The organism is Haladaptatus sp. HS23 (assembly GCF_056892285.1).
This window is the reverse complement of the sequence record NZ_JBXGLH010000001.1, coordinates 330,599-439,352: the sequence shown is the minus strand read 5'-3', so window position 1 is coordinate 439,352 and position 108,754 is coordinate 330,599. Positions and strand designations below refer to the sequence as shown.

General features: G+C 62.4%; 120 protein-coding genes and 4 tRNA genes (2 of these 124 cut by a window edge). 87 read left to right on the top strand and 37 right to left on the bottom strand.

Features of this window, described 5'->3' with window-relative positions; all coding sequences use genetic code 11:
• On the bottom strand, window positions 1-2,925 hold the 5' portion of the coding sequence (locus AC1XDK_RS02380) for a S8 family serine peptidase (RefSeq protein ID WP_483348170.1). 1,908 nt of this gene lie to the left of the window's left edge; only the first 2,925 of its 4,833 coding nucleotides appear in the window; its start codon is at window positions 2,923-2,925; its stop codon lies beyond the left edge, outside the window.
• Window positions 2,926-3,168: 243 nt separating this feature from the next.
• Here AC1XDK_RS02380 and AC1XDK_RS02375 point away from each other — a divergent pair, with 243 nt between their 5' ends.
• From AC1XDK_RS02375 to AC1XDK_RS02340, 8 genes are all read left to right on the top strand, one after another.
• Window positions 3,169-3,963, top strand: coding sequence for a helix-turn-helix transcriptional regulator (locus AC1XDK_RS02375; protein ID WP_483348169.1), 795 nt, complete (start codon window positions 3,169-3,171; stop codon window positions 3,961-3,963).
• A 339-nt stretch (window positions 3,964-4,302) separates the two neighbouring features.
• Complete coding sequence (locus AC1XDK_RS02370; protein ID WP_483348168.1) at window positions 4,303-4,560, top strand: DUF8028 family protein; 258 nt, start codon at window positions 4,303-4,305, stop codon at window positions 4,558-4,560.
• A gap of 333 nt (window positions 4,561-4,893) precedes the next feature.
• Window positions 4,894-5,700, top strand: a complete 807-nt coding sequence (locus AC1XDK_RS02365; protein WP_483348167.1) for a ZIP family metal transporter — start codon at window positions 4,894-4,896, stop codon at window positions 5,698-5,700.
• Between the two features lie 211 nt (window positions 5,701-5,911).
• Window positions 5,912-6,178: a DUF8028 family protein gene (locus tag AC1XDK_RS02360; protein ID WP_483348166.1), complete on the top strand. Its 267-nt coding sequence runs from the start codon at window positions 5,912-5,914 to the stop codon at window positions 6,176-6,178.
• Window positions 6,179-6,304: 126 nt separating this feature from the next.
• Entirely contained in the window at window positions 6,305-7,264 is a 960-nt protein-coding gene (locus AC1XDK_RS02355; RefSeq protein ID WP_483348165.1) for an aldo/keto reductase, read from the top strand.
• Between the two features lie 63 nt (window positions 7,265-7,327).
• The gene (locus tag AC1XDK_RS02350) at window positions 7,328-7,462 is read left to right on the top strand and encodes a hypothetical protein (protein WP_483348164.1); all 135 of its coding nucleotides are present in this window, start codon (window positions 7,328-7,330) and stop codon (window positions 7,460-7,462) included.
• Entirely contained in the window at window positions 7,459-7,923 is a 465-nt protein-coding gene (locus AC1XDK_RS02345; RefSeq protein ID WP_483348163.1) for a hypothetical protein, read from the top strand. The genes AC1XDK_RS02350 and AC1XDK_RS02345 overlap by 4 nt, the downstream gene beginning before the upstream one ends.
• A gap of 67 nt (window positions 7,924-7,990) precedes the next feature.
• Window positions 7,991-8,260: a DUF7994 family protein gene (locus AC1XDK_RS02340; RefSeq protein ID WP_483348162.1), complete on the top strand. Its 270-nt coding sequence runs from the start codon at window positions 7,991-7,993 to the stop codon at window positions 8,258-8,260.
• A gap of 3 nt (window positions 8,261-8,263) precedes the next feature.
• Here the strand turns inward: AC1XDK_RS02340 and AC1XDK_RS02335 are convergent, their stop codons facing one another.
• Window positions 8,264-9,478 (bottom strand): trans-sulfuration enzyme family protein, encoded by a 1,215-nt coding sequence (locus tag AC1XDK_RS02335; RefSeq protein WP_483348161.1) that lies wholly within the window; start codon window positions 9,476-9,478, stop codon window positions 8,264-8,266.
• A 313-nt stretch (window positions 9,479-9,791) separates the two neighbouring features.
• Between AC1XDK_RS02335 and AC1XDK_RS02330 the strand changes: the two genes are divergently transcribed.
• From AC1XDK_RS02330 to AC1XDK_RS02320, 3 genes are read left to right on the top strand one after another with little or no spacing between them, the layout of a single operon-like run.
• On the top strand, window positions 9,792-10,211 hold the full coding sequence (locus AC1XDK_RS02330; RefSeq protein ID WP_483348160.1) for a VanZ family protein: 420 nt from the start codon (window positions 9,792-9,794) through the stop codon (window positions 10,209-10,211).
• Window positions 10,212-10,226: 15 nt separating this feature from the next.
• Window positions 10,227-11,297 carry an archaeosine biosynthesis radical SAM protein RaSEA gene (locus AC1XDK_RS02325; RefSeq protein WP_483348159.1) on the top strand — a complete coding sequence of 357 codons (1,071 nt, stop codon included), beginning with the start codon at window positions 10,227-10,229 and terminating at the stop codon, window positions 11,295-11,297.
• Window positions 11,298-11,324: 27 nt separating this feature from the next.
• The gene (locus AC1XDK_RS02320; RefSeq protein ID WP_483348158.1) at window positions 11,325-11,510 is read left to right on the top strand and encodes a hypothetical protein; all 186 of its coding nucleotides are present in this window, start codon (window positions 11,325-11,327) and stop codon (window positions 11,508-11,510) included.
• 174 nt (window positions 11,511-11,684) lie between these two features.
• Here AC1XDK_RS02320 and AC1XDK_RS02315 read toward each other — a convergent pair whose 3' ends face one another.
• From AC1XDK_RS02315 to tgtA, 4 genes are all read right to left on the bottom strand, one after another.
• On the bottom strand, window positions 11,685-12,488 hold the full coding sequence (locus tag AC1XDK_RS02315) for a GNAT family N-acetyltransferase (RefSeq protein WP_483348157.1): 804 nt from the start codon (window positions 12,486-12,488) through the stop codon (window positions 11,685-11,687).
• An 84-nt stretch (window positions 12,489-12,572) separates the two neighbouring features.
• A complete protein-coding gene (arcS, locus tag AC1XDK_RS02310) occupies window positions 12,573-14,324 on the bottom strand; it encodes an archaeosine synthase subunit alpha (protein WP_483348156.1) in 1,752 nt (583 codons plus the stop codon).
• Between the two features lie 130 nt (window positions 14,325-14,454).
• On the bottom strand, window positions 14,455-14,865 hold the full coding sequence (locus AC1XDK_RS02305) for an SPW repeat protein (RefSeq protein WP_483348155.1): 411 nt from the start codon (window positions 14,863-14,865) through the stop codon (window positions 14,455-14,457).
• Window positions 14,866-15,365: 500 nt separating this feature from the next.
• On the bottom strand, window positions 15,366-16,838 hold the full coding sequence (gene tgtA / locus AC1XDK_RS02300; protein WP_483348154.1) for a tRNA guanosine(15) transglycosylase TgtA: 1,473 nt from the start codon (window positions 16,836-16,838) through the stop codon (window positions 15,366-15,368).
• A 188-nt stretch (window positions 16,839-17,026) separates the two neighbouring features.
• Here tgtA and AC1XDK_RS02295 point away from each other — a divergent pair, with 188 nt between their 5' ends.
• The 5 genes from AC1XDK_RS02295 to AC1XDK_RS02275 all read left to right on the top strand — a co-directional run bounded on the left by AC1XDK_RS02295 (window position 17,027) and on the right by AC1XDK_RS02275 (window position 20,257).
• Window positions 17,027-17,362, top strand: a complete 336-nt coding sequence (locus AC1XDK_RS02295; protein ID WP_483348153.1) for a cupin domain-containing protein — start codon at window positions 17,027-17,029, stop codon at window positions 17,360-17,362.
• Window positions 17,363-17,458: 96 nt separating this feature from the next.
• Window positions 17,459-18,454: a thiamine pyrophosphate-dependent dehydrogenase E1 component subunit alpha gene (locus AC1XDK_RS02290; protein ID WP_483348905.1), complete on the top strand. Its 996-nt coding sequence runs from the start codon at window positions 17,459-17,461 to the stop codon at window positions 18,452-18,454.
• On the top strand, window positions 18,454-19,467 hold the full coding sequence (locus AC1XDK_RS02285; RefSeq protein WP_483348152.1) for an alpha-ketoacid dehydrogenase subunit beta: 1,014 nt from the start codon (window positions 18,454-18,456) through the stop codon (window positions 19,465-19,467). The genes AC1XDK_RS02290 and AC1XDK_RS02285 overlap by 1 nt, the downstream gene beginning before the upstream one ends.
• Window positions 19,460-19,723, top strand: a complete 264-nt coding sequence (locus AC1XDK_RS02280) for a lipoyl domain-containing protein (RefSeq protein WP_483348151.1) — start codon at window positions 19,460-19,462, stop codon at window positions 19,721-19,723. Before AC1XDK_RS02285 ends, AC1XDK_RS02280 begins: the two co-directional genes overlap by 8 nt.
• A gap of 186 nt (window positions 19,724-19,909) precedes the next feature.
• Window positions 19,910-20,257 carry a hypothetical protein gene (locus AC1XDK_RS02275; RefSeq protein WP_483348150.1) on the top strand — a complete coding sequence of 116 codons (348 nt, stop codon included), beginning with the start codon at window positions 19,910-19,912 and terminating at the stop codon, window positions 20,255-20,257.
• Between the two features lie 228 nt (window positions 20,258-20,485).
• Here AC1XDK_RS02275 and icd read toward each other — a convergent pair whose 3' ends face one another.
• A complete protein-coding gene (gene icd / locus AC1XDK_RS02270) occupies window positions 20,486-21,751 on the bottom strand; it encodes an isocitrate dehydrogenase (NADP(+)) (protein WP_483348149.1) in 1,266 nt (421 codons plus the stop codon).
• Between the two features lie 274 nt (window positions 21,752-22,025).
• Between icd and AC1XDK_RS02265 the strand changes: the two genes are divergently transcribed.
• Complete coding sequence (locus AC1XDK_RS02265; RefSeq protein ID WP_483348148.1) at window positions 22,026-22,913, top strand: isoaspartyl peptidase/L-asparaginase; 888 nt, start codon at window positions 22,026-22,028, stop codon at window positions 22,911-22,913.
• A 65-nt stretch (window positions 22,914-22,978) separates the two neighbouring features.
• Window positions 22,979-23,875, top strand: a complete 897-nt coding sequence (gene map / locus AC1XDK_RS02260) for a type II methionyl aminopeptidase (protein ID WP_483348147.1) — start codon at window positions 22,979-22,981, stop codon at window positions 23,873-23,875.
• A gap of 96 nt (window positions 23,876-23,971) precedes the next feature.
• Here the strand turns inward: map and AC1XDK_RS02255 are convergent, their stop codons facing one another.
• From AC1XDK_RS02255 to AC1XDK_RS02245, 3 genes are all read right to left on the bottom strand, one after another.
• The gene (locus AC1XDK_RS02255; RefSeq protein ID WP_483348146.1) at window positions 23,972-24,172 is read right to left on the bottom strand and encodes a DUF7835 family putative zinc beta-ribbon protein; all 201 of its coding nucleotides are present in this window, start codon (window positions 24,170-24,172) and stop codon (window positions 23,972-23,974) included.
• A 205-nt stretch (window positions 24,173-24,377) separates the two neighbouring features.
• On the bottom strand, window positions 24,378-26,051 hold the full coding sequence (locus tag AC1XDK_RS02250; protein ID WP_483348145.1) for a TrkH family potassium uptake protein: 1,674 nt from the start codon (window positions 26,049-26,051) through the stop codon (window positions 24,378-24,380).
• Window position 26,052: 1 nt separating this feature from the next.
• Window positions 26,053-26,730, bottom strand: coding sequence for a potassium channel family protein (locus AC1XDK_RS02245; protein ID WP_483348144.1), 678 nt, complete (start codon window positions 26,728-26,730; stop codon window positions 26,053-26,055).
• A gap of 256 nt (window positions 26,731-26,986) precedes the next feature.
• Between AC1XDK_RS02245 and AC1XDK_RS02240 the strand changes: the two genes are divergently transcribed.
• The 3 genes from AC1XDK_RS02240 (at window position 26,987) to AC1XDK_RS02230 (ending at window position 29,091) form a co-directional block, all read left to right on the top strand.
• Window positions 26,987-27,523: an HIT family protein gene (locus AC1XDK_RS02240; RefSeq protein ID WP_483348143.1), complete on the top strand. Its 537-nt coding sequence runs from the start codon at window positions 26,987-26,989 to the stop codon at window positions 27,521-27,523.
• 57 nt (window positions 27,524-27,580) lie between these two features.
• The gene (locus AC1XDK_RS02235) at window positions 27,581-28,534 is read left to right on the top strand and encodes a cation diffusion facilitator family transporter (RefSeq protein ID WP_483348142.1); all 954 of its coding nucleotides are present in this window, start codon (window positions 27,581-27,583) and stop codon (window positions 28,532-28,534) included.
• Window positions 28,535-28,617: 83 nt separating this feature from the next.
• On the top strand, window positions 28,618-29,091 hold the full coding sequence (locus tag AC1XDK_RS02230) for a plastocyanin/azurin family copper-binding protein (RefSeq protein ID WP_483348141.1): 474 nt from the start codon (window positions 28,618-28,620) through the stop codon (window positions 29,089-29,091).
• A gap of 40 nt (window positions 29,092-29,131) precedes the next feature.
• Here the strand turns inward: AC1XDK_RS02230 and AC1XDK_RS02225 are convergent, their stop codons facing one another.
• Complete coding sequence (locus tag AC1XDK_RS02225) at window positions 29,132-30,067, bottom strand: hypothetical protein (RefSeq protein ID WP_483348140.1); 936 nt, start codon at window positions 30,065-30,067, stop codon at window positions 29,132-29,134.
• A 258-nt stretch (window positions 30,068-30,325) separates the two neighbouring features.
• A complete protein-coding gene (locus AC1XDK_RS02220) occupies window positions 30,326-31,579 on the bottom strand; it encodes a tRNA (N(6)-L-threonylcarbamoyladenosine(37)-C(2))-methylthiotransferase (protein WP_483348139.1) in 1,254 nt (417 codons plus the stop codon).
• Window positions 31,580-31,714: 135 nt separating this feature from the next.
• On the opposite strand from AC1XDK_RS02220, the gene AC1XDK_RS02215 reads away from it, so the two are divergent.
• Window positions 31,715-31,966, top strand: a complete 252-nt coding sequence (locus AC1XDK_RS02215) for a hypothetical protein (RefSeq protein WP_483348138.1) — start codon at window positions 31,715-31,717, stop codon at window positions 31,964-31,966.
• 234 nt (window positions 31,967-32,200) lie between these two features.
• Complete coding sequence (locus tag AC1XDK_RS02210; RefSeq protein WP_483348137.1) at window positions 32,201-32,929, top strand: mechanosensitive ion channel family protein; 729 nt, start codon at window positions 32,201-32,203, stop codon at window positions 32,927-32,929.
• Window positions 32,930-32,959: 30 nt separating this feature from the next.
• On the opposite strand, the gene deoC is transcribed toward AC1XDK_RS02210, so the two are convergent.
• Together deoC and AC1XDK_RS02200 are read right to left on the bottom strand one after the other, a co-directional pair.
• The gene (gene deoC, locus AC1XDK_RS02205; protein WP_483348136.1) at window positions 32,960-33,595 is read right to left on the bottom strand and encodes a deoxyribose-phosphate aldolase; all 636 of its coding nucleotides are present in this window, start codon (window positions 33,593-33,595) and stop codon (window positions 32,960-32,962) included.
• 35 nt (window positions 33,596-33,630) lie between these two features.
• Window positions 33,631-33,825: a hypothetical protein gene (locus AC1XDK_RS02200; RefSeq protein ID WP_483348135.1), complete on the bottom strand. Its 195-nt coding sequence runs from the start codon at window positions 33,823-33,825 to the stop codon at window positions 33,631-33,633.
• On the opposite strand from AC1XDK_RS02200, the gene AC1XDK_RS02195 reads away from it, so the two are divergent.
• The 3 genes from AC1XDK_RS02195 to AC1XDK_RS02185 all read left to right on the top strand — a co-directional run bounded on the left by AC1XDK_RS02195 (window position 33,824) and on the right by AC1XDK_RS02185 (window position 36,662).
• The gene (locus AC1XDK_RS02195; protein ID WP_483348134.1) at window positions 33,824-34,783 is read left to right on the top strand and encodes a ribose 1,5-bisphosphate isomerase; all 960 of its coding nucleotides are present in this window, start codon (window positions 33,824-33,826) and stop codon (window positions 34,781-34,783) included. The two genes, AC1XDK_RS02200 and AC1XDK_RS02195, sit on opposite strands and share 2 nt — an antisense overlap.
• Before the next feature lie 99 nt (window positions 34,784-34,882).
• Window positions 34,883-35,701 (top strand): DUF63 family protein, encoded by an 819-nt coding sequence (locus tag AC1XDK_RS02190; RefSeq protein ID WP_483348133.1) that lies wholly within the window; start codon window positions 34,883-34,885, stop codon window positions 35,699-35,701.
• A 73-nt stretch (window positions 35,702-35,774) separates the two neighbouring features.
• Window positions 35,775-36,662 (top strand): ATP-dependent ribose-1-phosphate kinase, encoded by an 888-nt coding sequence (locus AC1XDK_RS02185; RefSeq protein WP_483348132.1) that lies wholly within the window; start codon window positions 35,775-35,777, stop codon window positions 36,660-36,662.
• Here the strand turns inward: AC1XDK_RS02185 and AC1XDK_RS02180 are convergent.
• Window positions 36,659-37,012 carry a DUF7968 family protein gene (locus AC1XDK_RS02180; RefSeq protein ID WP_483348131.1) on the bottom strand — a complete coding sequence of 118 codons (354 nt, stop codon included), beginning with the start codon at window positions 37,010-37,012 and terminating at the stop codon, window positions 36,659-36,661. The genes AC1XDK_RS02185 and AC1XDK_RS02180 overlap by 4 nt on opposite strands.
• Window positions 37,013-37,143: 131 nt before the next feature.
• Between AC1XDK_RS02180 and secF the strand changes: the two genes are divergently transcribed.
• The 4 genes from secF to AC1XDK_RS02160 all read left to right on the top strand — a co-directional run bounded on the left by secF (window position 37,144) and on the right by AC1XDK_RS02160 (window position 41,435).
• Window positions 37,144-38,004: a protein translocase subunit SecF gene (gene secF, locus AC1XDK_RS02175; RefSeq protein WP_483348130.1), complete on the top strand. Its 861-nt coding sequence runs from the start codon at window positions 37,144-37,146 to the stop codon at window positions 38,002-38,004.
• Entirely contained in the window at window positions 38,001-39,548 is a 1,548-nt protein-coding gene (locus AC1XDK_RS02170) for a preprotein translocase subunit SecD (protein WP_483348129.1), read from the top strand. The genes secF and AC1XDK_RS02170 overlap by 4 nt, the downstream gene beginning before the upstream one ends.
• Window positions 39,549-39,672: 124 nt before the next feature.
• A complete protein-coding gene (locus AC1XDK_RS02165; protein ID WP_483348128.1) occupies window positions 39,673-40,245 on the top strand; it encodes a low molecular weight protein-tyrosine-phosphatase in 573 nt (190 codons plus the stop codon).
• Window positions 40,242-41,435, top strand: a complete 1,194-nt coding sequence (locus tag AC1XDK_RS02160) for a carboxylate--amine ligase (RefSeq protein WP_483348127.1) — start codon at window positions 40,242-40,244, stop codon at window positions 41,433-41,435. The genes AC1XDK_RS02165 and AC1XDK_RS02160 overlap by 4 nt, the downstream gene beginning before the upstream one ends.
• Window position 41,436: 1 nt before the next feature.
• Here AC1XDK_RS02160 and rnhB read toward each other — a convergent pair whose 3' ends face one another.
• The 3 genes from rnhB to AC1XDK_RS02145 all read right to left on the bottom strand — a co-directional run bounded on the left by rnhB (window position 41,437) and on the right by AC1XDK_RS02145 (window position 43,855).
• The gene (gene rnhB / locus AC1XDK_RS02155) at window positions 41,437-42,102 is read right to left on the bottom strand and encodes a ribonuclease HII (RefSeq protein WP_483348126.1); all 666 of its coding nucleotides are present in this window, start codon (window positions 42,100-42,102) and stop codon (window positions 41,437-41,439) included.
• An 83-nt stretch (window positions 42,103-42,185) separates the two neighbouring features.
• On the bottom strand, window positions 42,186-42,395 hold the full coding sequence (locus tag AC1XDK_RS02150) for a hypothetical protein (protein ID WP_483348125.1): 210 nt from the start codon (window positions 42,393-42,395) through the stop codon (window positions 42,186-42,188).
• Window positions 42,396-42,559: 164 nt separating this feature from the next.
• Complete coding sequence (locus AC1XDK_RS02145) at window positions 42,560-43,855, bottom strand: tRNA pseudouridine(54/55) synthase Pus10 (protein WP_483348124.1); 1,296 nt, start codon at window positions 43,853-43,855, stop codon at window positions 42,560-42,562.
• A 233-nt stretch (window positions 43,856-44,088) separates the two neighbouring features.
• Here AC1XDK_RS02145 and AC1XDK_RS02140 point away from each other — a divergent pair, with 233 nt between their 5' ends.
• Entirely contained in the window at window positions 44,089-44,997 is a 909-nt protein-coding gene (locus tag AC1XDK_RS02140; protein WP_483348123.1) for a glycosyltransferase family 2 protein, read from the top strand.
• Here AC1XDK_RS02140 and AC1XDK_RS02135 read toward each other — a convergent pair whose 3' ends face one another.
• Entirely contained in the window at window positions 44,998-45,651 is a 654-nt protein-coding gene (locus tag AC1XDK_RS02135; protein ID WP_483348122.1) for a hypothetical protein, read from the bottom strand.
• Between the two features lie 141 nt (window positions 45,652-45,792).
• Here AC1XDK_RS02135 and trmY point away from each other — a divergent pair, with 141 nt between their 5' ends.
• From trmY to AC1XDK_RS02115, 4 genes are all read left to right on the top strand, one after another.
• Window positions 45,793-46,389: a tRNA (pseudouridine(54)-N(1))-methyltransferase TrmY gene (gene trmY, locus AC1XDK_RS02130; protein WP_483348121.1), complete on the top strand. Its 597-nt coding sequence runs from the start codon at window positions 45,793-45,795 to the stop codon at window positions 46,387-46,389.
• 50 nt (window positions 46,390-46,439) lie between these two features.
• Window positions 46,440-46,512: transfer RNA gene (locus tag AC1XDK_RS02125), tRNA-Pro, on the top strand.
• Window positions 46,513-46,608: 96 nt separating this feature from the next.
• Entirely contained in the window at window positions 46,609-47,331 is a 723-nt protein-coding gene (locus AC1XDK_RS02120; protein ID WP_483348120.1) for a profilin-fold protein, read from the top strand.
• Window positions 47,332-47,397: 66 nt separating this feature from the next.
• Window positions 47,398-48,102, top strand: a complete 705-nt coding sequence (locus AC1XDK_RS02115; RefSeq protein WP_483348119.1) for an SDR family oxidoreductase — start codon at window positions 47,398-47,400, stop codon at window positions 48,100-48,102.
• 30 nt (window positions 48,103-48,132) lie between these two features.
• Here the strand turns inward: AC1XDK_RS02115 and AC1XDK_RS02110 are convergent, their stop codons facing one another.
• Window positions 48,133-49,893 carry a hypothetical protein gene (locus AC1XDK_RS02110; RefSeq protein ID WP_483348118.1) on the bottom strand — a complete coding sequence of 587 codons (1,761 nt, stop codon included), beginning with the start codon at window positions 49,891-49,893 and terminating at the stop codon, window positions 48,133-48,135.
• Between the two features lie 170 nt (window positions 49,894-50,063).
• Here AC1XDK_RS02110 and AC1XDK_RS02105 point away from each other — a divergent pair, with 170 nt between their 5' ends.
• Window positions 50,064-50,645, top strand: coding sequence for an NUDIX hydrolase (locus tag AC1XDK_RS02105; RefSeq protein WP_483348117.1), 582 nt, complete (start codon window positions 50,064-50,066; stop codon window positions 50,643-50,645).
• A gap of 26 nt (window positions 50,646-50,671) precedes the next feature.
• Window positions 50,672-51,193 (top strand): DUF5817 domain-containing protein, encoded by a 522-nt coding sequence (locus AC1XDK_RS02100; RefSeq protein ID WP_483348116.1) that lies wholly within the window; start codon window positions 50,672-50,674, stop codon window positions 51,191-51,193.
• A gap of 32 nt (window positions 51,194-51,225) precedes the next feature.
• Here the strand turns inward: AC1XDK_RS02100 and hmgA are convergent, their stop codons facing one another.
• Entirely contained in the window at window positions 51,226-52,437 is a 1,212-nt protein-coding gene (hmgA, locus tag AC1XDK_RS02095; protein ID WP_483348115.1) for a hydroxymethylglutaryl-CoA reductase (NADPH), read from the bottom strand.
• 131 nt (window positions 52,438-52,568) lie between these two features.
• On the opposite strand from hmgA, the gene AC1XDK_RS02090 reads away from it, so the two are divergent.
• The 6 genes from AC1XDK_RS02090 (at window position 52,569) to AC1XDK_RS02065 (ending at window position 58,750) form a co-directional block, all read left to right on the top strand.
• A complete protein-coding gene (locus AC1XDK_RS02090) occupies window positions 52,569-53,075 on the top strand; it encodes a GNAT family N-acetyltransferase (RefSeq protein ID WP_483348114.1) in 507 nt (168 codons plus the stop codon).
• Between the two features lie 80 nt (window positions 53,076-53,155).
• Complete coding sequence (locus AC1XDK_RS02085; RefSeq protein ID WP_483348113.1) at window positions 53,156-53,701, top strand: J domain-containing protein; 546 nt, start codon at window positions 53,156-53,158, stop codon at window positions 53,699-53,701.
• A gap of 164 nt (window positions 53,702-53,865) precedes the next feature.
• Window positions 53,866-55,287: a BGTF surface domain-containing protein gene (locus tag AC1XDK_RS02080; protein WP_483348112.1), complete on the top strand. Its 1,422-nt coding sequence runs from the start codon at window positions 53,866-53,868 to the stop codon at window positions 55,285-55,287.
• A 67-nt stretch (window positions 55,288-55,354) separates the two neighbouring features.
• Complete coding sequence (locus tag AC1XDK_RS02075; protein ID WP_483348111.1) at window positions 55,355-56,353, top strand: restriction endonuclease; 999 nt, start codon at window positions 55,355-55,357, stop codon at window positions 56,351-56,353.
• A gap of 90 nt (window positions 56,354-56,443) precedes the next feature.
• Window positions 56,444-58,090 (top strand): GTPBP1 family GTP-binding protein, encoded by a 1,647-nt coding sequence (locus tag AC1XDK_RS02070; RefSeq protein WP_483348110.1) that lies wholly within the window; start codon window positions 56,444-56,446, stop codon window positions 58,088-58,090.
• Window positions 58,091-58,192: 102 nt separating this feature from the next.
• Complete coding sequence (locus AC1XDK_RS02065) at window positions 58,193-58,750, top strand: dihydrofolate reductase family protein (protein ID WP_483348109.1); 558 nt, start codon at window positions 58,193-58,195, stop codon at window positions 58,748-58,750.
• Between the two features lie 517 nt (window positions 58,751-59,267).
• On the opposite strand, the gene AC1XDK_RS02060 is transcribed toward AC1XDK_RS02065, so the two are convergent.
• From AC1XDK_RS02060 to AC1XDK_RS02030, 7 genes are all read right to left on the bottom strand, one after another.
• Window positions 59,268-59,753: a double winged helix-containing putative transcriptional regulator gene (locus AC1XDK_RS02060; protein WP_483348108.1), complete on the bottom strand. Its 486-nt coding sequence runs from the start codon at window positions 59,751-59,753 to the stop codon at window positions 59,268-59,270.
• A complete protein-coding gene (gene mch / locus AC1XDK_RS02055; protein ID WP_483348107.1) occupies window positions 59,750-60,682 on the bottom strand; it encodes a methenyltetrahydromethanopterin cyclohydrolase in 933 nt (310 codons plus the stop codon). Before mch ends, AC1XDK_RS02060 begins: the two co-directional genes overlap by 4 nt.
• 50 nt (window positions 60,683-60,732) lie before the next feature.
• Window positions 60,733-61,044, bottom strand: coding sequence for an MTH1187 family thiamine-binding protein (locus AC1XDK_RS02050; RefSeq protein ID WP_231185241.1), 312 nt, complete (start codon window positions 61,042-61,044; stop codon window positions 60,733-60,735).
• An 88-nt stretch (window positions 61,045-61,132) separates the two neighbouring features.
• A complete protein-coding gene (gene dps, locus AC1XDK_RS02045; RefSeq protein WP_483348106.1) occupies window positions 61,133-61,756 on the bottom strand; it encodes a DNA starvation/stationary phase protection protein Dps in 624 nt (207 codons plus the stop codon).
• A 72-nt stretch (window positions 61,757-61,828) separates the two neighbouring features.
• A complete protein-coding gene (locus AC1XDK_RS02040) occupies window positions 61,829-62,254 on the bottom strand; it encodes a pyridoxamine 5'-phosphate oxidase family protein (protein WP_483348105.1) in 426 nt (141 codons plus the stop codon).
• Window positions 62,255-62,417: 163 nt separating this feature from the next.
• Window positions 62,418-62,488: transfer RNA gene (locus AC1XDK_RS02035), tRNA-Gly, on the bottom strand.
• A 363-nt stretch (window positions 62,489-62,851) separates the two neighbouring features.
• A tRNA-Gly gene (locus AC1XDK_RS02030) sits at window positions 62,852-62,922 on the bottom strand.
• A 212-nt stretch (window positions 62,923-63,134) separates the two neighbouring features.
• On the opposite strand from AC1XDK_RS02030, the gene AC1XDK_RS02025 reads away from it, so the two are divergent.
• The 28 genes from AC1XDK_RS02025 to AC1XDK_RS01890 all read left to right on the top strand — a co-directional run bounded on the left by AC1XDK_RS02025 (window position 63,135) and on the right by AC1XDK_RS01890 (window position 83,229).
• A complete protein-coding gene (locus AC1XDK_RS02025; protein WP_483348104.1) occupies window positions 63,135-63,977 on the top strand; it encodes a putative RNA uridine N3 methyltransferase in 843 nt (280 codons plus the stop codon).
• A 4-nt stretch (window positions 63,978-63,981) separates the two neighbouring features.
• Window positions 63,982-64,998 (top strand): 50S ribosomal protein L3, encoded by a 1,017-nt coding sequence (locus tag AC1XDK_RS02020; RefSeq protein WP_483348103.1) that lies wholly within the window; start codon window positions 63,982-63,984, stop codon window positions 64,996-64,998.
• Window positions 64,999-65,001: 3 nt separating this feature from the next.
• Complete coding sequence (rpl4p, locus tag AC1XDK_RS02015) at window positions 65,002-65,748, top strand: 50S ribosomal protein L4 (protein ID WP_483348102.1); 747 nt, start codon at window positions 65,002-65,004, stop codon at window positions 65,746-65,748.
• Complete coding sequence (locus tag AC1XDK_RS02010) at window positions 65,745-65,996, top strand: 50S ribosomal protein L23 (RefSeq protein WP_395283763.1); 252 nt, start codon at window positions 65,745-65,747, stop codon at window positions 65,994-65,996. The genes rpl4p and AC1XDK_RS02010 overlap by 4 nt, the downstream gene beginning before the upstream one ends.
• 2 nt (window positions 65,997-65,998) lie before the next feature.
• Entirely contained in the window at window positions 65,999-66,721 is a 723-nt protein-coding gene (locus AC1XDK_RS02005; RefSeq protein ID WP_231185234.1) for a 50S ribosomal protein L2, read from the top strand.
• A complete protein-coding gene (locus tag AC1XDK_RS02000; protein ID WP_483348101.1) occupies window positions 66,718-67,143 on the top strand; it encodes a 30S ribosomal protein S19 in 426 nt (141 codons plus the stop codon). Before AC1XDK_RS02005 ends, AC1XDK_RS02000 begins: the two co-directional genes overlap by 4 nt.
• Window positions 67,144-67,146: 3 nt before the next feature.
• Window positions 67,147-67,608: a 50S ribosomal protein L22 gene (locus AC1XDK_RS01995; RefSeq protein ID WP_483348100.1), complete on the top strand. Its 462-nt coding sequence runs from the start codon at window positions 67,147-67,149 to the stop codon at window positions 67,606-67,608.
• Window positions 67,608-68,660, top strand: a complete 1,053-nt coding sequence (locus AC1XDK_RS01990; protein ID WP_483348099.1) for a 30S ribosomal protein S3 — start codon at window positions 67,608-67,610, stop codon at window positions 68,658-68,660. The genes AC1XDK_RS01995 and AC1XDK_RS01990 overlap by 1 nt, the downstream gene beginning before the upstream one ends.
• A complete protein-coding gene (gene rpmC, locus AC1XDK_RS01985) occupies window positions 68,660-68,866 on the top strand; it encodes a 50S ribosomal protein L29 (protein WP_483348098.1) in 207 nt (68 codons plus the stop codon). Before AC1XDK_RS01990 ends, rpmC begins: the two co-directional genes overlap by 1 nt.
• 1 nt (window position 68,867) lies before the next feature.
• The gene (locus AC1XDK_RS01980) at window positions 68,868-69,296 is read left to right on the top strand and encodes a ribonuclease P protein component 1 (protein ID WP_483348097.1); all 429 of its coding nucleotides are present in this window, start codon (window positions 68,868-68,870) and stop codon (window positions 69,294-69,296) included.
• Window positions 69,287-69,625, top strand: coding sequence for a 30S ribosomal protein S17 (locus AC1XDK_RS01975; protein WP_483348096.1), 339 nt, complete (start codon window positions 69,287-69,289; stop codon window positions 69,623-69,625). Before AC1XDK_RS01980 ends, AC1XDK_RS01975 begins: the two co-directional genes overlap by 10 nt.
• On the top strand, window positions 69,625-70,023 hold the full coding sequence (locus AC1XDK_RS01970; RefSeq protein ID WP_231185227.1) for a 50S ribosomal protein L14: 399 nt from the start codon (window positions 69,625-69,627) through the stop codon (window positions 70,021-70,023). The genes AC1XDK_RS01975 and AC1XDK_RS01970 overlap by 1 nt, the downstream gene beginning before the upstream one ends.
• On the top strand, window positions 70,020-70,376 hold the full coding sequence (gene rplX / locus AC1XDK_RS01965) for a 50S ribosomal protein L24 (RefSeq protein ID WP_483348095.1): 357 nt from the start codon (window positions 70,020-70,022) through the stop codon (window positions 70,374-70,376). The genes AC1XDK_RS01970 and rplX overlap by 4 nt, the downstream gene beginning before the upstream one ends.
• The gene (locus AC1XDK_RS01960) at window positions 70,373-71,077 is read left to right on the top strand and encodes a 30S ribosomal protein S4e (protein WP_483348094.1); all 705 of its coding nucleotides are present in this window, start codon (window positions 70,373-70,375) and stop codon (window positions 71,075-71,077) included. The genes rplX and AC1XDK_RS01960 overlap by 4 nt, the downstream gene beginning before the upstream one ends.
• Complete coding sequence (locus AC1XDK_RS01955; RefSeq protein WP_483348093.1) at window positions 71,074-71,592, top strand: 50S ribosomal protein L5; 519 nt, start codon at window positions 71,074-71,076, stop codon at window positions 71,590-71,592. Before AC1XDK_RS01960 ends, AC1XDK_RS01955 begins: the two co-directional genes overlap by 4 nt.
• Complete coding sequence (locus tag AC1XDK_RS01950; protein ID WP_007983484.1) at window positions 71,589-71,765, top strand: 30S ribosomal protein S14; 177 nt, start codon at window positions 71,589-71,591, stop codon at window positions 71,763-71,765. Before AC1XDK_RS01955 ends, AC1XDK_RS01950 begins: the two co-directional genes overlap by 4 nt.
• A gap of 2 nt (window positions 71,766-71,767) precedes the next feature.
• Window positions 71,768-72,160 carry a 30S ribosomal protein S8 gene (locus AC1XDK_RS01945; protein WP_483348092.1) on the top strand — a complete coding sequence of 131 codons (393 nt, stop codon included), beginning with the start codon at window positions 71,768-71,770 and terminating at the stop codon, window positions 72,158-72,160.
• Window positions 72,161-72,164: 4 nt separating this feature from the next.
• A complete protein-coding gene (locus AC1XDK_RS01940) occupies window positions 72,165-72,701 on the top strand; it encodes a 50S ribosomal protein L6 (protein WP_483348091.1) in 537 nt (178 codons plus the stop codon).
• Between the two features lie 3 nt (window positions 72,702-72,704).
• Window positions 72,705-73,412: a 50S ribosomal protein L32e gene (locus tag AC1XDK_RS01935; protein ID WP_483348090.1), complete on the top strand. Its 708-nt coding sequence runs from the start codon at window positions 72,705-72,707 to the stop codon at window positions 73,410-73,412.
• Window positions 73,405-73,845, top strand: coding sequence for a 50S ribosomal protein L19e (locus AC1XDK_RS01930; protein WP_483348089.1), 441 nt, complete (start codon window positions 73,405-73,407; stop codon window positions 73,843-73,845). Before AC1XDK_RS01935 ends, AC1XDK_RS01930 begins: the two co-directional genes overlap by 8 nt.
• Before the next feature lie 2 nt (window positions 73,846-73,847).
• Window positions 73,848-74,402 (top strand): 50S ribosomal protein L18, encoded by a 555-nt coding sequence (locus AC1XDK_RS01925; protein WP_483348088.1) that lies wholly within the window; start codon window positions 73,848-73,850, stop codon window positions 74,400-74,402.
• 1 nt (window position 74,403) lies between these two features.
• On the top strand, window positions 74,404-75,045 hold the full coding sequence (locus AC1XDK_RS01920) for a 30S ribosomal protein S5 (RefSeq protein WP_231185218.1): 642 nt from the start codon (window positions 74,404-74,406) through the stop codon (window positions 75,043-75,045).
• Window positions 75,045-75,509 carry a 50S ribosomal protein L30 gene (gene rpmD, locus AC1XDK_RS01915; protein WP_483348087.1) on the top strand — a complete coding sequence of 155 codons (465 nt, stop codon included), beginning with the start codon at window positions 75,045-75,047 and terminating at the stop codon, window positions 75,507-75,509. The genes AC1XDK_RS01920 and rpmD overlap by 1 nt, the downstream gene beginning before the upstream one ends.
• A 2-nt stretch (window positions 75,510-75,511) precedes the next feature.
• Window positions 75,512-76,000 (top strand): uL15m family ribosomal protein, encoded by a 489-nt coding sequence (locus AC1XDK_RS01910; protein WP_483348086.1) that lies wholly within the window; start codon window positions 75,512-75,514, stop codon window positions 75,998-76,000.
• A 237-nt stretch (window positions 76,001-76,237) separates the two neighbouring features.
• Window positions 76,238-77,704: a preprotein translocase subunit SecY gene (secY, locus tag AC1XDK_RS01905; RefSeq protein ID WP_483348085.1), complete on the top strand. Its 1,467-nt coding sequence runs from the start codon at window positions 76,238-76,240 to the stop codon at window positions 77,702-77,704.
• Window positions 77,705-77,922: 218 nt separating this feature from the next.
• Window positions 77,923-79,038: a DNA-methyltransferase gene (locus tag AC1XDK_RS01900; protein WP_483348084.1), complete on the top strand. Its 1,116-nt coding sequence runs from the start codon at window positions 77,923-77,925 to the stop codon at window positions 79,036-79,038.
• Window positions 79,039-79,437: 399 nt separating this feature from the next.
• Entirely contained in the window at window positions 79,438-82,179 is a 2,742-nt protein-coding gene (locus AC1XDK_RS01895) for an HsdM family class I SAM-dependent methyltransferase (protein WP_483348083.1), read from the top strand.
• Between the two features lie 54 nt (window positions 82,180-82,233).
• Complete coding sequence (locus AC1XDK_RS01890; RefSeq protein ID WP_483348082.1) at window positions 82,234-83,229, top strand: AI-2E family transporter; 996 nt, start codon at window positions 82,234-82,236, stop codon at window positions 83,227-83,229.
• Window positions 83,230-83,271: 42 nt separating this feature from the next.
• Here AC1XDK_RS01890 and AC1XDK_RS01885 read toward each other — a convergent pair whose 3' ends face one another.
• From AC1XDK_RS01885 to AC1XDK_RS01875, 3 genes are all read right to left on the bottom strand, one after another.
• The gene (locus AC1XDK_RS01885) at window positions 83,272-84,330 is read right to left on the bottom strand and encodes a right-handed parallel beta-helix repeat-containing protein (RefSeq protein ID WP_483348081.1); all 1,059 of its coding nucleotides are present in this window, start codon (window positions 84,328-84,330) and stop codon (window positions 83,272-83,274) included.
• A 113-nt stretch (window positions 84,331-84,443) separates the two neighbouring features.
• Window positions 84,444-85,148: a 5-formyltetrahydrofolate cyclo-ligase gene (locus tag AC1XDK_RS01880; protein WP_483348080.1), complete on the bottom strand. Its 705-nt coding sequence runs from the start codon at window positions 85,146-85,148 to the stop codon at window positions 84,444-84,446.
• 116 nt (window positions 85,149-85,264) lie between these two features.
• Entirely contained in the window at window positions 85,265-86,068 is an 804-nt protein-coding gene (locus AC1XDK_RS01875) for an alpha/beta fold hydrolase (protein ID WP_483348079.1), read from the bottom strand.
• Window positions 86,069-86,126: 58 nt separating this feature from the next.
• Here AC1XDK_RS01875 and AC1XDK_RS01870 point away from each other — a divergent pair, with 58 nt between their 5' ends.
• The gene (locus AC1XDK_RS01870) at window positions 86,127-87,200 is read left to right on the top strand and encodes an mRNA cleavage and polyadenylation specificity factor-like protein (RefSeq protein WP_483348078.1); all 1,074 of its coding nucleotides are present in this window, start codon (window positions 86,127-86,129) and stop codon (window positions 87,198-87,200) included.
• Between the two features lie 777 nt (window positions 87,201-87,977).
• Here the strand turns inward: AC1XDK_RS01870 and AC1XDK_RS01865 are convergent.
• The gene (locus AC1XDK_RS01865; protein ID WP_483348077.1) at window positions 87,978-88,946 is read right to left on the bottom strand and encodes a succinylglutamate desuccinylase/aspartoacylase family protein; all 969 of its coding nucleotides are present in this window, start codon (window positions 88,944-88,946) and stop codon (window positions 87,978-87,980) included.
• A 162-nt stretch (window positions 88,947-89,108) separates the two neighbouring features.
• Between AC1XDK_RS01865 and AC1XDK_RS01860 the strand changes: the two genes are divergently transcribed.
• The 3 genes from AC1XDK_RS01860 (at window position 89,109) to AC1XDK_RS01850 (ending at window position 92,424) form a co-directional block, all read left to right on the top strand.
• A complete protein-coding gene (locus AC1XDK_RS01860; RefSeq protein ID WP_483348076.1) occupies window positions 89,109-89,522 on the top strand; it encodes a hypothetical protein in 414 nt (137 codons plus the stop codon).
• 120 nt (window positions 89,523-89,642) lie between these two features.
• Window positions 89,643-89,849: a hypothetical protein gene (locus tag AC1XDK_RS01855; protein WP_483348075.1), complete on the top strand. Its 207-nt coding sequence runs from the start codon at window positions 89,643-89,645 to the stop codon at window positions 89,847-89,849.
• A 157-nt stretch (window positions 89,850-90,006) separates the two neighbouring features.
• Complete coding sequence (locus tag AC1XDK_RS01850; protein ID WP_483348074.1) at window positions 90,007-92,424, top strand: amino acid permease; 2,418 nt, start codon at window positions 90,007-90,009, stop codon at window positions 92,422-92,424.
• A 21-nt stretch (window positions 92,425-92,445) separates the two neighbouring features.
• Here the strand turns inward: AC1XDK_RS01850 and AC1XDK_RS01845 are convergent, their stop codons facing one another.
• Window positions 92,446-93,474, bottom strand: coding sequence for a DHH family phosphoesterase (locus AC1XDK_RS01845; protein WP_483348073.1), 1,029 nt, complete (start codon window positions 93,472-93,474; stop codon window positions 92,446-92,448).
• Window positions 93,475-93,764: 290 nt separating this feature from the next.
• Between AC1XDK_RS01845 and trkA the strand changes: the two genes are divergently transcribed.
• Both trkA and AC1XDK_RS01835 read left to right on the top strand, forming a co-directional pair.
• A complete protein-coding gene (trkA, locus tag AC1XDK_RS01840; RefSeq protein WP_483348072.1) occupies window positions 93,765-95,105 on the top strand; it encodes a Trk system potassium transporter TrkA in 1,341 nt (446 codons plus the stop codon).
• Window positions 95,102-96,700: a TrkH family potassium uptake protein gene (locus AC1XDK_RS01835; protein WP_483348071.1), complete on the top strand. Its 1,599-nt coding sequence runs from the start codon at window positions 95,102-95,104 to the stop codon at window positions 96,698-96,700. The genes trkA and AC1XDK_RS01835 overlap by 4 nt, the downstream gene beginning before the upstream one ends.
• A gap of 32 nt (window positions 96,701-96,732) precedes the next feature.
• Here the strand turns inward: AC1XDK_RS01835 and AC1XDK_RS01830 are convergent, their stop codons facing one another.
• The 3 genes from AC1XDK_RS01830 to AC1XDK_RS01820 all read right to left on the bottom strand — a co-directional run bounded on the left by AC1XDK_RS01830 (window position 96,733) and on the right by AC1XDK_RS01820 (window position 100,003).
• Window positions 96,733-98,946, bottom strand: a complete 2,214-nt coding sequence (locus AC1XDK_RS01830) for an amino acid permease (RefSeq protein WP_483348070.1) — start codon at window positions 98,944-98,946, stop codon at window positions 96,733-96,735.
• Window positions 98,946-99,380 (bottom strand): universal stress protein, encoded by a 435-nt coding sequence (locus tag AC1XDK_RS01825; protein WP_483348069.1) that lies wholly within the window; start codon window positions 99,378-99,380, stop codon window positions 98,946-98,948. Before AC1XDK_RS01825 ends, AC1XDK_RS01830 begins: the two co-directional genes overlap by 1 nt.
• 158 nt (window positions 99,381-99,538) lie before the next feature.
• Window positions 99,539-100,003, bottom strand: a complete 465-nt coding sequence (locus AC1XDK_RS01820) for a DUF7975 family protein (protein ID WP_483348068.1) — start codon at window positions 100,001-100,003, stop codon at window positions 99,539-99,541.
• A gap of 86 nt (window positions 100,004-100,089) precedes the next feature.
• Here AC1XDK_RS01820 and AC1XDK_RS01815 point away from each other — a divergent pair, with 86 nt between their 5' ends.
• Entirely contained in the window at window positions 100,090-100,707 is a 618-nt protein-coding gene (locus AC1XDK_RS01815; RefSeq protein WP_483348067.1) for an adenylate kinase, read from the top strand.
• Window positions 100,708-100,714: 7 nt separating this feature from the next.
• Here AC1XDK_RS01815 and AC1XDK_RS01810 read toward each other — a convergent pair whose 3' ends face one another.
• Window positions 100,715-101,059 (bottom strand): SHOCT domain-containing protein, encoded by a 345-nt coding sequence (locus tag AC1XDK_RS01810; protein ID WP_483348066.1) that lies wholly within the window; start codon window positions 101,057-101,059, stop codon window positions 100,715-100,717.
• A 148-nt stretch (window positions 101,060-101,207) separates the two neighbouring features.
• On the opposite strand from AC1XDK_RS01810, the gene AC1XDK_RS01805 reads away from it, so the two are divergent.
• The 9 genes from AC1XDK_RS01805 to AC1XDK_RS01765 all read left to right on the top strand — a co-directional run.
• Complete coding sequence (locus tag AC1XDK_RS01805) at window positions 101,208-102,122, top strand: DUF106 domain-containing protein (protein WP_483348065.1); 915 nt, start codon at window positions 101,208-101,210, stop codon at window positions 102,120-102,122.
• 39 nt (window positions 102,123-102,161) lie between these two features.
• Window positions 102,162-102,740 (top strand): (d)CMP kinase, encoded by a 579-nt coding sequence (cmk, locus tag AC1XDK_RS01800; protein WP_483348064.1) that lies wholly within the window; start codon window positions 102,162-102,164, stop codon window positions 102,738-102,740.
• The gene (locus AC1XDK_RS01795) at window positions 102,740-103,612 is read left to right on the top strand and encodes an RNA-guided pseudouridylation complex pseudouridine synthase subunit Cbf5 (RefSeq protein ID WP_483348063.1); all 873 of its coding nucleotides are present in this window, start codon (window positions 102,740-102,742) and stop codon (window positions 103,610-103,612) included. The genes cmk and AC1XDK_RS01795 overlap by 1 nt, the downstream gene beginning before the upstream one ends.
• Window positions 103,613-103,679: 67 nt before the next feature.
• Window positions 103,680-104,738: a succinylglutamate desuccinylase/aspartoacylase family protein gene (locus AC1XDK_RS01790; RefSeq protein ID WP_483348062.1), complete on the top strand. Its 1,059-nt coding sequence runs from the start codon at window positions 103,680-103,682 to the stop codon at window positions 104,736-104,738.
• Window positions 104,739-104,782: 44 nt separating this feature from the next.
• A tRNA-Pro gene (locus AC1XDK_RS01785) sits at window positions 104,783-104,853 on the top strand.
• A 473-nt stretch (window positions 104,854-105,326) separates the two neighbouring features.
• The gene (locus AC1XDK_RS01780) at window positions 105,327-106,283 is read left to right on the top strand and encodes a glycosyltransferase (protein ID WP_483348061.1); all 957 of its coding nucleotides are present in this window, start codon (window positions 105,327-105,329) and stop codon (window positions 106,281-106,283) included.
• An 80-nt stretch (window positions 106,284-106,363) separates the two neighbouring features.
• Window positions 106,364-107,341 (top strand): beta-ribofuranosylaminobenzene 5'-phosphate synthase family protein, encoded by a 978-nt coding sequence (locus AC1XDK_RS01775; protein ID WP_483348060.1) that lies wholly within the window; start codon window positions 106,364-106,366, stop codon window positions 107,339-107,341.
• A gap of 11 nt (window positions 107,342-107,352) precedes the next feature.
• Window positions 107,353-108,189, top strand: coding sequence for an RAD55 family ATPase (locus tag AC1XDK_RS01770; RefSeq protein ID WP_483348904.1), 837 nt, complete (start codon window positions 107,353-107,355; stop codon window positions 108,187-108,189).
• A gap of 130 nt (window positions 108,190-108,319) precedes the next feature.
• Window positions 108,320-108,754, top strand: the 5' portion of a protein-coding gene (locus AC1XDK_RS01765; RefSeq protein WP_483348059.1) for a hypothetical protein. It continues 423 nt past the right edge of the window; only the first 435 of its 858 coding nucleotides appear in the window; the start codon lies at window positions 108,320-108,322; the stop codon falls past the right edge of the window.

Genomic DNA, 108,754 nt, shown 5'->3' with positions numbered 1-108,754 from the left:
GGAACCGACCGCGTCCTCGTCCGGAACGACGCTGATGGTGTAGTTGTCGGATGTCACCGGTGGTCGTTCGAGGATTGGGAGACCGAACGGTATCGGTCCCCAACCGTCGATGTAGAGCGAGAGTTCGTCCTCCGAGAGCGTGGAGTTCTCGCTCAAATCGACCTGCACGTCGCGGAGTTGGTTCACGGACAGGTTCACCCGAACCTCCTCGCCGGGGTTCACGTGTCGTGGCTGTCCGGATTTGACGACGACCGCCGGGGCGGTACTCACGTACTGGACGGCGTTCGCCAGAATCATGTCCGCCTCCTCGGTGTAGTCCTCGTTCTGGACGTAGGACGTTCGACCGAGGGACGACGCGAGTACCGTTCCGGACTGTCGGTCGACGCCGATTGCGGACCCTTTGGTACCGTCGTCGTCGCCGACCGTCGCGACGGTCTGTCCGCTGTAGTCGTCGTACCACGCGTGGTCGCCCCAACTACCGGTGTGGATGGTGACGTCGTCACCGACCGACCCGACACCTTCGAAGATGGGGCTGAAGTTCGTGATGGTGAAGTACGGGTTTCCGGCCCCGAACCCTTCGTCCGCAGTGTCCGCCGGGTCGCCGACGGCATCGGAGCGTGACGTGACGGTGTCGCTCGCGTCTCCCCACTGTTCGAGCCAGACGACTCCCGTACTCGGACCCTTCGTCGCGTGGATGAACGCCTGTACGTCGAGTTGTGCGGGGTCGAAGTCCTGCATGACGAACGAGTCGTACTCCCCGACGGCGTCCATGGCGTTCTCGTCCTGCACGACGGTTACTTGGTAGTTTCCGGGAAGCGACGCGTCGAGAGCAGAAGCGGTCTGGTCGCCGTAGCCCTCGTCGGAGTCGACCACGGCGATGGTGGTGTACTCCTCGAAGACCTGCGTCGGACCGGTCGTCGTCTCCACGGTGTCGCCCGGACCCTCGAAGGTGTGGGCGAGCGAGAACGACCCGTGCGTTCCCGACGCCGTTTCGACCGTCACGTTGAGTTCACCGGAGTAGCCACCCATGTCGATGGCTTCGCCGAACGCGTGTTGCTCGCCGTTGACGAACAGCGTCGCGTTCCCCGTATCGTAGTCGCCGGTGAGTTCGACGGTGTACGTGTCCAGATTCCGCACGTCGGCGGTCACGGAGACGGTGTCTCCTCCTTCGACCGCGTCGGGTTGGCCGTCGAGGATGCGTACGCCGAGCGCCGGCGACAGCGAGAAGTCCTGCTGCGTGAACGTCCCGTTTTCGACGTCCACCGTCGCGGTGTCGGCTTCGTAGCCGAACGCGTTCGCCGTGACGTCGTACGTCCCGGGCTCTTCCAGCAGCGTGTAGCTGCCGCTCGCGTTTGTTTCGGTCGCGTGTCCGTTCCCGAGCGAGACGGTGGCGTCGTCTATCGGCGACCCGCTCCCGTCGGTGACGGTGCCGGTGATTCCGTTTTCGAGCGCGACCGTATCGGTCGCCGCCTTCACGTCGACGATACCCGCACCGTACCGGGTGTCGTTCCCATCACGCGGCGAGCAGCTCGGGGAGCAGTTCCCCGGTTTTTCCGCCGTCTCGCGGAACGCGGCGCGAATCTGCGACGGTTGGAGGTCTCCGGACGCGGAGAGCAGCAGTGCAACCGCACCCGCGGTGTGCGGCGTGGCCATCGAGGTGCCGGAGTACTGTGAGTAGCCGCCACCCGGGACGGAGCTTTTCACGTCCACACCGGGTGCCGAAACGTCGGGAACGACGTAGGAGTCCGGCCACGAGGTGGGTGCGTCGCTTCCCCAATCGTTCTCGGTGTCTATCTCCTCGCCGCTGGAGAAGGAGGCGATGCCTCGGTCCTCGTTCGACGCGCCGATGGCGAACGACTCGTACACGTTGCCGGGCGAACCGCTCGTCCCTTCGCCGCTGTTTCCGGCGGCGGCGACCACGATGGTCCCCGCCGATTCGGCGTTCCGGACGGGTTCGACCATGTCGGCGTAGTAGCCGGTCGCACCGAGGCTCATGCTGATGACGTCGGCGTCCTGTTCGACCGCCCACTGCATCCCGCCGGCGACCTGTGCGAACGAACCGCCGCCGCTGGGCAGGACGAGGCCGTGCATCAGGCTGACGTCCGGTGCGACGCCGATGTACTCGCCGCTGGCGTTCCCGCCGGAAACCGTTCCGCTGGTGTGCGTTCCGTGCGTGTCCGTATCGTGCGGGGTGCTACCCGGAACTCGGTTCCCTTCGCTGTCGAACTCGGCCCACCCACCGGGGTAGGTCGGGTCGCTCTCGTTTTCGGTGTAGAGGTCGATATCCGGATGGTCGACGTCCACGCCGGTGTCCAGTACCGCGACTTTGACGCCGGACCCCTTCGTGTCGTAGGAGTCCCACACGTCCGTCGCGTTGATCTGGTCGAGACCGTAGGTCGTGTTGTAGTCGGTCGTCCCGACGGAGTCCGTTTTCTCCCCGTACATACCGACCGGCGTGTCGTTCCCGCTGGAATCGACCGGTTTCGGAAGGGAGAGTTCGAAGTTCTCGTGCAATCGTTTCACGCCGTCTATTTTGGCAATCTCCTTCAGGTCGACGTCACCCTTGTCGACGCGGAGAACGACGGCGTTCGTGATCCACAAGCGGTTGAGAACGATCACGCTCTTCGTATGCTTCTTCGCGTACGAGAGAACGGGACGCTGACTTCGCTCCGCGTGAGTCCGCAACGTCTCTATCGTCGCGGCGCGGTCGGCGGTCACCGAGGGATTCGCTTCGTCCAATCTCACGACGACCGTTACGGTCCCGTCCGTTTTCGTCAGTGCCGGGTCGATTGGTGCGGTGGCGTCGGGGGAAACCGACGTTCCCACGGAGCCGAGTTGGCCCTGCGTGTCGAGGGCCGTGCTGTTCTGGTTCTGTACGGTTGTAGCGGCACCGACGAACGGCGCACTACATGAAATCGTTACCACCCAAACGAGGGTGAGTGCCAGTATTTTTTGTTTTCTACGCAACACGTTATGGGTTATTCGCATAATTCATATATAGCTACGTACTGAATAAATACTTCAAGGGATGAATTTAACTCCGCAAGCGACACGACCTGCAGAGGATGACACGACATCTCAAGCTATGCAACGAGCCGCATGGAGTGAAGACCACCGTGCGGCCTGCCCCTCCGTCAAACGGACGAACGGGACCGCTATCGGAGACGGATGAAGTCACACGAATACGCCGGATTTCTCACCAGTTCGATGAACCGCATCCGCCTCCTGAAGGCCCTTCGAAGCGAGGCGGAGGAAACGGTGGGAACGCTCGGAGAGCGTCTCTCGATGTCGCGTTCGACCGTCCATCGAAGCCTCCGGACGTTCACCGACTACGGATGGGCGCGACGCGTCGACGGCGCGTATCGACTGACGGAGGCCGGTGAACTCGTCTTGGACGCGTACGAGGAGTTGATTCACACGATAGAGTGGGTCGAGGAGTACGAGGAGTTCCTCACGTACCTCGGGGCGTCGAACGAGACCTTTCCGATACACGCCACCAGACACGCGAGGATGGTTTCCACGACGAAAAACGACCCCTACCGAACGATAACGTATCTCATCGACGTTCTCACGACGACATCGATCGACCACCTCCGAGGAATGACTCCCATCCTCAGTCCGCTGTTCGCGGACGCCGGTCGGGAGCTCCTCGCGAACGGAACGCAGGTGGAACTCCTCGCGTCAGAAACCTGCCTCCAATCGGCGACGAGACAGTCAAACGAAGGGCGACCGTCGGGGTCGATAGACAACTTCGACCTCTTTCGTGTTCTCGACGACCTCCCGTTCGGGGTGCTGATTCTCGACGATGAACGCGTGTTGCTGTCCGTGTTCGACGAACTGGGAAACCTTCGGGCCTGTCTCGACGGTGAGAGTCTCGATTTAGTGGAGTGGGCGGCGACCACGTACGAGGCGTATCGGACGGAAAGCCGGCAGGTGGAGACGATACCGAATTTGAACCGATAAGGGTTCGGACCGTACTCCGCTCCTATCTGTAGAACGTACAAGGATGTCGAACGACTGACGCGACGTAAGTTTCAGAATAGGTTTATTTGGATGGAATCGTATTTTCTCGTCTACAAAATCACCGTCCCGAGAACGGCGGATGCATAACGTATGTGAAAGTAACATCTATTTTGTAGTAGCGTATGTAGAAGACTTTATGAAACATCTAATGGTTTCTGAGGCATTTATGAAACGTCTGTGAACCGACATTGATGGGATGAAACGTCGTGAATTACACTTTACTCTCGACTCGTTATATGGCCCCTCCAGTTATAGTGGGAGATACATCCCGAAGAAATCATGTCGAGTCCTCCAACGATACAGAAAGAAGGTGCATCGGACTTCGAATTCTCCGCCCAGAACGCCGTCGAAACGGCCGGTAAAAGGCTTCTCGCGCCCGTCCAGTTCATCGGATTCTGGGCGGCCGTTGCCCTCCCCTTAGGATACCTTCCCCTCCTCTACGGTGGTTCCATCACGGACTCCGCCGACGTGTTGGCCCTGTTGTTCGTCCTCAACCTCGTCGCGATGGTCGTCGGCCACGGCTACAAGCGCGACTGAGAACCGTCCCCATGCGCGTCGCTGCCCTGAACGACACGCTCGCTGCGCCGACGGAATCTCACATCGACGCAGTCCCGCACTACACCCGAATCTCGTCTTCGACTCGACAGTTCGGAACTGACCGTTGGACGCCGTGTTCGACTCGTTGTAGCCGGTTTCTCTTCGCATTCGTTCGTGTGCTATCGCTCGTATCCCGATGGCGAACGGAAATATCCGAAGTATATTTTTCATTCCGTGAAATACTGTTCCCAATCCCATCCAATCCGTTTTAGGCTCACCAAAAATAGTAACTATATTGATAACTATTATCCCTTTCGAGTCCCAACGGCGAGTATGAATCTTCTCGCTAATCTCGTGTTGGTGTTCATCGCGGGGTTGATTACGGCGCTTGCGACGGGTGTCGGTGCGCTCCCTTTCTTTCTCGTCAAGGACGTAAGCGACCGCTGGAACGTGGCGCTCTGGGGCCTCGCATCCGGAATCATGGTGTCCGCGTCCGTCTTCGGTCTGATTTCGGAAGGCCTTTCGAGCGCGAACGGCGGCAGTTTGTCGGGCGTCGTCATCGGGATTTTGGTGGGCGTCGCTCTCGTCGTCGTCAGCGATTACGTCATCTCCGGCGCGGACGTGAACCCGAAGAAGTACGAGCAGGCGGATTTCAAGAAACTCGTCCTCATCCTCGGCGTCCTCACGGTCCACAGTTTCCCGGAAGGCGTCGCTATCGGCGTCTCGTTCGCCGACCTCGGTTTCCAGGGTGGTTATCAGTTCGCCGGGTTCGTCGTTCCGCTCTTGGCGATATTCATGACGCTCGCCATCTCGATTCACAATATTCCGGAAGGCGTGGCGATATCTATCCCGCTTCACGCGATGGGCGTGAGCAAATGGCGAATGGTCTGGTGGTCGGTCTTCTCCAGTCTCCCGCAACCCATCGGTGCCGTCATCGCCTTCTACTTCGTGCGAAGCGCCCGCGGGTTCCTGCCGATGGGGTTCGGATTCGCCGCCGGAGCGATGATTTATCTCGTCCTCTCGGAGTTCATCCCCGAAGCGCTCGAAGTCGGTGAAAACCTCCCAGGCGATGGCTACCGAGAACTCCTCTCGGGTCTCACCCTCGGCGTACTGCTGATGTTGCCGCTAGCGTTCATCTGAACCTAGTCAGTGCACATCCTTTCGTCGCTCTCCGTGCCCCATCGGTTCACCGTCTCAGAAACGATTTTAAATCGAACGGGACGATTTGAGGTCGTTATCCCCGAATAGACAGGTCTGTTCATAGACCGTAAACGGTCTGAATTCACACCAACGCTCGTTCCATTATAAGATATCCCTCGGCAATGATTTAGCCGGGCACGGGTGTGCTACGATGCCGGGAACAACCATCTACGAGAACGACGGTGAATCGGTCGCCGTCGATCGCCGGAGACTGACCGCATTGCACGCGAGATTCAACGAGCACTCGCTGACGACGCCGTTCCAATTCGTTGGCTTCTGGTCGGCCGTCGTCTGCCCATTCTTCTATCCGTTTCTCTTCCTGAACGGTCTCTCTGACGCCGAGAGTACCCTCTTTCTCGCTTTGCTTGGCTGCAACATCATCGCGCTCTTCGTCGGACACGCCTACGGTCAGGAATAAGTCAGAGGAATCGCCCGCCTCCCCGCTCGACCGCCCTCCACCACACCTCCGTCACACCACACCGCACTACACTTCCGTCACACCTTCTTCGCTCGATTTAACCGTCCTCCACGAATACGTCCGGATATGGGACTCGAAACCGTATCGCTGGGTAACACCGGCACGAAAGTGAGCGAAGTCGCGTTCGGAACGTGGCGATTCGGACGCGAAAACGACGAGGGGGAGGTCGAAATCAGCGAGAACCGCGCACACGAACTCCTCGACGCCTACGCAGACGCGGGCGGTAACTTCATCGACACCGCAGACATGTACGGCGACGGCGAGAGCGAGACTTACATCGGCAATTGGCTCTCCGACCGCGACCGGGAGGACTTCGTCATCGCGTCCAAAATCTACTGGCCGACGCGGAAGGACGACCCTAACGGCCGCGGTCTCTCCCGAAAACACCTGCGCCGACAGATGGACCTCATCCTCGACCGTCTCGGGACGGACTACGTGGACCTCCTCTACATCCACCGGTGGGACGACGACACGCCCGCCGACGAGTTCATGCGCACGCTCGACGGCTTCGTCCGCGACGGCAAAGTGAACTACCTCGGCACCTCGACGCTCGAACCCAACGCGTGGAAGGTCGCCAAGGCGAACGAGATGGAGTACGAACCCTTCCGTCTCGCACAGCCACGGTACAACCTCGTCAACCGCGAAGTCGAACCGAACTACATCCCGATGTGCGAGGATTACGACATCGGCATCGTTCCGTGGTCGCCGCTGGGCGGTGGCTTCCTGACGGGCAAGTACTCGCGGAACGAGGAACCGGCGGCGGGAACCCGCGGTGCGACCGACCAGCAGTTCCGCGACAGCTACCTCACCGATGAGAACTTCGACGTACTGGAAGTCGTCGAGGCCGTCGCCGACGAAGTCGGAGCGACGCCCGCGGAGGTCAGCCTCGCGTGGTTGCTGAAACACGACGCCGTGACCGCGCCCATCATCGGCGCACGAACCGTCGAACAGTTGGAGGAGAACCTCGCTTCGACCGACGTGTCCCTGTCCGACGATCAGTTCGAGCGACTGACGAACGCGAAATAGACATAAGTCGTCGGCCGAAACCCGAGCCAAGCGTTTTTGACGGAGAACGAACGATTCACCGATATGACCGGGAGTTCGCCGTCGGTCTCGTGTGCCACCACCAGTGAACATTGTGTTCCCGTCGAGACCCACGGAAACCGCACCGGCCGCACCGACCACAACGACAGCACCGACCGCAACGGCCGCCGTGAACGATGAGCGACGACGATACCGACGCGCCGCTTGCCCGCGTCCGCCGAGCGAAGAGTCGACGGGCCGACCGCTCCCGCATCGACGGCGGGGCAATCGCGGTCGGAATGATTGTGGTACTTGGCGCGCACCTCGTTCCCGCACTCCTCGTCTTCGTCGGCGTGTTCGATACCCTCCTGAACGGGTCGGCACTCCTGAGTACGCTTGCATTCCCGGTCGGGAGCTACGTCACGGGACGGTACGCCGGTGGAGATTCGACCCGCGGCGGACTCCACGGCCTCCTCACGACCGGACTTTCGCTCGCGCTCCTCGGCGGTGCCGCCGCCCTGTTCGTCGGCCTCGACCACGCGCTCGCGGAACTCGGCCGATTGCTCGTCGCCGACGGCACGACGCCGGTACTCGCGGGAACGGTCGTCTGTCTCCTATTGGCGGGCGTCGTCGCCGGTGCGTTCGGCGCGAAACACGTCTGATAGTGCTCGCTGAGAAACGATTCGAGCCATCCGAACGACTAACTGATTGCACGCCTGAAATTCACGTATGGAAACACACGAAATGAGGGGCATCGGCTCCGTCGTCATCGGGGCAACGATGGTCGCCTCATCCCTCCTCAGTGCCAGTACCATCACCCTGTACGCCGCGCTCGGTTCGATCGGCGGCGCGGCCCTCGTCGCTATCGGAATTATGCAGTTCCGCGACTCTCGTCACTTCTCCGCCGATGAACCGACATCCACGTCACGAACCGTCGCGGTTTTCGGCCTCGCCGCCGTTTCGTTCGCCGCGGGAATGGCTGCGTACTGGTTCCTGTAGTTCCTATTCGAGCGCGTCGAACGCCGATTCCAAGTCCTCGATGAGGTCCTTCGGGTGTTCGACGCCGACCGAGACGCGAAGTAACGAGTCCGAGATGCCGATTTCGGCGCGCTCCTCGGGCGTCAGCGGCGCGTGGGTCATGCTCGCCGGGTGTTCGATGAGCGACTCCACGCCGCCGAGGCTGACGGCTAGCGGGAACTCGTCCAGTTCGGCCACGAAGCGCTTCACTTCGTCCAAATCGCCGTCGAGTTCGAACGAGAGGACGCCGCCCGCGCCGTCCATCTGCCGCTGAGCGAGGTCGTACTGCGGGTGGGATTCGAGTCCGGGGTAGTAGACGGTCGAAACCGCGTCGTGTTCGTCCAGATACGCCGCGATTTCGGCGGCGTTGGACTCGTGCTGGCGCATGCGGAGCGGGAGCGTCTTCAGGCCGCGGAGGGTCAGGAAGGCGTCGAAGGGGGCGAGCATGTTGCCCATGCCGACCTGTTGGAGGAAGCCGATTTCGTCGGCGAGGTCGGCGTCGTCGGTGACGACGGCACCGCCGATGGAGTCGCTGTGGCCGTTCAGGTACTTCGTCGTGCTGTGAACAACGACGTCGGCACCGAGTTCGAGCGGGTGCTGGAAGTACGGCGAGAGGAAGGTGTTGTCCACGCCGAGGGTCGCATCGACCGATTCGGCGACGGAGGCGATGGCTTCGATGTCACAGAGACGGAGGAGCGGGTTCGTCGGCGTCTCCATCCAGATGAGCGCCGTTTCGTCGCACACGGCGTCGGAGACGGCGTCGGTGTCGCGGGCGTCCACGAAATCGACGGCCACGTCGAGGCGGTCGCGGAACAGGTCCTTGAGCATCGTCTTCGTCCCACCGTAGAGGTCGTCGAACGCGACGACGTGGTCGCCGGGGCTGACGGACGCCGTAATCGTGGCGACGATTGCGGACGTACCCGAGGCGAAAGCCATGCCGTGTTCGCCGCCTTCGAGCGCCGCGATGCGTTGTTCCAACGCGTGGCGGGTCGGGTTCGCGAGACGGGAGTAGAGATACTGGTTTTCGTCGGGGTCCAAATCCTCCAACCCGACGTCCGGGTCGATTCCGCCGGCCTCGTAGGTCGATGCGAGGTGGATGGGCATCGTCACGTCGCCCGCTCGGTCGTGGTGCGGTGGTTGTTCCGCGTGCGTCACCGCCATCGTTTCGAATTTCGGGGAGTCACCGGACTCGTCGGTCATACCACCGTCCCGTTCGAGAACCAGACTTAGAAGCTTTCGATGCGGCAGACGTTGCCATGCACCGCGAGAATTGCGATTCCCTGTGAATTATTGTGAAACATAGTGTTGGTATCTTACGGACCTGTTCGAGCTAAACTCAGCGAGGAATCCCGGCATTTCTTGGTGAATTTCGCTTGCGCGCGGGGACACTGGTACCCTCGAAAAACCCTTTCGACGAGCACGCAACTGGACAGTGCGCTCGCCCTCGTCCGTCCGAAACTTTGCCGGGAGAAATCATCGCGCTTTAGCCCGTTTCTCCCGAACCGTCGAACGAATGTCTTCCTTTCGTGCCGAAGCGACCGCGCGACGACGGTGGCTCGTCGTCGTCCTCGTGGCGGCCATCATCTGCTACTTTTCCGTGTTCGCGTCGCCCGACGTCGGCGTCGAGCGGTTGGGGCCGCTCGCCCTCTTCGGCCGGGACAAATGGTATCACGCGTTGGGGTACGCGGTTTTAGCCGTCTCCATCGCCATTGCGGCGTCTGGAGACGGCCGCCGCGCCCGATACGGTCGCACACTGCTCTTCGCGATAGTCGGTGCAGTCGTGTTCGGCATCGCCATGGAGTTCGCCCAGTTGACGGTGCCGCTCCGTCACACGTCGGCGATGGACGTCGGCGCGGACGCTATCGGTGCGGCGGTGGGTGCGTTCGGGTGGTGGCTCATCGCCCGGCGAGACGAAGCCGATTTACGCTCGTAACCGTTTTCTCCGACAATGAGTACGCCGACGCCCGAGAGCTACGAGCGGGGCAAGGGCATGGATGCCCACAACTCCGTGATGCGCGACATTCGCGCGAAAAAGGAGAAACACTACGACCCACACGAACCGACCCGGGTGTGGTTGGACGAGGACAACACGCCCGACGGCGTCTACCGGAGCCTCACCATCATCCTCAACACCGGCGGCTGTCGCTGGGCACGCGCCGGTGGCTGTACGATGTGCGGCTACGTCGCGGAATCCGTCGAAGGGGGGAGCGTCGGCCACGACGCCCTGATGGACCAAATCGAGGTTTGTCTCGAACACGAACGCGAGAACGCCGACGGGAAGAGCGGCCTCATCAAAATCTACACGTCCGGTTCGTTCCTGGACGAGCGCGAGGTCGGCGCGGAGACGCGACGGGCCATCGCGGAGACGTTCGCCGACCGCGACCGAATCGTCGTCGAGAGCCTGCCGGATTTCGTCACGGCGGAGAAACTGCAGGACTTCCGCGGCGTCGGCCTCGAAACCGACGTCGCCATCGGACTGGAGACGGCCAACGACCGCGTGCGCCACGACTGCGTGAACAAGTACTTCGACTTCGAGGAGTTCATCCAAGCCAGCGAGAACGCCGAGTCCGTCGGCGCGGGAATCAAGGCCTATCTGCTGATGAAACCGATATTCCTCTCGGAAGCGGAGGCCGTACAGGACATGAAGGAGTCCATCCGGAAGTGCGCCGAGTACGCCCACACCGTCTCGATGAACCCGACCAACGTCCAGCGCTACACGATGATCGACGAACTCCACTTCCGCAACGGCTACCGTCCGCCGTGGCTCTGGAGCGTCTGCGAGGTGTTAGAGGACACCGCCGACGTGCCGGCAATCGTCGTTTCCGACCCCGTCGGACACGGTAGCGACCGTGGCGCACACAACTGCGGCGAGTGCGACGACCTCGTACAGAAGGCCATCAAGGACTTCGACCTGCGCCAAGACCCCTCCGTCTTCTCCGAAGTCTCCTGTGAGTGTGAACACACGTGGGAGGCGGTCGTGGAGCGGGAAACGAGCTATAGCCTTCCGCTGGCACGGTAGTCAGGTCGAACCTACCGGGGCTACGGCGTGGATAACAAAGTACGCTCCACGCCAATCACCGGACGGGGGGACGGGCGAGAGCCCGAAGGAATGACGAAGGGTGGAGGAACCTACGAGACGGTGTTTTGTTCGAACGGCTGGGTGGAGATCCGGCATCCGGAGCGGACAGCGGAGTGGATAGCCACGGACTCGCCGACCGAGGTACGGCGCTGATGTACGCCGGACCGGTCATCATGTGGCCGCTCGTCCTGCTTTTCGTGGTCGGGGTGTTGGCTTCCGTCGGATGGCGACTCGTCTCTCGACGGAGATAGACAACGGACGGTTCGTTTTCTGGTGGACGTGAGTGTTCGTGACGAACGACGTGTAGACGCTTCTCGCCGTCGCGATTCAGAGCTTCCGTGCCATCATGACCTCGTCCACGAATTCGTCGCCGACGAGGTAGTGGTCCGCGCGGACGGCCTCGGTTTCCCAACCGTACTCTTCCAGCAGTTCGATGGCGGTTTCGTTGGTCGCGGGAAGGCTCTGGTAGACTTTGTTGTAGCCCGTTTCGTGTGCCCAGTTCATCGCGCGTTCCAGCAGTCGGCCGCCGATGCCGTGTTCTCGGAAGGGACCGCGCACGCCGACGGTCAGTTCGGCGGTGTGGCGCAGTTGGTCGAGTTCCGGCGCGTCCAAGTGAACCCACCCGGCGATTTCGCCCTCGTTCTCGCCGTCGTCCACCGTTGCGACGTAGAACAGTCGCGAACGTCGGTCGTTGTGTCGCAAGAGCGCACCCTCGTTCCCGATGTCGGCGGCGACGCGCTGTGCGGAAATCGACGCACCTTCGTCGGCGACTTCGTGAATCGCCGTCTCGATGCCCGTCCAGTCGAACTGGTGGGCCTGCCGGATGGAGTACGAGAGGTCGGACTTCTCGTACGTCTCGACTTCGTCGTCGAGTGCGAGGTGCAGTTCGCCCTCGTCCTGAACGAGGTGGCCGGAATCGACGAGCGCGGCGACGGATTCGTGGAACTCCTCCGGCGGAATCCGAACCTGTGGCTCCGTCGTCCCCGAACGGGCCGGTTTCGACCCGGACGGGGAATCGATTCGTACGTCGTCGCGGACCTCTTCGACCGTGGCCGAACCGTTCCGCTCGACGTGGTGGTAGATACGTTCCTGAATCGCGTCTTCGAATTCGAGGTCGGCGGGTACTCCCATAGGAATGGGTACCACTCCGAGGGGATTTATTATTTATCGCCTAAAAAAGCTCGCTTCGGATTATAAACTCGAAAGCGAATAAATTTATTTTTCTTCGACGTGCCTAACCTCGGTAGCGATGCCGCGGGTCGATTCGACCATTTCCGGGCCGCTCATCTCGGCGCGGCCGATGGCGAACGCCTTCGGCCCCTCGATGACGACTTCGTCGCCGGGACGGATGTCGTCGTCCGCGTCAACCACGCCGGGCGCGAGAACGCTCCCGTGCGGCGCGAACGCGTCGATTTCGACCCGTTTCATCGGTGCGTCGCTTTCGACCCAGTGACGGGCACCTGCGAGCGTGAACGAGAGGGTACCGTACTGGGGAACCATCGCCGCGAGTTGCTCGCCGTCGTCGTCGTGCACCCGCAGTTTCGGGTAGCGACTCTGGATGTTGAGTTCGGAGAAAAGGGCGTCTCCCGCACCGTCGCCGAACTGGTAGTCGGCCATCGCTCGGACCGTGTTGTGCTGGCGGTCACGCTTGCCGTACTTCGATTCGCCCGTCAGCGTGCTGGCGAGATTGGAAAGCGATTCCGTCGTCGTCGGGTGGTCCTCGACGGTGTACTCGAACGCCACGTCGAGAGCGTCTTCGACTCGCTCACATACGTCGCGGTAACCCTCCCCGGGTACATGGGCGATAATTCTCGGGTACTCGTTTCGCTCCAGATACCGCCGGAGGACTTCCGACACGAATTCCTTTTCGTCCTCGCTCCACCGCCCCGTAACCACGGAGTCGTAGTGCTGTGCGGGGTAGGTCAGTTCGAGTTCCTGTGGGACGACGCCGATGGGACTCGTCATCGACACCTTGTGCGCCTTGAACTGGATGGCGTCGTGATACTGGCCGTGGCTCTGTGACTCGCTGTAGGGCTTCTTCGCGGAACACGGCAGGAGTACGAGTGGGCGGTCGAACCGATTCCGATAGCGCGTCGTCACCCGGTCTGCGAAGCGTTGAATCTCGACCCGCCGGAGGCTGTCCTCCGTCGCGGCGGCGAGTTCTGCGTTCCGAATGACGGGCGTTCGCTCCTCGACGTAGCTCCACTGCTGGTCGAACTCCCGGAATGCGGCCGTGAGCCACTGCTCGTGGCGGGCCTGCCCTTCGATGTAGTCGCGGAGTCGTCCCGCACGGATTCGCTCGCGGACGATTCCGAGTTCGGCCCGCAGTGCGTTGACGTTGTGTTCGACGCAGTGTTCGCGCGTGAACTCGCCCACCGAGCGCTGGCAGGCGGGACAGGAACACGGCAGTTCGTGCAGGTCATCCAGATAGTGCTGGCCTTCCGTCGTCAGGTATTTCCCTTGGGTTCCTTTGACGACTGCCAAATCGGCGTCGACGAGGTCCACTCCGGCGTACGCCAGCGTGGCGACGTTCTCCGGCGTGGCGACGCCCGACAGCATGAGCGCGCTGTCCGCGGGAATCGCCTCGCGGATGTCGATGATGGCGTCCTTGAATCCGGCCCCGTGGCCGACGACGCCGCGCGCACCCGAGAGGATGTAGGCGTCCGCTCCGTAGTCTTCGGCCGTTTCGGGCGCGACGACGGCGGCGCTCGGGTACTCGACGTCCGGGTAGTCCACGGCGAACGACTCCATCACTTCCTCGTCGGTACCGCTCGGGAACGCTCGATGTGGGAGAACGGTCAGTTTCGACTCGTCGCCCTCCGGCAACTCGCGCGCTTTGAACCAGAGGCTTCCGCCGTCGGAAACCACCTCGTCCGCCAGCGCGGGCGTCGTCACCGACGTAGAGAGGCGAAGTTCCCCGATTCGGGCCGCACCATCGCGGCCGTGAATCTCGAAATAATCGGTCATACCCGTCACTCGGGGAAGCGGATTGAACTATCTTGCGTAACTCCGCGAGTCGGTGCTGTTGCGTAGAATAGATGGACACAGGTTCGAAAACGCGGGTGGTTGTCGTCCGTCGCGTCGGTGAAAATGACGCTTATCGGTCGTCCGGCGTCGGATTGTTGGCCGTCGTTTTGCCGGTAGAGGCTTCGCCGCTGGACGACGAGAACGCGGCGTACCCGGCGAGTATCGCGACGATAACGCCGACGACGATGTCGTTCCAGAACAACAACGTGGTCGTCCCCCAGATGAACGCGGAGACGATCATCCACAACCCGAGCAGCGTATTGAGACCGCTACTCCCTTTCTGCGCCGACCCGCCGTTCATCGCGTTGTACGTGCTGAACGCTCCGAGGATGGTGATGGCTGCCCCGACGATGATGTCGTTCCAGAAGGCCCACCCGCTGGCCGACCAAACGAACGTCGGGATGAAGAACAGCCACAAGCCGAGCAGTACGTTCGCTCCTGATGCCCATCGAGAGGGCGTCGATTGGGTAGTCGAACTCATTTGTTGTCACCTCATACCGGGTGTTTCCCGGTATCGATATCTAGGGGCTCGTGTTGAAGGGGAATTCTGGTTTCCATAGCAGGCCGCTTTTACGAGTCCGAACTAGGACGATAGAACGCTTAGAGTGCTGGTTTTGGCCAGTATCATCCGACGTCGAGAATGCCGGTATCGTCGTGTAGAACGTGATGATCTCTGTCGAAATCAGACATCAGTACCGACATTCGCTAGCGGGGACACGGACAGCTGTCATCCACGAGAACAATCGTGTGGCCGTCGAGCCGAGGTGAGTTGACGCCGCTATCGGCTCGGATGGGCCGACACGAATGCCACGGAATCCGGCACACGCCCTCCACAGCGAGTCCGTGGCACGTTAGATAGTCTCGTCCAGTGCCGGAACATACCGTCCCGGCGCTCGAAATAAGACGCGCAAGCGCCCCAGTGCTTTCGCTTTCGAATTAATGGGATTTATACCGGAAACGAACGACGACGGTCGTCGGACCTCAGACGCTCGTGAGGTCCACGGTTCGAACCGACTCGGGGACCACGGATAGCGCCGATTCCGGCCACCCCTCGTGTGCGAGCGTGAAATCGGTCTCCGGATTTTCGTCGACCAACCGTGCCACGCCGTGGGCGGCCGATTCGTATCCCGCGATGTCCATCCGGTCGGGGATTTCCGCCGTGAGCGGATACGTCTCCGAAAGCGCACGGGGGAACGGACCGAAGGGAGGGACGACGTTCCACGATTCGTCGTAGCGACTGCTCGGGTTGCCCTCGGTCAGGAGGACCCGCCCCTCGGGATTCAACCGCGAGAGTCGCTGGTGGTGGCGGACGACTTCCGGACGTGCGGCACTCTCGCCCGAGAGGTAGAAGAAGGCCCCTTTCGAAGCCGGGTCGGTTCGTTCGAGTTGTGCGGCGTGGTCGCCGAGCGCGCGATAGCCGTCGAGCATCGCGGGGTGGGCGCGGGCGCGGTTCTCGACCAGTTCGAACAGGTTGCCCGTCCGAATCGCCTGCTTGATGGTCCGTATCTCCTCGAACGTGACGTGGAGGTTGTGCTCCGCTAACAGTCGCTCGCGTTCCTTTTCGCCCTCGTTGCGAACCTCCTCAGGCGTGTGGTTTGCACAGACCGGACACGAACACGGGAAGTAATCGAGGTCGTCCAATTGTTCCGTACCGCGGACCGTCAGGTAGCGTCCGTCGCGGGCATAGAGCGCGTAGGCCGCCGAATCGAACAGGTCACATCCCATGGCGACCGCTAACGCGAACATCATCGGATGCCCAGCGCCGAACAGGTGGACCGGGGCATCCGCGCCCAGTCCTCGCTTTGCTCCCGCGACGACGTCCACCATGTCGCCGTAGCGGTACTCGTTCATCAGCGGGACGACCGCGCCGACTGGGAACACGTCGAGCGACGTTCCGTCCGCGTGGCGACCCGCTTCCTCACGGAGGTCGGGATACGTCGAACCCTGCACCGGCGCGTTGACGAGCATATCGCCGACGTCGACCGTCTCCGCGAGTTCGAGGCGTTCCTGCGTCGTCGCTAATTCCTCCTCGGCCTGTTCGCGGTCCACGTCCGGCGGCGTCGGAATGTCTACTGGCGTCCCGATGTCCGACCCGATATCGTGTTGGAACCCGAGGATTTCCTCGGTCGTTACGGTGATTTCGCCGTACTCGGCGAGTTGGAACGACCCGGAGTCGGTCATGATGGCCCCGTCGAAGTCGAGGAGTTCGTGCAGACCGACGTCGAGCGCTTCGTCGCGGAAATCCTCGCTCTTGTAGAGGATGTAGGAGTTGGTGATGAGGATGTCCGCGCCGAACTCGCTTTCGAGACGGGATGGTTCGACCGTCAGCATATGCGGGTTGACGACCGGCAGAAGTGCGGGCGTCTCGACCGTCACGCCCGCACGCGGGACGGTGAGTTCCCCGATTCGACCCGCCCCGTCTTGGGCGCGGATTTCGAAGTTGTCTCGTTCCATTACCGCCGCGTAGCCACGGTGGCGGTGTAAGAATTCCGCTCTCGATTTTCGGGCGAAGGGAGTCGCCACGTCGAACGTCACCGGCGGGCGAGGAGTGGGTTCGGGAAAGGGACATACGAACGCTGGCCTCGTTCTCGTATTTAAACCCTCTCCCGGAGGTTTAGGTGGGTCGAATGCGAGTAAGTCGCATGGACTCGATTGCCCTATCGGACCGTGAAGCGACCGAAGTGACCGACGGCGTGTATCTCGCGCAACTGGCCGCTGGCGAGCGGATGAGCATCCAGCACTTCCACATCGAACCCGGCGCGACCGTGCCGGAACACAGCCACGAACACGAACAGACGGGGTTCATCTACGACAGCGCACTGACGTTCGTCGTCGACGGCGAGGAGTTCGTCATCGAGGAAGGGGATTCGTACGCCATTCCGGGCGACGAACCGCACTCGGCGGAGAACAGGACCGACACGCCGGTTCGCGGCATCGACGTGTTCAGTCCCCCGCGACTCGACGTGCCGTGGAAGTGAGGTCGGTTCGTACCGCCCCGAAACTAAACTTATTATCGTGATGGTCGTAGATCCATGCGGTAGTGTGCCATGATAGGAGTTACCGAATTAGAGGAGATGCTCGAAAACATGGTGACGGCGCGTCACTACGAGGAGCGACTACAGGAGGAGTATCTCGAAGGGAAGCAACCGGCGTTCGACATTTCGGCCGGATCGATTCCGGGCGAACTACACCTCGCCGCGGGACACGAAGCGTCCGGTGCGGGCGTCTGCCAGCACCTCCGCGACGACGACACGGTGACGGGACCGCATCGGCCGCATCACGTCGCCATCGCGAAGGGCGTGGACTTGAAACGGATGACCGCCGAGATATTCGGCCGTGAGACGGGCCTCTGTCGGGGGAAGGGGGGACACATGCACCTGTTCGACCCCGACGTGAACTTCTCGGCCAGCGGCATCATCGCCGAGGGCTGTCCGCCCGCGGTCGGTGCCGGACTCGCATCGAAGATGCGAAACGAGGACAGCGTGGCCGTCGCGTTCCTCGGCGAGGGAGCGATCGACCAAGGCGGGTTCCTCGAATCGCTGAACCTCGCCAGCGTCCACGACCTGCCGGTTGTCTTCGTCGTCGAGGACAACGACTGGGCCATCAGCATGCCCAAAGGACGGGTGACGGACGTTGAAAACGGTGCCCAGCGAGCGGACGGGTTCGACATGCCGGGCCATCGCGTGGACCACGACGACGCGACGGCCGTCTACGAGGCGGCGGGCGAAGCGGTGGGTCGTGCCCGCGACGGGAACGGACCGACCCTGTTGGAAGTGCAGGTCCACCGTCGGATGGGTCACTTCATGGGTGACGCCGAGGCCTACCGCCCGGACGCGGACACCGAACGGGCACAGCACCTCGATTCCATCGACCGACTCGAAGCCGACCTTCGCTCGACCGGCGCGGACGAGGGGACCGTCGAGGAAATCCGTTCGCGGGCGAAAGAGCGCGTCGAAGACGCCATCGAGTGGGCGAAAGAGCAACCCGAACCGGACCCAGAGGAAGCCTACGAGAACGTGTTCACGAATCCACCGGACGGTTACGCGGAAACCCTTCGAGGTGGTGAGTGATGGCCGAAACCGAAGGCAAGGAACTGACGATGAGTCGCGCGATGGTGGACGCCATCGCACACGAAATGCGCGAGAGCGACGACGTGTTCGTCATGGGCGAGGACGTCGCCGACTACGGCGGCATCTTCGACAGCACGCAAGGACTTCTCGACGAGTTCGACCACGACCGAATCATGGACGTGCCCATCAGCGAAACCGCCTTCATCGGCGCGGCGGTCGGCGCGGCCCAGTCCGGAATGCGCCCGATTGCCGAACTGATGTTCGTCGACTTCTTCGGCGTCGCCATGGACCAGATATACAACCAGATGGCGAAGAACACCTACATGAGCGGCGGAAGCGTGAGCGTCCCGATGGTGTTGATGACTGCCGTCGGCGGCACGTACAACGACGCCGCCCAGCACTCCCAGACGCTGTACGGGACCTTCGCTCACCTTCCGGGCATGAAGGTCGTCGTGCCGTCCACGGCCTACGACGCCAAGGGACTGATGCACGCGGCCATCCGCGACGACGACCCTGTCGTCTTCATGTTCCACAAGCGCCTGATGGGTATCGGCTGGATGCCCGCTCCCGGAGGACCGAAAACTCCGGTTCCCGACGAGGACTACACCATCGAGTTCGGCGAGGCGGATGTGAAACGCGAAGGCGACGACGTGACCGTCGTTACGCTCGGCCTGCACGTTCATCGCGCCATCGAGGCCGCGAACGAACTCGCGGACGAGGTGGACGTGGAGGTCGTGGACCTCCGCTCGTTGGTGCCGTTAGACACCGAGACGATAGTCGAGTCGGTGTCGAAGACCGGTCGCCTCGTCGTCGTGGACGAGGACTACCGCTCGTTCGGCGTTTCCGGGGAAATCATCGCACGCGCGGCGGAGAACGGACTCTCCGACCTCACGGCCGTCGAACGCGTGACCATGCCGGACACGCCGATTCCGTACGCTCGTCCGCTGGAACAGGAGGTCAACCCCGGAACCGACGACATCATCGAGGCCGTCCGCTCCGTCAACGATGAGTGACGACGACCTCGTTCCTGTCGATTCGGCCGCGGTCTGGCCCGAGGACGCACAGGACGTCGAGGAGGCCATCGTGGCGAACTGGTTCGTCGGCGAAGGAAGCGGCGTCGAGGAGGGCGACACCATCGCCGAGATTCAAATCGAGAAGGTGAGCGTGGACGTTCCCGCCCCCGCGACGGGCGAACTGGTCGAACGACTGGTCGGCGAAACCGAGGAGTTCGAACGCGGCGACGCGCTGGCGCGGATTCGGGCCGTGTAACACGTCGCCGATCGTATCGCCTTCTCCAGAAAGGCTTTATCGTCGATTTTCTTTCGATGTGATATACCTCCACTGACGCGGCGGAGAGCCCTCCAACTCGGCGGCGCGACGTTCACCGCCGGACTCGCCGGTTGTTCCGCGTTCGGCGGGCGGTCGTCACCGCCGCTTCGCCTTGGACGACTCGTGGTGACGAATTACGACCGCCGTCCTCACACCGTTCACGTTCTCATTCTAGACGATGGAAACCCCGTCTACTGGGCCTCGAAAAGAGTACCTGCCGGCGATGAGACGAGTCCGGGGTCCGTTCGCTTCGAGGGTTATCCGACCGAACCCGGTGACTCCGTCCTCCACGTTCGTACCGACAGCCAGCCGAAATCCGGGCGGGAACGTCTCGATTTCGGCGAGCGGACCGCCTCGTGTATCGGCCTCGATATCGGAATCGGTGACGTAAACGGGACGTCTCCCGGCGACGTGACCATCTGGGAGACGAACAACGAACACGAGTGCGACGGGATACCGACGACGGAGCAGTAGCGGATTTTGTCGATTGTTGGTCGTACGACTCGTCAGTGAACGTGTCAGTATGCGAGATGTGAGAGTTCGGGAACTACGTAGTTCTCGCCGTGACGGTCACAAAAACTCTCGTAGAGAGTTTCTTTATGTTCTCAGAAATCTTTGATTTCTGAGCGCACGAAAAGGTGTCGTAGACAGCTTTTCTATGTTCTCGAAAATTTCCGATTTTCGAGGGTCAGAGAAATTGGCCTACGCCAATTTTTCGATATTCTCGACGATGGCGTCGGCGTACTCGCTGGTGGCGAGTTTGTTGCCGCCTTCGATCTGGCGTTCGAGGTCGTAGGTGACGTTGCCGGAGGAGATGGTCTCCTCGACGGCGTCGTAGACGAGTTCGCTGGCGTCCTTCCAGCCCATGTAATCGAGCATGAGACGGCCCGAGAGGATCATCGCGGTCGGGTTCACCTTGTCCTCACCGGCGTACTTCGGCGCGGAGCCGTGGACCGGTTCCGCGAGACAGCGGTGTTCGCCGAAGTTCGCGCCGGGTGCGATGCCGAGGCCACCGATCTGTGCGCCCGCGGCGTCGGACATGTAGTCGCCGTTCAGGTTCATCGTGGCGATGACGTCGTACTGGTCCGTACGGGTCAGAAGCTGCTGGAGCATGTTGTCCGCGATGCGGTCCTTGACGACGAGTTTGTCGTCGGGCTGTTCGCCGTCGTACTCGTCCCAAAGCTCGTCTTCCGTGATGGTGACGTCGCCGAACTCGTCCTTCGCGAGTTCGTAGCCCCAGTCGCGGAACGCGCCCTCGGTGAACTTCATGATGTTGCCCTTGTGGACGAGCGTGACGGAATCACGGTCGTTTTCGAGGGCGTACTCGATGGCCTCGCGGACGAGACGCTTCGAGCCGAACTCCGTGATGGGCTTGATGCCGATGCCGACCGGACCGTCGTGGATGACGCCGTCTTCGCCCATATCGTCCTCGACGAACGCTTTGACTTTCTCGACTTCGTCGGTACCGGCTTCCCACTCGATACCGGCGTAGACGTCCTCCGTGTTCTCACGGAAGAAGACCATGTCCATCGCCTCGGGGTGTTTGACGGGCGACGGAACGCCGTCGAGGTGGTAGGTCGGGCGGACGTTCGCGTACAGGTCGAGCGTCTTGCGGAGCGCGACGTTCAGGCTGCGGAATCCGGCTCCGACGGGCGTCGTGAGCGGGCCTTTGATGGCGATGTTGAACTGCTTGATAGCCTCGACGGTGTCGTCCGGGAGGTTCTCGTCGTACTTCTCGCGGGCGCTCGCACCGGCGTAGACGCGCATCCAGTTGATTTCGCGGCCAGTCGCTTTCGCGGCGGCGTCGAGCACTTTCTGTGCGGCCGGGCCGACGTCCGTTCCGATTCCGTCCCCGTGGATGATCGGAATGACGGGGTTGTCAGGCACGTCGAGTTCGCCTGTCTCCTCGTCGTACGTGATTTGGGCCCCTTCTTCGGGTACTTCTACCTTGTCGTACTCGTAGCTCATGAACGTGTGAACATCCGGAAGAGGAGGATAAAAGGCCTGCCGTTTCTCCCCCGTATGGGCCTTATACGCCCTTAAAGAAGGGTCGATTCGAGGGGCAGTTCGGTGTTAACAGCGGTCGTCCGACCCGTTAGAGACGTCCCGATCGTACATCGGCATGTTCGATCGACCGACCGTTTCGTCCAGTTTCATTTATATTCTATGCTGTCACTTCCGCAGGGTCCGACCGGACTGCCGTTTGACGTGAACTTAAGCCGCCCCACGCGAGAGGGTGCGCATGAACGTCATCGTCCACGGCGGTGCTGGCGGCGAACCGGACGAACCGACCCCCCGACAAGGCGTCCTCGACGAGGCGGCCGCCACCGGGAGTGAACAGGAAACGGTCGTCGACGCCGTCGAAGCGGCGGTTCACGTCCTCGAATCCTCGCCCCGATTCAACGCGGGCGTCGGCGGTGCGGTTCAGAGCGACGGGAAAATCCGAACCGACGCGGGAATCATGACGAGCGACCGGGACGCGGGCGCGGTCTGTTCGATGCCCGACGTCGAACACGCGGTCAGTGCGGCCCGCGTCGTCATGGAGGAGACGCCGCACGTCCTCGTCAGCGGCGAACACGCCGTCTCCCTCGCGGCCGATTTCGGCGTCGAAACCGGGGTCGACCTTTGGACGGAAAAGAGCCGAGAGCGGTGGGCGGAGGACGACACGCCCGACGGCTCGCCGAGCGAACACCTCGATTTGCTCCGCGAGAAGTTCGGGGGGAGCGCCGCGGAGGAGTCGAGCGGGGGCGACCCGCGAGACCACGACACGGTCGGCGCGGTGGCCTACGACGGCACGGACTTCGCGGCGGCGACGTCGACCGGCGGGAGATGGCTCGCGCTCGCGGGTAGGGTCGGCGACGTCCCCCAAATCGGAAGCGGCTTCTACGCGGCCCCGTCGGGTGCGGCGAGTTCGACCGGTGCCGGTGAGGACATCGCCAAATCGACCCTGACCCGGCGAGCGGTTCGACACCTCGAAACGGGGTACGAGGCACAGGAAGCCGCGGACCGCGCCATCGAGGAGTTGGCGGAACTCACAGGGTCGGAGGCGGGCGTAATCGTCCTCGACCGGAACGGCAACGCCGGGAGCGCGTTCAACACCGACGCGATGCAGACGGGCGTCAGCAGGTAGTTCGGTCCGTCGTTCGATTTCGCCGTAACGCAAACTCTTTCCGGCGTTCGGGCGAATGACGAGACATGAGCGAGCAGGACGTAGACCTCTCGGCAGAAAAGTACGAAAAGCATCGAGAGGCCGGTGAAATCCTCGCACAGGTGCGAGCGGAAGCCGCCGAGAAAGTCGATGTCGGCGTGACCCATCTCGAAGTCGCGGAGTTCGCGGAGGACCGAATCCGCGAACTCGGCGGCAAGCCGGCCTTCCCCGTGAACATCAGTATCGACGAGGAGGCCGCTCACGCGACGCCAGGAATCGACGACGAGACCACGTTCGGGGAGGACATGGTGAACCTCGACATCGGGGTACACGTGGACGGATGGCTCGCCGACACCGCCATCACCGTGGACCTCTCCGGTCACGACGACCTCGCCGAAGCGAGCGCCGAGGCGCTTGACGCCGCGCTCGAAGTCGCCGGACCCGGCGTCGAGACGGGCGAAATCGGCGCGGAAATCGAATCCGTCGTCGAGGGCTACGGCTACAATCCGGTCGTCAACCTCTCGGGGCACGGCCTCGCCCACTACGAACAGCACACGGAGCCGAACATCCCGAACCTCGGCGTCGAACGCGGCGTCGAACTGCAGGTCGGCGACGTGGTAGCCATCGAACCGTTCGCCACGGACGGGACTGGAAAGGTCGGCGAGGGTGCCGAAGAGGAGATCTTCGCCCTCGAACGCGAATCCTCGGTTCGCGACCGAAGCGCCCGCAAAGCGCTCTCACAGATAACCGACGAGTTCCGGACGCTTCCGTTCGCGACCCGGTGGCTGGACGTGACCCGACCACAGATGGCGCTCCGCCGCTTGAAGATGAACGACATCGTTCACGGCTACCCGGTACTCAAGGAGGAAGACGGGTGTCTGGTCAGCCAAAAGGAACACTCCATCATCGTCACCGAAGACGGCTGTGAAGTTTTCACCGGATAATCAGCTACCGCTGATTCTTCTTCTACTGATGCGTTCGTCGTCGACGAACCGGGAGAACGAGGATCGATTAGTAGGTAGCGTGTATGCGACGCGTCGTCACGCGTTGTTCATCCGTTGACTCTTCTCTTCACCGCACGACTCACATCGCGTTACGCGGTACGGCTCCCGCGAAAACTCGGCGTTCTCGCGCTTTTTGCTCTCCGTTCGTATCTCGACGGTGACCTCGTGTGACGTTTCGCGGCCGCAGTTGTCGCACAGTTCCACCATCGCCGAGAACCCTTGATTTTTTGTTGCCATAGTGACTTCCTGTTCAGTTCGTACAACCGTTGACACGAGCATAAAAACCCCTCTCTGTTGGGGGGAGTTCGAACCGTTTATTCGACCGCCCTCTTGCGATTTGACCGTTTGGGGCCTTCTGAGTGTCCCATTTCGTTTATAGACGCCTCTGAATCGTTAATGAGGGCGAAACACTCTACAACAGCCGAATTATTTATATACCTGTTCAGGGGTTTAGACCGAGCAGTGCCGACCGAATGAATACCAGTACGGGGATTATTTCGAGGCGGCCGACCCACATGTTCAAAATGAGCATTCCCTCACCGAACGTGGACATGGTCGGCTTGACGATGCCGGTCGAAAGGCCCACGTTTCCTTGCGCGCTCGCCACTTCGAACAGGGCGTCCGCGTAACTGAATCCCGGCGACACGTTGACGAGGAGGACACTCCCGGAGATAAGCAGGATTATCCACAGCATGCTCACGATGGCCGCCTCGCTGAACTCCTCGAACATCTGGTCGCGTTTGAGTACCCGGTCACCGATTCGCGTGTTGATGACGGCGGAGGAGGGGAGGAACACCCGCGTGAACTCCCACTGGATTCCCTTGCTTATCATGTACCCGCGAATGATTTTGATGCCGCCGACGGTACTCCCGGCGGCACCGCCGAGCACCATCGCGCCGCTGACGATGAGTTTCCCGCCGGGACCCCATTCGCCGACGTTGGACGACTGAAAGCCTGTACAAGTCAGCGCGCTCACGAACTGGAACGTGGAATCCCGTGCCGCGTCCGCCGCCGTCGGCGACAGTCCGATGTCTTCGAGTCCGGCCCACCCGATGGGGTGGAAGGCGGCGCTGGCGTAGGGAAGCGAGACGATGTTCTGAATCGAGAGGAGGACGATACCCACCCCGAAGACGATGAAGAGCCAACGCGTCTGCGTGTCAGAAACCAACGGTTTCGCGTCCCTGTCGTGGAGCATGACGTAGTGAATCGGGAACGCGATGGCTCCGAGCGTCATTATCGGCAGGAGAACCGCCTCGACCAGCGGCGAGTGATAGGACTGGATGGAGTTGTCCGTGACGCTGAATCCGCCCGTCGAAAGTCCCGTCATGGCGTGATTGAGCGCCTGCCAGAAGGCATCGAACAGGGGCAGATGGGGCTTGGCGACGACGATGGCGAGGAACAGCGCGGTCACGGAAATGGCGGTGTAAAGCAGAAAGATACGCCACACCGTCTGGACGGTGTGAATGATGCTCGGGTGAATTCGCTCTTCCCGCGCTTCGGCCCGGTAGAGCGCGTAACTCCCGCTCCCCGGACGGGCGAGAATCGCCGTCGTGAGGACGATGACGCCCACGCCACCGACCCACTGAATGAGCGAGCGCCACCACTGGACCGCCCGCGGAAGCGTCGGTTCGTGGACCGCCATCGTCAACCCGCTTCCGGTCCACCCGGACATGCTTTCGAAGACGGCGTGAAGCGGGTTCTGGAAGTACGCGAGACTGGACATCGTGGTCGCCCCGCCGACCCCGATGGGTGTGTACTCCGCCCCCGACGGAACGTAGGTGTTCATCACCGAAACCGGGGTCAGATGCGCCGTGAGGAACAGGGGTAAGGACCCGAAAATCGCGGTGGCGAACCAGCCACCCGCGGCGATGACCATGCCGTGTTTCATCACCGGGTCCGGTGCGTCCTCGAAGAGTTTCCGCGCCGCACCGCCGATACCGGCCGTGATTCCCCCGGCGAGGAGAAAGGCGAGCGCCGCGTACCACTCCTCGAACGCGAGCGCGAGCAGGACGGTGGCCGCCATCATCGCCGCCTGCATCAACACGAGCGCACCCACGTCCCGTAGGATGGTCGCGAGGTGTGCCGGGACCCCGGCGACCGTTTTCCGTCGAACCATCTCAGTCGTGGTCCTCGTAGTGACCGAAGATGTCGGTCACTTCCGGCGTTGCACCCTTCTCGGAGAAAACGGTGATGAGGTCGCCACCCTTGATTTCCGTGTTCCCGCGCGGGGTGATTACCTCGTTGTTCCGTTCGATAGCGACGACGAGCATTCCCTCGTCGAACAACCCGTCGTCCGCAGCGGTCGAGAGCGTGAGGCCCGAGATGGGTGCGTAGGAATCGACGGTGATTTCGAACACCTCGGCCTTGTCGCCGACTTTCATGTAATCCTTGATGGACGGGCGTTTGACGGCCCGATAGAGGTAATCGGCGATGAGTCGCTGCGGGTTCTCGATGACGTTCACGCCGATTTGACGGAAGATGCTCATGTGTTCGGGGTTGTGAACCACCGAGACGAGCGACGGGATTTCGAGTTCCTGCCCTAACAGGCTGACCATGATGTTCGTCGCGTCCTGGTCCGTCGTGCTGATGAGCGCGTCCGCGCGGTCGGCACCGGCCTCCTCCAGCGTGTCGAGAATCGTCGCGTCGTTGTTGAGAACGAGGCAATCGAATTCCACGGAGGCACGTTCGGCCCGTTCCGCGTCCTTTTCGATGACCACCACGTCGTTGCTGTTCTGAGTCGCAATGCTGATCAGTTGCGAGCCGATGTCGCCCGCACCGACGATGATGAGGTACATTCGTTATGGCCCTCTCCGAAGCCATCGCTTGAAAAGATACTGTTGTTGCGCCATACGAATGAAACATCGTCACAAGGAGCCACTCGGCGCTGAAAGACGCGGGTAAGATTCCCTTTCGACTCGGTTATGAACGCATTAAACCGCCGTAACGTCGGTTTATCGCCGAATCCGTGGTTCCGGGGACGAACGCCCCCGTCCGCTTCATCTCCGTCGACCGAGTCTGAAAACCTAAACCGCTCCCCCGTGATATCCCGGTATGCAACAGGTCTTCGCACCGTGGCGGATGGAGTGGGTCGAACGCGACGGCGACGAGAGTTTCGACGGATGTGTCTTCTGTGCGTTCCCGAAGCGGGACGACGACCGGAACCACCTCATCGTCGCGCGCAACGACCACGCGTTCGTCATGCTGAACAACTACCCGTACAATCCGGGGCACGTGATGGTCATCCCGAACGAACACGATAGCGACTACGCCGACCTCGGCGAGGGGACCCTCCTCGGGCACGCTCGACTGAAACAACGGACGTTCGACGCGATGGAGGCCGCGTTTTCGCCGGACGGGTTCAATGCCGGATTGAACATCGGCGAGGGGAGCGGCGGGTCCATCGACCACCTCCACACGCACGTCGTCCCGCGCTGGAGCGGCGATACGAACTTCATGCCCGTCATCTCCGACACGAAGGTCATCGTGGAGGGGTTGGAGGACACCTACGAGAAACTCCACGCCGCGTTCGCCGAACAGGAGGGTGCGACCGTTCCGGACGCCGATTCGGCGGTTTCCTTCGGCGACTGAACGGGTCGTCTTGGGTCCGCCGACATAGCCATACGGCAGGCGACCTAACTGTGAACGATGAATCGGACGGGGGCGATTCGTATCGCGGGTGCCATCATCCTCACGGCGAACCTCCTCTTAGCGGTCGCCAAGGGTGCCGTCTGGTTCCAGACCGGGAGCCTCGCGGTCGGGTCCGAGGCCATCAACAGCCTCGCGGACGCGATTTACAGCCTCGTCGTCCTCGCGGGACTGTATCTGACGACGCAACCGCCGGACTTCGAACACCCGCACGGCCACGAACGAATCGAACCGTTCGTCTCGCTGTTCGTCGCGCTCGGCGTCTTCGCGGCGGGCGGATTGGTCCTCTTCCGCGCCGGAACCTCGATTCTTTCCGGGAGCGTCGCGTCGACGACGAGCCTCCTCGCGGTGGGCGTTCTCGTCGGAACTGGCGTCGTGAAATACGGTCTCTTCCGCTACTGTCTGCGGGTCGGCGAGGACGTCAACTCGCCCGCCGTGGTCGCGGCGGGACTGGACAACCGAAACGACATCCTGACGGCCGGTGCGGCGCTCGTCGGCGTCCTCGGCGCTCGAATCGGTCTGCCAATCCTCGACCCGGTCGCGGCGGGCGTCGTCTCGTTCGGCATCCTCTACACGGGGTGGCAAATCGTCCGGGACAACGTGGACTATCTCGTCGGCCGGGCACCGCCGGAGGACCTCCGCGCGACCATCGTCCAACGGGCGCTCTCCCATCCCGACGTGGAGGGGGTTCACGACGTCGTCGCTCACTATGTCGGCCCCGAAATCGACGTGAGCATGCACATCGAGGTCGAGGGCGACCGGACGCTCATCGAGGCCCACAACATCGAAACCGAGGTCATGCACTCCATTCAGGACATCCCGCGGGTGGACGACGCGTTCATCCACGTCGACCCGAAGGAACTCGGCGAGTGGAAGTCCGACGCCGAGGCCGAGCGACTGGCGGAAACGTCGGCGCGAGAGGAGTCCGAGCGTTCGGGGGAGTTGCCCGAGTAGCCACTCGTCCGTCTCGTTTTCATCGTTCGGGAATCGAGTGCCGGGCTTTTCTATCGGGAACCGGTAGCGACGAGTACACAGTCATGACTTCCTCTCTCGACAGGCGGCGGATGCTGAAAGCGACCGGTGCAACGCTCGTCGGCGTATCGCTCGGCGGGTGTCTCGCCAACGGACAGGGCGGCTCGAACTCGGACGACTCCCCGGCAGACGTCACAGTGACCGTTGGTGCCGGTGGCGGCCTGAAATTCGACCCCGAGAACGTCGAAATCACCACCGGAACGACCGTCGCGTGGGAGTGGAAGGGGGACAACCACAACATCGTCGTGGAGAACCAACCCGCCGACGCGAACTGGAACGGGACGCCCGGCCCGGTCACGGAGATATACAATCAGGGGTATCGCTACACTTACACCTTCGACGTCCCCGGAACGTACGACTACTACTGCAACCCCCACCGAGCGGCGGGCATGGTCGGGTGTGTCACCGTCACGAAGGGGAAGGGCGACGGTGAGAGCGGGACCGACCCCGGCGAGGAAGGGGACCGAAAAGGGAATTGAGACGACAGCGAAACTCGTTCGCCTCCAGTTTCCTACCCGCCTATTTCTCCAAATCGACCTCGATTTCGCCGGTGACGCTTCCGCCGAGACGGGCCGACACCACGCCGTCGGTGTACTCCGTCGGGAACGACCCCGACCACTCCAGTTTCTCGCCCGCGGCGATAGTGCGTCTGAGTACCGTCGACTCGTCGTCGTCCGCGATGCCGGTCGTCGGCCAGTACATCGCCGCGAGGAACTCCCCGTCGTTCCCCGAGACGTTTTTTGCCACGAACGAGACGTCCACGCTGTACTCCTCCACGGTCGCGTCGAACGATTCGAGTTCGAATCTCGGCCCGGGTCGGGCGAGTTCCGTGACCACTTCCTCGGGCAGTGACCACTCGGCGGTTTCACCGCCGTACCGACAGCGAATCGCGGCCTCGCTAGCGTCGAGCGGTGACGGCGGTTCGAACGCCAGCCAGCCGACCGTCTCGGCAGTGGCATACGAGTCTCCGTACCGGACGTTTCCGCGCTCGGCGAGGGAACTCGTGTACGCACCCGTCGTCCGCTTCTCGATTTCGACCGTCGAATACGCCTCGCCGTCCACATCGAGTTCGAAGGCGTCGTACGCCGGGTCTTCTCTCGCATCGACGCTGTTTCTCTGCTGGCTCTGCACCTCGGCGACGACGAACTGACTTCCATCGGACCCCAACACGCCGCCCGAACCCATGATGGACTCGTAGGCGACCGCCTTCCCGACGGTCGGGTTTGCAACGGCAACGCGCACCTCGCCGAGGGACTTCACCGACGATTCGGGTAGGGAAAACGAGGCGTTTTCGGCGGTGGTCGTGTCCGGCGACTCGTCCGTGGTGGCGGTCGGTTCGTCGGTCGGCGTGGAGGGTTCGTCTCCGGTTCCGCCCGGATTTCCGCCGAGACAGCCAGCTAGTCCGGCGGCCAGTGCGCCGACCGTGGCGAGGAGTTGGCGTCGATTGGAGGGCATCGGTCACGGATTTTACGTAATCGGGTATATGTTTTCCGTCTGTGACGACACCGACGTGGGGCGAATTTCGATGATCCCAGTATCGTACACGAGGTTACGGAGTTGTTTCTGAAAACACTCGTCCACTCACTGCGAGATGATTTCGAAGGCTCTTGGAGCGGAACAGCAGTAGCGAAGACTTCGAAGATGTTCGAATCGCAAGAAACCCTCTCGAAATCCGTAGTTCGAGGAAACATCGTTTCGGAACGGCTCCCTGTCTCAGACCGGCGTTCCGAACGCGTAGACGGTCTGGTGACTCGTGACCTCCACGTCGAGGAAGTCGCCGGGTTCGATGCCGTGGTCGGAGGCGTGCTGGACAATGATTTGGCGGTAGGCCTCGTCGCGGCACTTGACGGAGTCGCCGGTACCTTCCTCCACGACCATGACGCGCTTTTCGGTGCCGACCATGTCGTCGTAGGCGGCCCCGACGATGTCCATCTTGAGTTCCGACATGGCCTTCGAGCGCTCCTTCTTTTTCGTGCCGCCGAGGCCCTTCATCTTCGCTGCATCCGTGTTCGGGCGCTTGGAGAATCGCGTGACGTTCAACTTCTCGGGACGCGTCTCGCGGAGGAGCGCCATGCTCTGTTCGTGGTCCGTATCGGTTTCGGTCGGGAAGCCGACGATGAAGTCCGTCGAGAGCGTCCAGTAATCGAGGTACTCGTCGAACGTCTCCACGATTTCGACGTACTCCTCGACCTGATGCTGGCGGCGCATGTCCCCGAGGACGTCGTTCGACCCGGACTGGACCGGCGCGTGGATGAAGTTGTATAGCTCGTCGTTCTCGGCGAACACCCGCGCGAGTTCCTCGCGGATGCCGTGGACGCCCTTTGGGTTCGCCATGCCGACGCGGACCCGGAAGTCGCCCTCGATTTCGTTGCAGATGCGGTCCAGCAGGACGTGCAGTTTCCGCTCGCCGCGGTCCCAGCCGTAGACGCCGGTGTCCTGTCCGGTAATTCGGAGTTCCTTCGCACCCGCGTGGACGAGCGCGCGGGCCTTCTCGACGTTCTCCTCGACGGACGGCGAATCGATTTTGCCCGTCGCGTGCTTCGTGATACAGTACGAGCAGTCGGACATGCAGCCGCGGGCGATGGGCAGGATGCCGACGACGCCGTCCAGCACGGGTTCGACGCCCGGACCGGGCGTTGGACACTCGCCGTTCGTGACCGCCGTCGGCACGTCGTCCCAGTGCATGACTTGGGCGTCCACGTCCTCGGTTCGGAACTCGTCGCCCTGCGCAAGCGCCATACAGCCGGTGATGATGAGGTCCGCCGTCTCCGACTGCAGTTCTTTCGCCCGGCGAACCATGTTTCGCTCCGTCTTCTCCACGACAGTACATGTGTTCATTATCGCAACGTCGGCCCGCTCGGGACCCTCGACGCGGTAGTGGCCAGCGTCGCGCAGCGCGGACTCTATCTGGCGACTCTCGCCGCGGTTCGAGGTACAGCCGTACGTTTCGATGTGATACCGGGCCATTCACTCCTCGATTTCGGCTACGCGAGCAAAAGGGCGACGATTGCGGGTCAAACCGTGGGATGAGTACACCGTTCGACGAGGAGAAAGATTATTATTTCCTATGATACCGTTTACGTCGGCGACGGAAGCGGAACCGTGTACGCCCTCAAAACTGGCGGTGGGTCCGGCTTCGGAGACACACGGTTCGGCGCGAAGCGGTGGAAGTACGAACTCGACGGGCCGGTTCGGGACGCCTTCGCCGTCGCGGACGGAACGCTGTTCGCCGCCACCGAGAGGGGGAAAACGCACCGATGTTGTACGCGCTCCGAGAGGACTGAGCCCCCGACGGGTCCTGTCATCGGTCCCACATCCGACGGTAATGGTCCGTATCCTCGTACGCTGAGGTAGCCCAATTCCCGGAGAGAACTGACTCTTCCGCGGATTTTCGCTTCCCTTTCAACAGTCAGTTACGTGTCATCCGCGTCTCGGGTCTCTTCTCTTTCCGACAGTATCGCCCGTGAAATTCGGACGAACTCATTCGACGTTACTCCGTCCTGCCCTCGATTTAGGCGGCCAACAACAAACTGGCTGTAGTCCAACCAATGGGTGAACCACGCGACTGCGTGGGGGAGAGAACGAAACATGACACAATACGATATCGTCTTACAAGTAGGTGGGCTTCCCGGATGGCTTCAGGACCCCGTAGCGGGGTTCATCGCGTTGATTCCGCGCCTCGTCGGTGCGATCGTCATCCTGCTCATCGGGTGGGTCATCGGACGTGGTGCGGCGGCCGTCGTCCGTAGAATCGCAGACAGGATAGAACTCGACAGAATGGTACTCGACACGCCGCTGGGTCGAATGCTCGGCGGAACGGAGAGCGCGGTGTCCGGCGCGTTCGGCAAGCTTGCCGCCTGGTTCGTCTACGCGTTGGCGATCCTCGCGGCGGCGAACGTACTCGCCATTCCGAGGCTCTCGTTGTGGGTGGCGGCGGCGGTGTCGTATCTGCCGGCGCTCGTCGCGGGACTGCTGGTCATCATCCTGGGCTTCGTCGTGGCCGACTTCATCGGCGACGCCATCATGCGAACCCGTGCGGCGACTCACACCGACTACACCAATTGGTTCGCCACGGGGACCCGACTGTTCCTGTACTTCACCGCCATCGTCATCGGTCTGGACACGATGGGAATCGACGTGGGAATCCTCTACCTGTTCGCTCGCGCCCTCGCGTGGGGCTTCGCGGCCGCCATCGCCATCGGCGCTGGCATCGCGTTCGGATGGGGCGGACGGGACTACGTCGCCGAACACATCGACGGGTGGATGAGCAGGGCTCGACAGGGTACTCCGAGTCCGCAACCGAGCGACGACGACTAACGAGGAACTCCGCGGGAACGTCAGCGGTATCTACCCGCGGAAGTCTTCGATGATTTCCACGCCGCTGCTCGCGCCGATGCGCTCCGCACCGGCGTCGAGCATGGCCTTCGCTTTTTCGTAGTCGCCGATACCGCCGCTCGCCTTGACCGGGAGGTACTCCGCCATCAGTTCCACGTCCTCTATTTCCGCGCCGCCGTCCGCGAATCCCGTCGAGGTCTTGACGAACGCCGCGTCCGCTTCCTTGGCCAACCGGCAGGCGTCGTGTTTCTCCTCATCCGTGAGGAGCGCCGTCTCGATGATGACCTTCACCGGAATCGGCACGGCGGCGACGAGTTCCTCGATATCCGACCGAACCGCGTCGTGGTCGCCTGCCTTCAGTCGCCCGACGTTGATGACCATGTCCAACTCGTCCGCGCCGTCGTCCCACGCGCCGACGCCCTCGTCGCGCTTGGCGTCCATCGCGTGCTGACCGTGCGGGAACCCGACGACGGTCGCGAGGGTCACGTCCGGGGCGTACTCGGCGGCCTCCGCGACGTAGCACGGCGGGATGCAGGCGTTCATCCCGTACTCCTCGGCGTCGTCCAGCACCGCCTCTACGTCCGCGAGCGTCGTCTCCGGTCCCAACACGGTGTGGTCGATTTTTGCAGCGAGTTCGGATTCGTTCATAGCGGGGTGGATGGACCGCCCCGGTAAAAATCCCGCTATCCCCGGGACACGACCCACAGGGTCGCTACGAGTCCGGAAAAGAGGCCAGTGGCGACGAGTTCGGCGACGCGCATCAGCGACTCCGAGGCGGCTATCGGCTTGTCGAAGTCCATGTCCCCCGTGCAACTGCCGTGAAGGTAGAATTTCCGCCGGACTATCTTTTTCACCCCGAGCGCCGTAGAATCACACATGAAAGACCCCGACATAACCCCCTCCGTCGCCACCGCCGCGGACGACATCGCCGAGATGGAAATCCGCGGCGCGGCGACCATCGCGGACGCCGCGGCGGCGGCTATCGGCGAACAGGCACAAGCCAGCGAGGCGAATTCCCCCGCGGGGTTTCGCGCCGAGATTCGCGCCGCTGCCCGGCGGCTTCACGAGACCCGTCCGACCGCGGTCAGCCTTCCGAACGCCCTGCGCTACGTCCTGCGGGGTATGGAGGGGGACACCGTCGAGGAACTGCGCGAAAGCATCGTTTCGACCGTCGTGGAGTTCCGCCGGGAACTCGACCAGGCGCAGGACAACCTCGGCCAAATCGGCGCGAACCGCCTCCGCGACGGCGACACCATCATGACCCACTGCCACTCGACGGACGCGCTCTCCTGTGTTCGCCGCGCGCTGGACGACGGCAAGGAGATCAGCGCCATCGTGAAGGAAACCCGGCCCCGAAAGCAGGGCCACATCACCGCCCGTCAACTGCGCGACTGGGACGTCCCCGTCACGCTCATCGTCGACAACGCGGCCCGCCGGTATCTGGACGACGCCGACCACGTACTCGTCGGCGCGGACTCCATCGCGGCGGACGGGAGCGTCATCAACAAGGTCGGTACCTCGGGATTAGCCGTGAACGCCCGTGAACGCGGCGTCCCCATCATGGTCGCCGCACAGACGCTGAAACTCCATCCGGGAACCATGACGGGTCACACCGTCGAAATCGAGATGCGAGACCCACGGGAAATCCTGCCCGACGACGAACGGTCGGAGGTCGGTAACGTCCGGGTCGAGAACCCGGCGTTCGACGTGACCCCACCGCGGTACGTGGACGCCATCGTCACCGAACGCGGACAGTTTCCGCCGGAAAGCATCGTGACGCTCATGCGAGAGATGTTCGGAGAACAACAAAACGGTGAACCGTGGGACGAGCCGTAAAACCGGCAGACGGACCCATGACATCCTCCTCGTTCCGTTCCTTGCCAAGGGAGCACACAGACCGCAAACCTTTCCACACCTCCGTTCGCGTGTCGGAGTATGGTACTGCCGGACGGGTTTGCGCTTCCCCCACTATCGTATCTTCTGCCGCTTTTGCTGGTCGTCGGCGCGGTCATCTGGTCGCTTCGACGTGCGGACCCGGCCATCTCGGAGCGAACCATCGTGTCGCTCGCACCGTGGATGGTCGTCGGCGCGGGATTGAACGCGCTGTATCAGGTCCCGGATACACCGATTCCGGACGTCCTGCTCCCGTTGTTCGGAACGCCCGCCGTCTACCTCACGACGTTCGCTTTGGCCGGGACCGTCTGGTTGCTCTCGCTCTATCGGCTCCGAACTCCCGTCCCGCGCGTACTCGCCGGCGTCGGGTTGGCGGGCGTCGTTATCGTCCTCCTCGTCGCGTTCTGGTACGGCTTCCAGCACGACAGCCTCCGGCTATTCTGGCCGTTCGTCGCGCTCGTCGTTGCAGTGGTCCTGACGGGACTTCTCTGGGCGGCGACGCAGTTCTTCTATCCCGACGTCGCCATCATCACCGGTGCAGTCGGTGCCCTCACGCTGTTCGCCCACGCCTTGGACGGCGTCTCGACGGCCGTCGGCATCGACGTTCTCGACTTCGGCGAGAAAACGCCGCTCTCACAAGCCATCCTCGAAATCGCCCAGTCGCTTCCCACGGCGGACTCGGTCGGCGTCGGGTGGCTGTTCGTCGTCGTGAAACTCGCCATCGCGGAGTTCGTCGTCCTCCTGTTCGCGGATTACGTCGCAGAGGAACCGGCGGAGGGCTATCTCCTCTTGGGAGTCGTCGCCGCCGTCGGATTGGGACCGGGTGCGCACAACCTCATCCTGTTCGCCATCACGGGCTAAGTCGGCAGGATTTTTTACCGCTGATGGGTATCACGAACGGTATGCCGTCCACGAACCGCTTTGGAGGGGTGTCATGGTTCGAGTCGTAACCGCGGGCCACATCAATTGGGACGTGACGCTGAGCGTGGACGCCCTGCCCGAACCCGACGGCGAGGCGCGCATCTCCTCGCAGCAACGGTCCGGCGGTGGAAGCGCGGCGAACGTCGCCGCGGCGCTCGCAGGTATGGACGTTTCGACCGGTTTGATCGGCAGCATCGGGTCCGACGAACACGGGTTGTTGGTTCGGCGCGAACTCACGAATGCCGGCGTGGACTGCACGCACGTCATCGAAGTCGCGGGTATCGAAACCACGACGAAGTACCTCATCGTGGACCGGGACGGCGAGGTGATGGTTCTCGGAAACGAGGGGGCGAACGAGACCATCGCGCCCGAGGACATCCGCCCCGAGTACGTCACGGAGGCGGACCACCTCCATCTCACCAGCCAACGCCCGGAGACGGCGGCCGAACTCGCACGAATCGCGACGGAGGCCGACCTGTCCGTGAGCTTCGACCCCGGCCGTCGCCTCGCCGAACGGGACTTCTCGCGGGCGCTCGCCTACTCCGACATCGTATTTCTCAACGACCGCGAAGCGGCGACGATTCTCGACGGCGATTTGGAACACCCATCCTCGGAACTCCACGGTCGCGTCGTCGTCATCAAGCACGGACGCAGGGGTGCGCGGGTCGATACGACGAAGGGCGTCTACACGCATCCCGGGTTCGGGGTCGAGTCCGTCGATTCGACCGGTTCGGGCGACGCCTTCGCGGCCGGGTTCATCGCGACGTTGCTCGATTCGAACGACTACGAGCAGGCACTGGAGTTCGCCAACGCCTGTGGCGCGCTGACCGCGATGGCGGCGGGTGCGCGTACGGCCCCGACCCGCGAGCGCGTCGAGGCGTTCCTCGACGAGCAGTATTAGACCTCGTTCGGCCCGTCCGCGCTCTGTACCTGCCAGCCTCCGCGGATTCCACAGGCCTCCCGAACGTCGTAGTCGATGGTGGTGTCCGGTCCCATCCGGTCGCCCCCCTCGACCCGTTCGACGCGGAGCGGTACGTCGAGCGTGTCGCCACAACAGCCGACGTCGAGGAACTCCTCCCAGACGTCCTCCTCGTGAACGGTACCCTTGGTCTTCCTGAGGTATGCCTTGAAGTGTCTCGTCCCGACCTGAAAGCGTCCCCAATCGCTCAAGTCCTCCGGATACGAGACGACGATTCGGGTCGCCAGTTCGCTCTCCGATTCGGTCGCTGTTTTCGTGTTCGTTCCCGACATAGGTGGTGTAAGGACCCGAAGACAATTATGCCTTCGTGCGGTTTTCACGTTTCGTGTTGGTGGTTTTACCTGATGGGTTGTCCCGTAGTAATTAAGAAGGCTTATTCAGGGTCGTCACGCACCCATCGGATATGGTAGAGTTTCAAGTACCGGAGGTCGATTACACCCGGTACTCGAACCGGCAACTTGCGGGGATTCCCCTCGCCATTCTCGTGCTGGCGTTGCTTGTTATCGCCGGTTGGTATGTGGCCACCGGCGCACCAGTGACACCGGGTATCGATTTTACGGGCGGAACCGAAATGAGAGTTCAGACGACTGCGTCGCAGTCCCAGATTCGCACTGCTTTTGATTCGGACGTCGCGTCGGTGACGCCGTCGGCGACATCGAACAACGAATACATCGTCACGTTCCAGGATACCGACACGAATTCGCTCACGTCGCAAGCGAACAGCGCCGGATACGAGGTGCTCTCCGTACAGAGTACCTCCGCGAGCTTCGGGTCTAACTCCCAACAGCTCGCGGTGTACGGCGTCGTGGCGGCGTTCGTGGGCATGAGCCTCATCGTCTTTCTCATGTTCCGGTCGTTCGTTCCTTCCATCGCCGTCGTCCTCTCCGCGTTCAGCGACATCGTGATTCCGGTCGCGCTGATGAACATTTTCGGTATCCCGCTCTCGCTGGGAACGGTGGCCGCGCTCCTGATGCTCATCGGGTATAGCGTGGACTCCGACATCCTGCTCAACAACCACGTCCTTCGGCGGTCCGGCGACTTCTACGAGAGCACGTACCGCGCGATGCGGACCGGCGTGACGATGACGGTCACGTCGCTCGCCGCGATGGCGGTGATGACCATCGTGGCGTTCGTCTTCCAAATCGGTCTGCTCACGTCCATCGGCGTCGTCCTCGTGATGGGACTCGCAACCGACCTGATGAACACGTACATGCTCAACCTGAGCCTCCTTCGCTGGTACAAGTTCGAGGGGGTGGCGCGATGAGCTTCCGCGACCAATGGCGCGTCGGCCTGCTCATCGTCCTCCTCCTCGGAAGCGCGTTCGCGCTCTTCGTCCCGCAGGGCGGGAACGGCAACGCTAACCTCGCCACGAACAGCACCGGCCCGACCAATCTGAAGTACGGACTCGAACTGGCCGGGGGGACGCGAATCCGCGCCCCCGTGAACGGCGTCACCGCCGAACAGGTGACCCCGCCGAACGGCACGAGCCGAACGGACATTCAGAAGGCCATCGCCGGGGACATCCCCGGCGTCACTCAGTCGGACGTGGGGATTCGATTCACGAACTCCCAGCGTGCCATCGAGGTGTTCTCGGACAACGTCACGACTGGACAGCTGAAGTCGGCGCTCGATAAGGAGAACATCGGATACGAAACCGTCCGCGAGGGTGTGACCGCACAGACTCGCGAGGAAATCGTCCGCACGTTGAGCGACAAGATATCGAAGGCCGGACTCTCCGGTGGGCGCGTTCAGCAGGTAACAGCGACGAACGGCGAGCATTTCATCCAGATCGAGATGCCCAACGCCAACCAGTCCGAGATGGAGGAGTTGGTCACCAAGCGCGGGCAGGTCTCCATCGTCGCACACTACCCGACCGACAACGGAACGCAAGCGAACACGACCGCGATCACCCAGAATGGAATCACCAACGTCGGGCCCGCACAGCAGACCGATAACGCGTGGAGCGTCAGCGTCTCGCTCACCGACGACGCTGCAAAGCGTTTCGCCACCGTGATGAAGAAACGGGGATTCACCAGTTCAGAAGGAACCAGAGCGTGTCGGTATCCACAGCAACCCGCAGACGAGGCGGGGTACTGTCTCTACACGGTCGTGGACGGGAAAGTGGTGTCCGGCGTGAGTATGGGTGACCTCGCGCAATCCATCAACAACGGCGATTTCGTCAAGAACCCGACGTTCACCATTCAGACGGGGAGCAACGCTTCCGAAGCCCGCAAACTCCAGATCAACCTGCAAGCGGGTGCACTTCCGGCGGCCCTCGACACGCAGGCCGGGTCCACGACCTACCTCCAGCCGAGTCTCGCGAGTCAGTTCAAATTCGACTCGCTCCTCGCCGGTATCGCGGCCGTACTCGCCGTCAGCGGCGTCGTCTTCCTCCGATACGGGAAACCCGAGGTCGCGCTGCCGATGATTCTGACCGCGCTCTCCGAGGTGTTCATCCTCCTCGGCTTCGCCGCCGCGGTCAGTCTTCCGCTCGACCTCTCACACATCGCCGGGTTCATCGCGGTCATCGGGACCGGGGTGGACGACCTCATCATCATCGCCGACGAGGTGATGAGCGAAGGGGCCGTCAACTCCTCGCGCGTCTTCCAGTCGCGCTTCCGCAAGGCGTTCTGGGTCATCGGGGCCGCCGCCGCGACGACCATCATCGCCATGAGTCCGCTGGCGGTGCTCGGACTCGGCGACCTGCAAGGGTTCGCCATCATCACCATCCTCGGCGTCCTCATCGGCGTGCTGGTCACGCGACCCGCCTACGGTGACATCCTCCGGTACCTGCTGACGGACAAGTAACGCCGTCGCGCGACCTTTTTCCCGCTCGTTCGAAGCGGTATCCAACCTCTACGACTACCGTAGGCTCCGTCTACTCTCGAAACGATGGTCGAGTTATAACAGCGCCTGCGTCGAACGCGGAACGATGTTAGAACACCTCCAGCACGGCAGACGACGCCTCGCCGTGGAGATGGAGCGGTTGCGATTGCGTCCCGACGCTCGCTCCCGAGATGTCACCAGCGCAGTGCGCGCACTCCCTCCCGAACCGGCAGTTCTCTTCCTCTGCCTCGGAAACATATGTCGGAGTCCGATGGCCGAACGCTACCTCCGAGAACGCGTGCAGGAAACGGAGTATGACTGCTCTTCGGTTCGCTCCGCCGGGTTCATCGAAAAGGAAGGGCGGTCGAGTCCCGACGCCGCCGTGACCGTCGCGTCGGAGTTCGGCGTGGACCTGACCGACCATCGCTCACAGTGCGTGGACGAGACGCTCCTCGGGGAGAGCGACCTCGTGTTGCTGATGGACGCGTGGAACTACTGGTATCTGAAGCGGGACTATCCCGACTCGCTCGGGAAGGCCCATTTCGTCCGGTCGTTCGAGGTCTCGCCGGAGTTCGAAATCGAGGACCCGTACGACGCCGACGAGGACACGTTCCGCCGCGTGTACGGTGAAGTTACGGACGCAGTGGACGCGTTTTTGACGACGGTGGAGGGGGAATGAGCGTCGTCGTTCCGGCCATCGCGGCGGGCAGTAGCCTCGCGTGCATCAGGTCGCTCGGCCGGAAGGGAATCCCGATTATCGCGGCCGGTGAATCACCCGATTCGCCCGCGTTCACGTCGAAGTACGTGGACGAACGAGTCTCCCTCCCCGCGCCGACGGAGGACCTCGACGGCTATCGGGACGGCCTCCTCTCGCTCGCCGAGCGTCCCGACGTGGAGACCATCGTCCCGCTTCGGGAGCCCGAGAGTTACGTCCTCTCGAAGCACCGGGACGAGTTCGCGGAACACGTCGGGACGCCGTGGCCCGACTTCGAAACGATGGAGTCCGCCCGCGACCGAAATCGGCTGTTTCGGCGCGCGGAGGAAGCCGACGTTCCCATCCCCGAAACCGCCCTGCTCACGGAGTGGGACGACTGGAGCGAGGAGACGGTCGTCAAATCCCGGTACACGGTGTGCGTGGAGGACGGCAAGACGGCGTATCCCGACGTGCGATTCGTCTCCGAGGAACCCGACAGTGACAGTCTCGCCGACGAGATGGGCCACGTCCCCATCGTGCAGGAGTGCATCCCGGACGGAACCGAGTACGGCTTTTTCGCCCTATTTGACCACGGCGAACCGGTCGTCACCTTCCAGCATCGACGGGTTCGGAGCTACACCTACTCCGGCGGGGCGAGCGTCTTCCGCGAGTCCGTGTCGAACCCGACCCTCCACGAACACGGCGTCAGTCTCCTGTCTGCGCTCGACTGGCACGGTCCCGCGATGGTCGAGTTCCGACGAGACCCGCGCGACCAACGGTTCAAACTGCTCGAAGTGAACCCGCGCTTCTGGGGGTCGCTTCAACTCGCAGTTCATTCGGGGGTCGACTTCCCCCATCGGTACTACCAACTGGCCAACGGCGTTCGTAGGCCGGACTACGGCTACACTGTCGGGACGGGCAGTCACATCCTCCGGGGGGAACTCGTCTACCTCGTGAGCCTCCTCCGCGACGACTACGAACACGTCGAACGCCCGTCGGTTCCGCTGGAAGTCGCTCGGGTTCTGCGCTCGCTGCTCACCGACCCCAACTTCGACTACCTGTCGATGGACGACCCGGAACCGTTCCGGCGCGACGTTTCGAACCTCGTCTCGGAGTTCGCGCCGTCGGCGTCGAAGCCGTTTCGGCGGGCGGTGTCGGCGGCCCTCGGAAAATAGGTCAGAACTGGCCGAGTCCCGATTGCTGGTGTGCGGCCAGCGTGTCTTTGCTCGTCTGCCACGAAACACGCGCGCAGTCCGGGAGTTCGCCGTTCGCCTCGACGTATTCGCGGAGGAACTCGCGGGTAGTGGGGTCGCTCGGGTAGCCGCTTCCGACCGCACCGTGTTTTTCGCCGAGTCGGGCGACGTGGGCGTCGCGCTCCACTTTGGCGACGATGCTCGCCGCCCCGACGATGGCGTGGGTCTCGTCCGCGCCGTGTTCCGCCTCGATTCCTATCTCGGGGCCGACTTTCGCCGCGACCCGCCGAGCGAATCGGGATTCGCTGGTGTCACAGGCGTCCACGATACCGCGCTCGCCATCGGAGACGGTTCGAGATATCGCTTCCCCGTGGGCCGCGACGGTCAGGGTGTTCATGTCCGTCTCTGGGTCGTCGATTCTCTCCGTGGTGATTTCCGCGACGCCGACCCTGACGGTGTCGTCCGCTCGAATCGACGCCGCTAACTCCTCCCGTCGCTCCGGCGAGAGGTTCTTCGAGTCGTCGATTCCGTCCGGTAAGTCCTCCGGGTCGTCGATGGCGACCGCCGCGGCGAACATCGACCCCAATACCGGCCCGCGTCCCGCTTCGTCTACCCCGAACACGCTCGGACGATGGTCGTCATTCCACATGGTCGTTACTGATTGGGTCAACGGTGGGGAACGGCCGGAGATGCGGCGGAACGACTGACGAAAAAACGCGGTTTAGGTCTCGTTCAGGACTGGTGTGACCCCGACTGCCGGGGAACGAACGGCTTGCGCGGTTCGACGGAGATGCTGCTGACGGGCATCCCCTGCTCGTCCAGCACGGCGTGAATCGAGCCGAGAAGCTCCTTGTCCACGTCGTCGGCGTCGATACCGCGGAAGCGGAGGCCGACCTGTTTGATGGCGGTACGCTTTTCTTGAGAAGGTTCGTTGTCGGACATGCTTCGATAGGCTCGAAGCACACGAGGTCAGTGTTCTGACCACTGGCCTTTCGGCGAAACCCCGTCTGCTTCGTCCGACATATCATATTACGAGGAGTTAATTCTATCGGTTTGGTGGGTCATTGGGTGAAAAATTCGGCCGCCGGGACCGCAGACGTACGGCGTTATTCGAGCAGGAAATCGTCGTGGTCGAAGGGTTCCTCCTCGCCCTCCACCGCGACGACGTCCAGTGCGGTCACGTCCGCGACGACGTCGAGCAGACCGGCCAGACTCGGTTCAGTCCGTCCCTCGTCGCCGCTGACGAGTTCCTTGATGTACAGGCCGCCCTGTCCGTGAATCTCGACTTCGCCGTGTCGCTCGTCGTCGAGATGCCCTTCGATACTGTACACTTCGCGTACGCGGGTGAGATTGGCGCGTCGGTGATCCACCCGGTTCGGTGTGAACTGCTCGATGGTCGCGCCGTCCAACTCCTGGACGGCCTCGGTGAGCGCCGACTCCGTGACGGATTCGTCGAACTCGACCTGTGCGCGGTAGGTCTTGCTGGCGTCGTGTCCCTTCACACGTTCGACCATGTCGTGCGTGGCGAGGCGAAGCCCTTCGACTTCCGCCTTCCCGTCCGCGAACTCGTTGATTTCGCGTTCGAGTTCGTCCGTGTCCGGGTTCCGTCGCTGGGGCTTTTTCACCTCGATGGCGAACGGGCGGCCCGTGCCGAGCATCAGCGCGTCCACGTCCTCCCGGCCCGCGCCGTGGAAGATGGCCTCTTCACCGTCCATCGCGTCGAGGACCGGCGGGGTCGTGAGTTGTTCGACGCTCTCGTCGTAGAGGAACCCGCTGCCGCCGCAGTAGTCACACGGTTCCTCGCCGCCGCCCTCGGCGAGTTGCTTGCCCGACCCGCCGCACTCCCGGCAGGGCCATTTAGTCTGGGGGATGTCGCGTTCCAACTTTCGGTAGCGCCCGAAGACGAACGCGGGGTTCACCTGCACGTCGACGTCGCCGCGTTCGAGGTTGAGGAGTGCCAGTACGTCCGGGCGCTCGAAATCGACTTCCGTGTCGGTGAGTCGCCCGACCCGTTTGCCCACTTCGCGGTTGAACTCCGATTTGAACAGTTCGCCCGTGTCCTCGGGAAGGTCGGCCAACTCGCGGAGGAGGCGCTCGTTCTCCTCGACCAACGGCGGTGCCCGCGTCCCGACCTGATACGTCTCGAACCCGACGTCGGAGAGGGCTTCCGCCACCTGTTCCGCGTAGTCGTCGTACTCGTCAGTGAGGCCCTCACAGACCCAACACTCCTCGTCCGGTTCCTCGAAATCCTCGTCGTCCTCCAAGGCGACTGCGACACGGAGGGAGTGACCCCGCTCGTCGTTCGTCAACCCGAAACTCCGGTCGGCGAACTGCCGACCCATACAGGCATCGCACACGGGGTCCTCCGCGATGACCCGCCGCGCCGCCGAAAGTACGTCCATGTCTCATTCGTGGGAGTCACGCGATAAACCGGTTTCCGATTCGAACGCCGGACCGAGCATCCATCACGGTTCTCTCGTGTCACAGTATTGGCAACAACTCTAGAATGATATAATTCGATCAAAACTGACATTCTCTCGGATAAAACAGTGTTGCAAATTCATTTGTCAAGGCGTATACGCTGGCTGTGTGAGGAATCGAAGGGGCTATATGCGTGGTGACGCAGTGTGACGATATGCCTTCCGAGCCGCCGTTTGTCTCCGTTATCATTCCTGTCTACAACGACCCAAGGGGCATTCGGATGACTCTCGACGCCGTTCTCGACCAGACATATTCGGCGACGGACTACGAAGTGTTGGCCGTGGACAACGGCTCGACTGACGAGACGCGTGACGTTATCAGAAGCTACTGTGAGGAGTATCCCGACCGTGTGCGGCTCTTGGTCGAAGACGAGATTCAGGGTCCCGCGGCCGCTCGGAACACGGGGGTTGCCGAGGCGAACGGGGAACTGTTCGGATTCATCGACGCGGACATGACCGTCGAGGAGACGTGGCTCGAACACGCCGTCCAATCGATGGAATCGAACGACTGGGACTACATGGGATGTAACGTCGAAATCTACGTCGAAGAGGAAAGAGACACGCTCACCGCCAAATACAACCAGATTTTCGGCTTTCCCATCCAGAAGTATATCGAAGAACAGCATTTCTCGGGGACCGGATGCCTCTTCGTCCGCAGAACTGTGTTCGACGAGGTGGGGGACTTCGACGACCGACTGTTCTCCGGCGAGGACCAGGAGTTCGGCAATCGGGTGTACGACGCCGGGTTCGGTCAGCACTACCAACCCGCGATTACGATGTATCACCCCGCCCGCTCGTCGCTTCCCGCGCTCCTGAAAAAGCACTTCCGTCTGGGTCGTGGCCGAGCGCAGATGCAACGCTACCATCCGAGTCGGGTACAGAAACCGAGCCTTCTCAACCCGCGAAACTACCTCCCGCCGCATCCGATTCGATTCTACAAAAACGTCACCGAAGGAACCTCGCTGTCGAATACCGACGTGGTCTTGCTCTTTTTCATCGCGTACCTGAAACGCCTCAGCGCCACGGCGGGGTGGGTCTACGAACACTTCGGCGAAGGCGAGTAGTCAGTCCTCGTCGGACGCCCGTTTGAGACCCAACCCGGTGATGCCCGCGAGCCCGGCGAGAACGCCGAATCCGGGCTGACCGCTGGTGTTTTCGCTGCTTCCCCCCGAGTCGTTCGACCCGCCCGAACCGGGATTCTCCTGGTCGGTTCTGGTCACGGTCGGACCCACCGGCTGTCCGTTCGCGGCGTACGTCGGTATCGACTCTGCTTCGAGGCCGATGTAGTTGCCGGAGCAGGTCTTTGTGTTGTTGATGATGAACGGTTGGCCGATTTCGATCTGCTCTTTGTTCCCGTTCATGTAGAGGTCCGTTCGCACCGACTGCTGAGACGTACTCTCCTTGCCGAGGTTGTCGATGAAGACGCCGTTGTACACCCACGTCTCGTTCGCGTTCCAGTTCGGGAAGTCACACGTCGAGATGACGTCGGGGCTCGCCTCCTTTTTCTTCACGTTGGAGACGATGACGAACTGCCCGGCGTAGTTGTTCTCGAACAGTTTCGACTGACGGGTGACCATCTGTCGCATCGCTCTGTTCTGTGCCGTGTCGGTCGTGGTTCCGTCCTGTGCCGTTGCCGCCGTCGATGCGAGGGTCGCACCGACGACGCTGCTCGCTCCAGCGAGGAACGTCCGCCGTGTGTGTCGTGTATCGTCGGTCATTGTATCATCAGGTGAGTCCGGCGTCGATACGACGGCAATCTGTCACGTAAACGCTGGGGCCGACGAGGTAGGGAAGCGGTGTGAAACCAGATCGTCGCCGACGTTCAGAAACGACTTACGCCCGCCGGGACGAGTGGAGGTATGCGACAGTTCATCGTTCTCGGTCACGACGCTCCGACGACACCCGATTTCTCGCTCGACGATTTGGCGGGTGCGGCGGGGCGACTCGACGCCCTCTGTCGGTGCGTCAACAGCGCATTCTTCCTCTCGCACGATTTCCGGAGCGACGTACGCCTCTTTTTAGTCATGCAGGACGAACTGACGATTCGATTCGAGGGAAGCGAACTCCGCCGTCTCAATCCCGACGAGCGAAGCACGGCGGCACTCGTCCGCAAGGCGTTGGAGGCGAAATCCGAGGCTATCGGCCACATGGAAGCCGAAAGCACGCCCGGCGTCTTCGTCTCGAAGCGCGATTTCGAGACGGTTCTCTTGGAAGCGAGCAGGAAAGCCACCGTGGTCGAACTGCACGAAGACGGAACGCCCGTAGTCGACCTCGAACCGCCGGAAAATCCCTTGTTCGTCCTCTCTGACCACGGCGACTTCACCGACGAGGAGGCCGACTTGCTGGCGGATGCGTCCGACGCGCGGGTCCGACTCGGACCGTCGCTCCTTCACGGCAATCACGCCATGACGGTCGCTCACAACTACCTCGATACGGGCGGCTACACCGACTACTGACGCCCCCGTTTCGCAACCGTTAAAGGTGGGTGACTCCATCTTTCAATCGCGGGCCGGTGGGGTAGCCTGGTATCCTTCGGCCTTCGGGTGGCCGTAACCGCGATTCGAATTCGCGCCGGCCCATTTCTACCTCACGACGCTACTCAACTAGTGGACGCTCTCGATTTTGTACCACCGAGTCACCACGGTTAACCCCGCTCCATCCGTAGGCTCACCAACATGAGCGAGGGAATCGAATTCGACATCACGAAAACGGAGGAAATCGCCGGACAGCGGGACGAAGTCGTCGCCGCGGTCACGGACCACGCGGGGACGATTGCGCGCGAACTCGCGCTGTTGCAGGGCGGGGATTACGGTCAGGAAACGTTCAAAACGAGTGCGGGAGAGTGGACGCTCAAGTACGAGGCCGGGAACATCCAGTATCTCCGCTTCGAGGGGAAGGCGGGCGGCGAGACGTACGTCGTCTCCTCGAAACAACCGCCGGACCCCGACGACCTCGCGACGGCGATGCGGGATTACGACGCGTTCGTCGCGTCGTACAACGCCCACGTCGAGTCCAAGGAGGGCGTCTTGGACGACGTCTCGACGGACTTCCCGAGGGTCGAATCGACCGACACTGTCGTCTCCGAGCGAAACCGCGTCGTCGGGCGTATTCGGGAGGTTTCGGACGTGATGGCCGGTGAACTCCATCGCTACGACGGCGTCGATTACGGTACGTTCACGGCACGGGTCAACGGCAAACGGTGGGAGTTGAAACGCGAGGAGAGCAGGGCCTCGTACCTCCGCGTCGGCGGACAGGGTGGCACGTATCTCGTCTCGCAGTACGAACCGCCGTCGGCACCCGACGTTCGGGAACTCGCGGACGACTTCCGAGGGTTCGTGGAGGCGTTCAACGACTACGTGGACGAACTGGAAGCCGACCTCTCGAAGGTCTCGTTGTAACTCCCGCAGTGTCAAATTTCGAACCGCTTCCCGAACGCACAAACCCATTGCCGATGAGTTTCGGATATGACTTCGGAAAAAATAGCGGTCGTGACCGCCGCCGGTCGCGGTATCGGGGAAGCGTGCGCACGAGAACTCGCTGACGACGGCTACACGCCCGTTTTACTCTCGAAATCCGGTGCAGCGGTCGACGTCGCCGAGGACCTCGGCGGCGTCGGGTTCGAAGGCTCCGTGACGGACACCGACGACCTCGCCGCGCTAGTCGAGGCCGCGACGGAACGATACGGACGCGTCGACGCGCTCGTGAACAACACCGGACACCCTGCAACTGGCGACCTGCTCGACATCTCGGACGACGAGTGGCACGACGGACTCGACCTCGTCCTCCTGAACGCGGTTCGAACGGCGAGACTCGTCACGCCGGTCATGCGGGAACAGGGTCAGGGTGCAATCGTCAACATCTCCACTTTTTCGGCATTCGAGCCGAGCCACGAGTTCCCGGTGTCCTCGGTCCTCCGTGCCGGACTCGGGAGCTTCACGAAACTGTACGCCGACCGCTACGCCGCCGACGGAATCCGTATGAACGCCGTGCTTCCCGGCTTCGTGGACAGCTACGAGGTGGACGACGAGACGCGGGCGAAGATTCCGATGGACCGCCCCGCGGCCACGACGGAAATCGCGGATACCGTCGCGTATCTCGTTTCACCGTCGGCGAGTTACGTCACCGGACAGAACATCCGCGTCGATGGTGGTCTGACGGATTCGGTCTGAGTTCGGCTCGTTCCCCGAGGACGGGGAGGCTCACGCACTCTCATTTCCGCTCGCACTGCTGTCGCTCCCGCTCGTTCCACTGCCGCTCGTTTCGCCTCCACTTCCGCTCCCACTCGTCCCGCTTCCACTCGTTTCCCCGATGTCTACTCCACTTTCGCTCGTTCCGCCTCCGCTTCCTCCCGACGTTCCGCCCCCGGTATCCGTCGCCTCGGGGGTGCTGTTCGCCGTACTTTCTACGGACGTACTCGGCTCTCGTGACGTGCTGGACGCATCGGTCGTTTCCCGCGGTTTCGTCGTCCGTTCGCTCGTCTGCTGCCGAGTGGTCCCCGACTCCCGTGTCGTTTCCCGGGTTTCTTCCCCCGTTTCGGTTTCCGTCTCGGTCGTTTCCGTCGCCGGACGAAGCTTCCGATTGCACGCTTCCGTGTTCGGGTTTCGCTTCGATATCGTCGGCTCGGCGCTTCCCGACTCGTAGGCGGCTATGGTGACGATGACGAACCCGGACTCCCCGATGTCACCGACGTTCGACCTGTTGATTTGCGTTCGACCGCTCACCGGCCCGATTTCGTTGTACGAGGTGGCGAAGCCGTCCGACGCGTACCACGACGTGTTGACGGTCACCCGCTCGAAGTCGCCCGTCACGACCGCCCTTTTGCAACCCTGAAATTCGATACCTTTCGACTGTGTTCCGTTGTCGTCTTCCATTTCGTTATCTCCTCCTTCGCCTCCATCCGCTCCGCCGCCTTCACCGCCCATTTCGTCCGGGTTCACCCGTCGCCCGTTCAGGTAGACGGTCGCGTCGCCGTCGATTTCGAACGCGGTGAGGTCCCCGGAGAATCGGTAGGCATCTCCACCCCCGGCGACCGCTCCGCGGGCGCGGTTCCCGGACAGTACGTCCTCACTGTCGACGGTGACGTATCGATCGGCGATGGGCGCACCGTCGGCGTCCCCGCTCTTCGCTAAGCGACCGCTTACGGCGAACTCGTAGCGAACGACGTTGCCTGAACTGCCACCGAAGATGACGAGGTGATTCGGCAGTTTTCCGCTCGGCGCACCCCCCTCGCGACACCACGGACCCGCATACGGATTGTCCGCCGTGAACTTCGCCGGTTGCCCCGGTGTCTCCAGTTTCCGGGTGTCGAGGCTCACCGAGTCTATCGCGAACGGATAGGGGTCGTGTTCCGCCGTCGGATGCAGGACGGTGGTTCCGCTGACCGCTCCCGGGAACAACCAGTTCGTGCCGAGTCCCGCCTCGTCCCAGAAACTGGTGTGCATCCGAACCCCCCGGAACGTCCCGGTCACCCGCGCGGTGTTGCAGTCGAGGAACTCGACGGGCGCTCTGGCGGAGGGTGCGTCGCCGAGTTCGTCCGGTCGAACCTTGCGACCGTCGAGATAGACGCTGACCTCGTTCTGCCGGGCGGACGAGAGCGAGACCCGAAACCGGGTAATCCGCCCCGTGAAGCGATATGCGTCTCCTCCGCCCGCGACCGCTCCGCTGGCGTGCTGTCCTCGGTTCGAGATGCTGTCCTCCCCGTCGACGGTGACGTATCGGTCGTCGATGGGCGCACCGCCGCTGTGCCCGCTCTTCCGTAGCCGCCCGCTCACCGTCAGTCCGTACTCGATGACGGTGTCGGGACCGCCACCGAAGACGACGACGTGGCTGGTCGTTCCGTTCTCGTTCGCGTTCGTTCCCCCCGCTTCGGCCGTGGACGTCGTCCGAACCGTTCCCGCCGTCCCCACCACCCCGGCCGTTACCGCGAGTACCCCGCGTCTGCTTATCCGCTCGAAATTCATGAATCCCCGAAAGGATTCCACGCCGAGTCGAATAAAACACGACAACCGTTCTTCCGCCGATACGAGCGCAACGACGGCTTACTGGGGAGTTTTTGACAACCGTGGAGAATCACAGTTCAAACGACATTCGAAACCGAAGTGCCTTTGCGTTCGCTCGGAACAAATCCGGTATGGCTCCCCAGAACGACCCGCTCGCGTGGGAGACGCTCGAATCAGGCGTCGCCTACTCGTGTCCGGGGTTCGACGTTCGAAACGAGGAGGTCTGCCTGCCGGACGGCACCGAAACCGACTTCGACTACCTGACGGAACCCGAAAGCGTCGTCGTCCTCCCCTTCACCGAGGAGGACGACGTCGTCGTCATCGAGGAGTGGCGACAGGCGGTGTCACGCGTGTCTCGGGGGTTGCCGGTCGGTGGCGTGGAACCCGACGACGAGGATTTACCGGCCGCTGCCCGACGCGAACTCGTCGAGGAGACGGGATACGAGGCGGAGACAGTGTGCCACCTCACGACCGTCGAACCGGCGAACGGGTTCGCGGACAGCCTCCATCACTTCTTCGTCGCGTACGACTGCGTGCCGACCGGCGAGCAGGAACTGGATCACAACGAGAGTATCCGGTCGATGACGACGACGTTCGAAGCGCTCCGCGAGGAGATAGCCTCCGATGGCGTGTACGACGGCAGAACCGTCCTCGGCGTCCTTTACTACGAACTGCTCGGTGAGGGAGAGACGTCACCGCGAGCGGAGGGTTGAACAGGGAGGGCGCGGAACGAAACGGTATGTACAGCGTCGTGGGTTGTAACGGCTGTAGCAACCTGTGGATAGTCGATGGGCGGCCAGAAACGACGCGCTGTCCGCGGTGTGGGAAACGCCGAACCTTCAAGAAACTGAAGAAGTTCGTGGAAACGGACGACGAGGACCACGCTCGCGAGGTGCGTGCGTCCATGCTCGCCAACCGACAGGGACACGGCGAGGCGTTCGCCGAACTCGACTCGTTCGCCGAGATGGATTCGCAGGCCGACGAGGCCGGAATGGACGACGAGGAGTTCCTCGACCGTTCCGGCGTCGATTCCGAGGAAGTCACCGAGGCCGCGAACCGCGACGCCCGTCGAAGTACCAGCACGAGCAAAAAACAGGTGGTTCTCGACGCGCTCACGACCCTCGACAGACCGACCGAAGGGGAGGTGGTCGGATACGCGGGCGAACGCGGGGTTTCGAGCGAGTACGTCGAAACGGCACTCGCCAAACTCGCTCGGCGCGGCGAAATCAGCGAGAGTCGCGGGCGATATCGTCGGATTTGAACCCGCACTCGGTATCTACTTCCGCTGCTCGCCTATCGACCCAGTTCCTCGTGGGCGCTGGAGAGGTGTCGTGACGCGAGCGCGGCGAGGAGGGAGAGTTCACCCGCGAGCGCGCCGACCGTGATGATTTCGGCGAGCGCGTCGGCGTTGCTTCCGGCGGGGTCGCCGCCGCCGCGGAGGCCCAACACGTCGAGCGCTTCCGATTGCGTGGGTAGTTTCGTGCCGCCGCCGACGGTGCCGACTTCGAGGCTGGCGATGCTGACGCTGGCGTACAGTTCGTCCTCGCGGGCTTCGACGGTCGTGATGGCGTTGCTTCCCTCGACCACCTGCGCGGCGTCCTGCCCGGTCGCGAGGAAGGCCGCCGCGACGACGTTCGCTGCGTGGGCGTTGAACCCGAGGCTCCCGGCCTTCGCGCTTCCGACGAGGTTCTTTCGCGTGTTCGCCTCTTCGATTGCTTCCGGCGTCGTGTGAAGGCGCTCCTCGACGATTTCTCGCGGGACGTGGACGTCCGCCGTGACGCTCCTGCCGCGTCCCTCGACGGCATTGATGGCGGACGGTTTCTTGTCGGTACAGAGGTTCCCCGACAGCGCGACGAGACTCGCGGGCGTCTCCTCCTCGACGAGCGAGGCGGCTTCCCGCGTCGCGATGGTCGCCATGTTCATCCCCATCGCGTCCTTGGTGTCGTAGACGAACCGCAGGAACACGGAGTCGCCGACGACGTAGGTCGTCACGTCGAGGAGTTCCCCGTGGCTGGTCGTGGACTCCGCGGCTTCAGCGAGGTCATCGCGGTGCCCGCGAACCCAGCTTACGACCTCCTCGGCCTCGGCGACGCCCTCCACGCGGAAGACCGGCGCGCGGGTCATCCCGTTCTTCGTGACGCGGGCGTCCGCGCCTCCTGCGGTACGGATGACGGAACAGCCGCGGTTAACGCTCGCCAGAAGGGCACCCTCCGTCGTGGCGAGGGGGAGGTAGTGTTCGCCGTCCGCCGACCCGCCGCTGACGGGAATCGGCCCGGCCACGCCGAGCGGGACCTGAATCGCGCCGACCATGTTCTCGATGTTGTTCTCGGCCACCTCGGCGTCGAACGCGTACTTTCCGGCGGTGTCGAGGGACGCCCCGGTTTCCGATTCGAGGAGTTTCCGGCGCGCCGCCGCCGCCGTGTCGTGGTCCGCGTGGTCTTCGAGTTCGTGCAGGCGCAGGTCTCCCGCCAGTACCCGCTCCGCGAGGTCGTCTGCATCGGTCATGATTCGCCGGTTGTCGTCCCATCCCCTAACAGTTGCCCATTCCGTCGGGCGGCCCCCGACACTCGGCCGAATCCCCGAGTCTCCCAGAACCGGCCAGCAACCATTTTATTCGTCGTGGGTGTTCAGTCCGTATGGCAATCAGACCGGCGACGGTGGACGACGTGAGCGACATCCGCCGCATCGTTCGTTCGGCGTGGGACGACTCATACGGCTTCCTCTCCGAAAGGGAACAGGACGTCGCGTTCGAGGAGTGGTACGGTTCGGACCGACTCGAAGCACAACTCCATGACGACGATGCGATGTTCCTCGTTTCGGTCGCGGACGGCGAACTGGTCGGGTTCGCCTACGCCACCACCGACATCGACCCCGAACGCGTCGGAGAGAGCGAGATACGGAGCATCTACGTCGACCCCGACGAGTGGCGGACGGGCGTGGGAAGCGACCTCCTCGCCGCGATAGAGGACCGCGTGAGCGAGCGCGGATTCACGCAGTTGTCGGCTCCCATCTTCACCGAAAACGAACGCGGACGTGCGTTCTTCGAGGCCAACGGCTTCGAACGGATCGAAGAGCGCGTCGTCGACCTGTTCACCGGCGGAACGTGCGACGCCGTCGTCTACTATCACCAGTTCTCGAAGTGATGGAGACGGGTCGTTTCGAGCGCCCTCGCCGAACCTGCTGGCGGCGAGAGGCTTAACACCCATCCACTCGTAGCGAAACCGTGTACAGGTCGCGTCTCTTGCTCGGCATGGCCGCCGTCTTCGCCGGAATCACGGTTTCGATGGTTTCGCTGGGATTCGCGTACAATCCTGTTCTCATCGTTTTCGCGGTCCCGTTCGGTATCACGACGGCCATCCTGTGGTATCACGCCACGGGGCGACTCGCGAAGAAGGTCGAACGCGAGGCGTATCGAGAACCGCGTCGGGGGTTCGGCCCGTCGCCGGGTGCGGCACGCGAGCAGGCGCGACAGCAAGCACGCGAACGAGCGCGCTGGCAAGCGGCGGGACAGCAAGGAGCGACAGCAGGAGGTCGAGCACGGACCGGTGGGAGGGCGGCAGGCGGGCGTGCTACGGTCGACGGACGGCCCAGGCCGAGTCCGAAGGAGGCCTATCGAATCCTCGGCGTCGATGCCGACGCGGACGAGGACGCGGTTCGGCAGGCGTACCGTGAGAAGGTAAAACGCGTTCATCCCGACCGAGCGGACGGGAGCGAAGAGGCGTTCAAACGTGTCAATAGGGCGTACGAACGCGTTCGCACCGACCGCTGATTATCAGTCGCGGTACTGACGGACGAATTTATTACGGATGGTTCATAACACATCCCGTACTAAACCATGCCGACACTATCGCCCCCGGCTATCGTCCCTCGTATCCGCCGGAATCTGTCGTTTCGCCCCTCCCTCTCCAAAATTCACCGAGAGGTTGTCATCTGATGCGGGGCCGCAGAGTCGTTTCGCTGTTCGTCGTCGTCCTCTTCCTCTGCTCGCTCCTCGTGGGACCGATGTCGTCCGTCGGTGCGGCCGGGAAAAGTGCCAACTTCGAAACACGGTCACCCAGCGACGACCGCGGCGACGTGATTTCGATCACCGTCCACGCTTCGAAAGCGGCGACGGTCAACATCGGGTCGCCCGAACAGGGATTTTGGGTACAGGTGAACGTGACGAAGGGCACCACGACGCTCGACCTCAACACGTACTGGGCCGACGACCCGAACGAGGCAATTTCGTTGAAAGCGGGTAGCATCAAGGGCACGCCGAACGTTCGAATTCCGTCGGAATCCGGACCGCTCCAACCCGGCGTGTACGATATGAACGTCACGGTCGATGGGGTCACACAGGACATCGGTTCGTTCACGGTCGAACAACGTGAGACGGGCGACGCGTGGACGGGAGTGTTACCGAAACCGGAAACGGTGAATCCCGACGACTTCGAAACCGCGAATGAGCTACGGAAAGCGGCATCCGCGACGGAAAACGGGACGGTTGCGAAGGGCGACCAGTTCGTTCTCGCCGTCAACGTGTCCGGGATGTCGGGGTTCCTCGATAAGTCGATGCTCGACGGAAGCGGGGAGAACGTCAGCGTTCACTTCCACCAAACGAACGCCCATCGTAACACCGTTCCGAACGAATTCGACGGCGACGAAGCGACGCGAATGATGCTCGACGACGAAAACGACGTGATGTACCTGATACTCGACACGGACGGGCACGACATCGAATCCGGAGATACGTACGACGTCACGTTCGAAATCGGCGCGGAAAACGGATTAGTTTCGGAGCCGGAGCGAGCGACGGCGACCCTTTCCGTCGAGGAGCCTCGCGTCTCGTTGGACTACTCGGGCGACGTACTGGTCGTCGAAGACGAAACCAGAATCGGTGGGACGACGAACCGCGCGCCCGGAACGACGGTGAACGTGACCGCCTACGATACGGGCGAAGACTCGTTCTTCTGGCCGAAGACGGCGACGGTGACGGAGGGGAGGACGTTCGGCGCGACGTTCGATTTCGGCGGCGTCGAACCGGGAACCTCCTTCAGCATCGAACTCCGTGACCAAGACAGGACCGTCACCGGCGTCGTCGCCGCCAGACGGACCACGACCACGACGACAACCGCGACAATCACGACGACGGCAGCAACGACGACCGCTACGTCTACGACGACCACCACGAACACGATTACGACGACGAACACGACGACAGCGACCACCACGACCATGGCGCTTCCCCCCGTCGAAACCGAGCAACCAATCACCGCACAGTCGGTTTCGGAGGGTGGCTTACCGGGATTCGACGTTCCTGCCGCGTTCGTGGCGCTCGTGTTGGGGGCCGTTCTCGTCCTTCGTCGGGCACGATGAACGTGTCCGATAGTTTTTATACTATGGTTGATCATACCTGCATAAAACGGGAGGCCCGCTTCAGACCATGATACGACAGATTCCTGACGACGAATTTCCGGAGTTCGTCGCTGCCCTCTGGGAGAAACAGGGCTGGCAAACGACGGTGACGGAGAAGTCCGGCGAATCGTTCGTCGCCCTCCAACGCGACGGCGCGGAAGGACTCATCTGGGCCGATCCCGGAACAGGGGAGAGCGTCAGCGGACAGGCACTTCAGCAGTTCGTGATGATCTGCAAGAAGTACGGCGTCGACGAGGGAGCCATCGTCACGCCAGGAACGTTCAGCGAGGACGCGGGAAAAATCGGCTCGCAGGCGGGCGTCCAGTTGGTCGATGGCGAGAAACTCCGAACTATCGTCGAGGCCCGCGAACTACACGACCTCGTGGGCGGGTTCGTCGAGGACGGAGACGGCTCCAACGGAGACGACGAAGACGGAGACGGCTTTTCACTCCCCTTTTCGCTCCCGGATTCGGTCTCGCTTCCGGAGGGAATATCGCGGAAAGCGGTGGCCGGCGTCTTCGTCGCCGTTCTCGCTATCGTCGCTACTGTCGTCGTCGCACCCACGATTCTCGGCACCGGCGGCGACGTGCGGACCGGCGGGTGGAACGTCACCGCGAACTCCACCGCACCGAGCAACGCGACTGGCGCGCTCGACGTTCGGTGGAACACAAAGCGGGTCTCGAAGGTGAATCCGGAAGGCGGCAACGGAGTGTACAAACCGGATGACGGAACGGAGTTCCTTCTCGTCTCGATGAACGTCACGAATTCGGGGAACGACTCGCTCGGACTCCGACCGCAGGCGTTCGCGCTCCGTTCGAACGGAACGCTTCGAGGCTACCAGCCCCTCAACGACACCGAGGGCTTTCAGCCGAGCGTCCTCGACAGCGGTGAATCGGTGAGCGTTTGGTTCGTCTTCTCCATCGACGACGACGCTACAAACGCGACCATCGTCACGACGGGGCGACTCCGACGTGACCATGTCCGAACGAAGTTCACCCACGACGAGACGGTAGCCGTCGAGACCTAACTATAACTCCCGAGCGCATCGTACCGATGCCGTGCAAACCGGCCTGTAACGCGGGCAACCCTTTTGACCTGTGGTCCCTAATTCGCCTCCATGAGCGCCGACCGCGCCGCCTTACAACGCGCTCTCGACCGAGGAGAGCAGGAGGGCGGCAGCGTGGAGTTCAAGGAACGACTCACGAGGGAAATCCACCTCGCCCACGGGCGGATGGAAAGTCTGGCCGCGCAACTACGCCACCGTGTCCTTTCCGGTGACGGTGTGGCAACGTACGTCGTCGGCGTGACCGACGACGGCGGCTTGGCCGGTATCGACCCGGACGCGTTTTCGGAATCGATGGACGTGTTGTCACTGCTCGCCGAGGAGGCGGGGGCACACATCGAGGACGTGCAAACGTGGGGTATCGACGCGAACGAAACCAGCATCCGCGCCTCGACGCGGAACGGGAGCGGCGGACTGGTCGGCGTCGCCACGATTCGGGAAGGGGCCGTCCTCGACATCGACAGCGAACACATCGTCGTCGGCACGGCGGGCCACGTCGACCACGGGAAAAGCACGCTAGTCGGCAGTCTCGTCACGGGGCAGGCGGACGACGGGGAAGGCGGGACGCGGGGCTATCTCGACGTGCAACCGCACGAAGTCCAACGCGGTTTGAGCGCGGACCTCTCCTATGCGGTGTACGGGTTCGACGACGAGGACGGACCGGTCCGCATGGACAACCCGCATCGCAAATCTGACCGTGCACGGGTGGTCGAGGAGAGCGACCGTCTCGTCTCCTTCGTGGACACCGTGGGCCACGAACCGTGGCTTCGCACCACGATTCGGGGACTCGTCGGCCAGAAACTCGACTACGGCCTGCTGACCGTCGCGGCGGACGACGGTCCGACGAAGACGACGCGCGAACACCTCGGCATCCTGCTCGCGACCGAACTCCCGACCATCGTCGCCATCACGAAGACCGACACGGTGAGCGAGGAGCGCGCCACCGAGGTCGAACGCGAGGTCGAACACCTGCTCCGAGAGGTCGGTAAAGTGCCGCTCCGCGTCGAACGTCACGGCGTCGACGTCGCTATCGAGGAAGTGGACGAGAACGTCGTCCCGATTCTGTTGACCAGCGCGGTTACGATGGACGGACTCGACGCGCTCGATACGATGTTCGAGCGACTGCCGAAGACGACGGCCGACAGCGGCGAGTTCAAGATGTACATCGACCGAAGCTACAGCGTGACCGGCGTCGGCGCGGTCGCCAGCGGAACCATCAACTCCGGGTCGGTCGAGGCGGGCGACGAACTGCTTCTCGGCCCCATGTCGGACGGACAGTTCAGGACCGTCGAAGTCCGTTCCATCGAGATGCACTATCACCGCGTGGACGAGGCCAAGGCGGGCCGCATCGTCGGCATCGCGCTGAAGGGCGTCCGGGAATCGGAAATCGAACGCGGAATGGTCCTGCTTCCGGCGGATTCCGACCCCGACCCCGTCCGCGAGTTCGAGGCCGAAGTCATGGTCCTCAACCATCCGACCCGAATCGGAACGGGCTACGAACCCGTCGTCCACTTGGAAACGGTCAGCGAAACCGCCGTCTTCGAACCCGAGGGCGGCCACCTCCTTCCCGGCGACAAGGGCACGACGCGAGTCCGATTCAAGTTCCGTCCCTACCTCGTCGAGGAAGGTCAGCGGTTCGTCTTCCGCGAAGGACAGAGCAAGGGCGTCGGCACCGTGACCGACGTGAATCCGGCCGGGTAATCGAACTCGTCGCTGATCTTCTGGAGTTTGTAAGCCAGCGCGTGATGCGCTGGTAGCGCAGCCTTCATACGCCAGAACGGCCTTTAAGCCGAGGTTGAAAGGATGAAGACTCAGTACTACACATCGACGAGTATCGACGGATATCTCGCCGACGAGAACAGTTCACTCGACTGGCTCTTCCAGTTCGGGGAGATCGATGAAATCGAAGGTGCGAAGGACGACTACCCGCAGTTCATAGAACAGGTTGGCTCCTTGGCCATGGGCTCGATGACTTACGAGTGGATCGTTGAACACGAAAACCTACTGGAGGACCCGGAACAATGGCCGTATGAGGTTCCGACTTGGGTGTTTAGTAGTCGGGAATTGCCGAAGATTAATGGGGCGAACATTCACTTCGTGCAGGGGGATGTCGCACCCGTCCATGCGGATATGGTGAAGGCAGCAGCCGGAAAGAACGTCTGGCTCGTCGGCGGCGGTGACCTCGTCGGACAATTCCACGAGACGGGTCTCCTCGACGAAATCATTCTCACCGTTGCGCCCGTCACGCTCGGTTCGGGTGCACCACTACTGCCGCGCAGGATTACCGACCCGCCCTTGAGACTGACGAACGTAGAAAAATACGGTGATATTTTTGCGGTTTTAACCTACGAAGTGCAGTAACTCGATGAGTGTTACTCGGGAAGACAGCTAGTCTTCTCTCGGAATCTGACGACTGGAGGGATGATGACGTTCGGTCCGGGGAGTCGGTGTCCGTGAAAAGGGATCGGTCACGGAACGTTCGATAGATGGCGGATAAACCACTCGATACCACGTTACAAGGCGAGGGGCGCTGTTCGTCCACGCTCAGTCCCGCTTCGAGAAACTCGTCGTAACGGGCGTGGTACGTCGGAACGTCGAAAAACGGGTCGACTCCGACGCGGTCGAACGACGCCGCGAGTACGTCCCCCGAACGTTGTTCGTACTCCAACAGCGTGTCGTCCAAGTCGAAGAGCAGCGTGTCGATAGGCACGCTCCATACGTACGCAACGGGTCGGTAAAAATGTCCCACCGTGGGGTCTCGTGTCCGGACTCGGAATCCTTCGCAAAATCCCGGTTACGAACCCCGTTTTTCCTCCCGACGCGAGACGGACCGGGGCGTTCGAAGGCGAACCGCTGGGCGTCGGTTCGTTTTTGATATTTACGTCCGCCGGTAGCCGTCACCCGACCGCTCCGCGAGGCCCAACAGCACCGCCCACTCCAGCATGTTTCCGACTCGTTCGCGCCAGACTTCTTCCACCCGCGTCGGGTCCTTGTGGCGTTCCCACGTCGGAATCTCCTCGCCGAACCCCTCGAAGACGGCGTCGCTGTCGAGCGGTTCGTCTCCCGACAGCGCGTTCAGAACGGTCGAGACGCCGTACACGCGGGTTCGGAACGCATCGGCGAGTTCCGCCTCGTCCGGGTCGCGGCGACGGCGAACGAACCCGCTTTCGGTCTCCTCGGCCAGTTCGAGCGCCCGCAGGAACGTGAGCCACGTCCGCGCGGTGTCCCGGCTTTGGAAGCCGACTCGTCGCATCAACCGGGCACAGCAGTCGTCCTCCGTGCCGGGAACCATCGGCACCGCACGCTGGACGTCGCTCACGAAATCGAGGTTTTCGGGCGCTTCCGGGACGGGTTTGAACTTCACAGGTCGAAGCTCTCCGCCAACAGGTCGTCGTTCGTCTCCCCGAGGACGTGTGTCGGTCCGTTCACCACGTCCACCGTCACCTGCGCCGGGGCGAAGACGCTCTCGGGAATCTCATCGAAGTCCCATCCTTCCTCGTCGAAGAACGTCTCGAACGTCGTGCCGTACTCGTCACCCGCCGACGACGGCAGTTCGTCGAAGCGGTCGAACCCCTCGTCCACGGTGAGGTGGACCTTCCCGCCGTATGCGAGCGCGTCGTTCGTCCGTCCGATTGCCGTCTCCTCGTCGTAGCTGATGGGGGCGACAGGCGCGGATCCCATCGCCGAGCGGACGTCGAGCGGGTCGTATCCGAGTTCCGTCAGGCGGAAGACGGCGAGTTCGGCGGCACGGGACGCGACGGTGACGCTCCCCGCCATGCTCCCGGTGGCGAACGTGGGTAGATAGACCGAGTTCGGTTCCACCTCCGCGAGGTCGGCGACGTGTTCCGCCACTTCTTCCGTCGGCAGCGTGTCGGATTCGACGGCGAGGACGGCGAAGTCGAACGCGTCCGTGTAGCCGACGCGGCGGTACTCGTCCTCCTCCGCGACCAGCGCTCGTGCGGGACCGCTTCCGAGTCCCTCGAAGTCCTCGACGGTGAGTTCCCATCCCGCCTTCTGTGAACAGAGCAGGGCGACTGCCGGGTGGTCCGTCGAGAGTTCGACGTGCGGTATCGGCGCGCCCGTGACGTCTTTCATCCGCGTCTGTATCGTCGCCAATCCGGCCGTCTGGAGTTCGGCGAGGAGCAGTCCAGCCTCCATCCCGCCGGTCGCTTCGACGCCGAAGTCGAGGACGGTCGCCTCGTTGTCCAGTTCGTACGCGGCGACGTTCAGTTCGTCCGCGAAGTCGATGGTCTCGTCTACGAGTTCGAGCGCCATCCGATTGAGACTCTCCATGTCTCGGGATTGGTGGTCATCCGGTAAACCGTTCCGGGTTCGCGGCCGCGTCAGCGCTCCCGTTTCGCTTCTCGTCCCAATTCGGCTTCGACCGCATCGACTTTCTCGCGTGCTCGTTGGTCACGCGCTCGCTTGTCGTCGATTTTGAGTACCGTACTCACGCGGTCACCGTCGACGGCCTCGTGGGCGGCTTGTGCCGCCGCGAACAGTTCGTCCGCCGAATCGGCCTCGATGACGGTGCCCATGGGATTCGTCTCGTAGGACACGTCGAACTCGTCGAGCGCGTCGACCGCCTTCGCGACTTCGCTCGCCATGCTTCCCTCCGTGACCGGTGCGACCGACAGCAGTGCGATTACCGTCATACGCTCACCGTCGTTCCCGAGTCCCCTGAACGTGTGGGTTGCACCAGCGCTTCGGACGATGTGCGAAAAATACCCCGTGACCGAACCGCTATCGCGTCGATTGCGGTCCCTGTTCGTAGCGCCGCGGTTCCGGTTGCGGTGCTTCCGGCCGTTGCGGCGGTGTTTGCTCCGATTCCCTCCTTCCGTTCGCCGACTGTATCGGCTCCCGCTGGAGGTGCGCTTCGAGGAACCAGAGGTATTTGTCCACCTCGCGGGAGAGTTCGGTCAGCAGGTCGGCGGTATCCTGATCCCCGTGTGAAATCGCGGCGTCGATACCGCCCCGAAGGTTCGCGGCGTGAAGCGCGAGGTTGTTCGCCAACGCCTCGACGTACTCCAAGCCGGTCACGGCGTTCGTTCGTATCTCCGGAATCCGCGAAGTCGTCGCCGCCATCCGAACCGTTCCCCGCGCCTCTCCGCCGAGTGCGGTCGCTCGCTCCGCGATATCGTCCCCGTGTTCGAACAGTTCGTCCGCCAACTCGTCGAACAGTAGGTGGAGTTGGTAGAAGTTCTGCCCCTTCACGTTCCAGTGGGCGTACTTCGTCTGCGTCAGCAGGTCCGTCGTGTCCGCGAGCGTCTGATTCAGCAGTTCCACGAGCGCCCGTCGCTCGTCGTCCGCGATGTCGTTTTGTGTGAAGAACATCCGCGCTGGTCGTTCGTCTTGTGTGTCACTCATTCTCCCCACCTCGATACTCAGAAGGACGGATTCGGGCAAGAGTATTGTGGGCACTTTCGTGACGTTTGCACATCACTCGTCCGTGCTCACTTCCTTTCGCCCCGTCAAACTGTCCGGGTCGAGATGGAAGTGTCGAAACGCCACGTCCTCGGGCGGTTGTTCGAAGATGTCCACCAGCGGAATGTCCACGTCCCACATGCGCTGGGCGACGGCCGAATCGTACGGCAAGTCGTCCACTTCCTCCAGCCGCCCGCTCGCGACGACGCTCCGATATCCCTCCTTCCTCTTCTCGTACGTGACGAACGAAATCGGGTCGTGGAGCAACGCCTCCTTTTCGCTGCCCGGCGGAAACGCGAAACGGAAGTAGAGACTTCTCGTCTCCGCGTAGTAGCCGTACGATATCGGCAACGTGAACGGCGGGTCCGAATCAGGTGTCGAAAACGAGATGACACCCGTTCCGCCGATTCCGAGGAAGTCGTTCAGTTCTTCGTCCGTCATCTGCACCCACCGTAGCCCCTGCATGCGAATCCGTACGACTCGGCGGTAGAAAACGACTCGGCTGGGTTTTCATGGACGGGATGGATGATGTAGTCCGTATATTCGGCGAGGAAATTCCCTCGCATGAAACAGCGGTCGCTTACGGATTTGCGTCAGTGAAAAGTGCGCTGGCTGGGACTTGAACCCAGGTTGTGACCATGGCAAGGTCACGTGATACCACTACACTACCAGCGCGTTTCGTTCGCCGCGTGTTGCGACATTACCATCTTGCCACGCGTGGGTATAAATGCATTACGCAAGCGAGGTGACAGGGTGATTTCGAGGTGATTCGTAGCCGTCGGTAGCGGTATTCACCTTCGCCCGCGCGTGCACGAAGCAAAAATCACCATCGTACCGAGAAACAGCGGCCGCTCGTCGTCGTGAGTTCGAAAAATGCGCTGGCTGGGATTGTGAACTACGCCCAGACGGTCCTGCTCACTCGCGTTGCTCGTTCGCAGGCATGCGTCTGGTCTTATTCAAATCCACAGAACGACTTTCCTTCGCACGAAGTTGAGCGAGAGGAACACCTTTCGCTCAACGTATTGTGCTCGGTAAAAGTGCGCTGGCTGGGATTTGAACCCAGGTTGTGACCATGGCAAGGTCACGTGATACCACTACACTACCAGCGCAGGTTGCTTGCACTCTTTCGTATTCCCGACTACTGTATAAGACTTGCGAGTTGGTGTGCTGCACGTGTGAAACTCACTCCCAAATTCCTCTTGATTTCGATGATTTGGGCCGTGTGAATACGTCACGCGCCCAAATCCGAAGCGGCACTCTTTTAACCGTCAGTACGAAAACTTCGCTACAGTCTAGTGATGAGGCGTCGAAGCGTAACGGTATGACAGTCAGCATACTCGTACCATCGTCCCTCGTCCGGGAAGCCGAAGACAAACGCGAGGCAACTCGCAAAATCGGCTACGTCGCCCGCGCGGCGACCGTGTTCCGGGCGGACCGCTTGGTCGTCTTCCCCGACGGGGAAGGCGAACGGAAGTGGGGCGCTGGATTCGTCGAAACCATACTGAAGTACGCCGCCACACCGCCCTACCTTCGAAAGGAGGTATTCGGAAGGCGGGACGAATTGGAGTACGCGGGCATCCTACCGCCGCTCCGCGCCTCATCGCAGACCGGCTCCGAATCGGAGGGTTCGGGGTCGTTAAGACAGGGAATCGTGACCGAGGTCGGACCTGAAGGGCGCGTTCGGGTCAATTGCGGACTGCAACACCCGATCTCACTCGTCGTTCCGTCGCAAATGACGGTCGGCGAGGGGGAACGCGTTACCGTCAGGATCTCTTCGAGAAGACCGGTCCGTGCGAAGCTCGTGGACGACCCCATCCCGGGGCTCACAGTGATGCGCATGGACCTCTCGGCGGCCCTCGACCGCGACGATGCTGGCGTTACGATCGCCACGTCGCGTTACGGAGAACCGCTCTCCGTCGAACGACTCGGAGAAGTCGTCACACGAACCGAACGCGACGGAATGACCGTCGCATTCGGCTCGCCAGGTCGAGGACTGCCGGAGATATTCGGGGTGTCCCCCGAAGGTATCTCCGCGGTCGAATCCGGCGTACCAGCCCGGTTCGACCTCTGGCTGAATACGGTTCCGAATCAAGGCAGCGAGGTCATACGAACTGAAGAAGCGATGTTCGCCTCCCTCGCGAGCCTTACCCTCAACATCGAGTGATACGATGCCAGAAACAAGCAGACCACGCAAAGGTTCGCTGGGCTTCGGCCCCCGAAAGCGCGCGACGAGCGAAGTTCCGCGCTTCAACTCGTGGCCCGACAGTGACGGTCAGCCGTCGCTGCAGGGATTCGCGGGTTACAAGGCTGGAATGACCCACGTGGTGATGGTCAACGACGAGGCAAACTCCCCCCGCGAAGGGATGGAGGAGACCGTACCGGTCACCATCGTCGAAACGCCCCCGATGCGCGCCGTCGCTCTTCGAGCCTACGAAGACACGCCGTACGGGAAGAAACCACTGACGGAAGTGTGGGGCTCCGAGTTCCACGACGAACTCGGCCGCACGCTCAACGTTCCGGAGAACCACGACGCCGACGGCGCGGAGGAGGACCTCCGCGCGGCCATCGAGGCAGGCGACGTGGCTGACCTCCGGGTCATCACGCACACCGTCCCCAGCGACCTCACGAACGTACCGAAGAAACGACCGGACGTCATGGAAACGCGAGTCGGCGGCGGCTCCCTCGAGGACCGCGCGGACTTCGCCCTCGAGCTACTCGAAGACGGCGGGGAACACGACATCACTGACGTGTTCCGCGCGGGCGAGTACCTCGACACCAGCGGCGTCACGAAAGGAAAAGGAACGCAGGGTCCCGTCAAGCGATGGGGCGTCCAGAAGCGGAAGGGCAAACACGCCCGCCAAGGCTGGAGACGCCGCATCGGTAACCTCGGCCCGTGGAATCCGTCGCGCGTTCGCTCGACGGTTCCGCAGCTGGGTCAGATGGGTTACCACCAGCGTACCGAACTCAACAAGCGTCTCATCTCCCTCGGCGACGACGATGAAGCCTCCGTCGACGGTGGCTTCGTCAACTACGGCGAGGTCGATGGTCCGTACGCGCTCATCAAGGGTTCGGTGCCGGGCCCGAACAAGCGCCTCGTGCGCTTCCGCCCTGCTGTTCGACCGACCGACCAACCGCGCCTCGACCCCGAGGTGCGCTACGTAAGTACGGAGTCCAACCAGGGATAATCCATGCAGGCAACAGTACGTGACCTGAACGGCGAGGACGCTGATACGGTCGACCTGCCGGACGTGTTCGACACGACCGTCCGCACCGACCTCATCAAGCGTGCAGTACTCGCCGCACAGGCAAACCGGAAACAGGACTACGGTACCGACCCCCACGCCGGGATGCGTACCTCCGCCGAGTCGCCGGGCAGTGGCCGCGGTATGGCCCACGTCCCGCGAACCAACGGACGAGGTGCTCGCGTTCCATTCACCGTGGGTGGCCGTGTCGCACACCCGCCCAAAGCGGAGAAAGACCGCTCCCTCTCGATCAACAAGAAGGAGCGAAAACTCGCAGTCCGTAGCGCCATCGCGGCGACCACGGACGCGGAACGCGTCGCGGAGCGCGGACACGACTTCGACGAGGACACGGAACTCCCCCTCGTCGTGAGCGACGACTTCGAAGACCTCGTGAAGACCCAAGAGGTCGTTTCCTTCCTCGAAGCGGTCGGCATCGACGCCGACATCGCACGCGCGGAGGACAACAAGAAGGTCCGTGCCGGACGCGGCAAGACCCGTGGCCGCAAGTACAAGACGCCGAAGTCGATCCTGTTCGTCACCAGCGAGAAACCGTCGCGCGCAGCGCGAAACCTCGCCGGTGCCGACGTCGCGACGGCGCGTGAGGTCAACGCGGAAGACCTCGCGCCCGGGACGCAGGCAGGACGACTGACCGTCTGGACCGAAAGCGCACTCGAAGAGGTGGCAGACCGATGAGCGTCGTCGAATATCCGTGGGTTACGGAGAAGGCGATGAACGAGATGGACTTCGACAACAAGCTCCAGTTCATCGTCTCGCTCGACGCGACGAAGCCGGAGATCCGCGACGAGATCGAGGACCGCTACGATGTCACCATCGAGAAGATCAACACCCAAGTCACGATGAACGGTAAAAAGAAGGCGACCGTCTCGTTGTCGGACGACGACGACGCACAGGACGTCGCCTCCCGAATCGGGGTGTTCTGATAATGGGACGAAGGATTCAGGGACAGCGACGTGGACGCGGGGGACCGACCTTCCGTGCTCCGTCGCACCGATACAAAGCAGAACTGAGCCACAAAAACGCCGAAGACAGCGACTTGGTCACCGGGACGGTCGTGGGTATCGAACACGACCCCGCCCGCAGTGCCCCCGTCGCGGCCATCGAGTTCGAGGACGGCGACCAGCGACTCGTCCTCGCACCCGAAGGCGTCGGCGTCGGAGAGGAGATTCAGGTCGGCGTTTCCGCCGAAATCAAGCCGGGCAACACGCTCCCGCTCGCCGAAATCCCGGAAGGGGTTCCGGTGTGCAACGTCGAGCGCCAGCCCGGTGACGGCGGCAAGTTCGCTCGCGCATCCGGCGTCGGCGCGAACCTCATCACGCACGACCGAGAGGCCGCCATCGTGGAACTCCCGAGCGGCGAAGTCCGACGACTCTCGCCCCAGTGCCGTGCCACCATCGGCGTCGTCGCCGGTGGCGGACGGACGGAGAAACCGATGGTCAAGGCCGGTAACAAGTATCACAAAATGAAAGCGCGCGGCACGAAGTGGCCGAACGTGCGTGGTGTGGCGATGAACGCCGTGGACCACCCGTTCGGTGGCGGTGGCCGCCAGCACCCCGGACGCCCGAAGAGCGTCTCCCGAGACGCTCCGCCGGGACGAAAGGTCGGAGACATCGCGTCCAAGCGAACCGGACGTGGAGGTAACAAATGAGCGGAAGCGATTATCGAACAGGACGCGAAGGTGAGTTCACCTATCGCGGCTACGATCTCGACGAACTGCAGGACATGAGTCTTGAGGAAGTCGCGGAACTGCTGCCCGCACGAATGCGGCGAAGCATCCTTCGCGGGTTGACCGTCGAGCAGGAGAAACTGCTCGACAAGGCCCAGGAGAAGACCGAGCAAGAATCGGCGAACAGCCCGATTCGGACGCACCTGCGCGACATGCCCGTGCTCCCGTCGTTCGTCAACAAGACGTTCGCCGTCTACAACGGCAGCGACTTCGAGCGCGTGCGAATCGAGCCGGAGATGTTGGGACACTACCTCGGTGAGTTCCAGCTGACCCGCAACTCGGTCGAACACGGACAAGCGGGAATCGGTGCGACCCGCTCCTCGAAGTTCGTGCCACTCAAATAAACCATGGGAATCAGCTACAGCGTCGATGCCGACCCGGACACCACCGCCAAGGGGATGCTCCGAGAGCGGCACATGAGCCACAAGCACAGTAAGGCGATTGCTCGAGAGATAAAGGGCAAAACCGCCGGGGACGCGAAAGCGTACCTCCAGCAGGTCGTGAACGAAGAGCGGTCGGTGCCGTTTAAGCAGCACAACAGCGGCGTCGGCCACCGTTCGGATATCGACGGTTGGGACGCGGGTCGCTACCCCGAGAAGGCCAGCAAGGCGTTCATCGAACTGCTCGACAACGTCGTCGGCAACGCGGACGCCCAAGGGTTCGACGGCGAATCGATGGAAATCATGCACGTCGCCGCCCACAAGGTCGGCGAAGTGCAGGGACGAAAACCCCGAGCGTTCGGCCGCGCAAGCGCGTGGAACACGCCCGAGGTCGACGTCGAACTCATCCTTGAGGAGGTCGACAACTAATGGCAGACGAACATCAGTTCATCGAAGACGGGCTTCAGCGCTCGCAGATAGACGAGTTCTTCGCGGAAGAACTCGGTCGAGCGGGCTACGGCGGCATGGACGTCGCCAAGACGCCGATGGGGACCCAAATCGTCCTCATGGCCGAAAAGCCCGGTATGGTCATCGGAAAGGGCGGGAAGAACATCCGGAAGATCACCCGAGAACTCGGTGAGCGGTTCAACCTCGACGACCCGCAGATCGACGTTCAAGAGGTCGACGAACCGGACCTGAACGCTCGTATCGTCGCCGACCGACTTGCCAACGCGCTCGAACGCGGATGGTACTTCCGGAAGGCGGGTCACACGACCATCGACCGAATCATGGACTCCGGTGCACTCGGCGCCGAAATCGTCCTGTCCGGGAAGGTCACAGGTGCGCGCTCGCGCGTTGAGAAGTTCAACCGCGGCTACATCAAGCACAACGGCGAACCCGCCCAGACCATCGTCGACCACGGTCAGGGCGTCGCGGTGATGAAACTCGGCACCATCGGTGTCGACGTGAAGATCATCCCGCCGGGAGCGGACCTGCCGGACGACTTCCAGATCGAAGAGGGCGCGAACCCCGAAGAGCTCGTTCCCGATGCCGTCGAGGCCAACGAGGCCGCCGACCTCATCGAAGAACCGAGCGAGGACGAACTCGAAGACCTCCGCGCCGACGAGGACGAGGAATCGCCGGAACCCGGCGAGGCCGACGTCGACGAAGAGGTCGTCGAGGAAGTCATCGAGGACGAGTCCGAAGCTGACGCCGACGAATCCGAAACCGAGTCCGTCGAGGAAGTCATCGAGGACGAGTCCGAAGCTGACGCCGACGAATCCGAAACCGAGTCCGTCGAGGAAGAACTCGACGAACTCGAAGAGGACGTCGAGGCGGAAGCGGAGGAACTCCTCGAAGAGATGGAAGGCGAGGAGCAGGGCTCCTCGGAAAGTTCGAGCGGGCAAAGCCCGGGAGAAGGCGGCGACGAAACGGACGAAGACGAAGAGGCGGAACAGGCAGAAGAGGAGGCTGAGGAATAATGGCCATCCTCCACACCTCGGAAATCCGCGACATGACGCCCGCAGAGCGGGAGGCCGAACTCGAAGACCTCGAGACGGAACTGCTCAACGCGAAAGCCGTCAAAGCCGCGGGTGGTGCGCCGGAAAACCCCGGCCGCATCAAGGAACTCCGTCGAACCATCGCTCGAATCAAGACGATTCAGCAAGAAGAAGGCGACCTCGAATAAGATGCCACTGACACCCGAGACGCTCACGAAACACGAACTCGTCGGCCTGTACGTACGGGTCGTTTCGGCGACGAATCCGTCCCTCGAAGCCATCGAAGGGCGGGTCGTTTCCGAGACGATGCGCACGCTTACCGTCGAGTCCGCGTCTCGGTCGTGGCAGGTACCAAAGCAGGGCACGACGTTCGAATTCGAACTCACAAATGAAGCCGCCGTTTCCTGTGAAGGAACGGGGACTTCGTCCAAACTGGGGTCGGAAACTGCCGGAGGGAACTCCGGTCAGTCTGGCTCTGTCTCCGAGTCTCGCTCGGGGACTCGTCGGAACGCTTCCGACGATGGCGAGGGCGGAGCCTACGTTACGGTGGATGGCACGAATTTGCTCTCACGACCCGCATTGCGTACCGAAACTGGAGGTAACTCGAAATGGCGTTAGGATTGAATGTATCAGAACCGGAGGAGACCTGCTCCCACGAGGACTGCCCGTTCCACGGATCGCTTTCCGTGCGCGGTCAGATAATCGAGGGGGAAGTCGCCTCCACTGACATGGACAAAACCGTTGTCGTCGAGCGAGAGTACGACGTTACTGTGCCGAAATACGATCGGCAGATGAAACGTCGCTCCCGCGTTCCGGCCCACGCGCCGGAGTGCATGACGCTCGAAGTCGGCGACACGGTTCGTATCGCAGAAACCCGACCGCTCTCGAAGACGAAATCACACGTCGTCGTCGAGAACTTGGCAGATGCCGAGGAGGGTGACGACTGATGGAAGCACTGAAGGCCGACGTAACCCAGGGCGTGGAGAAAGGCTCCCTGCTCAACTGCGCCGACAACACCGGCGCACGTCAACTGAAGGTCATCAGCGTTTCCGGCTACCACGGCACGAAAAGCCGCCATCCCAAAGCGGGCATCGGTGACAAGATCACCGTGTCCGTCACGAAAGGGACGCCGGAGATGCGCCGTCAGGTGCTCGAAGCTGTCATCGTTCGACAGCGAAAATCCATCCGTCGCCCCGACGGCACGCGTGTCAAATTCGAAGACAACGCGGCCGTCGTCATCGACGACGTGGAAGAGCCGCGAGGGACCGAAATCAAGGGTCCCATCGCGCAGGAAGTCGCAGAGCGGTTCGGAAGTATCGCAAGCACAGCTACGATGATAGTATGACTCGACAACCACGCAAACAGCGAAACCAGACCGAACGCGCACCGCTCCACGAGCGGCACAAGCAGGTCAAAGCGACGTTGTCGGACGACCTCCGCGAGGAGTTCGACCAGCGTAGCGTCCGCGTCAACGCGGGCGACACGGTCGAAGTCATGCGCGGCGATTTCGCCGGCGAAGAAGGCGAAGTCACCAAGGTCGACCTGAAGAAGGCAGTCGTCTTCGTCGAGGACGTTTCCCTCGAAAAGGCCGACGGTGAGGACGTCCCGCGACCGCTCGAAGCGAGCAACGTTCGCGTGACCGACCTCGACCTGTCCGATGACCGCCGCGAGGCGCGTCTGGAAGGTGATTCCGAATGAGCAACCATCAGAAACGACTCTCCGTTCCGAAATCCTGGCCGGTCGAGCGAAAGACCGCCACGTTCACCGTGAAGGCCGGCGCCGGCCCGCACGGGCGCGACGGTGTTCCGCTCCTCATCCTGATGCGGGACGTACTGGGCTATGCGGCCTCGAAGAAGGAAGCCCGCTACGCGCTCAATCAGGATGCGGTTCTCGTGAACGGACAATCAGTGAGTGACGAACAGCGACCCATCGGTATGTTCGACATCATCGCGTTCACCGAACGCGAGGAGTTCTACCGCGTCTTCCCCGACGAGGGCGGTCGCCTCGCGCTGACCCCCATCGACGAGGATGCGGCGGACGGCCGACTGGCGAAAATCGAGGACAAGACGAACGTCCCCGGTGGCGAAACGCAACTCAATCTCCACGACGGAAGCAACCTCCGTGTCGAGTCCGATTCGGACTACAACACGAAGGACTCCATCGTCGTCGGAAACGAGGACAAGGACATCCTCGCCCACTTCCCGTACGAAGAGGGCAGTCTCGTCACCGCCGTTCGCGGGCAGCACGCCGGCGAAATCGGCGAAGTCACCGACATCACGGTGACGCCCGGAAGCGGTTCGAACACGGTCGCCGTCGAAAGCGACGACACCGCGTTCGAAACCGTCGAGGAGTACCTCGTCGTCATCGACGAGAACTTCACGGGAGGAGATGACGAATGAGCGAAGCCGAATTCCACGAGATGCGAGAGCCGAAAGTGGAGAAGGTCGTCGTCCACATGGGCGTCGGCGAAGGTGGTCGCGAACTCGCCAACGCCGAGGAAATCCTCGAAGACGTGACGGAACAACGGAGCGTCCGCACGTTGGCGAAGTCCACGCTCCCCGACTTCGGCATCCGTCAGGGCGACCCCATCGGTGCGAAGGTGACGCTCCGTGGCGAGGACGCACACGAGTTCCTCGAAACGGCGCTCTCGCTCGTCAGCCTCTCGTCGAACCAGTTCGACGACACGGGCAATTTCAGCTTCGGTATCGACGAGCACACCGAGTTCCCGAATCAGGAGTACGACCCGAACGTCGGAATCTACGGGCTTGACGTCACCGTCAACCTCGTTCGACCGGGCTACCGCGTCGCCAAGCGCGACAAGGTCACCCGCAAGATTCCGTCGAACCACCGTCTGACGGCCGAGGACGCGCTCGCGTTCCTGCAGGCCAACTTCGACGTTGAGGTGGATGAATGAGCGAAAGTGAGAACGACTCGACCGGCGAGCATTCGACCAAGCGCACTGGCCAACTCGAAACGTGCCAACGATGTGGTCGAAAGCAAGGACTGGTCGGAAAGTACGACATCAATCTGTGTCGCCAGTGCTTCCGCGAGATCGCACGCGACATGGGATTCAGGAAGTACCGATAACAATGGCAGGAAACGACCCCCTCAGTAACGCACTCTCCGGCGTGGACAACGCCGAAGGTGTCGGTCATCTGTCCCACACGGTACAGCCCGCCTCGAACGAGATCGGCAGCGTGCTCGAGGTCTTTTACGACCACGGGTACATCGACGGCTTCGACTTCGTCGACGACGGTAAAGCCGGTCGCTTCGAGATCGAACTGAAAGGCGCTATCAATGACTGTGGCGCGGTCAAGCCCCGCTATTCGGTGGGCAAAGACGACTTCGAGAAGTGGGAGAAGCGATTCCTCCCGGCCCGAGACTACGGGGCACTCGTCGTCACGACCAGCCACGGCGTCATGAGCCACTACGAGGCCCGCGAGAAGGGAATCGGTGGCCAGGTCATCGCATACGTCTACTAGAATCATGCCACGAGTAGAAATCGAAATTCCGGACGAGGTGTCCGCCGACGTGGACCACCTCGACGTGACCGTCGAAGGACCAGAGGGAACCGTCACGCGACGGCTTTGGTACCCGGACGTGCGTGTCACCGTCGAGGACGACGCAGTGGTCATCGAGAGCGACGCCACCGACGCCAAAACGAAGGCGACGATGGGGACGTTCGAGAGCCACGTGCGAAACATGGTTCACGGCGTCAGCGAGGAGTGGGAGTACAAGATGGAAGTCTTCTACTCTCACTTCCCGATGCAGGTACGTTCCGAAGGCGACGAAGTCGTCATCGAGAACTTCCTCGGCGAGAAAGCACCGCGACGAACGGACGTCCACGGGGACACCGTCGTCGAGGTAAGCGACGAGGAACTGTCCCTGCGCGGCCCGAGCATCGAGGATGTCGGCCAAACCGCAGCAGACATCGAACAACTCACCCGCGTGTCGGGTAAAGACACGCGCGTGTTCCAGGACGGCGTCTACATTACGGAGAAGCCGTCCACGGGAGGTGCCTGATAGATGGCAGACGAACCAGAATCGATCGAAGACATCAGCGGTGTTGGCGAGAGCAAGGCCGAGTCGCTCCAAGAGGCAGGCTACGAGTCCGTCGAGGACATCAAAGCGGCCAGTCAAGACGACCTCGCGGAAGTCGACGGTATCGGCAACGCGCTCGCCGCCCGTATCAAGGCGGACGTCGGAGACCTCGAAGTCGAGGAAGAGACCGAAGCCGAAATCGAAGAGGAAGAACCGGAGGCCGAGGAAGAACCGGCCGAAGACGTCGAAACCGAACTGCAGCCCCGCGGGCTGACCGAGAAGACGCCCGACCTCGAAGACGAGGAAGCGCGACTTCTCAAGCAGCGAGAACGCGCCGGCAAACCGCAGTTCAATCGACAGGACTACCACAAGAAAAAGCGCACGCCGGAATCGTGGCGCAAGCCCCGCGGAAACCTCAGCAAGCAGCGCCGAGGCATCAAGGGCAAAGGCGACATGGTTCAGGCTGGCTACCGCACGCCGAAGTCCGTTCGGGGCAAGCACCCGAGCGGGTTCGACGAGGTTCGTGTCCACAACGTCGATGACCTCGACGACGTGGACGGCGACACCGAAGCGGTTCGAATCGGCTCGAAAGTCGGCGCTCGCAAGCGCGAGCGTATCGAGGAAGTCGCAGAGGAGGACGGCATTCGCGTGCTCAACCCGACCTACGTCGAAGTGGAGGTTGACAATGAGTGACTTGAGTGCACAGAAGCGACTCGCCGCAGACGTTCTCGACGTCGGGAAGAACCGCGTTTGGTTCGACCCCGACGCACAGGGTGCCATCGCGGACGCGATTACCCGCGAGGACATCCGCGAACTCGTCGACGACGGGTCGATCAAATCGAAGGACGCAAAGAGCAACTCCCGCGGTCGTGCCCGTGAGCGCAACGCGAAGCGCGCCTACGGTCACCGAACCGGTCCCGGAACCCGCAAAGGGAAGAAGGGCGGCCGCAAGAACTCGAAAGAGGAGTGGACGAATCAAATCCGCGCACAGCGACGCAAACTACGCGAACTCCGTTCCGAGGGCGAAATCACGCAGACGCAGTACCGAACACTGTACAACAAGTCCAAGGGTGGGGAGTTCCGTAGCGTGCAATACCTGCTGAACTACATAGAGAACAACTACTAACAATGGCAACTGGACCACGATACAAGGTGCCGATGCGCCGCCGCCGTGAGGTCCGGACTGACTACCATCAAAGGTTGCGCCTGCTGAAATCGGGCAAGCCACGTCTGGTCGCTCGGAAGAGCAATCAGCATGTCAGGGCACAGCTGGTCACGATGGGTCCCGACGGCGACAACACAGTTGCGAGTGCATATTCCGGCGATCTGGCGGAGTACGGCTGGGAAGCCCCCACGGGCAACCTCCCCAGCGCGTACCTCACTGGATACCTGCTCGGTAAACGCGCACTCGACACTGATTACGAGGAGGCAGTCCTCGACATCGGTCTCAACACGGCGACGCCCGGCAGCAAGGCGTTCGCAGTACAGGAAGGTGCAATCGACGCTGGCCTCGACATCCCACACAACGAAAGCGTGATGGCGGATTGGTCGCGCAACCGCGGCGAGCACATCGCCGACTACGCTGAACAGCTGGACGAGCCGCTGTACAGCGGGGATTTCGACGCCACAGAACTACCCGAGCACTTCGACGAAGTGCTCTCGAACCTGCAGGAGGACGAATAATATGAGTAACAGAAACGGCTGGCAACCCCAGACCCGTCTCGGCCGCAAGGTCGTCGAGGGCGACATCGAGACGATGGAGGAGGCGCTCAACTCCGGGCTTCCGCTCAAGGAGCCGGAACTCGTCGACCAGCTCCTCCCCGGTCTCGAAGACGAAGTGCTGGACATCAACATGGTCCAGCGCATGACCGACTCCGGTCGGCGGGTGAAGTTCCGCTGCGTCTGTGCTATCGGCAACCGCGACGGCTTCGTCGGCTACGCGGAAGGTCGGGACGATCAGGTCGGTGGTGCCATCCAGAAGGCTATCGAGATCGCAAAGCTGAACATCATCGACGTTCCCCGCGGCGCAGGGTCGTGGGAGGACCGAAGCGACCGACCGCACTCGCTCACCCACCGGACGACCGGCAAGGCGGGCAGTGTGGAAGTCGAACTCATCCCGGCACCCGCCGGACTGGGTCTCGCGGCGACCGACACCGTCCGCAAGATCCTCGAACTCGCGGGTATCGAGAACGCCTGGACGAAGAGCCACGGCAACACGCGAACGACGCTCAACCTCGCCAAGGCGACGTACAACGCGCTGGAGAACGCCTCCCAAGCGCGCGGCCCGCGGGCCCGCCCCGACGAGGAGCCGGAGGTGGCTGACTGATGGAAGCAGTCGTCCAGATTCGCGGTGAGGTCAACATGGACCAGGACGTCCGTGACACCCTCTCGATGCTCAACATCCACAAGGTGAATCACTGTGCGCTGGTCCCGGAATCCGAGACCTACCGCGGAATGATCACCAAGGTCAACGACTTCGTCGCCCACGGGGAACCAGACCAGGACGTTCTGGAGACGGTTCTCTCGAAGCGAGCGCAGCCGCTCGAAGGCAGCGACGAGGTGGACGACGAGTGGATCGCAGAGAACACCGACTACGACGATATTGCCGACCTCACGGGTGCGCTCCTCGACGACGAGACGACGCTCCGTGAGCAGGGCCTGACGCCCGTCCTCCGACTCCACCCACCGCGCGGCGGACACGAGGGCATCAAACACCCCACGAAAGAGGGTGGCCAGCTCGGCAAACACACGACTGAGGAGATCACGACGCTCCTCAAGGCGATGCGATAACCATGACGAGCAAGAAACGACGCCAGCGTGGCTCGCGGACGCATGGGGGCGGAACCCACAAGAACCGCCGTGGTGCCGGACACCGTGGTGGTCGCGGACGCGCCGGTCGCGCCAAACACGAGTTCCACAACTACGAACCGCTCGGAAAGCACGGGTTCTCCCGACCCGAAGACTCACAGGAGACGGTCCTCACCGTGTCCGTGCAGAAACTCGACGAAGACGCCGCGCTCTACGCGGCCGAGGGAGTCGCCGAGGAGACCGACGACGGCTACCAGCTCGACGCACGCGACGTCGTCGACGACGGCTGGGACGTCGACGCCGTGAAGGTACTCGGCAGCGGTCAGGTTCGCAACAGCCTCGACGTCACCGCGGACGCCTTCTCGGCGAGCGCGGTCGAACTCATCGAGGAAGCCGGTGGCGACGCCGTGCTGAGCGAACGTGCCCAAGAAGAGGAGTTCGGCGGAAGCGACGACGAAGACGACGCGGAATAACCCCGTTCGTCGGCCGTATTTTTCGGTGCGTTCTGCCGACCAGTGACGACGATGTCTCGGGTTAAATTTTCTGATAGTTGCAATAGACACCGTGAAGAAAACCGGTATTCCCGTGCCGACGAAGGGCGAAAACGCGAAACCGTATTGTGTAGCCGTCTCCGTACTTTATCCTATCTATTTCCCTCGTGACGCGAGTCGAAGGAGATACATGTAGGGAGGTTCGAATTGGAGTTGAACATGGGTTGGAAAGAGACTGCTGAACCAGTCCTCACACGAATGCCCGCCGTTCAACGTCCGGAGGGACACATACCCTTCAAGCGAAAGCTGACGTGGACGGCAGGCGTGTTACTGCTGTATTTCTTCCTGACAAACGTCTTCCTGTACGGAGCGAACCAAAGTGCTGATATCTTCGGCCAGTTCCGCTCGCTCCTCGCCGGTGGACAGGGAACAGTCCTGCACCTCGGTATCGGACCGATCGTCACTGCGAGCATCGTCTTGCAGTTGCTCGGCGGTGCGGACCTGTTGGGACTGGATACCAGTGACCCACGCGACCAGGTCCTCTATCAGGGCCTGCAGAAGCTGTTGGTCGTCGTGATGATATGCCTGACCGGTCTCCCGATGGTGTTCATCGGAGGCTTCCTCCCCGCCGACCCAGCCGTCGCGAAGAGCCTCGGTATCGGCATATTTGGCGTCAAATGGCTCATCTTCGCCCAGATATTCGTCGGCGCGATCCTCGTCCTGTTCATGGACGAAATCGTCAGCAAGTGGGGTGTCGGGAGCGGTATCGGACTGTTCATCGTCGCCGGTGTCAGCCAGCGCCTCATCGGTGGTCTCATCTCGCCGCAGGGAGTCGGCTCCAGCGTCGGTCTCATTCCGCAGTGGATCGCCATCGCGACGGGAACCGCGGAGAACGTCTCCCTCTTGACCTCGAGCGGGATTCAGTACATCCTGTTCGGTGGGGGGCAACTCGTCGCGCTCGCGACGACGATACTCATCTTCGTCATCGTCGTGTACGCGGAGAGTGTCCGGGTCGAGATTCCGCTGAGTCACGCACGGGTGAAAGGTGCCCGTGGTCGCTTCCCCGTGAAACTCATCTACGCGAGCGTTTTGCCGATGATCCTCGTCCGCGCGCTGCAGGCGAACATCCAGTTCCTCGGGCGCATCCTGAACCAACAACTCGGAAGTCTGCCCGCGTGGCTCGGCACTTACGGGTCGAACGGCTATCCGACCGGAGGGTTGTTCTACTACTTCGCGCCCATCCACAGCCCGAACGATTGGATGTGGTGGGCGGGCGGTGCCGGTGGCCACGCGGCGTGGCAGGTCCTGCTCCGCGTCGCCATCGACCTCGGATTCATGGTTATCGGGGGGGCCATCTTCGCCATCTTCTGGGTGGAGACGGCCGACATGGGTCCCGAAGCGACCGCAAAGCAGATTCAGAACTCCGGGATGCAGATTCCGGGATTCCGTCAGAACACGGGCGTCATCGAGAAGGTGATGGAACGCTACATCCCGCAAGTCACCGTCCTCGGCGGCGCGCTGGTCGGCCTGCTGGCCGTCCTGGCGAACATGCTCGGCACCATCGGTGGCACCTCCGGTACCTCGCTGCTGCTCGCCGTCTCCATCACGTACAAACTGTACGAGGAGATAGCGGAGGAACAGTTGATGGAGATGCACCCGATGATGCGCGAGATGTTCGGCGGCTGACGAACACTCCGTGAAATCTTTTTAGCACGGGCCACAGTGGCCCGTGCAAGGACAATCGACGGGACGACATCGGTGCCCCAATCGTTTATTACGACCAAAACAAGTCCAACGAGGCGATGACGGTCGATATCCACCCTGACAGCGGAAATCGAGTAGAGTAGTCGCTGTCTCAGCAAGTACCAGTAACTACTAAACGCTGTCATAGAAAGTTTGTTCGTATGAAGACCGAACATAGGATCTATGTTGGGACTTCGAACGATCTCTCTGAAATCGATGACGACGAAGTAGAACTCATCGTCACTTCTCCACCGTACCCGATGATCGAGATGTGGGATGACCTCTTCTCGTCGCTCAACCCCGATATCGAGGGCACTCTCGATAGCGGCGACGGTCGAAAAGCCTTCGATTTGATGCACGAGGAATTGAACAAGACGTGGGACGAAGTCGACCGTGTCCTCGTGGACGGTGGCATCGCTTGCATCAACATAGGAGACGCTACACGGAAGGTCGACGATAGTTTTCGAGTCTATCAGAACCACGCCCGTATAACGGAATACTTCGACGGGATGGGGTTCGAGCCGCTGCCTGATATTCTCTGGCGGAAGCCGACGAATTCGGCTGCGAAGTTCATGGGAAGCGGGATGCTTCCGCCGAACGCCTACGCGACGCTCGAACACGAGTACTTGCTCATCTTCCGTAATGGCAAGGACAGTCGGGACTTCGCCGCGGGAACGGATGTGCGGTACGAATCCGCCTACTTCTGGGAAGAGCGGAACGAATGGTTCTCGGATATTTGGGACGGTATCAGGGGTACGTTCCAAACGCTAGACAATGCCGACAAGGAACTTCGGGACCGTTCAGCGGCGTATCCGTTGGAAGTCCCGTACCGTCTCATCAATATGTACAGCGCGTACGGTGACACCGTCTTAGACCCGTTCTGGGGGACAGGGACGACTTCGCTCGCGTCGATGATTGCCGGGCGGAATTCCGTTGGATACGAACTGCAGGAGAAATTCACGGATGTATTCGACGCCGAAGTTGACGAAGTGAAGGACCTCGCTTACAGTACGGTTTCCAAGAGAATTCGCCGCCACGAAGAGTTCGTCGAGCAACGCTTGGAGGACGGAAAGGACTTCAAATATGACGCGGAGAACTATGATTTCCCCGTGACGACGAAACATGAGAAGCCGCTTCAGTTCTATACTATCGACCGCGCTGAGCAGTCGGAGAACGGGTACGAGGTGGTGCATTCTCCATACAGCGAATCAGAGCCGTTCGACGCTGAAACGGACCGTCGACGAGAGCAATCTACGCCCGGAAGCCGATTCGAGTAATCCCCTTTTCTCCGTCCAGATTGGCACCGAACGGCGGATAATCGCCGACGAAACGCAATTGAAACAGTTACTCGAAAACTCGTTTCGAAACGCTGTGGAACACGACCCGTCGGGAACGACCATTCGCGTCGGCGAACTCTCGGATGGATTTGTCATCGAGAACCCGGTGGGTTCGTGCGATTTGTGATATACACTGTTGGGATACCTCCCTCACTGACGGGTACCCATCGTCCCCTTCGACTGGTGACACGGGAGACGTTCGGCGGATATCCTCGCTCCCTGTAGACCCGATTCCACGTGTCCTTTTGCCGTCACGGGTGGACGTCTCGATGGACACGACCGTCCGTCACAGTCGAAAGCCACGGAACCTTCTTACTTCGTGACGAGGATGAACGAAACATGGAATCGGAATCCGTGTTTCGCGCCCGCCTTCGGTCCGCGATAGCGGAGTGTATCTCCGCTCACGACACTCCGTTCGTGACTCCGCTCGAAGAATCGTCCGACGGGGAACTCCTCGTTCCCTCTCCTCGCCGCGACGGCATCGTCTTCGAAACCGTACGAGCGGATGTCGACCCCCACTCGCCCACGGTGATACGGGGCGTCCGGCAACGCGCTCGCAACCTCGGCGCGTCCGCGTTCGTCACGGCCAACGAAACCGACGCCTTCCTGTTCTGCGGTTCCGAACCGGACGCCGACACGGACGTTTCGGATTTCGACCGGCGGTGGTACGACTTGCGCACGCTGTCGGCCACGACGTTCAGCGAACGGGTACTCGCCGACGCGGTGGGACTGCAAGACGGCGACGAAGCGTCCGGGAACGACGAGGAGTTCGTCGTCGGCCGTTGCAGGAGTTTTCACGCCAGCCTCGTTCCTCGGTACGAGTCACGCATCAGAGAGGAGTTCGCGGACGACGACGAATTTCGCGGTTCGTTGCTGTCGTGGGCACGGGAAAACGACTATTCGGTCACCCGGCCGGAAATCGAGGAGACGTTCCGAACCGTCGCCCGACGATGCGCGTATTTATCGATGGCTCGCCTCGTCTTCGCGGAACGAGGGCGGAGGGACGGCGGAACGGACGATAGAGAAGTCGGGTCCGTTTTCGCGGAGATGTCGGCTACTCCGGGGCGTTCCGGTCCGTTCGATACGATTCCGACCGACGAGGAGACGAAAGAGCGCTTGCGTGCGTTCGCGGCGAGCATCGAAGGGGAATCGCTTTCGACGGTCGAACGCGACATCGTCGGACGGATTTACGAACGACTCATCCCAGACGACGAACGGACGGCGTTCGGACAGTTCTACACGCCGGACGAAATCGGACGACTGCTCGCCGGATGGGCTATTCGCTCGTCGAACGACCGCGTTCTCGACCCGGCGAGCGGCACCGGTTCGCTCACCGTCCACGCCTACGACCGATTGGACGAGTTGGGTTCCCGTTCGCAGTGCGAACTTCGTCCCCGACTGACAGCCGTGGATATCAACGAGGTGCCGTTGCAACTGACGGCACTAAACCTCGCGTCCCGGAACGGTTACGAACCGACCGACGAGGGCGTCGTGTACCACAGCGATTTTTTCGACCTCGACCCGGACGATATCGGAACGTTCGACGCGACGGTTGCGAACCCGCCGTACGTCAGGCAGGAGGTCCTCGCCGCCGACCGTGCACATTTTCGGGACCATCTCGAACGGTTCGGCCGCGACTCGGGGAGTGCCTACGCCGACGGCGAGAAGGAAATCGACGGTCGAAGCGACCTCTACTGCTATTTCCTGACCCACGTCACGAATTTTCTCCGCGAAGGCGCGCGATTGGCGTGGGTCGTTCCGACGAAGTGGATGAGCGCCGATTACGGTCCCTCGTTACAGGAGTTCCTCTACGACCACTACAAGGTCGAAGCAGTGGTCGGGTTTCGGAACCGACTGTTCGAGGACGCGCTCGTCGATACGGTGTTGTTGCTGTTGGAACGGACGGACGACGTGGAACCCCGACGAAACACGGAGACGAACTTCGTTCGCATCAACGAGCGGATGGACCCGGAGGATGCCCTCGCCGTTATCGACCGAACCGAGGGCATTCGGGACGGCGCGTACCTGAAGATTCGCGGGGAGTCGAGCCATCGGACCATCGCCGTCCGGCAGTCGCATTTAGAAACCACGCTCGGCGAGAAAATCCAGCGGTACATCACCGCGCCCACGCTCTATACGGCGGTCATCGAACACGACGCGACCGTTCCCCTGTCCGACGTCGCAACGATAACCCGCGGAAAGAAGACGGGTGCCAATCCGATTTTCATCCTCGACGCCGACGAGGTCAGGTCTCGAAACGTCGAACGACGGTTTCTCCGCCCCGCCGTGAAGAGCGTTCGAGAAGTCGATGGCTACGAACACACGACGGACGACGCGGAACGATGGATGCTCGACATGGCCGACTACGTGAAAGGCGTCGTGTCGGACTCCGGCACCACAGAAACGGGCGCGCGGACAAACGAACGCGACCATCGGGCTCTCGTCACCTCGTCGCTCGAACGGGACGGCTACGACGGCGTTTCGTCCTACCTTCGCTGGGCGTCGACCCAACCGTCCCGAACGAACGCGTCGCTTGCGAACAACGACCCGTGGTTCGACATGGGGTCGTTGGACGCGAAGACCGCGCCGATCGTCTGCCCGCAAGCGATGGATACGCGGCGGCGTTTCCTCCGTACCGACGCGAACGTCGTCGCAAGCAACCGATTTCTCCTCGTTCGCCCGAAAGACACCGATTCGACGCTCCTGCTCGGCCTGCTGAATTCCAGCCTCTCGAAAATCGTCGTGGAGAGCCACGGCAGAGTCACCGGCGGTGGCGCGGTGAACCTCTCCGGTTCCGACCTTCGGAGCCTCCACGTCGTGGACCCGACGGCGCTGACGGAGAAACAACGTACCGCAGTACGGAACGGCTTCGAGGCACTCACTGTGGGCGACGAGGGAGGGCGAACCGTCATCGACGGCGTGGTCATCGACGTACTGGGTCTCGACGTCGACGCTGAAAAGCTCGCGGAGATCGCCCGAACGGTGAAGGAAACCCGTCGGGCGAAAGGGACCGCTGTCGAACCGCTGATTCGGGAATTGGACGCACTCGACGGTGACGTCGAGATGGAGTTCGGCGAGTGACTGGTTTCCGATGTCGTCGGATTGATTTATACCATCTCCCGTCGTTTTTCCGGCATGAATCGGCAACGCGGATTTCTACTGTTCCTCATCGTCGTTTTCGGTCTCCTCTCAGTCCTGCTCGTCAAACCGTTTCTCCAGTACGTGCTGGCGGCGATTCTCCTCAGCTACATCCTCCGTCCGATTCAAATCCGGTTCGAATCTCGGGTCAGTTCCCGCATCTCCGCGCTCTCGCTCATCGGAATAACCACGCTCGTCGTCATCGTCCCCGTCGTCGCCATCGCGGCCATCGCGGCCCAACAGGCCGTTACGCTCGTCAGGGCCATCGTCCGAGGCGACCCGCAGTTCGCCGAACTTATCGCTCTCGTCGAACAGTACACCGGCGTCACCATCCACGGACGCACGTTACAGGAACTGCTTCCCGCGGGAAGTTCCTCGCGGTTGCTCGAAAACGCGCTCGGTATCTTCGGCGGCGTCTCGAACGCGCTCATCGGTCTCACCGTGATGGTGTTCGTGCTCTACTATCTCCTCACGGACGGCGACGAACTCGTCGCGTGGATCCGTCGCTGCACACCGCTCCCCGACGACGTGCAGGACGAACTGTACTCCGAGATGGACCGCGTTATGTGGGGCGTGTTGGTCGGCAACCTCCTCGTCGCGGTCGTACAGGGGATTCTGACCGGAATCGGCTTTGCAATCGCGGGGGTTCCGGGCGTGGTGTTCTGGACCGTCGTCACGACGGTGCTCTCCTTGCTCCCGCTCATTGGTGCGTCCGTCGTCTGGCTCCCCGCATCGCTCTTCTTATTCCTCGTCAACCGGCCGGTTGCGGCGGGGTTCCTCTTCGTCTACGGAACCCTCGTTATCAGCCTCTCGGACAACTACCTCCGGCCGCTAGTGAGCGGACACGAAGCGAAACTGAACCCCGGCATCCTCGTCGTCGGTATCTTCGGCGGCGTCTACGTGTTCGGCTTCATGGGATTGTTCTTCGGACCCATCGTTCTCGGCATCTTCCGGTCGCTCGTCACCGTCTTTGCCCGCGAATACGCGGAGTAGCACGCAGTTCGTCCGTTTCGTCGCCGCTCTGCCCACCCACCCTCACGCTTCCTCGACTGAATTGTTCGAGCGGACGTTCCCCGACGAGGACTTCGAAACGACGACTCCTCGTCGATTTCCGTCCCCTCGGTTTCCAGCGATTCGGTTCTCGTCGCTCGAAATGAGGAGGATTCCGGTGTCGCTACTGTCCACGACCCGATTGTGAACGATCGAGTTGCGATCGCTCGCCCGCAATCGGACGCCGACCGGATTTCCATCGGCGTCGTTCGCTTCGACGGTGTTGTTCTCCGCGCTGTCCGCGAGATACACGCCGTAAAACCGGTTCGTGACGCGGTTCTCACGGATTCGATTGTCGCTGGCCGCCGAGAGCCAAATCCCGGCGATGTGGTTTCCGGTCGCGACGCCCTCGCGGACGACGTTTCCGTTTGCACCCAACAGGGCGACACCGTACTCGTTGCCGCGGGCGACCGTTCCGGTGACGGTGGTTCCGGTCGCCTCCACGAGTTGCACGCCGACCAAGGCGTTCTCGTTCGCCGTCGTGTTCCGGAGCGTGACGTTCGAACTGCTCCCGACGAGGAAGACGCCCGCCACGGCGTTCGAACGGGCGACGTTGTTCACAGCCCTGCTATCGCGGAACGACACGAGCGACAGACCGACGCGGTTTCGCGCCGTCGTCGTGTTCGCCACGAGGGAGCGGCGGGTGCCGACGAACCGGACTCCGTCGTCCCAGTCGGTCGCTTCCACGTTCCGTACCGTCACGTTCGACCCGCCCTCAACGCGGACGCCGGTGGTACCGAAATCGCCGACGCCGTCGACGCGGTGGCCGCGCCCGTCGACGGTCACGTCGCTCGCGGTCACGCGGAGGCAGGTATCTGCCGTCGCGTTTCGAACGTCCGCAGTGAGTGCGTAGCGACCGGGGGACGAAATCGTCCGACAGGAGTCGATTTCGGTCTCACCCGTCCCCTGTTGTCCCGCCGCGATTCCGATGGCCGAATCGGGGGCCACTGCAGCGAGTGTTCCGCTGGCTGTCGAAACGACGAGGCCCCCGACCAGCACGGCGATGAGCGAAACGGCGACCCGGGGCGGCAGTTCGACGCGCATGGACGAACGTCGCTCCGCTCACGGTTCGTTATTTACCCGCCACTTCCCGATAATCACCCGTTGCGTTCCGGTTGTCGTCACAACCGACGTTGGAATACCGTCCGTCCCTTCGATCACGGTTGCAACCGCTGGAGGAGCGGTATCTCCCCGACCTTTTCGTCCGACAGCGCGTCCCAGTCGATACCCTCCGGTCGTTCGAACGCGGTGTCGGTCCGAGTCACTCGCTCCGGCGTCACCACGACGTCCATGGGAACGTCGTGTGCCTCGACCGCCGGTGCTTCCTCGACGACCTGTACTTCGTGTACCGTCGTGACAATCGTGGTCTCCTCGTCCACCGACCCCAACGCCCGAAGCACGGCGAATTCGAGGTCGCTGTACCCCTCCCCCTTCCCGACGCGGGCACCGTCTTCCGTCGCTGCGACGCTGCCGGAGACGACGAAATCGACGTGCGGCATCTCGTCCGGAGCGACCGGTTCGGCGTAGCCGTCCATCTTCGACACCGTCGCGGCAGCGTCCGTGTCCTCGATTTCCGCCGGGTCGAGCTTCATGAACGGCTTTTCGTCCCGAAGGCGGGGTTGGGCCATGTAGACGACCTTTCCCTCCCGCAAGGCTCGTCGCCGAACCGGCAACTGGGGTGCGTCCGGGTTCGCCTTTATCACCGACGCGTTCTGCCATTCGGGGAGTTCCGCGAGTCGGTCGGCCGCGTCCCGAGCGCCCGCGAAGTTCGGAATCCGGCCGTGCGGTGGGAACGGAAACCGAGCGATGCCCTCCTCCTCCAACCGCGTCCAGATTCGGTCGCGGAGGTCGTCTTTGTCCATGGCTGGAGTGGTTCCTCACGGGGCCTTCAACGCAACGCTTCGACCCCATGTCACGGAGGGTTCCGGAACGTATCTCGGAACCGTAAAGCGGGTAAAAACAGGGCGATTCGTTCGGTCTACCCGGCGATATCGAGTATCTCGTCGGTGATATTCTCCTTTTCCTCGTAGAACGTCCCATGACCGCATTCATCGAATCGAACGAGGTCCGTGTTCTCGATGCCTTCGTCGAGCACTCTGCCCGTGATTTCGAACGGACAGACTTCGTCCTCGACACCGTGACAGACCTTAGTCGGCACCGTGATGTCGGCCAGTTCGTCCCTGAGGTCCTCGTCTCGGAGCGATTCGCCCGACTTGGCCGTCGCGTAGCCCGACGCCTCCATTCCGAGGCCCCAGAGCCAGTTCAATATCCCGTCGCTCGGACGGGTATGAAACAACAACTCGCCGAATTCGGCGTTTATCGCCGCTCGGTCGTTCCGCGTCCCCTCGACAAACGGCTTCAGGTCGTCGTCGGACAGCCCCTCCGGGAAGTCGGGTTTCTCCGTGAGGCATGGACTCGCCGCGCTGAGCAGGGCAAGCTTATCGACGTGAGCCTCGTCGTGGCGGCTCATGTAGTGCGTCGCCACCCCGCCTCCCATCGAGAACCCGACGAGTGTCGCGTTCTCGATATCGAACGCTTCGAACACGCTCTTCAGGTCGTCGGCGAAGCGGTCATAGCTGTAATCGCCGTACGGCTTATCCGATTTGCCGAACCCGCGTAGGTCTACCCCGAGACACCGGTAGCCCGCATCGAGCAGCCCTTCGTACTGGTACTCGAACATCCGGTGGTCCACCGGCCACCCATGGACGAGGACGATGGGATCACCGGCCCCCACGTCTCGAATGAACAGTTCTGTTCCGTCGTCGGTCTCTACTCGTGTCATGGCAAACCGTGGTTGCTACTGGCACGCTATTAAGCGTGTTAGCCGCACCGATGGGTCGGTGCCAGTTCGAGTCGAACCCTCCCCGTCGATTGCACCCGACTACTCCCGTCACGGACCGACCAGTACGCACCCGAGCGTTCAAATCCGTCGCGTCCCAACGAAACGTGTGATTCGACTGCGGGACGGAATTCACATCGAGACTGACAGAACCATCGTCGCGGATTCCAAAAGCGCCGTGGGCGACGTGAACTTCGTGAGTCACGCCCACGCCGATCACACGTTTCGGAGGACTCCCGAGACGGTGCTCTGTTCGGCCGAAACCGCCGCGCTCGTTCGGGCCCGAACGAGCGCGAAATTCGAGTTCACCGAATCGGTGCCGGGCATCGAACTCCTCCCGGCGGGTCACGTCGTCGGGTCGCGAGCGGCGCTCATCGAGGCCGATCGTCGGTATCTGTACACCGGGGACTTCTCGACGCGGGATAGACTGTACCTCGACGGGTTCGACCCCGTCCCAGCCGACGTGTTGGTGATGGAGACGACCTACGGCGACCCGCGGTATCGTTTCCCGTCGCAGGGCGAACTGGAGGACGAGATATGCGATTGGCTGACCGACCACGACGAACCGCTGTTCCTGTTCGGTTATTCGCTCGGCCGCGCACAGAAACTCCAACGTCTCGCCCGTCAGGCGACGAATCGTCCAATCGTCGTCAGCGACGCGATTCGGAAAGTGAATGCAGCGATCGAGGCGACGACGGAGGTTACCTTCGACGCGGAGCCGTTCGAGACGAACGGGCTTTCGGGCGACGAAATCGTCGTTCTCCCGTCGAACCTCTCCCGAACCGACTGGGTACGAAACCTCGTCGAGCGTGTCGGCGGGTCGATGGTCGGGTTCTCCGGGTGGGCGGTCAGGAGTTCGTATCGCTACCGCGGGGGGTACGACGCGACGTTTCCGCTGTCGGACCACTGCGATTTCGACGAACTCGTCTCGACCGTGGAGGCGGTGGACCCCGACGTCGTCTACACGCAGCACGGCTTCGCCGACGAGTTTGCGGGGCACCTCCAGAAGCTCGGATACGACGCTCGTCCGTTGATGCGTCATCAGCGGTCGCTCCTCGATTTCGGAAGCGAGTGACTACGACGGGTAGTGTTCGATTTCCGGGAGACACACCCTGCTTCCAGGGTCGTATTTGGAACAATACTTATCGGCCGTATTGTGATACTTATCGGCCGTATTGTGATACTTATCGGCCGTATTGTCGCCACTTCCGTCCACGGATTCGGCGGAAAGGGTCACATTCCGTTTCACAGGTGGGAGATAACAAAGCTCGTAGTTCGCGTCCCACCGTGTCGTGTTCAGCCTCCGACGACTGCTCGCCAGCGTGGTCGCACTCCTTCTCGTCGTGAGCGTACTCTTCGTCGCGACGCTGGGCGTCTGGCCGCCCGCGTACACGGTCATCAGCGGAAGCATGTCCCCACACGTCAACACGTCCGACGTGGTCGTGGTGATGGATAAAAACCGCGTGACGCCGCCCGACAGCCGTGGCGGTGTCGTCTCCGCACGGAACGGGAAAAAGGACGGGTTCGAGACGCTCGGCGGTCCGGGTAACGTCCTCGTCTATCGACCCCACGGAAACGAGTCGGCGATTCCCGTCCTGCATCGGGCGCGGTTCTGGGTTTCCGCGGGGGAAAACTGGTACGACGAGGGCAATCCGGCGTATCTCGCGGGTGCCGACGACTGTGCCGAACTGCGGAACTGCCCGGCCCCGCACGCAGGGTTCATCACCAAAGGGGACGCGAACGGCTACTACGACCAAGCCGTCGGCATCTCCTCGCCGGTTCGCTCGGACTGGATTCTCGGCGTGGCGGTGGCTCGCGTTCCGAAATTAGGGGAGCTATCGCCGTCGCTCGCTCACTCTTCGCGGAGCAGTGCGACGCTCAGCAGCTTCCCGCCGCCGCAGACGGTCGATTCGCGGGTGAGCGCGTACAGGACGCCGTCACGGTCGGTTTCCACGTTCTGGCGCACCTCGTACGTCGCCGGGTCGTATAGGGTTCCGATGCGCTCTCCGGCCTCGACGGGGTCGCCGAGTTCGTGATCCGATTCGACCACGAACAGCCCGGAGTCGGCGGCATCGACGCGACCGAGGTGATTGCGTGCGAGTACCTTCTCCCCGTTTTCGATGGGTGACGCCGAAAGAATCCCCAACTGGCGACAGACGTTGACGACGCCGGTCAACCCGGTTTCGACGGCCTGTTCGACGATTTCCTTGTTGTGTGCGAGTTCCGGCGTGATGGATGGAATTCCTTCGCGCGTTGCCGCGACGCGGAACTTGCCGCCGAAGTTTCGCTCCGACCACTCCACGTTCGCGTCGTCACCGGCCTCTTCGGAGAGGAGGAGGTCGGTCCCGAACGCCTCGGCCAACTCGCGTGACTCCCGGTCGCCCTCCATGAAGACGACGTGGGTCATCATGTTCGGACTGCCCGTGTGGAGGTCCACGATGGCGTCCGCCTCGCTGGCGAACTCCCAGAGGGTCGCCGCCATGCGCTCGTGGAGCGTCCCCTCCTCGTCCCCTGGCCAGACCCGGTTCATGTTCGGGTTGATACTGTCTAGCTGTTCGGGCGTGGTGTACGACACCCGGTCGAACGTGAGCGGGTCGGCGACCGGCACCGCGACGATTCGACCGGCGAGGCGCTCCGTGTCGAGTTCCTCGTGAAACCGGCGAAGTACTTCGCTGCCGTTGACTTCGCGTCCGTGCTGTGCCGCCTGTATGTAGAGCGTCGGGCCGTCTTCGGCCCCTTCGTAGGTGTGAATCGTCGTTTCGAGTTCGACGCCCGACGGAAGTCGGGCCAGCGTGACACGTTCCGCAGTGTGTCCTAGCATTGGGTGCAGGGCTGTTTGGGAGACACTATCAATCTAGCGAAGTTCGTCGGCTCGGTTTCCGATGGTTTCGGACGGGTATCAGATACTTATATAAATATTTGCGCCATCGAGTGAAAGTGTCGGACGCCATCTTTTAGCCCTCTCACCGTGTCGATTCGAGCGATGTACTCGCGGGAACATCTCCTCATCGGCGCGGTCGTCTCCGCCCTGTTGCTCGTTCCGCTTTCGAATCTGTTCGGTCCGCCGCTTTTGGCCGCCCTGTTCGTCTACGGCGTCCTGCTGAGCGTCTTCATCGACTTGGACCACTTCGTTCTCACGCGATTCGAGACGGAGAGTTGGCGACACCTCCGTGCGTGTCTGTCGAATCCGGTCGACGCCTTCGGCGACCAAGATTGGGTGTTCGAGGACGTGGACAGCGCGGAGTTAGAACACATGCGCATCCTCTCGCACGTCGCAATCGGCGGCGTCCTCGTGGCTATCTTGGTCGTCCTCTGGCCGCCAGTCGCCGTCTTCACCGCCGTCCTCCTCTACTTCCACGTCCTCGCGGACCTTCTCCGGGACAACGGCGTCGCCTAATCGAAACAGCCGTATCCGCACCGGAGAGGCGCTGAAACGATGGAAGAGGCGATGTATCCACGATATTGGAAACAAATCTTTTGAACACACCCGATGTTGAATTCGGTGGAGAGATTTACGATGACATCCATCTACGAGCGGTTGGAAGACGGTTTGGAGGAGAAAGGGGAGATAATGATAAAACTCGCCGGCGGCGAGGAACTCGAACTCCACACTCACAACGTCGAGTTCGAGGAGGACCCGTTCATTCGCATCGACGCGGACGACGAAGTCCACTGGGTCGACGCTTCCAAAATCGCCCACTACTGGATTCACGAGGAACTGTAGCGCTTGGCTGTCATAACGATGAGTAGAAACCGTTTCGTGCGCTGAAACGGCTCTACCCGGTTCTTCCGATGAAAACAACCCTTGTAACAATCATTCATGACAATGTTCGCTAACGATTGCGGTAGAACTTTCCTTACTGGAATACGAAGTGAGACCGATGGACCATAGTTCGACCGAGGCGGAAGCGGAGGGCGGTTCGACGGGAGACGGTTCCGTCGAGACCGAACTCTCCCGCGACATGAGCCTGTTCGACATCACGTTTATCGGTGTCGGTGCGATGATAGGGGCGGGTGTGTTCGCCCTGACGGGGTTCGCGGCCGGTATCGCCGGCCCGGCCCTGACCGTCGCGTTCATCATCAACGGGTTCGTCGCGATGTTCACCGCCGTTTCGTATGCGGAACTCGGCGCAGCGTTCCCCGAGGCCGGTGGTGGCTATCTCTGGGTGAAAGAGGCACTCGTCGACCCGAACGGTTTCTACGCCGGGTGGATGAGTTGGTTCGCCCACGCGGTCGCCTGTGCGCTGTACGCCGTGACCTTCGGGACCTTCTTCGTGGAGTTCATGCGAATCGGATTCGGCCTCCCGGACGAGTTCGCCTTGTTGGGCTTCATTACGCCCGTCGTGGCAGAGAAGGGTCTGGCGGCGTTGGTCGTTATCGGGTTCGCGTACATCAACTTCCGTGGTGCCGAAGAGACGGGGAAGGCTGGCGTCATCGTGACCGGTATCAAGGTCGTCATCCTCGGCATCTTCGTCGCGTTCGGATTGACGACGACGTTCAACAACCCGAACTGGACGGCGAAGTTCCTCGACAGTCCGAGTTTTGCTCCCCACGGTTTCGTCGGCATCCTCGGCGCGATGGGGTTCACCTACATCGCCTTCGAGGGGTACGAAATCATCGTTCAATCCGGTGAAGAGGTCGTCAACCCCGGAGAGAACGTGCCGAAAGCCGTCTTCTATTCGATGGCTATCGTCGTTCCGATTTACGTGTTGGTCGCGTTTGCGGCCATCGGCGGAATCACCCCGACGGCCGAACTCGTCAGCCAGGCCACGGGTGTCAGCGGGTCGGCAGCGAGCGTCCCGACGTGGGCTTTGCTCGGCGGACTCGGCGAACTCGGAATCATCGAGGCGGCGGGACAGTTCGTTCCGTACGGCGCGTTCCTCCTGCTGTTCGCCGGACTCGCGGCTACCATGAGTGCGCTGAACGCGACGGTGTATTCGTCCAGTCGTGTCTCGTTCGCGATGGGGCGTGACCGCGCGCTTCCCGCGTTCTTCGACCGGATTCACCCCGACAAGCGGACGCCCCACTGGGCAATTTTGCTCTCGGGCGTCCTCATCATCCTGATGGCGATTTCCCTGCCGATAGAGAGCGTCGCGGCGTCGGCGGACATCATGTTCATCCTGCTATTCGTGCAGGTGAACTGGACAGTCATTCGGATGCGCCAGACGCACCCCGACCTGCCGCGTACGTACAAGGTCCCGTATATGCCGTGGCCGCCGCTCATCGGTATCGGCCTGCAGGTCCTGCTCACGCCGTTTCTCATCTACGAACTCGGACTGGAACCGGGACTCACCGGACAGAACTCACACGGGTTCGTGGCGCTCATCACGACCGCGGTCTGGATGATAATCGGGTTGGGCGTCTACTACGGCTACTCCAAGCAGAAGGAGGCGGAACAGATCGAGGAGGAGACGCCGACCGTCGTCACCGAGCGTGTCCCATCGGAGGCCGACAATCAGATCGTCGTCCCCATCGCCAACCCCGAGAGCGCGCCGCAGCTTATGCGCACCGCGACCAACATCGCACGCGACCGAAACGGCGAAATCCTCGTCATGAGCATCGTCACGGTGCCACAGCAGACGCCGCTGTCCGAGGGTCGGAACTTCATCGACGACCAGCGCGAGGTGCTGGACGAGGCGATGGCTATCGCCGAGGACCAGGACGTCCCCGTTAGCGGGACGATTCGCATCGGTCACGACGTGGGGAAGGCCATCCTCAACACCGTCGAACAGTACGACAGCGACGCGGTTCTCCTGGGATGGAAGGGACAGCACAAGAGCCAACGACGTGACATCGTCCTCGGTAGCAACGTGGACCAAGTCGTTCAGAACGCCGACTGTGACGTGTTGGTCGAGCGTATCGGACCGGACGAGGGTGCGGCCAAGTCCATCCTCGTCCCGACGGCGGGTGGCCCGCACGCCGAACTCGCGGCCGAGGTGGCGGACAACATCGCCCACTCCAACGACGCCACCGTGGAAATCGTCCACGTCGTCAGTCCCGACGCGAGCGAGAGCGAGCGCACGGACGCACAGAAGGTACTCGACGATGCGAAGGCGGAGTTCAGCGACGAGACGACGGTAATGACGGAGATGCTGACCGGCGACGACGTCATCGACACCATCGTCGAACGAACCGGCGAACACGACCTGACCATCATCGGCGCGACCCGCGAGGGACTGCTTCAACAGTTCGTCTTCGGTGCGCTCCCAGAACAGGTCGGATGGCGCTCCAAGAGCACCATCATCATGGCAAAGCGCAACCTCGGCATCACGTCCCGGCTTTCGCGCTGGCTACGTTAGAACACCGTCGTTCGTTTCGTTTTACGGGTTACAGGACGCCTCTTGGAAGAACCGCTCGGTCAGCACTTCGCTCACGAGTTCGACCAACGCGTCGTCCCGGTCTTCGAGCGCGCCGAACAGTCCGAGCGGAATCTCCCCGCCCGCCATCGCCTGATGCCCGCCGACGCTTCCCATGTCGTCGAACGCCGTTAACAGGAGATCACCGGCGTGAATCCGCGGGTTTCGGGTTCGTGCGCTCAGATGCACCGTCTCGTCGATGATGCCGAAGACGAGGGTCGTCGAGACGCCTTCGAGGTTGAGGAGGTAGTCGGCCGCTTGCGGGAGCGTGTCCCGTTCGGTGGTTCGCCCGGCGTGCGAAGCGAGGTGTGAACCCCTGACGATGCGGTTTTGAATCGTGTCTGCGATGGAATCGAGCGTCTCGTGGGTGAACAACGAATCGGAGAGACGACGGAGGAGGTTCACGTCCGCGTGCGGATGCAGATGTCGGGCGTTCGTGTATTCCGCTTCCGTCGCGTCCCGGGTGAATTCGAGCGTCTCCCGTCGAATTCCGAACAGCAGGGCCGTCGCCAATCGCGCGTCGATTTCGACGTCGAGTTCCAGTAAATACTCCGTCAGCATGGACGCCGTCGCGCCGACGTGTTCGCGGTGGTCCACGTGCGTCCCTTCGATGTCCTCGTTCGGATGGTGGTCGATGACGATGTCGGGGACGTGTTCGACGGGAACGCAGTTGTTCTGTCCCGGAACCGCGTGGTCCACGAATCCGACGAGGTCGGTCGAATCGAGGCACTCCTCGGTGAAGGGACGCAGGGTCACGTCCAACAGGTTGACCATGGCTCGGTTTTGCTGGTGTGTTATCTCGCCGCCGTAGTAGATGTCGATTCGGGAAACGTCCGCTGACTCCGCGATGGCGGCGAGTGCGAGCGCGCTGCTGATGCTGTCCGGGTCCGGGTTGTTGTGACAGACGACCGCGAGCGAGTCGGCACCGCCGAGGACGGAGAGCAACGAATCACACCGGTCGGTCGGCCGTAAGTGGGGCGTATCGAGGGACATCGTTCGTCGTGGGTTCACGACCGTACACCGCTGTCGAGAACGTGAAACGGAACATCGAGGACGAGGACCGTAGTTGTTATTGATTATATTTTTGACACCAGTGGCTTCAGCGTCGCCCTACCGCCGACGAACGGAACGGTATCTTCCCCCTTCGCACGAAGCAACGGCAAGAAATCACCCGATACGGGCGTTCTCGTCGCCGTTTCGGGGTTCGGTTCGCCCCGGAACTCGTCGTGCGAAGCGGAACGATACCTTCTCGGTGGAGAGGCACACGAGAAACGAACGAACGTATGCGAATCGTCATCGTCGGCGCGGGTGAGGTCGGGTCGTCCATCGCGGCTAGCCTCTCCGATACGCACGAAGTCGTGGTCGTGGACCGGGACGGCGAACGAGTGGAATCGCTCACGTACACGCTCGACGTCCTCCCGATACAGGGGGACGGCACCTCGCTCGACACGTTGCGGGACGCGGGTATCGAACGCGCGGACATGGTCATCGCCAGCACCGACGACGACGAGACGAACCTCGTCGTGTGCGGGACGGCGAAGACCGTGGACGACCCGTTCACCATCGCGCGGGTGAAGAAGGTCGATTACCTCCAGACGTGGGAGAACGCGAAAGCGGGGGCGTTCGGCGTCGACTTTTTGGTATGTACGAACCTCCTGACCGCGACGGACATCGTCCGCGTCATCGGCCTTCCGGCGGCGCGCGACGTGGACCCGTTCGCCGGCGGAAAAGTCCAGATGGCGGAGTTCGAGGTACGGGGCGACAGTCCGCTGGCGAATCAGACGATTCGACAGGCCGACCGGTTCGACTCCCTCACCTTCGCCGCCATCATTCGGGGCGGCGACGTGGACATCCCGCGCGGGGAGACGGTCATTCAGGCCGACGACAAGGTGGTCGTCATCGGGAGTCCCGAGAGCGTCCAGCGGTTCGCCATGGAAGTCGCACCCGAGGAGGTACCCAGTACGGACAAGGACGTGGTCGTCATCGGCGGGAGCGAAATCGGATTCCACACCGCTCGACTGCTCGAAAACCGCGACCTCAGCCCGCGACTCATCGAGCAGAACCCGACCCGCGCCCGGACACTCGCCGAGGAGTTACCGGGAACCGTCGTCATGGCGAGCGACGCCACGGATACGGATTTCCTGGTGCGAGAACACGTGGACGAAGCCGACGTGGTCGTCGCGGCGCTGGAAAACGACGAGAAGAACCTCCTCGTGTCCCTGTTGGTTCGCCAACTCGGTGCCGAGCGGTCAATCGCCATCGTCGAGAACACGGAGTACGTCTCCCTGTTCGAGACGGTGGGCATCGACGTGGTGATAAACCCGCGCGAGGTCACGGCGGAGGAGATAACCCGGTTCACCCGCGAGGAGCGCGCCGAGAACATCGCCCTCATCGAGAACGACCGCGCGGAAGTGCTCGAAATAGAAATCGACGGCGACAGCGTCCTCCTCGATAGACCCATCAGCGAGGGCGTCGCCGACCTCCCCGACGGGGTCGTCATCGGCGCGATAACCCGGAACGGGGAGTTCATCGTCCCGCGCGGCGACACGACGGTGAAACGCGGCGACCACATCGTGGTGTTCGTCCATCGAGACGTGGTCGCCGAGGTGAGCGCCGCGCTATGACCCTTCGCGTCGATTGGCGGGCCAGCGTCAGCCTCGTCGGAACGGTCGTGAAGTGGCTCTCCGTCCCGCTGGTGTTCCCGTTGCTCGTCGGCTTGTACTACGGGGAGGGTATCGGAACCTTCGTCACGACCATCGCCATCGCCGTCGCCGTCGGGTGGTCGCTCGAACGGGTCGACCCGGACCCCGACCTCGGCGCGCGGGAAGGGTTCTTAATGGTCGCACTGACGTGGTTCGCCGTGTCGATCGTCGGTGGTCTCCCCTACGTCATCGCCGGAAACGACGTTTCGTTGCTGAGCGGGTATCCGTACATCGCCGTCACGTCGGGACCATCCACGCTCGCACATCCCGTCAACGCGCTGTTCGAGAGCATGAGCGGGTTCACGACGACCGGTGCGACGGTGATGGGCGATATCTCGTTCGAAACGCACTCCCGCGCGCTGTTGATGTGGCGGCAGTTGACCCAGTGGCTCGGCGGGATGGGAATCGTCGTCCTCGCCGTGGCGATTCTGCCGGAACTGTCCGTCGGGGGCGCACAGTTGATGGACGCGGAAGCGCCCGGTCCCGGCATTCAGAAGCTCACCCCGCGAATCGCGGAGACGGCCCGGGCGCTCTGGAAGGCGTATCTCGGCATCACCGCCCTCGAAATCGTCCTGCTGTTCGGCCTCCACGTTCTCGGGAAGGTGCTCGGGATGCCAATTGCGCCGGGCATGACGTTCTACAACGCCGTAGCGCACGGATTCACGACGATGGCGACCGGGGGGTTCTCCCCCGAAGCACGGAGCATCGAGGCGTTCTCCGCCGTCGTTCAGTGGGTCATCGTCCCGTTCATGATCGCGGCAGGGACGAACTTCGCGCTCTTCTGGCACGTCCTGAACGGAAACCCGCGACGGCTGTTCGAGGACGTGGAGTTCCGGTTTTACATCGGCATCTTGGCAGTCCTCTCCGCGATTCTGTCCGTCCTGTTGTACACCCATCAAGGGCTGGTGTTCGTCCCCAACGGCCCGCCGGTCGCCGGGAACATCGAATCGTCGATTCGTCACGCCACCTTCCAACTCATCTCCATCGTCACGACGACGGGGTACGCGAGCATGGACTTCAACACGTGGAACAGTTCCGCCCAGTACCTCATGCTGACCGCGATGCTCATCGGCGGATGTGCGGGTTCGACCGGCGGTGCCATCAAAATCGTTCGCTGGCTCGTCATCCTGAAATCGTTCCGTCGGGAACTGTTCACGAACGTCCACCCGGAGGCGGTCCGTCCGGTTCGACTCGGCGGTCGGGCGCTCGACGAACGCGCGGTTCGCGGTATCTACGCATTCACGCTCCTCTACGTGGTCATCTTCCTCGTCGCCACGCTCTTCCTCTTCCTCGACATCGAACGGACCGGGCCGAACATCAACACGCTCGAAGCCATGAGCGCCATCGCTTCGACGCTCGGGAACGTGGGTCCGGGGTTCCAACTCGTCGGCCCGATGAACAACTACCTGCCCTTCTCGAACGGCGCAAAACTGCTCATGGTCGTTCTGATGTGGGTCGGACGGTTGGAAATCTTCCCGGTGTTCGTCCTGCTGACGGGCGCGTACTGGCGGTCGTAGTCGTTCCGATAAACGGTGACGGTCGGGTACGGCTACCCGAGGAGACGTTCCCGAACCGACCGCTTTCGTTCCTTCTCCGCGAGCAGGACGGAACAGTCCACGTCGTCCACGATGTCGAGCGCGAGCGACCCTCGGAAGAGGCGCGCGAGGAGTCCCTCCTCCGTCGCGCCGATGACGAGCAGCGAACAGTCGGCCGCCGCGCGTTCGATGGCCGCTTCCACGTCGTCCGCTTCCACGACGACGAAATTCGCGTCCGTGATGTCGTGGTCACTCGCCCAGTCGGCGAGGAACTCCTCGCCCGCTTCCCGGGACTCGTCCGTGACGTGGAGGAGCGAGAGTTCGGAGCCGTACTCCGCTTGCAGCATCTGTGCGATGGCCGCGCTGAGTGCGGAGTCCGGTCCACCCGCGGTGGGGACGAGTACGCGACTGGGGTCGAATCCGCGATTTCGGAGGACGACGACGTCGCAGGGAAGCCCGTTCGTCAGTTCGTCGAGGGCGCTCTCGGCTCGCCCGGGGGACCCGTGGCTGTCCTCTCCCCATCCCATGACCACGAGGTCAGCGCCGTGGCTTTGGGCCGCATCGAATATCTCCTCGAACGAACGATGTGAGAGGATGGTATGGGTTTCGACGGGGACGCCGAACGTCTCGGCGTCGTTCCGCGCCTGTTCGAGGAGGTCCGCCGATTCGGCGTCCAGTTCCTCGACGTGCGCCGCGCCGCTGGCGAGCGGCGTCTGGTCCGGCACTTGGACGATGTGCGTCGCGACGACCGTTCCTCCGCGTTGGCTCGCCACGGCGCTGGCGAGCGAGATGAGGTCCGTCTCGTGTTCGGGATTGGCCAGCGGCACCATCACTCGGTAGTCTCCGCCGTCCGGCTTTACCGACGACGCGGCGGAGACGGCCGGTTCGGGCATACCGTCCGGTCGGCTGAGGACGTAGTCGGTGAGGACGCCCTGTTTCTCCGTTTTCCCGCGAGCGTACAGGAAGTACCACCCGACCGCGCCGGCGACGAAGACGACGGCGAGCGGGATTTCGGACGTCATGAACCCGATGAGACCGAAAGACGTGATGGCCCCAAGAACCGGGGTGTACGGGTACAACGGCACGCGGTATTCCGGGTCGTAATTCTCCGTGTCGGCCTCCCGCATCACGATGAGCGCGACATTGAGCAGCCCGTAGATGACGAGGTGGAGGACGCTTCCGGCCTTGGCGAGTACCTCCACGTCGCCGATGACGACGAACAGGAGGATGAGACCGCCCGTGACGCCGATGGAACGGTACGGGGTGCTGAACCGGTCGTGGATGTCGTTGAGCCAGTTGCTCACTATTTTGTCCCGACCCATGGCGAAGTTGATGCGCGAGGACGCGAGAATCGAGGCGTTCGCGCTGGAAGCCGTCGCGAGCAGGCCGCCGAACGTGAGCGCCGCCGCCCCGGCGGACCCCATCAGCATGCTCGCCACTTCGACCACCGCGGTGTCGTTGTTCGCCACGACGTCGAGTTCGACCACGGAGAGGAGTACCAACAACACCAGCGCGTAGATAATCGTCACGATGACGACGCTCCCGATGACGGCGCGCGGGAGGTTCTTGCCGGGGTTCTGAATCTCCTCGCCGACGGACGTGATTTGGACGAAGCCGAGGTACGAGACGAAGATGAGCCCCGTCGTCGGCAACAGCGGCGTGATGCCGTTGGGCGCGAACGGTCGAAGCGTCGAGAGGTCGGCGTGGAACGCGCCCACGATGGAGAACACCGTCAGAATCCCGACGAGCGTCACGACGATGATGTTCTGCAGTTTTCCCGTCTCCTTCGCGCCGACGTAATTGACGAGGACGAACAGCAAGCCGGCCACTAACGCGCCGAGCTGTGCGGGCGAGAGGAAGCCGACTGACGGCACCGACAGGAATTCGGTGACGTACTGGCCGAAGCCCAACATGTAGAAGGCCGAGGCGAACGCCAACCCCATCCAATTACCCCATCCCGCGATGGATCCGAACAGCGGGCCGAGAGCGTGATTGATGTAGTAGTACGCGCCGCCCGCCTTCGGCATCGCGGTGCCGAGTTCGCTCGCGGAAAAGGCAGTCAGCACCGCGACGACGCCGCCGACGATGAACGAGAGGATGACGAGCGGTCCGGCCTCCGCGGCGGCGACGCCGGGAAGGACGAAGATTCCCGCGCCGATCATGGTTCCAACGCCGATGGTGAGCGCGGCGAGCGGGCCGAGGTCTTTCGCGAGTTCCTCGTCCGCCATCAGTTAGTCTCCGTGTCGGGAAGGACGATTATCGGTCGGTCCGTCTCCATGACGAGCGTGTGCGCCACGTCCCCCGTGAGCAGTTGTATCCATCGACTGCCGCTCCGCGGCGAGAACACGATCGCCGTCGCGTCCACGTCGTCCGCCACGTCGAAAATGGCCTCGGCGACGTTCGTGCCGTACGTGAGTTCCGTTTCGACGGGAATTCCGGCGGCGTCACAGCGGTCCGAGACGACGGAAAGTATGTCCGCCGCCCGTTCTTCGCGCTGTTCGACCGACGCCTTGTCGGGAACCCCGCCGCCCTTTTCGACGACGTGAACCGCGACGACGCGGCCGCGGGCATCGGCAACGTGGTCGAGCGCCACGTCACAGGTCGTTTTCGCGTCCTCTTCGCTCGCAACCGGGAGGAGGATTCGTTCGAACAGCCCCGTCATGTGACGTACCATCCGGTGTCGATGACCTGTCGGGTGTACCGTCGCGTCGCGTCCGTCCAGTGTTCGATATCGGTCGTATCCCGAATCGCGTGTCGATGTGTCATGCGTCCCCGTAATTACCGAGCAGGGTGATAACGACTACGGAACCAGCCACCTACTCACACTTCGACGGCCCACACCGTCACCGACTCGGAACAGCCGTACACCTCGTGGAACGCCCGGTCTACGAACTGTGCGATGCGGTTCGCGTCCGCTTTCGCGCTGATTCGCACGTTCGTCCCGTCCGCGTCCTCGGGGCTCTGTAACTGCTCGATTTTGAAGGCGGGGAACTCCCGAACCAGTGTCTTGAGTGCCTCTAACTCCTCGTCCGTACAGTCGAGATTGAGCGTCCGGTCGCCGAACTGAATCCACGGCGGGAGTTCCTCTTCCGTCCCGTCCTCGTCGCCCGCGTCGTCCGCCCCCGTCGGCGTCGATTTCGATTCGGAATCGAGGTCCGGTTCGGACCCGGTTTCGAGGTCGGCAGTCAGCGTGCAAAACGGGCTTCCGCGCTCGCGGTGTGCGGTGATGGCGTCCACGACGAGTTTCCGTCGTTCCGTCGGCGTCGAAGCGCTGAATCGAGTCATACCGGTCGTTCGTCCTCGGCCCTCAAAAACCGGATGCTCCACTCGGTTTCCGTAAGCCTTTATGCGAAGACGGTGCAGGTGAGTGCATGAACCCGAACATCCTGATTTTGGGTGCTCCCGGTGCTGGGAAAGGGACACAGAGCGCACGAATCGCCGAGGAATTCGACGTCGAACACGTCACGACCGGCGACGCGCTTCGCGCGAACAAGCACATGGAGACGGAGTACGGAACTCCCGCGAGTTACATGGACGAGGGCGAACTCGTCCCCGACGCCGTCGTCAACGAAATCGTCCAAGCCGCGCTCGCCGAGGCCGACGGCTACGTCCTCGACGGCTACCCGCGAAACCTCTCGCAGGCGGAGTATTTGGACGACATCACCGACCTCGACGTCGTTCTGTACCTCGACGTGGCCGAAGACGAACTCGTCGGCCGTCTCACCGGCCGCCGTCTCGACCCCGAAACGGGCGACATCTACCACGTCGAATACAACCCCGCCGAGGACGAGGCGGTAAAAGAACGACTCGTCCAGCGCGACGACGACACCGAGGAGACGGTGCGCGAACGCCTCCGCGTCTACCACGAGAACACGGAACCCGTCATCGAACACTACGACCAGACGGGCGAACTCGTCCGCATCGACGGCGAGCAGACGCCGGACGAGGTGTGGGACGAAATCAAGGGAACGGTCGAAGACGAGGCCTGAAAGCGGTCTACTCGAAGGACAGTTCTTTTTCCCGCGGTTCCGCCGACTCCGTTTCGAGGAGCGTGTCGAGTCGCCCTTCGAACTCCGCTTCGTCGATGTCGCCGTTCGCGTAGCGGGCCCTGAGGACTTCCACGGCGTCGAGTTCGGCTTCTTCCTCTTCCTGTACGACGGCCGTTTCACCGCCGTCCCGCAGATACCACACGAGAAATCCGAGAACGGCCACGATTCCGAGAAGGTAGGACGCTTCCGAGGCGACGACTTCGATGATACCCATGAAGAAGACGGCAAACCCACCCAACACGACCGCACGCCAGAAGTCGTGCTCCGGGAGTATTTCGCTCAGTTCGCTCATGCTATCGAGTCACGTGACAACTGTAAAAAATTTATCCTCCAACCGTTCGTCCTTCGACCGTTCCCTCCCGCGTCGGAGGGGGCACCGTTCGCCGCGCGCTCGTGCCGATGCCGAAGGTTGATTAACGCCGAATTCCAAACGTGCTACAATGGCACGGACAGCGCAGAAGGTAGAATCGCTCATCGCCGAGGACCCGGCGATGGCCGACGCCCTCTCGGTCATCTACGAGCGGACCGACGAAGGGTCGGACGAAGTCGAGTGGCGCGACGTCAGCGACGACCTCACGAGCGGCCAGTGGGGTCGATTGATAGAGAAGGGAATCCTCGTGGACGGCATTCACGGCTTCGAACTCGCGGACCCGGACGAAGTCGCGGATGCACTCGACGATTCCGGAACGGCAACGACGAGTACGGCGTCCTCGTCGGGCGACGTGGACGACATCGAAACCACGACGTGGTCGAAGTGGGACAAACTCGCGGCGGTGGCGAGCATCGGCCTGTTCTTGGGCTACTCCCAGAACGGCATCCGCTCCGCCGTGGGGAATGTCGTCAACGTGGTGCTCGGCCCCATCGACGCCGCACTCCCGTTCTACGTCGTCATCATGATCGTCGCCATGCTGACTGGCCTGTACACCACGCTCCTGCAGGACAACCTGATGGACATGGAGAAGATGAGCATGTATCAGGACCGGATGAAGGACATCCAGCAGCGTCAGAAGGAAGCGAAGGAGGAGGGCGACGAGCAGGCGATGGAGCGCATCCGACAGGAACAGATGGAAGCCATGGGCGACCAGACGGGCATGTTCAAAGAGCAGTTCCGCCCGATGGTCTGGACGATGTTCATCACCATTCCGGCCTTCCTCTGGATGTACTGGCGCATCGGCGACGGTACGCCGGCGGTCGTTCCGCACAAGGTCGTATTCCCTCTCGTCGGCGGGCCTATCGAATGGACGCATGGCGCGCTCGGTCCGATGCAGGCGTGGATCATCTGGTACTTCCTCTGCTCGATGGCGTTCACGCAACTCATCCGCAAGGCGCTGAACATCCAGACGACGCCGACGTAAGTTCAAAACCTCTTTCTTGGTGCCCGTTCGAGGGTACATATGTTATTGACCGTCTCAGGCCCACCGGGGAGTGGGAAGAGTACGACTGCGCAAGGACTCGCAGAGGCATTCGGATTGGACCACGTGAGCGGCGGCGACATCTTCCGCGAACTCGCCGCCGAGCGCGACTTGACACCGCTCGAATTCAACAAACTCGCCGAGGAGGACGAGGGGATAGACCGCGAACTGGACAAGCGACTCCGCGAAATCGCCACGCAGGACGACGACGTCGTCCTCGAATCCCGCCTCGCCGGGTGGCTCGCCGGGGAGTACGCCGACTTCCGAATCTGGCTCGACGCGCCGCTCGACGTGCGCGCGGCCCGCATCGCGGACCGCGAGGACAAATCGGAAAAGCAGGCGGCGACCGAAACCCGCGCCCGTGCGGGCAGTGAGGCCCAACGCTACGACGAGTACTACGATATCGACATTACCGACCTCACGATTTACGACCTGAGCATCAACACCGCGCGGTGGAATCCGGACGACGTTCTCGACATGCTCACGACCGCCGTCGAAAACTACGAACCGGGCTCCGACGAGGGCAAGTACCCGATTACCGGCGTCTCATACGATTTCTAATGACGCTTCGCGGCCCACCATCCGAGCGCTCGCCCGCGGAACTCCTCGAATTCGGGGTGGTCAACCTCGACAAACCGCCCGGCCCGTCGGCCCATCAGGTCGCGGCGTGGGTGCGGGACCTCTGTGAGGTCGAACAGGCGGCCCACGCGGGCACCCTCGACCCCAAAGTCACCGGCTGTCTACCGATGCTGACCGGTTCGGCGACCCGCCTCTCGCAGGTGTTCCTCGAAGGGTCGAAGGAGTACGTGTCAGTCCTCGAACTGCACGAGACGGCACCCGCCGACATCGAGTCCGTCGTCGCCGAGTTCGAGGCACCGCTGTATCAGAAACCCCCGCGAAAGAGCGCCGTCTCGCGAAAGCTTCGCGTGCGCGAAATTTACGACTTGGATGTACTGGAAGTGCAGGATAGAAAGGCCCTCCTCCGGATTCGCTGTGAGAGCGGCACGTACATCCGCAAGCTCTGTCACGACATCGGCCTCGCCCTCGGAACCGGGGCACACATGGGCCACCTCCGCCGAACGGCGACCGACCCGTTCGACGATACCGACCTCGTGACCCTCCACGACCTCTCGGACGCGCTCGCACGCTGGCGCGAGGCGGACGAGGACGACTGGCTTCGAGAAATCGTCCGCCCCGCGGAGGCAGCGTTAGCTCACCTCCCGAGCGTGACCATCGCGCCGAACGCCGCCGAACAGGTCGCACAGGGCGCGCAAGTGTACGCGCCGGGCGTCATCGAGGCTGAGGAAGCGGAACAGGACCAACTCGTCGCCTGTCACACGCCGAACGGTGCGGCGGTCTGTCTCGGCCGAATGGTCGGTGACGCGGATGCGGAGGAAGGGACGGTCGTCGAACTAGAGCGGGTGTTGGTTTAAGCCTCGAACTCCCGTTTTTCCCTGCCGGTTCACGCTGCTTTTTGTCGCCCGCAAATCACCTCCCAGTATGCAAGTCGGCACCGCGGAATCTTCCCCCGGCGAACTCGTCACGGGGTGGTTGGACGTCACCGACCTTCCCACAGGAACGCCCGAACGCCTCCCCGTCCTAATCGCGGACGGGGAGGAGGACGGCCCGACGCTCTGGATTACGGCGTCGATTCACGGCAACGAGGTAACGGCCCTCGCCACCGCACAGGACGTCATGCGGGAGGAGTTGGAGTCGAAGATTCGCGGGACGGTGGTCTGTCTTCCGAACCTGAATCCCGCCGGTTTGCGCCGAACGACGCGCACCTCCTACTACCACGGCGACGACCCGAACCGCTACTTCCCCGACCCGGACGTGGACGGGTCGCGTCCCGCGCGCGTGCAGGAACTCATCAACGAACGGGTGTTCGACGCGTTCGCCGACTCGGCGGACGCGCTCGTGGACCTCCACACCGCACAGGTCGGGTCGATTCCGTTCGTGATTCGTGACCGTGTGCTATTCGGAACTGAGCGCGGTGAGGACGAAGCCCACGACCTCGCCGACGAACTCGAACGCCTCGTTGATGCCTACGACTTCCCTGTCATCAACGAGTACGTCGCGGAGGAGTACGTGGAACAGAACCTCCAGCGCTCGACGGCGGGTGCGGCGCTGAACAACGCCGGAATCCCCGCGTTCACGGTCGAACTCGGCGGCTTCGAGGTGGTCGAGGAGGACACCCGCGAGAAGGGCGTCGTCGGCCTGCTGAACGTCATGTGTGAACTCGACATGTTGCCCGGCGACGTGGAACCGACGGGACTCGCCGCGCCCGTTGACTTCCCCGTCAAACGCGCCGTCCACCCGCACACCGAGACGGCCGGAATCGTCCGCCATCGCATCGAGGCCGGCGACACCTTCGAAGAGGGCGACGTCATCGCCGACATCGTCACGCCACACGGCGAACCGAAGGCGACGGTGGAGACGGACTACGACGGCTACGTCGTGGGACGCTATCACGGGGTCGCAGCGTACGAAAACGACCCGGTCACGAGCCTCGCAGTGCGGGACGACGGCGACTTGGTCGTCCCGCGCTCGCGGGAGTGAAACGAAGGGCTTAACATAGGCACTCTCCTCCTTGGAAATGTAGCGGGACCGTGGGGTAGTGGTATCCTCTGCGGATGGGGTCCGTAGGACCCGAGTTCGACTCTCGGCGGTCCCATACTTTTTGCGACGAACATCTTCGTGAGTCGCAAAACTGTGACGAGCGCCGAGCGTCGCATCGCACGTTGTGCGATGTCGGACGAGCGTAGCGAGTTCGAAGCTCGTCGTGAAGCGAAGCGGAACGACGGTGTTCGACTCTCGGCGGTCCCACTCTTCGATTGGACTACGAACGGCGAGCGAAGCGAGTCGTTCGGTGGTCCCATACTTCTGTTGGGAGTAGGAAAGACGAGCGGAGCAGGTCTTTCCGTGGTTCCTCTCTTTGATGGGAGCAGGAAAGACGAGCAAAGCGAGTCTTTCCGTGGTCCCATACCTTTTGCGACGAACATCTTCGTGAGTCGCAAAACCGTATCGAGCGATAAACGACCCGTAGCACTGCGACCGAACCCCTCCTTTTCGGCCGTCCCTATCCGGTTTTTTCTTCCGAAGCGGGAAATCCAAATATTCTTCCCACGGCAGGGAAGACAGTTGGCCATGAGCCGGACCGTTGCTGTCGCACATTATCCGGAAGGCGCGGGACACGCGACCCGGATGCTCGCGGTGGCACAGGCATTGGAAGGCCCGGAGACGGATGTCGTCCTCGCGGGCGGCGGTCCGGGGTCCCAGTTCATCGAACACAACGGATACGAGGTCTATCGTCCGGCGACGGTCGATTACATCGGCGACTATCAGGGCGGGTCGATTTTCGACGTGTTGACGCGAAGCGTTCCGAACAGCGGACGGCGCGTGTTCGACTTCGTGCGGTGGCTTCGCCGCGAGGACCCCGCCGCCCTCGTGACGGACGACATGTTCGCGGCGATGGCGGCCCACTGCACGGACACGCCGCTGTACGTCCTCACCCACAACGCCGCGTCCTACTACGACGCCGCCATCGAGGAAGTGTTCACGTGGATTCTCAACCGCTATCAGGTTTCGGTGTCCCACGCGTTCTTTTATCCCGCTATCTGGCCGCCGGACCGCGGCGACCCGCCGGGCGTCGTCCACATCCCGCCCATCGCCCTCGAACCCAACGGCGCGGAGGCTCCCGACGACATCGACGTGCTTCTCGTCCCGAGTACGTACACGACCAATTTCGTGGAACTCGCCCGCGAACTGGAAGCGGACGGCAACGACGTGACCCTCGTCGGCCACGACGGGTGGGATTCGGTGCCGTCGCTCCTCCCGTGGATTCAGGCCGCGAACGTCGTCGTCTGTTCGGGCTATTCGACCGTGATGGAGGCCGCCGTGGCCGGGACGCCGTGTGTCATCTATCCGTTCACGGACGAACAACACGGGGTTTCGCGAGTCATCGAACGCCGGGGTCTCCGAGGGTTCCAAATCGAACACTCGATTCCGCACGTCACCCGCGCGGTGCGCCATCCGCCCGAGGCCCCCGAGTACGAAAACGGCGCGGACCGAGCGGCCGAGTACGTCCTCGACCACATGGAATAGCTCGTTTTGGCCGTTCGTGAAATGGCACGGTAATTTGCCACTGCCGAAATCGCCATTCCCCTCTCGACTGACCGTTAGGTATGGCACAGGTGACGGTCGGCGGCCGACTCCATTTCGGCTTTCAGAACCTCTCGCTCGCCCACGAGCGACTGTACGGTGGTTTGGGAGTCGCGCTTTCCTTGCCGACCGTCTCCGTCGAGGCGACACCCGCGGACGAGGTGCACTGTGACGATTCGTGTGCACACGGGTACGCGAGCAGAGCAACGGACCTGCTGTCCGTCCCCGGCGCTGACGTGCGAATCCACGAGACGCTCCCGAGACACGTCGGCCTCGGGAGCGGAACGCAACTCGCGCTGGCCGTGTTCGCCGCCATCGCCCACGCGTACGGCACCCGCCCCGACGTTCGCGAGTATGCACCTGCCCTCGACAGGGCGGGGAGGAGCGGTATCGGCGTTTCGACGTTCGAACGCGGCGGCTTCGTCGTCGATGCCGGACACCCCACGGAGCGCTTCACCACCGACCGACCCGCACGAGGGGACTGGTCGGTCCCCCCCGTCGTCGCACGACACGACGTCCCCGAGGACTGGCGGTTCGTCCTCGTCCTCCCGGACGCCGAACCGGGACGAAACGGCACCGACGAGGACGCGAGCATGCGCTCCGTGGTCGAACGGGCGGACCCGACCATCGCAGAGGACATCTCCTCGATACTCCTTCGACGGGTCCTTCCGGCGATCGCGGAGTCGGACCCGGAACGGTTCGGGTCCGCCGTCGCGGAAATCGGCCGCCGAAACGGCGCGTGGTACGCCGACGAGCAGGGTGGCGTCTATCGACCGCCCGTCGGCAAACTAGTCACCGCGATGGAGTCCTCCCCGGCGGTGTTCGGCGCGGGGCAGTCGTCGTGGGGACCCGCGGTGTACGGCGTGACGACGCGGGGGATGGCCGACCGAGCGGTCGAAGTCGCCCACGACGCGCTCGATTCTGCGAGGGTCGGCGGCGACGTGGTGCTCACGTCCGCACGCAACACCGGGGCGAGCGTAAACGGTAAACATCAGGAATGAGAGAGGAAGACATGGACCGAATCCCGTTCGGCGTCTCGCAGTTCGACTCCCTCATCGGCGGGGGGTCCCCACCCGGGAGCGTCGTCCTGTTGGCTGGCGACGCCGGGGCGGGCGCACGCGAGTTCGCGTACACCAGCGCGACCATCAACGCCCTCGTCGACGCCGACCCGGACCTGTTCGAACTCCACTACGGCTCGGTCGACTCGCGTTCGTCGTTTCCCGACGAGATTCATTACGTCTCGTTTACCGCCAACGAAGCCGAAATCGTCGGCGAACTCACACACACCATCGACGAGTCGCTCGTCTCACTGGCGTCGGAGGTCATCTCGGTCAAGGACCTCTCGGCCGAATACTTCCAACTGAGCCCGATTCCCAACGACTGGTACGTCCAAAAACGCCGCACCATCACGGACCTCGGTAGTAGTCACGAGCGCCGCGGGGTCCTCGAAGCGCTCGGCGAATATCTCTCGGAGAAGGCACCCGGGAACCTCGTCGTCATCGATTCGCTGACCGACCTCTCCGCACTCCCCGACGAGCAGGTGGACTGGAACCAGACGCTCATGCTCCTCAAAGGCATGAAGAAGGCGGCCAAGGCGTGGGGCGGCCTGATACTCGTCCTCGTCGCACAGGAGAGCCTGACCGGACGACAGATGGGGTCCCTGATGAGCGCGACGGACGGCACTATCAGTTTCGAGTGGGAAAGCGGCGGCAACGAACGCGCCCGGACCATGTTCGTCCGCGAGTATCGCGGCGTCCTCTCTCGCATCGAGGAGGAAAATATCGTCCGCTTCGAAACGGAAATACGGAGCGACGGGTTGGACATCAGCAACGTCCGTAAGATTCGGTAGTTCGGACGGACCCGAGAGGCAACCTTGGTAGGAGACATCGGTTCTCAAAACAACGTCACTTCTTTCGGAATCCTGCCCCCAACGAGGCGAAACGTTAAGTCAGCGCTGTGAGAAGTAGGAATCCAACCGAATGGAGAGCGAAGACGCGAGCCACGTTCCAGCGGTAGAGTTGCCGACATCGGTTTCCCAGTGGGTGACCGAAACGGCCGACGAACTCGGCGTCTCCCGCCAGCGCTTCCTCTCCGAACTGCTCGCAGCACACGGGTCCCTCCACGAGGACGATGTGGACGGCGGGTTCGACGAACTGGACGAACTCCGCGGGGAGTTCATGGAAAAACTGACGGACGTCCGGGAGCGCGTCGTGCAGATAAAACGCGAAACGGACGGGAAGGCATCGGCGGACCACGACCACCCTGACCTGCGGGACGAACTGGACGAACTCCGGCAGACGGTGGACGACGGGAACGACGGGAACACCGAGGACGATGAAAACGTCGGCGAGAGCGTCGCGGAGGAAGTGGACCGCCTCCGGGAACGCGTGGTGGAAAACCGGGAACGGCTCGAT

What these genes read in the sequence shown, in the direction of transcription:
- AC1XDK_RS02375 (WP_483348169.1), top strand. Translation starts at nt 3,169, where the DNA reads ATGAAGTCACACGAATACGCCGGATTTCTCACCAGTTCGATGAACCGC.
- AC1XDK_RS02370 (WP_483348168.1), top strand. Translation starts at nt 4,303, where the DNA reads ATGTCGAGTCCTCCAACGATACAGAAAGAAGGTGCATCGGACTTCGAA.
- AC1XDK_RS02365 (WP_483348167.1), top strand. Translation starts at nt 4,894, where the DNA reads ATGAATCTTCTCGCTAATCTCGTGTTGGTGTTCATCGCGGGGTTGATT.
- AC1XDK_RS02360 (WP_483348166.1), top strand. Translation starts at nt 5,912, where the DNA reads ATGCCGGGAACAACCATCTACGAGAACGACGGTGAATCGGTCGCCGTC.
- AC1XDK_RS02355 (WP_483348165.1), top strand. Translation starts at nt 6,305, where the DNA reads ATGGGACTCGAAACCGTATCGCTGGGTAACACCGGCACGAAAGTGAGC.
- AC1XDK_RS02350 (WP_483348164.1), top strand. Translation starts at nt 7,328, where the DNA reads ATGACCGGGAGTTCGCCGTCGGTCTCGTGTGCCACCACCAGTGAACAT.
- AC1XDK_RS02345 (WP_483348163.1), top strand. Translation starts at nt 7,459, where the DNA reads ATGAGCGACGACGATACCGACGCGCCGCTTGCCCGCGTCCGCCGAGCG.
- AC1XDK_RS02340 (WP_483348162.1), top strand. Translation starts at nt 7,991, where the DNA reads ATGGAAACACACGAAATGAGGGGCATCGGCTCCGTCGTCATCGGGGCA.
- AC1XDK_RS02335 (WP_483348161.1), bottom strand. Translation starts at nt 9,478, where the DNA reads ATGACCGACGAGTCCGGTGACTCCCCGAAATTCGAAACGATGGCGGTG.
- AC1XDK_RS02330 (WP_483348160.1), top strand. Translation starts at nt 9,792, where the DNA reads ATGTCTTCCTTTCGTGCCGAAGCGACCGCGCGACGACGGTGGCTCGTC.
- AC1XDK_RS02325 (WP_483348159.1), top strand. Translation starts at nt 10,227, where the DNA reads ATGAGTACGCCGACGCCCGAGAGCTACGAGCGGGGCAAGGGCATGGAT.
- AC1XDK_RS02315 (WP_483348157.1), bottom strand. Translation starts at nt 12,488, where the DNA reads ATGGGAGTACCCGCCGACCTCGAATTCGAAGACGCGATTCAGGAACGT.
- arcS (WP_483348156.1), bottom strand. Translation starts at nt 14,324, where the DNA reads ATGACCGATTATTTCGAGATTCACGGCCGCGATGGTGCGGCCCGAATC.
- AC1XDK_RS02305 (WP_483348155.1), bottom strand. Translation starts at nt 14,865, where the DNA reads ATGAGTTCGACTACCCAATCGACGCCCTCTCGATGGGCATCAGGAGCG.
- tgtA (WP_483348154.1), bottom strand. Translation starts at nt 16,838, where the DNA reads ATGGAACGAGACAACTTCGAAATCCGCGCCCAAGACGGGGCGGGTCGA.
- AC1XDK_RS02295 (WP_483348153.1), top strand. Translation starts at nt 17,027, where the DNA reads ATGGACTCGATTGCCCTATCGGACCGTGAAGCGACCGAAGTGACCGAC.
- AC1XDK_RS02290 (WP_483348905.1), top strand. Translation starts at nt 17,459, where the DNA reads ATGCTCGAAAACATGGTGACGGCGCGTCACTACGAGGAGCGACTACAG.
- AC1XDK_RS02285 (WP_483348152.1), top strand. Translation starts at nt 18,454, where the DNA reads ATGGCCGAAACCGAAGGCAAGGAACTGACGATGAGTCGCGCGATGGTG.
- AC1XDK_RS02280 (WP_483348151.1), top strand. Translation starts at nt 19,460, where the DNA reads ATGAGTGACGACGACCTCGTTCCTGTCGATTCGGCCGCGGTCTGGCCC.
- icd (WP_483348149.1), bottom strand. Translation starts at nt 21,751, where the DNA reads ATGAGCTACGAGTACGACAAGGTAGAAGTACCCGAAGAAGGGGCCCAA.
- AC1XDK_RS02265 (WP_483348148.1), top strand. Translation starts at nt 22,026, where the DNA reads ATGAACGTCATCGTCCACGGCGGTGCTGGCGGCGAACCGGACGAACCG.
- map (WP_483348147.1), top strand. Translation starts at nt 22,979, where the DNA reads ATGAGCGAGCAGGACGTAGACCTCTCGGCAGAAAAGTACGAAAAGCAT.
- AC1XDK_RS02255 (WP_483348146.1), bottom strand. Translation starts at nt 24,172, where the DNA reads ATGGCAACAAAAAATCAAGGGTTCTCGGCGATGGTGGAACTGTGCGAC.
- AC1XDK_RS02250 (WP_483348145.1), bottom strand. Translation starts at nt 26,051, where the DNA reads ATGGTTCGACGGAAAACGGTCGCCGGGGTCCCGGCACACCTCGCGACC.
- AC1XDK_RS02245 (WP_483348144.1), bottom strand. Translation starts at nt 26,730, where the DNA reads ATGTACCTCATCATCGTCGGTGCGGGCGACATCGGCTCGCAACTGATC.
- AC1XDK_RS02240 (WP_483348143.1), top strand. Translation starts at nt 26,987, where the DNA reads ATGCAACAGGTCTTCGCACCGTGGCGGATGGAGTGGGTCGAACGCGAC.
- AC1XDK_RS02235 (WP_483348142.1), top strand. Translation starts at nt 27,581, where the DNA reads ATGAATCGGACGGGGGCGATTCGTATCGCGGGTGCCATCATCCTCACG.
- AC1XDK_RS02230 (WP_483348141.1), top strand. Translation starts at nt 28,618, where the DNA reads ATGACTTCCTCTCTCGACAGGCGGCGGATGCTGAAAGCGACCGGTGCA.
- AC1XDK_RS02225 (WP_483348140.1), bottom strand. Translation starts at nt 30,067, where the DNA reads ATGCCCTCCAATCGACGCCAACTCCTCGCCACGGTCGGCGCACTGGCC.
- AC1XDK_RS02220 (WP_483348139.1), bottom strand. Translation starts at nt 31,579, where the DNA reads ATGGCCCGGTATCACATCGAAACGTACGGCTGTACCTCGAACCGCGGC.
- AC1XDK_RS02210 (WP_483348137.1), top strand. Translation starts at nt 32,201, where the DNA reads ATGACACAATACGATATCGTCTTACAAGTAGGTGGGCTTCCCGGATGG.
- deoC (WP_483348136.1), bottom strand. Translation starts at nt 33,595, where the DNA reads ATGAACGAATCCGAACTCGCTGCAAAAATCGACCACACCGTGTTGGGA.
- AC1XDK_RS02195 (WP_483348134.1), top strand. Translation starts at nt 33,824, where the DNA reads ATGAAAGACCCCGACATAACCCCCTCCGTCGCCACCGCCGCGGACGAC.
- AC1XDK_RS02200 (WP_483348135.1), bottom strand. Translation starts at nt 33,825, where the DNA reads ATGTGTGATTCTACGGCGCTCGGGGTGAAAAAGATAGTCCGGCGGAAA.
- AC1XDK_RS02190 (WP_483348133.1), top strand. Translation starts at nt 34,883, where the DNA reads ATGGTACTGCCGGACGGGTTTGCGCTTCCCCCACTATCGTATCTTCTG.
- AC1XDK_RS02185 (WP_483348132.1), top strand. Translation starts at nt 35,775, where the DNA reads ATGGTTCGAGTCGTAACCGCGGGCCACATCAATTGGGACGTGACGCTG.
- AC1XDK_RS02180 (WP_483348131.1), bottom strand. Translation starts at nt 37,012, where the DNA reads ATGTCGGGAACGAACACGAAAACAGCGACCGAATCGGAGAGCGAACTG.
- secF (WP_483348130.1), top strand. Translation starts at nt 37,144, where the DNA reads ATGGTAGAGTTTCAAGTACCGGAGGTCGATTACACCCGGTACTCGAAC.
- AC1XDK_RS02170 (WP_483348129.1), top strand. Translation starts at nt 38,001, where the DNA reads ATGAGCTTCCGCGACCAATGGCGCGTCGGCCTGCTCATCGTCCTCCTC.
- AC1XDK_RS02165 (WP_483348128.1), top strand. Translation starts at nt 39,673, where the DNA reads ATGTTAGAACACCTCCAGCACGGCAGACGACGCCTCGCCGTGGAGATG.
- AC1XDK_RS02160 (WP_483348127.1), top strand. Translation starts at nt 40,242, where the DNA reads ATGAGCGTCGTCGTTCCGGCCATCGCGGCGGGCAGTAGCCTCGCGTGC.
- rnhB (WP_483348126.1), bottom strand. Translation starts at nt 42,102, where the DNA reads ATGTGGAATGACGACCATCGTCCGAGCGTGTTCGGGGTAGACGAAGCG.
- AC1XDK_RS02150 (WP_483348125.1), bottom strand. Translation starts at nt 42,395, where the DNA reads ATGTCCGACAACGAACCTTCTCAAGAAAAGCGTACCGCCATCAAACAG.
- AC1XDK_RS02145 (WP_483348124.1), bottom strand. Translation starts at nt 43,855, where the DNA reads ATGGACGTACTTTCGGCGGCGCGGCGGGTCATCGCGGAGGACCCCGTG.
- AC1XDK_RS02140 (WP_483348123.1), top strand. Translation starts at nt 44,089, where the DNA reads ATGCCTTCCGAGCCGCCGTTTGTCTCCGTTATCATTCCTGTCTACAAC.
- AC1XDK_RS02135 (WP_483348122.1), bottom strand. Translation starts at nt 45,651, where the DNA reads ATGACCGACGATACACGACACACACGGCGGACGTTCCTCGCTGGAGCG.
- trmY (WP_483348121.1), top strand. Translation starts at nt 45,793, where the DNA reads ATGCGACAGTTCATCGTTCTCGGTCACGACGCTCCGACGACACCCGAT.
- AC1XDK_RS02120 (WP_483348120.1), top strand. Translation starts at nt 46,609, where the DNA reads ATGAGCGAGGGAATCGAATTCGACATCACGAAAACGGAGGAAATCGCC.
- AC1XDK_RS02115 (WP_483348119.1), top strand. Translation starts at nt 47,398, where the DNA reads ATGACTTCGGAAAAAATAGCGGTCGTGACCGCCGCCGGTCGCGGTATC.
- AC1XDK_RS02110 (WP_483348118.1), bottom strand. Translation starts at nt 49,893, where the DNA reads ATGAATTTCGAGCGGATAAGCAGACGCGGGGTACTCGCGGTAACGGCC.
- AC1XDK_RS02105 (WP_483348117.1), top strand. Translation starts at nt 50,064, where the DNA reads ATGGCTCCCCAGAACGACCCGCTCGCGTGGGAGACGCTCGAATCAGGC.
- AC1XDK_RS02100 (WP_483348116.1), top strand. Translation starts at nt 50,672, where the DNA reads ATGTACAGCGTCGTGGGTTGTAACGGCTGTAGCAACCTGTGGATAGTC.
- hmgA (WP_483348115.1), bottom strand. Translation starts at nt 52,437, where the DNA reads ATGACCGATGCAGACGACCTCGCGGAGCGGGTACTGGCGGGAGACCTG.
- AC1XDK_RS02090 (WP_483348114.1), top strand. Translation starts at nt 52,569, where the DNA reads ATGGCAATCAGACCGGCGACGGTGGACGACGTGAGCGACATCCGCCGC.
- AC1XDK_RS02080 (WP_483348112.1), top strand. Translation starts at nt 53,866, where the DNA reads ATGCGGGGCCGCAGAGTCGTTTCGCTGTTCGTCGTCGTCCTCTTCCTC.
- AC1XDK_RS02075 (WP_483348111.1), top strand. Translation starts at nt 55,355, where the DNA reads ATGATACGACAGATTCCTGACGACGAATTTCCGGAGTTCGTCGCTGCC.
- AC1XDK_RS02070 (WP_483348110.1), top strand. Translation starts at nt 56,444, where the DNA reads ATGAGCGCCGACCGCGCCGCCTTACAACGCGCTCTCGACCGAGGAGAG.
- AC1XDK_RS02065 (WP_483348109.1), top strand. Translation starts at nt 58,193, where the DNA reads ATGAAGACTCAGTACTACACATCGACGAGTATCGACGGATATCTCGCC.
- mch (WP_483348107.1), bottom strand. Translation starts at nt 60,682, where the DNA reads ATGGAGAGTCTCAATCGGATGGCGCTCGAACTCGTAGACGAGACCATC.
- AC1XDK_RS02050 (WP_231185241.1), bottom strand. Translation starts at nt 61,044, where the DNA reads ATGACGGTAATCGCACTGCTGTCGGTCGCACCGGTCACGGAGGGAAGC.
- dps (WP_483348106.1), bottom strand. Translation starts at nt 61,756, where the DNA reads ATGAGTGACACACAAGACGAACGACCAGCGCGGATGTTCTTCACACAA.
- AC1XDK_RS02040 (WP_483348105.1), bottom strand. Translation starts at nt 62,254, where the DNA reads ATGACGGACGAAGAACTGAACGACTTCCTCGGAATCGGCGGAACGGGT.
- AC1XDK_RS02025 (WP_483348104.1), top strand. Translation starts at nt 63,135, where the DNA reads ATGACAGTCAGCATACTCGTACCATCGTCCCTCGTCCGGGAAGCCGAA.
- AC1XDK_RS02020 (WP_483348103.1), top strand. Translation starts at nt 63,982, where the DNA reads ATGCCAGAAACAAGCAGACCACGCAAAGGTTCGCTGGGCTTCGGCCCC.
- rpl4p (WP_483348102.1), top strand. Translation starts at nt 65,002, where the DNA reads ATGCAGGCAACAGTACGTGACCTGAACGGCGAGGACGCTGATACGGTC.
- AC1XDK_RS02010 (WP_395283763.1), top strand. Translation starts at nt 65,745, where the DNA reads ATGAGCGTCGTCGAATATCCGTGGGTTACGGAGAAGGCGATGAACGAG.
- AC1XDK_RS02005 (WP_231185234.1), top strand. Translation starts at nt 65,999, where the DNA reads ATGGGACGAAGGATTCAGGGACAGCGACGTGGACGCGGGGGACCGACC.
- AC1XDK_RS02000 (WP_483348101.1), top strand. Translation starts at nt 66,718, where the DNA reads ATGAGCGGAAGCGATTATCGAACAGGACGCGAAGGTGAGTTCACCTAT.
- AC1XDK_RS01995 (WP_483348100.1), top strand. Translation starts at nt 67,147, where the DNA reads ATGGGAATCAGCTACAGCGTCGATGCCGACCCGGACACCACCGCCAAG.
- AC1XDK_RS01990 (WP_483348099.1), top strand. Translation starts at nt 67,608, where the DNA reads ATGGCAGACGAACATCAGTTCATCGAAGACGGGCTTCAGCGCTCGCAG.
- rpmC (WP_483348098.1), top strand. Translation starts at nt 68,660, where the DNA reads ATGGCCATCCTCCACACCTCGGAAATCCGCGACATGACGCCCGCAGAG.
- AC1XDK_RS01980 (WP_483348097.1), top strand. Translation starts at nt 68,868, where the DNA reads ATGCCACTGACACCCGAGACGCTCACGAAACACGAACTCGTCGGCCTG.
- AC1XDK_RS01975 (WP_483348096.1), top strand. Translation starts at nt 69,287, where the DNA reads ATGGCGTTAGGATTGAATGTATCAGAACCGGAGGAGACCTGCTCCCAC.
- AC1XDK_RS01970 (WP_231185227.1), top strand. Translation starts at nt 69,625, where the DNA reads ATGGAAGCACTGAAGGCCGACGTAACCCAGGGCGTGGAGAAAGGCTCC.
- rplX (WP_483348095.1), top strand. Translation starts at nt 70,020, where the DNA reads ATGACTCGACAACCACGCAAACAGCGAAACCAGACCGAACGCGCACCG.
- AC1XDK_RS01960 (WP_483348094.1), top strand. Translation starts at nt 70,373, where the DNA reads ATGAGCAACCATCAGAAACGACTCTCCGTTCCGAAATCCTGGCCGGTC.
- AC1XDK_RS01955 (WP_483348093.1), top strand. Translation starts at nt 71,074, where the DNA reads ATGAGCGAAGCCGAATTCCACGAGATGCGAGAGCCGAAAGTGGAGAAG.
- AC1XDK_RS01950 (WP_007983484.1), top strand. Translation starts at nt 71,589, where the DNA reads ATGAGCGAAAGTGAGAACGACTCGACCGGCGAGCATTCGACCAAGCGC.
- AC1XDK_RS01945 (WP_483348092.1), top strand. Translation starts at nt 71,768, where the DNA reads ATGGCAGGAAACGACCCCCTCAGTAACGCACTCTCCGGCGTGGACAAC.
- AC1XDK_RS01940 (WP_483348091.1), top strand. Translation starts at nt 72,165, where the DNA reads ATGCCACGAGTAGAAATCGAAATTCCGGACGAGGTGTCCGCCGACGTG.
- AC1XDK_RS01935 (WP_483348090.1), top strand. Translation starts at nt 72,705, where the DNA reads ATGGCAGACGAACCAGAATCGATCGAAGACATCAGCGGTGTTGGCGAG.
- AC1XDK_RS01930 (WP_483348089.1), top strand. Translation starts at nt 73,405, where the DNA reads ATGAGTGACTTGAGTGCACAGAAGCGACTCGCCGCAGACGTTCTCGAC.
- AC1XDK_RS01925 (WP_483348088.1), top strand. Translation starts at nt 73,848, where the DNA reads ATGGCAACTGGACCACGATACAAGGTGCCGATGCGCCGCCGCCGTGAG.
- AC1XDK_RS01920 (WP_231185218.1), top strand. Translation starts at nt 74,404, where the DNA reads ATGAGTAACAGAAACGGCTGGCAACCCCAGACCCGTCTCGGCCGCAAG.
- rpmD (WP_483348087.1), top strand. Translation starts at nt 75,045, where the DNA reads ATGGAAGCAGTCGTCCAGATTCGCGGTGAGGTCAACATGGACCAGGAC.
- AC1XDK_RS01910 (WP_483348086.1), top strand. Translation starts at nt 75,512, where the DNA reads ATGACGAGCAAGAAACGACGCCAGCGTGGCTCGCGGACGCATGGGGGC.
- secY (WP_483348085.1), top strand. Translation starts at nt 76,238, where the DNA reads ATGGGTTGGAAAGAGACTGCTGAACCAGTCCTCACACGAATGCCCGCC.
- AC1XDK_RS01900 (WP_483348084.1), top strand. Translation starts at nt 77,923, where the DNA reads ATGAAGACCGAACATAGGATCTATGTTGGGACTTCGAACGATCTCTCT.
- AC1XDK_RS01895 (WP_483348083.1), top strand. Translation starts at nt 79,438, where the DNA reads ATGGAATCGGAATCCGTGTTTCGCGCCCGCCTTCGGTCCGCGATAGCG.
- AC1XDK_RS01890 (WP_483348082.1), top strand. Translation starts at nt 82,234, where the DNA reads ATGAATCGGCAACGCGGATTTCTACTGTTCCTCATCGTCGTTTTCGGT.
- AC1XDK_RS01885 (WP_483348081.1), bottom strand. Translation starts at nt 84,330, where the DNA reads ATGCGCGTCGAACTGCCGCCCCGGGTCGCCGTTTCGCTCATCGCCGTG.
- AC1XDK_RS01880 (WP_483348080.1), bottom strand. Translation starts at nt 85,148, where the DNA reads ATGGACAAAGACGACCTCCGCGACCGAATCTGGACGCGGTTGGAGGAG.
- AC1XDK_RS01875 (WP_483348079.1), bottom strand. Translation starts at nt 86,068, where the DNA reads ATGACACGAGTAGAGACCGACGACGGAACAGAACTGTTCATTCGAGAC.
- AC1XDK_RS01865 (WP_483348077.1), bottom strand. Translation starts at nt 88,946, where the DNA reads ATGCTAGGACACACTGCGGAACGTGTCACGCTGGCCCGACTTCCGTCG.
- AC1XDK_RS01860 (WP_483348076.1), top strand. Translation starts at nt 89,109, where the DNA reads ATGTACTCGCGGGAACATCTCCTCATCGGCGCGGTCGTCTCCGCCCTG.
- AC1XDK_RS01855 (WP_483348075.1), top strand. Translation starts at nt 89,643, where the DNA reads ATGACATCCATCTACGAGCGGTTGGAAGACGGTTTGGAGGAGAAAGGG.
- AC1XDK_RS01850 (WP_483348074.1), top strand. Translation starts at nt 90,007, where the DNA reads ATGGACCATAGTTCGACCGAGGCGGAAGCGGAGGGCGGTTCGACGGGA.
- AC1XDK_RS01845 (WP_483348073.1), bottom strand. Translation starts at nt 93,474, where the DNA reads ATGTCCCTCGATACGCCCCACTTACGGCCGACCGACCGGTGTGATTCG.
- trkA (WP_483348072.1), top strand. Translation starts at nt 93,765, where the DNA reads ATGCGAATCGTCATCGTCGGCGCGGGTGAGGTCGGGTCGTCCATCGCG.
- AC1XDK_RS01835 (WP_483348071.1), top strand. Translation starts at nt 95,102, where the DNA reads ATGACCCTTCGCGTCGATTGGCGGGCCAGCGTCAGCCTCGTCGGAACG.
- AC1XDK_RS01830 (WP_483348070.1), bottom strand. Translation starts at nt 98,946, where the DNA reads ATGGCGGACGAGGAACTCGCGAAAGACCTCGGCCCGCTCGCCGCGCTC.
- AC1XDK_RS01825 (WP_483348069.1), bottom strand. Translation starts at nt 99,380, where the DNA reads ATGACGGGGCTGTTCGAACGAATCCTCCTCCCGGTTGCGAGCGAAGAG.
- AC1XDK_RS01820 (WP_483348068.1), bottom strand. Translation starts at nt 100,003, where the DNA reads ATGACTCGATTCAGCGCTTCGACGCCGACGGAACGACGGAAACTCGTC.
- AC1XDK_RS01815 (WP_483348067.1), top strand. Translation starts at nt 100,090, where the DNA reads ATGAACCCGAACATCCTGATTTTGGGTGCTCCCGGTGCTGGGAAAGGG.
- AC1XDK_RS01810 (WP_483348066.1), bottom strand. Translation starts at nt 101,059, where the DNA reads ATGAGCGAACTGAGCGAAATACTCCCGGAGCACGACTTCTGGCGTGCG.
- AC1XDK_RS01805 (WP_483348065.1), top strand. Translation starts at nt 101,208, where the DNA reads ATGGCACGGACAGCGCAGAAGGTAGAATCGCTCATCGCCGAGGACCCG.
- cmk (WP_483348064.1), top strand. Translation starts at nt 102,162, where the DNA reads ATGTTATTGACCGTCTCAGGCCCACCGGGGAGTGGGAAGAGTACGACT.
- AC1XDK_RS01795 (WP_483348063.1), top strand. Translation starts at nt 102,740, where the DNA reads ATGACGCTTCGCGGCCCACCATCCGAGCGCTCGCCCGCGGAACTCCTC.
- AC1XDK_RS01790 (WP_483348062.1), top strand. Translation starts at nt 103,680, where the DNA reads ATGCAAGTCGGCACCGCGGAATCTTCCCCCGGCGAACTCGTCACGGGG.
- AC1XDK_RS01780 (WP_483348061.1), top strand. Translation starts at nt 105,327, where the DNA reads ATGAGCCGGACCGTTGCTGTCGCACATTATCCGGAAGGCGCGGGACAC.
- AC1XDK_RS01775 (WP_483348060.1), top strand. Translation starts at nt 106,364, where the DNA reads ATGGCACAGGTGACGGTCGGCGGCCGACTCCATTTCGGCTTTCAGAAC.
- AC1XDK_RS01770 (WP_483348904.1), top strand. Translation starts at nt 107,353, where the DNA reads ATGGACCGAATCCCGTTCGGCGTCTCGCAGTTCGACTCCCTCATCGGC.